The organism is Streptomyces sp. NPDC034103, assembly GCF_055575395.1.
The window spans coordinates 56,280-166,812 of the sequence record NZ_JBVISS010000011.1 but is presented as its reverse complement, the minus strand read 5'-3'; the positions used below and the strand labels follow the sequence as shown (position 1 = coordinate 166,812).

Annotated in this window: 106 protein-coding genes and 1 pseudogene (2 of these 107 only partly in view); 56 read left to right on the top strand and 51 right to left on the bottom strand. The window is 71.5% G+C overall.

The genetic code is table 11. From position 1 onward, the window contains the following. Positions 1 to 2,034 carry the 3' portion of an MMPL family transporter gene (locus ACZ56U_RS25275; protein WP_469086428.1) on the top strand. 375 nt of this gene lie to the left of the window's left edge, so 2,034 of the gene's 2,409 nt are visible here — the last part of the coding sequence; the start codon falls outside the window, past its left edge; it ends in the stop codon at positions 2,032 to 2,034. A 7-nt stretch (positions 2,035 to 2,041) separates the two neighbouring features. Here ACZ56U_RS25275 and ACZ56U_RS25270 read toward each other — a convergent pair whose 3' ends face one another. Then, on the bottom strand, positions 2,042 to 2,884 hold the full coding sequence (locus ACZ56U_RS25270; protein ID WP_469086268.1) for a TetR family transcriptional regulator: 843 nt from the start codon (positions 2,882 to 2,884) through the stop codon (positions 2,042 to 2,044). A gap of 25 nt (positions 2,885 to 2,909) precedes the next feature. Beyond that, positions 2,910 to 3,320 carry a VOC family protein gene (locus ACZ56U_RS25265; RefSeq protein ID WP_469086267.1) on the bottom strand — a complete coding sequence of 137 codons (411 nt, stop codon included), beginning with the start codon at positions 3,318 to 3,320 and terminating at the stop codon, positions 2,910 to 2,912. Positions 3,321 to 3,451: 131 nt separating this feature from the next. On the opposite strand from ACZ56U_RS25265, the gene ACZ56U_RS25260 reads away from it, so the two are divergent. After that, positions 3,452 to 3,886 carry a hypothetical protein gene (locus ACZ56U_RS25260; RefSeq protein ID WP_469086266.1) on the top strand — a complete coding sequence of 145 codons (435 nt, stop codon included), beginning with the start codon at positions 3,452 to 3,454 and terminating at the stop codon, positions 3,884 to 3,886. A gap of 52 nt (positions 3,887 to 3,938) precedes the next feature. Further along, the gene (locus tag ACZ56U_RS25255) at positions 3,939 to 4,331 is read left to right on the top strand and encodes a hypothetical protein (protein ID WP_469086265.1); all 393 of its coding nucleotides are present in this window, start codon (positions 3,939 to 3,941) and stop codon (positions 4,329 to 4,331) included. 146 nt (positions 4,332 to 4,477) lie between these two features. On the opposite strand, the gene ACZ56U_RS25250 is transcribed toward ACZ56U_RS25255, so the two are convergent. From ACZ56U_RS25250 to ACZ56U_RS25230, 5 genes are all read right to left on the bottom strand, one after another. Next, the gene (locus tag ACZ56U_RS25250; protein ID WP_469086264.1) at positions 4,478 to 5,257 is read right to left on the bottom strand and encodes a succinate dehydrogenase iron-sulfur subunit; all 780 of its coding nucleotides are present in this window, start codon (positions 5,255 to 5,257) and stop codon (positions 4,478 to 4,480) included. Beyond that, complete coding sequence (sdhA, locus tag ACZ56U_RS25245; RefSeq protein ID WP_469086263.1) at positions 5,257 to 7,011, bottom strand: succinate dehydrogenase flavoprotein subunit; 1,755 nt, start codon at positions 7,009 to 7,011, stop codon at positions 5,257 to 5,259. The genes ACZ56U_RS25250 and sdhA overlap by 1 nt, the downstream gene beginning before the upstream one ends. A gap of 23 nt (positions 7,012 to 7,034) precedes the next feature. Continuing rightward, the gene (locus tag ACZ56U_RS25240; protein WP_469086262.1) at positions 7,035 to 7,517 is read right to left on the bottom strand and encodes a succinate dehydrogenase hydrophobic membrane anchor subunit; all 483 of its coding nucleotides are present in this window, start codon (positions 7,515 to 7,517) and stop codon (positions 7,035 to 7,037) included. A gap of 5 nt (positions 7,518 to 7,522) precedes the next feature. After that, a complete protein-coding gene (gene sdhC / locus ACZ56U_RS25235; protein WP_266888806.1) occupies positions 7,523 to 7,903 on the bottom strand; it encodes a succinate dehydrogenase, cytochrome b556 subunit in 381 nt (126 codons plus the stop codon). A 153-nt stretch (positions 7,904 to 8,056) separates the two neighbouring features. Continuing rightward, positions 8,057 to 8,605, bottom strand: coding sequence for a 2-oxo-4-hydroxy-4-carboxy-5-ureidoimidazoline decarboxylase (locus ACZ56U_RS25230; protein WP_469086261.1), 549 nt, complete (start codon positions 8,603 to 8,605; stop codon positions 8,057 to 8,059). A gap of 155 nt (positions 8,606 to 8,760) precedes the next feature. Here ACZ56U_RS25230 and ACZ56U_RS25225 point away from each other — a divergent pair, with 155 nt between their 5' ends. The 10 genes from ACZ56U_RS25225 (at position 8,761) to ACZ56U_RS25180 (ending at position 17,719) form a co-directional block, all read left to right on the top strand. Then, positions 8,761 to 10,431, top strand: coding sequence for a beta-N-acetylhexosaminidase (locus ACZ56U_RS25225; RefSeq protein WP_469086260.1), 1,671 nt, complete (start codon positions 8,761 to 8,763; stop codon positions 10,429 to 10,431). 113 nt (positions 10,432 to 10,544) lie between these two features. Further along, positions 10,545 to 11,228 carry a DUF4328 domain-containing protein gene (locus ACZ56U_RS25220; RefSeq protein ID WP_469086259.1) on the top strand — a complete coding sequence of 228 codons (684 nt, stop codon included), beginning with the start codon at positions 10,545 to 10,547 and terminating at the stop codon, positions 11,226 to 11,228. A gap of 101 nt (positions 11,229 to 11,329) precedes the next feature. After that, the gene (locus ACZ56U_RS25215; RefSeq protein WP_469086258.1) at positions 11,330 to 11,833 is read left to right on the top strand and encodes a hypothetical protein; all 504 of its coding nucleotides are present in this window, start codon (positions 11,330 to 11,332) and stop codon (positions 11,831 to 11,833) included. A gap of 116 nt (positions 11,834 to 11,949) precedes the next feature. Then, on the top strand, positions 11,950 to 12,498 hold the full coding sequence (locus tag ACZ56U_RS25210; protein ID WP_469086257.1) for a hypothetical protein: 549 nt from the start codon (positions 11,950 to 11,952) through the stop codon (positions 12,496 to 12,498). Between the two features lie 225 nt (positions 12,499 to 12,723). Continuing rightward, the gene (locus tag ACZ56U_RS25205; RefSeq protein ID WP_469086427.1) at positions 12,724 to 13,083 is read left to right on the top strand and encodes a hypothetical protein; all 360 of its coding nucleotides are present in this window, start codon (positions 12,724 to 12,726) and stop codon (positions 13,081 to 13,083) included. 268 nt (positions 13,084 to 13,351) lie between these two features. After that, the gene (locus tag ACZ56U_RS25200) at positions 13,352 to 13,789 is read left to right on the top strand and encodes a hypothetical protein (protein WP_469086256.1); all 438 of its coding nucleotides are present in this window, start codon (positions 13,352 to 13,354) and stop codon (positions 13,787 to 13,789) included. 178 nt (positions 13,790 to 13,967) lie between these two features. Beyond that, positions 13,968 to 14,585: an RNA polymerase sigma factor gene (locus ACZ56U_RS25195; RefSeq protein ID WP_469086255.1), complete on the top strand. Its 618-nt coding sequence runs from the start codon at positions 13,968 to 13,970 to the stop codon at positions 14,583 to 14,585. A 47-nt stretch (positions 14,586 to 14,632) separates the two neighbouring features. Next, positions 14,633 to 15,451, top strand: coding sequence for a hypothetical protein (locus ACZ56U_RS25190; RefSeq protein WP_469086254.1), 819 nt, complete (start codon positions 14,633 to 14,635; stop codon positions 15,449 to 15,451). A 295-nt stretch (positions 15,452 to 15,746) separates the two neighbouring features. Beyond that, a complete protein-coding gene (locus tag ACZ56U_RS25185; RefSeq protein WP_469086253.1) occupies positions 15,747 to 16,445 on the top strand; it encodes an RNA polymerase sigma factor in 699 nt (232 codons plus the stop codon). After that, a complete protein-coding gene (locus ACZ56U_RS25180; protein WP_469086252.1) occupies positions 16,445 to 17,719 on the top strand; it encodes a hypothetical protein in 1,275 nt (424 codons plus the stop codon). Before ACZ56U_RS25185 ends, ACZ56U_RS25180 begins: the two co-directional genes overlap by 1 nt. 188 nt (positions 17,720 to 17,907) lie before the next feature. Here ACZ56U_RS25180 and ACZ56U_RS25175 read toward each other — a convergent pair whose 3' ends face one another. After that, entirely contained in the window at positions 17,908 to 18,735 is an 828-nt protein-coding gene (locus tag ACZ56U_RS25175; RefSeq protein WP_469086251.1) for a L,D-transpeptidase family protein, read from the bottom strand. A gap of 134 nt (positions 18,736 to 18,869) precedes the next feature. Between ACZ56U_RS25175 and ACZ56U_RS25170 the strand changes: the two genes are divergently transcribed. Both ACZ56U_RS25170 and leuE read left to right on the top strand, forming a co-directional pair. Next, positions 18,870 to 20,450: an acyl-CoA mutase large subunit family protein gene (locus tag ACZ56U_RS25170; protein ID WP_469086250.1), complete on the top strand. Its 1,581-nt coding sequence runs from the start codon at positions 18,870 to 18,872 to the stop codon at positions 20,448 to 20,450. A gap of 18 nt (positions 20,451 to 20,468) precedes the next feature. Further along, positions 20,469 to 21,116: a leucine efflux protein LeuE gene (gene leuE / locus ACZ56U_RS25165; RefSeq protein WP_469086249.1), complete on the top strand. Its 648-nt coding sequence runs from the start codon at positions 20,469 to 20,471 to the stop codon at positions 21,114 to 21,116. Here the strand turns inward: leuE and ACZ56U_RS25160 are convergent. After that, entirely contained in the window at positions 21,099 to 22,517 is a 1,419-nt protein-coding gene (locus tag ACZ56U_RS25160; RefSeq protein WP_469086426.1) for an FAD-dependent oxidoreductase, read from the bottom strand. The genes leuE and ACZ56U_RS25160 overlap by 18 nt on opposite strands. Positions 22,518 to 22,596: 79 nt before the next feature. On the opposite strand from ACZ56U_RS25160, the gene ACZ56U_RS25155 reads away from it, so the two are divergent. After that, on the top strand, positions 22,597 to 23,253 hold the full coding sequence (locus ACZ56U_RS25155) for a TetR/AcrR family transcriptional regulator (RefSeq protein ID WP_469086248.1): 657 nt from the start codon (positions 22,597 to 22,599) through the stop codon (positions 23,251 to 23,253). Between the two features lie 39 nt (positions 23,254 to 23,292). Here ACZ56U_RS25155 and ACZ56U_RS25150 read toward each other — a convergent pair whose 3' ends face one another. Next, positions 23,293 to 24,402: an acyltransferase family protein gene (locus ACZ56U_RS25150; protein WP_469086425.1), complete on the bottom strand. Its 1,110-nt coding sequence runs from the start codon at positions 24,400 to 24,402 to the stop codon at positions 23,293 to 23,295. 225 nt (positions 24,403 to 24,627) lie between these two features. On the opposite strand from ACZ56U_RS25150, the gene ACZ56U_RS25145 reads away from it, so the two are divergent. Next, positions 24,628 to 26,091, top strand: coding sequence for a glycosyltransferase family 29 protein (locus ACZ56U_RS25145; RefSeq protein ID WP_469086247.1), 1,464 nt, complete (start codon positions 24,628 to 24,630; stop codon positions 26,089 to 26,091). After that, positions 26,088 to 28,409, top strand: a complete 2,322-nt coding sequence (locus ACZ56U_RS25140) for a glycosyltransferase (RefSeq protein WP_469086246.1) — start codon at positions 26,088 to 26,090, stop codon at positions 28,407 to 28,409. The genes ACZ56U_RS25145 and ACZ56U_RS25140 overlap by 4 nt, the downstream gene beginning before the upstream one ends. A gap of 50 nt (positions 28,410 to 28,459) precedes the next feature. Here the strand turns inward: ACZ56U_RS25140 and ACZ56U_RS25135 are convergent, their stop codons facing one another. The 3 genes from ACZ56U_RS25135 to ACZ56U_RS25125 form a co-directional block, all read right to left on the bottom strand. Beyond that, positions 28,460 to 29,437 carry a class I SAM-dependent methyltransferase gene (locus tag ACZ56U_RS25135; RefSeq protein ID WP_469086245.1) on the bottom strand — a complete coding sequence of 326 codons (978 nt, stop codon included), beginning with the start codon at positions 29,435 to 29,437 and terminating at the stop codon, positions 28,460 to 28,462. A 138-nt stretch (positions 29,438 to 29,575) separates the two neighbouring features. Beyond that, positions 29,576 to 30,913: a polysialyltransferase family glycosyltransferase gene (locus tag ACZ56U_RS25130; RefSeq protein ID WP_469086244.1), complete on the bottom strand. Its 1,338-nt coding sequence runs from the start codon at positions 30,911 to 30,913 to the stop codon at positions 29,576 to 29,578. Continuing rightward, positions 30,913 to 31,899 carry a glycosyltransferase family 2 protein gene (locus ACZ56U_RS25125; protein WP_469086243.1) on the bottom strand — a complete coding sequence of 329 codons (987 nt, stop codon included), beginning with the start codon at positions 31,897 to 31,899 and terminating at the stop codon, positions 30,913 to 30,915. The genes ACZ56U_RS25130 and ACZ56U_RS25125 overlap by 1 nt, the downstream gene beginning before the upstream one ends. Before the next feature lie 234 nt (positions 31,900 to 32,133). Here ACZ56U_RS25125 and ACZ56U_RS25120 point away from each other — a divergent pair, with 234 nt between their 5' ends. From ACZ56U_RS25120 to ACZ56U_RS25105, 4 genes are all read left to right on the top strand, one after another. Further along, complete coding sequence (locus tag ACZ56U_RS25120; protein WP_469086242.1) at positions 32,134 to 33,429, top strand: DUF6716 putative glycosyltransferase; 1,296 nt, start codon at positions 32,134 to 32,136, stop codon at positions 33,427 to 33,429. Between the two features lie 212 nt (positions 33,430 to 33,641). After that, on the top strand, positions 33,642 to 34,871 hold the full coding sequence (locus ACZ56U_RS25115; RefSeq protein WP_469086241.1) for a cytidylyltransferase domain-containing protein: 1,230 nt from the start codon (positions 33,642 to 33,644) through the stop codon (positions 34,869 to 34,871). Between the two features lie 14 nt (positions 34,872 to 34,885). After that, positions 34,886 to 35,827, top strand: a complete 942-nt coding sequence (locus tag ACZ56U_RS25110) for an N-acetylneuraminate synthase family protein (protein WP_469086240.1) — start codon at positions 34,886 to 34,888, stop codon at positions 35,825 to 35,827. A gap of 53 nt (positions 35,828 to 35,880) precedes the next feature. Beyond that, positions 35,881 to 36,948, top strand: a complete 1,068-nt coding sequence (locus ACZ56U_RS25105) for a hypothetical protein (RefSeq protein WP_469086239.1) — start codon at positions 35,881 to 35,883, stop codon at positions 36,946 to 36,948. A 20-nt stretch (positions 36,949 to 36,968) separates the two neighbouring features. Here the strand turns inward: ACZ56U_RS25105 and ACZ56U_RS25100 are convergent, their stop codons facing one another. Beyond that, on the bottom strand, positions 36,969 to 37,631 hold the full coding sequence (locus ACZ56U_RS25100) for a class I SAM-dependent DNA methyltransferase (protein ID WP_469086238.1): 663 nt from the start codon (positions 37,629 to 37,631) through the stop codon (positions 36,969 to 36,971). A gap of 179 nt (positions 37,632 to 37,810) precedes the next feature. Beyond that, on the bottom strand, positions 37,811 to 37,975 hold the full coding sequence (locus ACZ56U_RS25095) for a hypothetical protein (RefSeq protein ID WP_469086237.1): 165 nt from the start codon (positions 37,973 to 37,975) through the stop codon (positions 37,811 to 37,813). Between the two features lie 403 nt (positions 37,976 to 38,378). Between ACZ56U_RS25095 and ACZ56U_RS25090 the strand changes: the two genes are divergently transcribed. From ACZ56U_RS25090 to ACZ56U_RS25055, 8 genes are all read left to right on the top strand, one after another. Beyond that, on the top strand, positions 38,379 to 39,599 hold the full coding sequence (locus ACZ56U_RS25090; RefSeq protein WP_469086424.1) for an amidohydrolase: 1,221 nt from the start codon (positions 38,379 to 38,381) through the stop codon (positions 39,597 to 39,599). Between the two features lie 280 nt (positions 39,600 to 39,879). Further along, positions 39,880 to 40,917 (top strand): BMP family lipoprotein, encoded by a 1,038-nt coding sequence (locus ACZ56U_RS25085; RefSeq protein ID WP_469086236.1) that lies wholly within the window; start codon positions 39,880 to 39,882, stop codon positions 40,915 to 40,917. Between the two features lie 242 nt (positions 40,918 to 41,159). Beyond that, positions 41,160 to 42,206, top strand: a complete 1,047-nt coding sequence (locus ACZ56U_RS25080) for a BMP family lipoprotein (protein WP_469086235.1) — start codon at positions 41,160 to 41,162, stop codon at positions 42,204 to 42,206. A 227-nt stretch (positions 42,207 to 42,433) separates the two neighbouring features. Beyond that, a complete protein-coding gene (locus tag ACZ56U_RS25075) occupies positions 42,434 to 44,086 on the top strand; it encodes an ABC transporter ATP-binding protein (protein WP_469086423.1) in 1,653 nt (550 codons plus the stop codon). Then, a complete protein-coding gene (locus ACZ56U_RS25070; protein WP_469086234.1) occupies positions 44,083 to 45,204 on the top strand; it encodes an ABC transporter permease in 1,122 nt (373 codons plus the stop codon). Before ACZ56U_RS25075 ends, ACZ56U_RS25070 begins: the two co-directional genes overlap by 4 nt. Then, positions 45,204 to 46,466: an ABC transporter permease gene (locus ACZ56U_RS25065; RefSeq protein WP_469086233.1), complete on the top strand. Its 1,263-nt coding sequence runs from the start codon at positions 45,204 to 45,206 to the stop codon at positions 46,464 to 46,466. The genes ACZ56U_RS25070 and ACZ56U_RS25065 overlap by 1 nt, the downstream gene beginning before the upstream one ends. After that, positions 46,463 to 46,867 (top strand): cytidine deaminase, encoded by a 405-nt coding sequence (locus ACZ56U_RS25060; protein ID WP_469086232.1) that lies wholly within the window; start codon positions 46,463 to 46,465, stop codon positions 46,865 to 46,867. Before ACZ56U_RS25065 ends, ACZ56U_RS25060 begins: the two co-directional genes overlap by 4 nt. Positions 46,868 to 46,944: 77 nt before the next feature. Next, positions 46,945 to 48,228 (top strand): thymidine phosphorylase, encoded by a 1,284-nt coding sequence (locus ACZ56U_RS25055; protein WP_391234981.1) that lies wholly within the window; start codon positions 46,945 to 46,947, stop codon positions 48,226 to 48,228. 88 nt (positions 48,229 to 48,316) lie between these two features. On the opposite strand, the gene ACZ56U_RS25050 is transcribed toward ACZ56U_RS25055, so the two are convergent. Beyond that, the gene (locus tag ACZ56U_RS25050) at positions 48,317 to 49,237 is read right to left on the bottom strand and encodes an AEC family transporter (RefSeq protein ID WP_469086231.1); all 921 of its coding nucleotides are present in this window, start codon (positions 49,235 to 49,237) and stop codon (positions 48,317 to 48,319) included. A 150-nt stretch (positions 49,238 to 49,387) separates the two neighbouring features. On the opposite strand from ACZ56U_RS25050, the gene ACZ56U_RS25045 reads away from it, so the two are divergent. Continuing rightward, the gene (locus tag ACZ56U_RS25045) at positions 49,388 to 49,774 is read left to right on the top strand and encodes an STAS domain-containing protein (protein WP_469086422.1); all 387 of its coding nucleotides are present in this window, start codon (positions 49,388 to 49,390) and stop codon (positions 49,772 to 49,774) included. Here ACZ56U_RS25045 and ACZ56U_RS25040 read toward each other — a convergent pair. Next, positions 49,658 to 50,671: a sigma-70 family RNA polymerase sigma factor gene (locus ACZ56U_RS25040; RefSeq protein WP_469086230.1), complete on the bottom strand. Its 1,014-nt coding sequence runs from the start codon at positions 50,669 to 50,671 to the stop codon at positions 49,658 to 49,660. The two genes, ACZ56U_RS25045 and ACZ56U_RS25040, sit on opposite strands and share 117 nt — an antisense overlap. Positions 50,672 to 51,065: 394 nt before the next feature. Further along, on the bottom strand, positions 51,066 to 52,331 hold the full coding sequence (locus tag ACZ56U_RS25035; protein ID WP_469086229.1) for an MFS transporter: 1,266 nt from the start codon (positions 52,329 to 52,331) through the stop codon (positions 51,066 to 51,068). Between the two features lie 63 nt (positions 52,332 to 52,394). Between ACZ56U_RS25035 and ACZ56U_RS25030 the strand changes: the two genes are divergently transcribed. After that, complete coding sequence (locus ACZ56U_RS25030) at positions 52,395 to 53,357, top strand: LysR family transcriptional regulator (protein WP_469086228.1); 963 nt, start codon at positions 52,395 to 52,397, stop codon at positions 53,355 to 53,357. Between the two features lie 85 nt (positions 53,358 to 53,442). Here ACZ56U_RS25030 and ACZ56U_RS25025 read toward each other — a convergent pair whose 3' ends face one another. Beyond that, the gene (locus ACZ56U_RS25025) at positions 53,443 to 54,201 is read right to left on the bottom strand and encodes a prolyl oligopeptidase family serine peptidase (protein WP_469086227.1); all 759 of its coding nucleotides are present in this window, start codon (positions 54,199 to 54,201) and stop codon (positions 53,443 to 53,445) included. Positions 54,202 to 54,314: 113 nt separating this feature from the next. Here ACZ56U_RS25025 and ACZ56U_RS25020 point away from each other — a divergent pair, with 113 nt between their 5' ends. Both ACZ56U_RS25020 and ACZ56U_RS25015 read left to right on the top strand, forming a co-directional pair. Beyond that, positions 54,315 to 55,478 carry an adenosine deaminase gene (locus ACZ56U_RS25020; RefSeq protein ID WP_469086226.1) on the top strand — a complete coding sequence of 388 codons (1,164 nt, stop codon included), beginning with the start codon at positions 54,315 to 54,317 and terminating at the stop codon, positions 55,476 to 55,478. 135 nt (positions 55,479 to 55,613) lie between these two features. Next, positions 55,614 to 55,973: an ATP-binding protein gene (locus tag ACZ56U_RS25015; protein WP_469086225.1), complete on the top strand. Its 360-nt coding sequence runs from the start codon at positions 55,614 to 55,616 to the stop codon at positions 55,971 to 55,973. A gap of 68 nt (positions 55,974 to 56,041) precedes the next feature. Here the strand turns inward: ACZ56U_RS25015 and ACZ56U_RS25010 are convergent, their stop codons facing one another. The 5 genes from ACZ56U_RS25010 to afsQ1 form a co-directional block, all read right to left on the bottom strand. Beyond that, positions 56,042 to 56,251, bottom strand: coding sequence for a PspC domain-containing protein (locus tag ACZ56U_RS25010; RefSeq protein ID WP_469086224.1), 210 nt, complete (start codon positions 56,249 to 56,251; stop codon positions 56,042 to 56,044). Between the two features lie 91 nt (positions 56,252 to 56,342). Next, positions 56,343 to 56,894: a VanZ family protein gene (locus ACZ56U_RS25005; protein ID WP_469086223.1), complete on the bottom strand. Its 552-nt coding sequence runs from the start codon at positions 56,892 to 56,894 to the stop codon at positions 56,343 to 56,345. A 71-nt stretch (positions 56,895 to 56,965) separates the two neighbouring features. Beyond that, the gene (locus ACZ56U_RS25000; RefSeq protein ID WP_469086222.1) at positions 56,966 to 57,571 is read right to left on the bottom strand and encodes a hypothetical protein; all 606 of its coding nucleotides are present in this window, start codon (positions 57,569 to 57,571) and stop codon (positions 56,966 to 56,968) included. Positions 57,572 to 57,600: 29 nt separating this feature from the next. Continuing rightward, positions 57,601 to 59,151 (bottom strand): ATP-binding protein, encoded by a 1,551-nt coding sequence (locus ACZ56U_RS24995; RefSeq protein WP_469086221.1) that lies wholly within the window; start codon positions 59,149 to 59,151, stop codon positions 57,601 to 57,603. Then, entirely contained in the window at positions 59,148 to 59,825 is a 678-nt protein-coding gene (gene afsQ1 / locus ACZ56U_RS24990; protein ID WP_055611283.1) for a two-component system response regulator AfsQ1, read from the bottom strand. Before afsQ1 ends, ACZ56U_RS24995 begins: the two co-directional genes overlap by 4 nt. Positions 59,826 to 60,056: 231 nt before the next feature. Between afsQ1 and ACZ56U_RS24985 the strand changes: the two genes are divergently transcribed. After that, positions 60,057 to 60,800, top strand: coding sequence for a SigE family RNA polymerase sigma factor (locus ACZ56U_RS24985; protein WP_469086220.1), 744 nt, complete (start codon positions 60,057 to 60,059; stop codon positions 60,798 to 60,800). Positions 60,801 to 60,980: 180 nt separating this feature from the next. Here the strand turns inward: ACZ56U_RS24985 and ACZ56U_RS24980 are convergent, their stop codons facing one another. Together ACZ56U_RS24980 and ACZ56U_RS24975 are read right to left on the bottom strand one after the other, a co-directional pair. Then, complete coding sequence (locus tag ACZ56U_RS24980; protein ID WP_469086219.1) at positions 60,981 to 61,304, bottom strand: DUF6281 family protein; 324 nt, start codon at positions 61,302 to 61,304, stop codon at positions 60,981 to 60,983. 31 nt (positions 61,305 to 61,335) lie between these two features. Then, complete coding sequence (locus ACZ56U_RS24975) at positions 61,336 to 61,974, bottom strand: uridine kinase family protein (RefSeq protein ID WP_469086218.1); 639 nt, start codon at positions 61,972 to 61,974, stop codon at positions 61,336 to 61,338. Between the two features lie 186 nt (positions 61,975 to 62,160). On the opposite strand from ACZ56U_RS24975, the gene ACZ56U_RS24970 reads away from it, so the two are divergent. Beyond that, on the top strand, positions 62,161 to 62,571 hold the full coding sequence (locus ACZ56U_RS24970; RefSeq protein ID WP_469086217.1) for a hypothetical protein: 411 nt from the start codon (positions 62,161 to 62,163) through the stop codon (positions 62,569 to 62,571). 92 nt (positions 62,572 to 62,663) lie between these two features. On the opposite strand, the gene ACZ56U_RS24965 is transcribed toward ACZ56U_RS24970, so the two are convergent. Genes ACZ56U_RS24965 through deoC form a run of 3 tightly spaced genes read right to left on the bottom strand, consistent with a single transcriptional unit; the run spans position 62,664 to position 65,948 of the window. Beyond that, complete coding sequence (locus ACZ56U_RS24965; protein ID WP_469086216.1) at positions 62,664 to 63,548, bottom strand: aldehyde dehydrogenase family protein; 885 nt, start codon at positions 63,546 to 63,548, stop codon at positions 62,664 to 62,666. After that, positions 63,541 to 64,977 carry an aldehyde dehydrogenase family protein gene (locus tag ACZ56U_RS24960; RefSeq protein ID WP_469086215.1) on the bottom strand — a complete coding sequence of 479 codons (1,437 nt, stop codon included), beginning with the start codon at positions 64,975 to 64,977 and terminating at the stop codon, positions 63,541 to 63,543. Before ACZ56U_RS24960 ends, ACZ56U_RS24965 begins: the two co-directional genes overlap by 8 nt. Before the next feature lie 5 nt (positions 64,978 to 64,982). Then, complete coding sequence (gene deoC, locus ACZ56U_RS24955) at positions 64,983 to 65,948, bottom strand: deoxyribose-phosphate aldolase (protein ID WP_469086214.1); 966 nt, start codon at positions 65,946 to 65,948, stop codon at positions 64,983 to 64,985. 107 nt (positions 65,949 to 66,055) lie between these two features. Between deoC and ACZ56U_RS24950 the strand changes: the two genes are divergently transcribed. Further along, positions 66,056 to 66,718 (top strand): PH domain-containing protein, encoded by a 663-nt coding sequence (locus tag ACZ56U_RS24950; protein ID WP_469086213.1) that lies wholly within the window; start codon positions 66,056 to 66,058, stop codon positions 66,716 to 66,718. A 115-nt stretch (positions 66,719 to 66,833) separates the two neighbouring features. Next, positions 66,834 to 68,495: a hypothetical protein gene (locus tag ACZ56U_RS24945; protein ID WP_469086212.1), complete on the top strand. Its 1,662-nt coding sequence runs from the start codon at positions 66,834 to 66,836 to the stop codon at positions 68,493 to 68,495. A gap of 10 nt (positions 68,496 to 68,505) precedes the next feature. Here the strand turns inward: ACZ56U_RS24945 and ACZ56U_RS24940 are convergent, their stop codons facing one another. From ACZ56U_RS24940 to ACZ56U_RS24925, 4 genes are all read right to left on the bottom strand, one after another. Beyond that, complete coding sequence (locus ACZ56U_RS24940; RefSeq protein WP_469086211.1) at positions 68,506 to 69,687, bottom strand: hypothetical protein; 1,182 nt, start codon at positions 69,685 to 69,687, stop codon at positions 68,506 to 68,508. A 159-nt stretch (positions 69,688 to 69,846) separates the two neighbouring features. Further along, positions 69,847 to 71,478, bottom strand: a complete 1,632-nt coding sequence (locus ACZ56U_RS24935; RefSeq protein ID WP_469086210.1) for a phospho-sugar mutase — start codon at positions 71,476 to 71,478, stop codon at positions 69,847 to 69,849. A 404-nt stretch (positions 71,479 to 71,882) separates the two neighbouring features. Continuing rightward, positions 71,883 to 72,707, bottom strand: a complete 825-nt coding sequence (locus ACZ56U_RS24930; protein WP_391234795.1) for a purine-nucleoside phosphorylase — start codon at positions 72,705 to 72,707, stop codon at positions 71,883 to 71,885. Positions 72,708 to 72,809: 102 nt separating this feature from the next. Further along, positions 72,810 to 73,247 carry a gamma-glutamylcyclotransferase family protein gene (locus ACZ56U_RS24925; RefSeq protein ID WP_469086209.1) on the bottom strand — a complete coding sequence of 146 codons (438 nt, stop codon included), beginning with the start codon at positions 73,245 to 73,247 and terminating at the stop codon, positions 72,810 to 72,812. Positions 73,248 to 73,353: 106 nt separating this feature from the next. On the opposite strand from ACZ56U_RS24925, the gene ACZ56U_RS24920 reads away from it, so the two are divergent. Further along, positions 73,354 to 74,802 carry an NAD(P)H-quinone dehydrogenase gene (locus ACZ56U_RS24920; RefSeq protein WP_391234799.1) on the top strand — a complete coding sequence of 483 codons (1,449 nt, stop codon included), beginning with the start codon at positions 73,354 to 73,356 and terminating at the stop codon, positions 74,800 to 74,802. Positions 74,803 to 74,968: 166 nt separating this feature from the next. Then, entirely contained in the window at positions 74,969 to 75,919 is a 951-nt protein-coding gene (locus tag ACZ56U_RS24915; protein WP_469086208.1) for a DeoR/GlpR family DNA-binding transcription regulator, read from the top strand. Positions 75,920 to 75,979: 60 nt separating this feature from the next. Here the strand turns inward: ACZ56U_RS24915 and ACZ56U_RS24910 are convergent, their stop codons facing one another. Together ACZ56U_RS24910 and ACZ56U_RS24905 are read right to left on the bottom strand one after the other, a co-directional pair. Further along, on the bottom strand, positions 75,980 to 76,552 hold the full coding sequence (locus tag ACZ56U_RS24910) for a TetR/AcrR family transcriptional regulator (RefSeq protein WP_469086421.1): 573 nt from the start codon (positions 76,550 to 76,552) through the stop codon (positions 75,980 to 75,982). 250 nt (positions 76,553 to 76,802) lie between these two features. Beyond that, the gene (locus tag ACZ56U_RS24905; protein WP_469086207.1) at positions 76,803 to 78,575 is read right to left on the bottom strand and encodes an acetyl/propionyl/methylcrotonyl-CoA carboxylase subunit alpha; all 1,773 of its coding nucleotides are present in this window, start codon (positions 78,573 to 78,575) and stop codon (positions 76,803 to 76,805) included. Positions 78,576 to 78,953: 378 nt separating this feature from the next. Between ACZ56U_RS24905 and ACZ56U_RS24900 the strand changes: the two genes are divergently transcribed. Then, positions 78,954 to 79,430: a hypothetical protein gene (locus ACZ56U_RS24900; RefSeq protein ID WP_469086206.1), complete on the top strand. Its 477-nt coding sequence runs from the start codon at positions 78,954 to 78,956 to the stop codon at positions 79,428 to 79,430. Here ACZ56U_RS24900 and ACZ56U_RS24895 read toward each other — a convergent pair. After that, a complete protein-coding gene (locus ACZ56U_RS24895; RefSeq protein ID WP_469086205.1) occupies positions 79,399 to 80,019 on the bottom strand; it encodes a Maf family protein in 621 nt (206 codons plus the stop codon). The two genes, ACZ56U_RS24900 and ACZ56U_RS24895, sit on opposite strands and share 32 nt — an antisense overlap. Positions 80,020 to 80,041: 22 nt before the next feature. Next, a complete protein-coding gene (gene mmpB, locus ACZ56U_RS24890) occupies positions 80,042 to 80,170 on the bottom strand; it encodes a morphogenic membrane protein MmpB (RefSeq protein WP_391234807.1) in 129 nt (42 codons plus the stop codon). A gap of 129 nt (positions 80,171 to 80,299) precedes the next feature. Here mmpB and ACZ56U_RS24885 point away from each other — a divergent pair, with 129 nt between their 5' ends. Next, positions 80,300 to 81,388 (top strand): SGNH/GDSL hydrolase family protein, encoded by a 1,089-nt coding sequence (locus ACZ56U_RS24885; RefSeq protein ID WP_469086204.1) that lies wholly within the window; start codon positions 80,300 to 80,302, stop codon positions 81,386 to 81,388. A gap of 119 nt (positions 81,389 to 81,507) precedes the next feature. On the opposite strand, the gene ACZ56U_RS24880 is transcribed toward ACZ56U_RS24885, so the two are convergent. Both ACZ56U_RS24880 and ACZ56U_RS24875 read right to left on the bottom strand, forming a co-directional pair. Beyond that, positions 81,508 to 81,717, bottom strand: a complete 210-nt coding sequence (locus tag ACZ56U_RS24880) for an acyl-CoA carboxylase subunit epsilon (RefSeq protein WP_391234811.1) — start codon at positions 81,715 to 81,717, stop codon at positions 81,508 to 81,510. Positions 81,718 to 81,725: 8 nt separating this feature from the next. Then, the gene (locus ACZ56U_RS24875; protein ID WP_469086203.1) at positions 81,726 to 83,321 is read right to left on the bottom strand and encodes an acyl-CoA carboxylase subunit beta; all 1,596 of its coding nucleotides are present in this window, start codon (positions 83,319 to 83,321) and stop codon (positions 81,726 to 81,728) included. Positions 83,322 to 83,433: 112 nt separating this feature from the next. On the opposite strand from ACZ56U_RS24875, the gene ACZ56U_RS24870 reads away from it, so the two are divergent. Together ACZ56U_RS24870 and ACZ56U_RS24865 are read left to right on the top strand one after the other, a co-directional pair. Next, positions 83,434 to 84,303 carry a biotin--[acetyl-CoA-carboxylase] ligase gene (locus ACZ56U_RS24870; protein WP_469086202.1) on the top strand — a complete coding sequence of 290 codons (870 nt, stop codon included), beginning with the start codon at positions 83,434 to 83,436 and terminating at the stop codon, positions 84,301 to 84,303. A gap of 121 nt (positions 84,304 to 84,424) precedes the next feature. Continuing rightward, complete coding sequence (locus ACZ56U_RS24865) at positions 84,425 to 85,540, top strand: adenylate/guanylate cyclase domain-containing protein (protein WP_469086201.1); 1,116 nt, start codon at positions 84,425 to 84,427, stop codon at positions 85,538 to 85,540. Positions 85,541 to 85,579: 39 nt separating this feature from the next. Here the strand turns inward: ACZ56U_RS24865 and ACZ56U_RS24860 are convergent, their stop codons facing one another. After that, positions 85,580 to 86,239 carry a hypothetical protein gene (locus tag ACZ56U_RS24860; protein ID WP_469086200.1) on the bottom strand — a complete coding sequence of 220 codons (660 nt, stop codon included), beginning with the start codon at positions 86,237 to 86,239 and terminating at the stop codon, positions 85,580 to 85,582. 227 nt (positions 86,240 to 86,466) lie between these two features. Between ACZ56U_RS24860 and ACZ56U_RS24855 the strand changes: the two genes are divergently transcribed. From ACZ56U_RS24855 to hutH, 3 genes are all read left to right on the top strand, one after another. Beyond that, positions 86,467 to 87,261: an enoyl-CoA hydratase/isomerase family protein gene (locus ACZ56U_RS24855; RefSeq protein ID WP_469086199.1), complete on the top strand. Its 795-nt coding sequence runs from the start codon at positions 86,467 to 86,469 to the stop codon at positions 87,259 to 87,261. An 86-nt stretch (positions 87,262 to 87,347) separates the two neighbouring features. After that, positions 87,348 to 88,496 (top strand): GGDEF domain-containing protein, encoded by a 1,149-nt coding sequence (locus ACZ56U_RS24850; protein ID WP_469086198.1) that lies wholly within the window; start codon positions 87,348 to 87,350, stop codon positions 88,494 to 88,496. A 99-nt stretch (positions 88,497 to 88,595) separates the two neighbouring features. After that, positions 88,596 to 90,134 (top strand): histidine ammonia-lyase, encoded by a 1,539-nt coding sequence (gene hutH, locus ACZ56U_RS24845; RefSeq protein ID WP_469086420.1) that lies wholly within the window; start codon positions 88,596 to 88,598, stop codon positions 90,132 to 90,134. 151 nt (positions 90,135 to 90,285) lie between these two features. On the opposite strand, the gene ACZ56U_RS24840 is transcribed toward hutH, so the two are convergent. Beyond that, positions 90,286 to 91,047 carry a hypothetical protein gene (locus ACZ56U_RS24840; RefSeq protein ID WP_469086197.1) on the bottom strand — a complete coding sequence of 254 codons (762 nt, stop codon included), beginning with the start codon at positions 91,045 to 91,047 and terminating at the stop codon, positions 90,286 to 90,288. An 84-nt stretch (positions 91,048 to 91,131) separates the two neighbouring features. Next, positions 91,132 to 91,422, bottom strand: coding sequence for an LAETG motif-containing sortase-dependent surface protein (locus ACZ56U_RS24835; protein WP_391234827.1), 291 nt, complete (start codon positions 91,420 to 91,422; stop codon positions 91,132 to 91,134). 109 nt (positions 91,423 to 91,531) lie between these two features. Between ACZ56U_RS24835 and ACZ56U_RS24830 the strand changes: the two genes are divergently transcribed. The 4 genes from ACZ56U_RS24830 to ACZ56U_RS24815 all read left to right on the top strand — a co-directional run bounded on the left by ACZ56U_RS24830 (position 91,532) and on the right by ACZ56U_RS24815 (position 97,776). After that, entirely contained in the window at positions 91,532 to 91,882 is a 351-nt protein-coding gene (locus ACZ56U_RS24830) for a hypothetical protein (protein ID WP_469086196.1), read from the top strand. A gap of 205 nt (positions 91,883 to 92,087) precedes the next feature. Further along, the gene (locus ACZ56U_RS24825; protein WP_469086195.1) at positions 92,088 to 93,353 is read left to right on the top strand and encodes a L,D-transpeptidase; all 1,266 of its coding nucleotides are present in this window, start codon (positions 92,088 to 92,090) and stop codon (positions 93,351 to 93,353) included. Between the two features lie 274 nt (positions 93,354 to 93,627). After that, positions 93,628 to 96,927 (top strand): S8 family peptidase, encoded by a 3,300-nt coding sequence (locus tag ACZ56U_RS24820; protein ID WP_469086194.1) that lies wholly within the window; start codon positions 93,628 to 93,630, stop codon positions 96,925 to 96,927. Between the two features lie 78 nt (positions 96,928 to 97,005). Beyond that, on the top strand, positions 97,006 to 97,776 hold the full coding sequence (locus ACZ56U_RS24815) for a globin domain-containing protein (RefSeq protein WP_469086193.1): 771 nt from the start codon (positions 97,006 to 97,008) through the stop codon (positions 97,774 to 97,776). 3 nt (positions 97,777 to 97,779) lie between these two features. Here ACZ56U_RS24815 and ACZ56U_RS24810 read toward each other — a convergent pair whose 3' ends face one another. Further along, entirely contained in the window at positions 97,780 to 98,700 is a 921-nt protein-coding gene (locus ACZ56U_RS24810) for a helix-turn-helix transcriptional regulator (RefSeq protein ID WP_469086192.1), read from the bottom strand. Positions 98,701 to 98,869: 169 nt separating this feature from the next. On the opposite strand from ACZ56U_RS24810, the gene ACZ56U_RS24805 reads away from it, so the two are divergent. After that, the gene (locus ACZ56U_RS24805) at positions 98,870 to 99,907 is read left to right on the top strand and encodes an NAD(P)-dependent alcohol dehydrogenase (RefSeq protein WP_469086191.1); all 1,038 of its coding nucleotides are present in this window, start codon (positions 98,870 to 98,872) and stop codon (positions 99,905 to 99,907) included. Positions 99,908 to 100,223: 316 nt separating this feature from the next. Continuing rightward, positions 100,224 to 100,916: a hypothetical protein gene (locus ACZ56U_RS24800; protein WP_469086190.1), complete on the top strand. Its 693-nt coding sequence runs from the start codon at positions 100,224 to 100,226 to the stop codon at positions 100,914 to 100,916. A 13-nt stretch (positions 100,917 to 100,929) separates the two neighbouring features. Here ACZ56U_RS24800 and ACZ56U_RS24795 read toward each other — a convergent pair whose 3' ends face one another. The 5 genes and pseudogenes from ACZ56U_RS24795 to ACZ56U_RS24775 all read right to left on the bottom strand — a co-directional run bounded on the left by ACZ56U_RS24795 (position 100,930) and on the right by ACZ56U_RS24775 (position 105,162). Further along, positions 100,930 to 101,730 (bottom strand): alpha/beta fold hydrolase, encoded by an 801-nt coding sequence (locus ACZ56U_RS24795; RefSeq protein WP_469086189.1) that lies wholly within the window; start codon positions 101,728 to 101,730, stop codon positions 100,930 to 100,932. A 164-nt stretch (positions 101,731 to 101,894) separates the two neighbouring features. After that, positions 101,895 to 102,488 (bottom strand): DUF4291 domain-containing protein, encoded by a 594-nt coding sequence (locus ACZ56U_RS24790; protein WP_469086188.1) that lies wholly within the window; start codon positions 102,486 to 102,488, stop codon positions 101,895 to 101,897. A 91-nt stretch (positions 102,489 to 102,579) separates the two neighbouring features. Further along, positions 102,580 to 103,698 (bottom strand): AI-2E family transporter, encoded by a 1,119-nt coding sequence (locus tag ACZ56U_RS24785; protein WP_469086187.1) that lies wholly within the window; start codon positions 103,696 to 103,698, stop codon positions 102,580 to 102,582. A gap of 138 nt (positions 103,699 to 103,836) precedes the next feature. Beyond that, a pseudogene (locus tag ACZ56U_RS24780) lies at positions 103,837 to 104,019 on the bottom strand (peptide-methionine (S)-S-oxide reductase); the annotation flags it as partial. A gap of 24 nt (positions 104,020 to 104,043) precedes the next feature. Further along, positions 104,044 to 105,162, bottom strand: a complete 1,119-nt coding sequence (locus ACZ56U_RS24775; RefSeq protein WP_469086186.1) for a hypothetical protein — start codon at positions 105,160 to 105,162, stop codon at positions 104,044 to 104,046. Positions 105,163 to 105,381: 219 nt separating this feature from the next. Here ACZ56U_RS24775 and ACZ56U_RS24770 point away from each other — a divergent pair, with 219 nt between their 5' ends. Further along, positions 105,382 to 106,536, top strand: coding sequence for a cystathionine gamma-synthase (locus ACZ56U_RS24770; protein ID WP_469086185.1), 1,155 nt, complete (start codon positions 105,382 to 105,384; stop codon positions 106,534 to 106,536). Positions 106,537 to 106,549: 13 nt separating this feature from the next. Here the strand turns inward: ACZ56U_RS24770 and ACZ56U_RS24765 are convergent, their stop codons facing one another. The 3 genes from ACZ56U_RS24765 to ACZ56U_RS24755 all read right to left on the bottom strand — a co-directional run bounded on the left by ACZ56U_RS24765 (position 106,550) and on the right by ACZ56U_RS24755 (position 108,021). Further along, complete coding sequence (locus ACZ56U_RS24765) at positions 106,550 to 106,798, bottom strand: hypothetical protein (protein ID WP_469086184.1); 249 nt, start codon at positions 106,796 to 106,798, stop codon at positions 106,550 to 106,552. Between the two features lie 31 nt (positions 106,799 to 106,829). Further along, positions 106,830 to 107,333, bottom strand: a complete 504-nt coding sequence (locus tag ACZ56U_RS24760; RefSeq protein ID WP_469086183.1) for a sigma factor-like helix-turn-helix DNA-binding protein — start codon at positions 107,331 to 107,333, stop codon at positions 106,830 to 106,832. A 181-nt stretch (positions 107,334 to 107,514) separates the two neighbouring features. Next, entirely contained in the window at positions 107,515 to 108,021 is a 507-nt protein-coding gene (locus tag ACZ56U_RS24755) for a MarR family winged helix-turn-helix transcriptional regulator (protein ID WP_469086419.1), read from the bottom strand. 163 nt (positions 108,022 to 108,184) lie between these two features. Here ACZ56U_RS24755 and ilvA point away from each other — a divergent pair, with 163 nt between their 5' ends. Further along, positions 108,185 to 109,423 (top strand): threonine ammonia-lyase, encoded by a 1,239-nt coding sequence (ilvA, locus tag ACZ56U_RS24750; RefSeq protein ID WP_469086182.1) that lies wholly within the window; start codon positions 108,185 to 108,187, stop codon positions 109,421 to 109,423. Positions 109,424 to 109,614: 191 nt separating this feature from the next. After that, positions 109,615 to 110,533, top strand: partial view of an ATP-binding cassette domain-containing protein gene (locus tag ACZ56U_RS24745; protein ID WP_469086181.1) — the 5' portion only. It continues 101 nt past the right edge of the window; only the first 919 of its 1,020 coding nucleotides appear in the window; the start codon lies at positions 109,615 to 109,617; its stop codon lies beyond the right edge, outside the window.

Genomic DNA, 110,533 nt, shown 5'->3' with positions numbered 1-110,533 from the left:
GTCGAGCAGGCCAACGCCGTACCCAAGGAACTCGTCGAGGACGTCGTCGACACCGCCCAGGCGGCCGAACGTGACGGGCTCCAGGTCGAGTTGGGCGGGCAGGCGATCACCCGCACCCAGGAGCCGCCGACCGGGATCGCCGAGATGGTCGGCATCGTCGCCGCGGCGATCGTGCTCTTCCTGGCCTTCGGCTCGCTCTTCGCGATGCTGCTGCCCCTCGTGGTCGCCATCGCCGCCCTCGGCACCGGACTGATGGCGACCTCGCTGCTCAGCCACGTCACCGACGTCCCCGAAGTGGCGCCGCTGCTCGGCTCGTTGATCGGCCTCGGCGTCGGCATCGACTACGCCCTGTTCATCGTGACCCGGCACCGGCGGGGCATCCTGCGCGGCATGAAGCCCGAGGACTCGGCGGTCACCGCTCTCAACACCTCGGGCCGCGCCGTGCTGTTCGCGGGCGGCACGGTGTGCATCGCGCTCGCCGGCATGCTGGTGATGAACATGCGCTTCCTGGACGGCGTGGTCATCGCGACCTCGCTGACCGTGGTGCTGAGCGTGCTGGCCGCGGTCACCCTGTTGCCCGCCCTCCTCGGCCTGCTCGGCATGCGCGTCCTCAGCCGCCGCCAGCGGCGCCGGCTCGCAGCGACGGGACCGGAGCCGGAGCACACGAGCGGCCTCGCCGCGCGCTGGTCGCGCTTCGTCGAGAAGCGCCCGCGCGCGATCGCCGGACTCGCCCTCGTGGCCATGCTGTTCCTGGCGCTGCCCGTGCTGTCGATCCGGCTCGGCGCCACCGACCAGGGCAACCACCAGGAGTCGACGACCACCCGGCAGGCCTACGACCTGCTCGCCGAGGGCTTCGGCCCCGGCTTCAACGGCCCGCTCCAGGTGGTCGTCTCCGAGGGCGACGCCCAGAGGCTCGTGTCGGGCATCAAGGCCACCGAGGGCGTGGCGCAGGTGGCCGCCGTACCGCCCGCGAACGGTGTCACGCTCATCCAGGTCGTCCCGACGACCTCACCGCAGTCGGAGAAGACCGACCAGCTCATCGACCGGCTGCGTGACGAGGTGATCCCGGCCTCCGGCGCCGAGGCCCATGTCGGCGGTGTCACGGCCGTCTTCAAGGACTTCGCGTCCGTGACCGGCGAGCGGCTGCCGTACTTCGTCGCGGCGATCATCACGCTCGGCTTCCTGCTCCTGCTGGTCGCCTTCCGCTCGCTGGTGGTCCCGCTGACCGCGGCCCTGATGAACCTGATCGCCGCGGCCGCGTCCTTCGGTGTCCTGGTGGCGGTCTTCCAGTGGGGCTGGGGCACGGAGCTCATCGGCATCGGCAAGGAGGGCCCGATCACCGCGTTCCTGCCGGTCATCATGCTCTCCCTGCTCTTCGGCCTCTCGATGGACTACCAGGTCTTCCTGGTGAGCCGGATGCACGAGGAGTGGGTGCACACCAAGGACAACGCGCGCGCGGTCCGGGTGGGTCTCGCGGAGACCAGCAGGGTCATCAACTGCGCGGCCCTGATCATGATCTGCGTGTTCTCGGCGTTCGTCCTCAGCGGTGACATGGAGGGCGCGATGGCGGGCATCGGCCTCGCCGCCGCGGTCGCCCTGGACGCGTTCATCCTGCGCACGGCGCTGGTGCCGGCCGCGATGCACCTGCTCGGCACGTCCAACTGGTGGCTGCCGGAGGGGCTGGAGAAGCGGCTGCCGCATCTCGCGGTGGAGCCGAAGGAGGACGCCCTCGCACCGGCCGCCGAGGCCACGGACGGCCCCGCCTCGGCCGTCCACGGGTTCGTCCGGGACACCGACGGCGGGCCGGTCGGGGGTGCCGCGGTGACGCTGCTGTCCAAGGGCGGCCGCCAGCTGGACCGGGTGGTGACCCTGGCGGACGGCTCGTACATCGTCTCGGTCCCGGCACCGGGCACCTATCTCCTGGCGGCCTCGGCGTCCTCCTACGCCACGCGCGCGGGGCACGTCGTCGTCGGCGAGGGCCCGCTGGTGTACGACGTGGAGCTGGCCGAGGGGGAGCTGGACGCGGTGAACTGAGAGGGATCTAGGGGGTGCTGTCGGGGTCCGGCCCAGGTTTCCTGCCGGGGTCCGGCAGCATCTTCGTCATCCCCGGCAGGAAGTCCGTGAACAGCTCGTGCACCTCGCGGACGAGGGGCCTGAGCACCCGGAACCGGGCGAGCGCGACACCGCGCGCGGTGAGCCTGGCCCCGCGTGCGGCGAGCCGGTAGCTGCGCTCGCGCTCCTCGGTCCGGTCGAAGATCCAGTACAGCACGAGCCCCATCTGGGAGAGCCACATCAGCTCGGGCAGCACGTCCCGCAGCTCCTCCGGCACCTTGGTCCTGGCGCCGGCCAGCACCTCGCGGTGGACGCTGATCGCCTCCACGCGCGCGTGCTCCGCCTCGGGCGAGAAGGGGCTGAGCGGACTGTCCGGGTCGGCGGCGTTCTTGAAGAACTGCACCGCGAACTCGTGGTACGGCGTGGCGATGTCCAGCCACGCCCGCAGCACCCCCGCGAGCCGCGCCTCCAGGTCGGTCTCCCGCGCCAGGACCTCGCGGACCGCCACCTGGTGCTCGGCGGCGATCCGGTCGTAGAAGCCCTGGATCAGGTGCTCCTTGCCCTCGAAGTAGTAGTACGCGTTCCCGACCGAGACCCCGGCCTCCTTGGCGATGGCCCGCATGGTCGTCTTGTCGTAGCCACGCTCCCGGAACAGCCGCATGGCCGTCTCCAGGATCAGGGCACGGGTCTGTTCGGACTTGCTGGGCGAGCCGCCGTGGTCCTTGCCGGGCGTACCGCCGTGGTCCTTGCCGGGCGTACCGCCCTGGTCCTTGCCGGGCGAGCCGCCCTCTTCTTTGCCGGGCGTACCGCCCTCTTCGTTCTTCGCGGGCACGGAACGAGAGCCTAACGGGCCGCCTCTAGGGGCGACGCCCCAGCTCCGGGCGCTTGGCGTAGTCCGTGAGGCCGAGGACGTTGCCCCAGGGGTCGGCGATCTCGACGGTCCAGCCGGTGGCCACGGAGAAGGGCTCGTCCAGCAGCGCGATCCCCGCGCCACGCAGTTCCCGTGCCGCCACGCGCGCGTCCGGCACCTCCAGCCACACGCGCGGGGAGGGCCACGGCGGCGGACGGTGCCCGAACCCCTCCTCCTGCCGGAGCAGGATCCCCGGTGTCTCGCCCCCGACCTTCAGCAGCGCGATGCCCGCCTCGTCGAGCCGGAACGCCACCACGAACCCGGCGCGCTCGTAGAAACCGACGGCCTCACCGAGGTCGCCCACGGGCAACAGGACGTTGTCGAAACCGAGCAGTTCGTACGACTGTTCATTTGACATGCCATCAGATTAGGTGCGGGGGCGGTGGTTGCCCCAGAGGCCGACGACGGGGTCACTCATTGGGCCGAGAAGCGGCCGCCCGCCTCGGTACGCTGAGCCGTCGTCAGTGCCGTGAGGCCAAGGGGGCGGGAATGGTGGTGGAGGCAGAGACCTTCCTCGACGAAGTGCGGTCGGCCTTCGCGGACGTCGCCGCGAGACTCGGTCTCGACGGTCCGGGCGAGGGGGACCGGGACCGGCACCTCGCCGTCGCGACCTACACGGGTTCCGGGGTGCGCTACCGGGTCGTCCTCGGGTTGTGGGACGGGGACGTCGAGACACACGTCTGCCGTGCGACCGGGGCGACCGAGTGCAAGGTCGGCATCGGGAGGCTGGCGCTCGCCGCGGGCCTGGCCGAGGGGCGTGTCCCGTTCGGCGCCCGCGGTCTCCGGCAACTGCGCAAGTCGCTCGCCGCACAGGCGCGTTACGTCGAACTCGTGCACCCGCTGGTCTCCGGCGCCCCGGAGCCGGCCGTCGCGCTGATGCGGGCCGCGGGAGCCCGGGAGTGGAGCCGGCCCGCCCTGCGGTGACGGTGGGCCGGGGCCGGGGCCGTTGTCAGTGGCGGCCCGTACTGTCGACGGCATGGGAATCGTGACGTTCGTCGACGAGACGACCAGTGGGAGCCGTAGCGCCGGCTGGGGCCTGGAGATCGCCGAGGAACGGCTCAGCGTCCGGGAGTTGATCCGGCGCCGGGTCTTCCAGGAGGTCGCCGAGTACAACGCCGCCACGCCCGAGGTCTTCCAGGGTCTGGTCCAGCCCGAGGACACCGAGCGCGTCCGGAACGGCTACGCCCTGCGCACGCCCCGCCGCATAGACCCCGAGAAGCAGACCGCGCTGGCGCTCAGGGCCTTCGCGGGCAACGGCTTCCTGGTGCTCGTCGGCGACCGCCAGGTCACCGAGCTCGACGAGGAGGTCGAGCTGACCCTCGGCACCGAGGTCACCTTCCTGAAGCTCGTCGCGCTGGTGGGGGGATGACACCGGAGACGCCCGGTGACGTCCGGCGCCTCTGGGGGACCTGATCCGGCAGCGGTCCGCCGAGGGGGAGCCGGGGAACGCGGGAGGGCCCCGCCCCCGGCGCGAACCGGGAAGCGGGGCCCTCACCGCCGTAGCGGGAAACGACCTCAGAAGCGGCGCGTGATCAGCGCCTTCTTCACCTCGGCGATCGCCTTCGTCACCTCGATGCCGCGCGGGCAGGCGTCCGTGCAGTTGAAGGTGGTGCGGCAACGCCACACACCGTCACGGTCGTTGAGGATCTCCAGGCGCTGCTCCCCGGCCTCGTCACGCGAGTCGAAGATGAAGCGGTGGGCGTTGACGATGGCGGCCGGACCGAAGTACTGGCCGTCGTTCCAGAAGACCGGGCAGGACGACGTGCACGCCGCGCAGAGGATGCACTTCGTGGTGTCGTCGAAGCGCTCGCGGTCCTCCGCGGTCTGCAGACGCTCACGCGTGGGCTCGTTCGTGTCCTTCGTGATGAGGAAGGGCATGACGTCCCGGTACGCCTGGAAGAACGGCTCCATGTCGACGACCAGGTCCTTCAGGACCGTCAGGCCCTTGATGGGCTCGACCGTGATCGGCTTCTCGGGGTTGATGTCCTTGATCAGCGTCTTGCAGGCCAGACGGTTCTTGCCGTTGATCCGCATGGCGTCCGAGCCGCAGATGCCGTGCGCGCAGGAGCGGCGGAACGTCAGCGAGCCGTCCAGGTCCCACTTGATCTTGTGGAGGGCGTCGAGGACGCGCTCCTTCGGGTCGATCTCCAGCTGGAAGTCTTCCCAGACCGCTTCCGCCGAGACCTCGGAGTTGAAGCGGCGCACGCGGACGGTGATCGCGATGTACGGGGAGTCGGCGAAGCCGGGCTCGGGCTCGCCGGCCGCGTCCTTCTTGTCCAGAACAGGGGTTGCCATCAGTACTTACGCTCCATCGGCTGGTAGCGGGTCTGGACGACCGGCTTGTAGTCGAGACGGATGGACTCGGTGCCGTCGTCGCCGACCTCGCGGTACGCCATGGTGTGGCGCATGAAGTTGATGTCGTCGCGGTTCGGGTAGTCCTCGCGGTAGTGACCGCCGCGGGACTCCTTGCGGGCCAGCGCGGAGACCGCCATGACCTCGGCGAGGTCCAGCAGGTTGCCGAGCTCGATCGCCTCCAGCAGGTCCGTGTTGAAGCGACGGCCCTTGTCCTGGATCGCGACGTTCTTGTAGCGCTCGCGCAGCTCCGCGATCTTCTCGACCGCCGTCTTGATCGTCTGCTCGGTGCGGAACACCATGACGTTGGCGTCCATGGTCTCCTGCAGCTCCCTGCGGAGCGTCGCCACCCGCTCGGTGCCGGTGGAGGAGCGCAGCCGCTCGACCTGCTCGGCCACGAACTGCGCCGGGTTCTCCGGCAGCTCGACGTAGTCGGCGGTGTGGCTGTACTCGGCGGCGGCGATGCCCGCCCGGCGGCCGAACACGTTGATGTCCAGCAGGGAGTTCGTGCCCAGGCGGTTGGCGCCGTGCACCGAGACGCAGGCGACCTCGCCGGCCGCGTACAGGCCCGGGACGACCGTGGTGTTGTCCGCCAGGACCTCACCCTCGACGTTGGTCGGGATGCCGCCCATGGCGTAGTGCGCGGTGGGCTGGATCGGGATCGGGTCCGTGTACGGCTCGATACCGAGGTAGGTCCGCGCGAACTCGGTGATGTCCGGGAGCTTGGCGTCCAGCTGCTCCGGCGGGAGGTGGGTGAGGTCGAGGTAGACGTGGTCGCCCTCGGGACCGCAGCCGCGGCCCTCACGGATCTCCGTGTAGATGGAGCGGGACACCACGTCACGGGAGGCGAGGTCCTTCATGACCGGCGCGTACTTCTCCATGAAGCGCTCGCCGTCCTTGTTGCGCAGGATGCCGCCCTCACCGCGGGCGCCCTCCGTCAGCAGGATGCCCATGCGCCAGATGCCGGTCGGGTGGAACTGGAAGAATTCCATGTCCTCCAGCGGCAGCCCGCGACGGTAGACCGCGGCTTGGCCGTCACCGGTCAGGGTGTGCGCGTTCGACGTCACCTTGAAGAACTTGCCGGTGCCGCCGGAGGCGTAGATCACGGCCTTCGCCTGGAAGACGTGGATCTCGCCGGTGGCCAGCTCGTACGCCACGACACCGGCGGACTTCTTGACGCCGTCGACCTCGGTGATCAGCTGGTCCAGGACGTAGAACTCGTTGAAGAACTCCACGCCCTCTTTGACGCAGTTCTGGTACAGCGTCTGGAGGATCATGTGGCCGGTGCGGTCCGCGGCGTAGCAGGACCGGCGGACCGGGGCCTCGCCGTGGTTGCGGGAGTGACCGCCGAAGCGGCGCTGGTCGATCGTCCCGTCGGGCGTCCGGTTGAACGGCAGGCCCATCTTCTCCAGGTCGAGGACGGCGTCGATGGCCTCCTTCGCCAGGATCTCGGCGGCGTCCTGGTCGACCAGGTAGTCACCGCCCTTGACCGTGTCGAAGGTGTGCCACTCCCAGTTGTCCTCCTCCACGTTGGCCAGCGCGGCGGCCATGCCGCCCTGCGCGGCGCCCGTGTGGGACCGGGTGGGGTAGAGCTTCGTCAGCACGGCGGTACGGCTGCGCTTCGTCGCCTCGATGGCGGCGCGCATGCCGGCGCCGCCCGCGCCGACGATGACGGTGTCGTACTTGTGGATCTTCATCAGGAAATTCCTCAGCCCCGTGCCTAGCGGATGTTCGGGTCGAAGGTGAAGATCACCAGCGTGCCCAGCAGGATGGTGAACACCGAGGCGGTGTAGAGCAGGCCCTTGAGCCACAGCCGGGTGTTCGCGCGCTCCGCGTAGTCGTTGATGATCACGCGCAGGCCGTTGGTGCCGTGCAGCATCGCGAGCCACAGCATCAGCAGGTCCCAGACCTGCCAGAACGGCGACGCCCAGCGGCCGGCCACGAAGGCGAAGCCGATCTTGGAGACGCCGCCGTCGAGCACCAGCTGGATCAGCAGGTGGCCGAGGACCAGGACGACCAGCACGATGCCGGACAGGCGCATGAACAGCCACGCGGCCATCTCGAAGTTGCCGCGGGTGGACCGCGGGGTCTTCTTGGTGCGCTGGCGCGGGGCCTCGATGAGGGGGGCCGGGTTGTCGACGTCGTAGAGGGACTCGCCCTCGACGGGGCCGATACCGGACGCGGACTTCTCAGTGATGGACATACGCGTCAGCTCCCGAACAGTTCACGAGCGGCGTGGCCGAGGACGGGGTAGATCGCCCCGATCATCAGCACGACCCACAGGCCGACGACCGACCAGAGCATCTGCTTCTGGTAGCGCGGCCCCTTCGACCAGAAGTCGACGGCGATGACGCGCAGGCCGTTGAGCGCGTGGAACAGGATGGCGGCGACGAGGCCGTACTCCAGGCACGCGACGAGGGGGGTCTTGTAAGTGGCTACGACCCTGTCGTAGTCCTCGGGGGAGACACGGACGAGAGCGGTGTCCAGCACGTGAACGAACAGGAAGAAGAAGATGAGGACGCCGGTGACTCGATGAGCCACCCAGGACCACATTCCTTCCCGGCCGCGGTACAGCGTTCCAGCCGGCACGGAAGTCCCTCCGGGAGCGGGGATTGGGGCCGCCGGCTTGTGCTGTCGGCCTGGCCCGGCCGGGTACGGTCCACCGGCCCCCAGCATCGTAGCGACGTGTTGTCGGGATGCTGACAGCGGCCCAACCGATGTGATCAAAGTTGCACGGACGGGCTACTGGGGCACGTGGTTCCGTTGTCTGAGGGCATTGACCAGACGTCCCTTCGCCAGGCGCCGCAATTCGTCGGCCGCCAGCACCCGCTCCTCCTCCGGATCGTTTGTCAATCGTGACCGGATTCCGGCCAGGACGTGGTCCAGGGACTCGGTCGGCGGCAGCCCGTCGAGACAGATGACGAACGCGTGCCCGAACTTCGCCTCGTACGCGGCATGTGCGGCGTCCAGTGCCATATGGGCGGCTTCGTACGTCCCGTCCGGCAGGCTCGGCAGGGTCTCACCCGCCAGGGCCTCCGCCAGATCCCCCGGCGACAGGTCGTACGCGGCCTCGTCCGACGCCGCGAGTAGGGACTCCAGATCCGGGTACGGGCGGTGTTCTGCCACCCGACGGGACCAGCGGAGGCTGCGCAGGCAGCCGAGAAGGAGGCTGTGGGCCTCGTCCGGGGACGCGGAGTTGAAGGCGTCCAGCAGGCTGGGCGACGGTGAGGAGCGGATCTGCTCGGGCAGAGCCGGTATGGCCACTCGGCCAGGAAGGTGTGTGGGCGTCACGTGTGTTTCGGCAGGGGAAGCTGTGAGAGGGGTCGCGTCACGTTACCGAGACCGGGCGAGACGTGTCCGACGGATAACCGAATTTCACTCGAACGGCAGAGTTTCGGAACGTCTGGTGGACCCATTCGGCCATCCCTCATGCCTAGGTTGGAAACGTGAGCCAGCACAGGCGCCGCCCGTCGGCGCGCGAGGCACGGCAGCTGCGGACCCGGGTGGTCGTCGGCGCGGCGGTGGCCGTGACCGTCGGCGCGGGCGTGGGGCTCGGGCTGTGGGCCTCGGGGTACGGCGACGACAGCGGTCCGGCGGGGTCGGCGGCCCAGCGGCCGTCCGGCGACGCCGCGCGGAGCACGACCGGCGCGGCGCGCACCCCGAGCCCGACACCGTCGCCCACCCGCTCCTACCCTCTGTCGAAGACCCCGCGCACGATCCCGGCCGTCGGCGCGCACAAGCCGGAGCGCGGCCCCGGCTGGCGTCCGCGCGGCGGGCAGCGGGTCGTGGTGAACGACGCGGCGCTGGCCGACGAGGGCCGGCTGGTCGCCGGTGAGCTGGGACTGACGTACGCCGGCGAGAAGGCGGACGTCAGGGACGGCGACCTGCGGCTGGCGCTCGACGACGGCCAGGGGGGCGGCCCGGAGGCGTACACCATGACCGTGCGCGCGGGCCGGGTGGAGATCAGGGGGTCCGCCGACGCGGGGGTCTTCTACGGGACCCGCACCCTCAAGCAGGAGGTGCACGGCGGCGGCACCGCGCCGGAGGGCGTCGTACGGGACGGGCCGGCCAAGGCGGTGCGCGGGTTCTCCCTGGACATCGCGCGCAAGAACTTCACCGCGGGCTGGATCGAGGACCGGGTGCGCGAGCTCGGGGACCTGAAGTTCAACCAGCTCCAGCTGCACTTCTCCGACGACCAGGGCTGGCGGATCGCGTCCGACTCGCACCCCGAGATCGTCTCCCCGCAGCACCTCACCAAGGCCCAGGTCAGGTCCATCGTCCGGCTCGCCGCCCAGCGGCACATCGCCGTCGTGCCCGAGATCGACTCCCCGGGGCATCTGGGCGCCGTGCTCGCCGCGCACCCGGAGCTGCAGCTGCGCAACGCCTCCGGGGCCGCCGTCACCGGGGCCATCGACATCTCCAAGGCCGGGTCCGCCCAGCTCGTCGACGATCTGCTGAACGAGTACGCCGCTCTCTTCCCCGGCAAGCGCTGGCACCTGGGCGGCGACGAGTACCGGGCGCTGACGGTGAACGACCCGGAGGCCTCGTATCCGCAGCTGGCGGCCGCCGCGCGGGAGGCGTTCGGCGCCGGCGGGACCGTCGCGGACCTCACCACCGACTGGCTCAACGACCGCGCCGCCACCGTCCGCGCCCACGACAGGACCCCGCTCGCCTGGAACGACGGCTTCTTCCGCGGCACGTCCGTGCAGCCGGACAAGGACATCCAGGTCGCCTACTGGACCGGCAAGGAGATCGGGGCCCGCCAGCCCGAGGAGTACCTGAGCGCGGGCCGCCAGCTGATCAACTTCAACGACCAGTTCCTCTACTACGTCCTCGGCCAGCCCAACCAGTTCGTCTATCCCACGGGACAGCGGATCTACGAGCAGTGGACCCCGCGGGTGGTGCGGGGCACCCAGGCGGTCGACGCCGGGTACGACGACCAGATCCAGGGCGGCTACTTCGCTGTCTGGGGCGACTTCCCGAACGCGCAGACCCAGGACCAGGTCGCGGCCGGCGTCCGGCTGCCGCTGCGGGCCGTGGTCCAGAAGCTGTGGGACGCGGACCGGCCGCCGCTGTCCTGGGCCGGCTTCAAGGCGCTGGCGGACCGGCTGGACTGAGCCGGAAGTGGACGTACGGCGCTGGTGAACCGTATGTTCCGCTAGCCGCGCGTGAGGTTCTGGGGAGAGCCGGGTGTGGCTTTCCATGTCACGACCCAGGGGACGTCCTCACCATGCCCGACACCAGCCATGACCACTTCATCGCGCCGGCCGCCTGGCTGCGGTCGCCGATCGGGCTCGGGCGGGCCGCCGTCGCGGGACTCGGCGCGGTGATCGCCACCGACCTGTTCGCCGTCTGGGCGGACGTCGTCCTGTACGACGTGTCGGGCGACCTCGCGAGCGGCGCACAGCTCGGTGAGCGCGCCGAGCGCGCGGACCGGCTCTACTCGATCGCCGGCACCGTCCAGACGGTCGCGCTGCTCACCACCGCCGTGCTGTTCCTGTGCTGGTTCCACCGGGTACGCGTCAACGCCGAGGTGTTCCAGCCCCTCGGGCACACCAAGAAGCGGGGCTGGGCGATCGGCGGCTGGTTCGTGCCGATCGTGAACCTCTGGTTCCCGCGCCGCATCACGCTGGACATCTGGGACGCCAGCAGCCCCTGGGGCGCCCGGCGCTCGCACGGCCTGGTCAACACCTGGTGGACGTTCTGGGTCCTCTCGCTGCTCTCCGGCCGGGCCGCCTCCACCGCGAACCGCAAGGCCGACTCCGCCGAGGAGATGCACGAGGCGGTGACGCAGATGCTGTTCTCCGACGTCGTCGACGTCGCGGCCGCGGCTCTCGCCATCGCCGTGGTGCTGCGGCTGACGCGGATGCAGCACATGAAGGCCCTCCAGGGACCCGTCCCCGTGCCCGCCTGAGGCACCGGATACCCCGGATTGTCCGATACGGCTGCGAACTGCCGTACGGCTGTGGTGTATTCGGGCCCGAGCCGCAGCCAAGACGCCGGGGGGAACCGGAAATGGGCTACTGGGGGTATTTCGTCGTGGGCCGCAGCACGCGGGCGCTCGGGGAACTGGAGGCGCTCGCGGGGGCCGGGGAACTGAGCCCGCGGGCTCGGACGGCCGAGGGCTGGCAGGTGTGGGAGCACCCGGGCGCGCAGGGGGACGTCGGGTCCATGAACGCGCTGGCCCGGGAGACCGGGGCGCCCGCGCTGTTCGGGTACGTGATGGACAGCGACTGCGTGGTCGTGGAGGCGGCTGGGCCGGAGAGCGGGGCGTGGACGACCTGTCTGGCGCGGGCCGCGATGGCCACGTACCTCGGCGCCGACCAAGAGGGCCTCACGCTGGAGGACTACTTCCTGGAGCCGGGGGACGCCGCCGAGCGGGCCGTCGCCTGGGCCGAGGAGGCCGGGCACGCCGTCGAGGCCGAGCGGCTGCTGGAGGTGCTGACCGCGGAGGCCGATCCGTTGGCCGAAAACCTGTTCTTCCGACTGCTCGACCGGCTCGCCGTCGTGCCCCTGTGACACTCCGGCGCCGTCGCACGCAGTAAGGGGAAGTGCGGGCTCCGTTAGGGAAGTCCGCAGGCAAAGGGGTCCCGCGGCGCCGACACGTTCCGGACGGGACTGTCGAGGAGGCGTGGATGAGTCTGGTGGAGCTGATCGCTCAGGCGGACGAGCGCGGACTGGCCGCCAGCGGGTTGGCTTGTTTGGACCGGTGCGTGCCGCTGCTCGGCGGCGACGACGAGCTGCTGCGGCCCCTGTGGGCGAGCCTCGCCGACACCGGCGACTGGGCCGCGGGCCTGGAGGCCGCGCGCGACAGGCTCGGCGCCGGTCAGGGCACCGCCGAGGACGAGGCCGCCGTCCTCGCCCGCCGGATGCTCGACGCCGCGCCCGGCGCACCGGACGCCGCCGAGGTACGGCTCTGGGCGGACGCCTGTTCCGTCGCCTCGCTCCAGATCCACCGCATCCTCGACCCCGCCGTGGACGACGACTCCGTGGACTCCCGCCGCGAGGGCCGCACCGACGGCATGCCGCCGCTGGCCGCCGCCGAACTGCGCCGCCAGATCACCGTCCTGGAGGTCCTCGCCGGCCATGGCACGGCCGGGCTGCGTCGCGCCCTGGAGGTGTCCGTGGAAGGTCGGCGCGTGCTGCGGGCGGTGGTGTCCCGGCGCGCTCGCGGACGCGGCTGAACCGGGCGGCTGCACCGGGCGGGGGGCTACGACGACGGCAAGGGGCCGCGCCTCACGGGGCCGCGCGCCTGAGAGGGTCCTGTGACCGCCGTGGGGTGGAGCCGGGTCGGTTCTGCGACGGTCCGGCGAGGGGGGCCGGAACCGGGTGACGATCGGCCCTCCCCAAGCGCTCTTGAGGACGTGACGACACAGCACGCACAGCACGAGACCAGGCCCTCGGCGGCGATGAAGCCGGTGCGATGGGCGGCGGACGCGGTGGCGACCATGCGGGAGGGAGCGCGGGTACGGCTGGACTACTCGGCGCAGAGCCTGTGGCGCGTCGACCGGATGATCGACGACCTGCGGCGCGAGGAGCCCCCGTACGACGCCGTCGCGGCGGTGCTGCGCGGGTTCGGCGCGTACGCCGGTGAGGTGATCGTCCGTCAGGCCGGCGCCGAGTGGTGGGCGAGCGGGGGCGAGCACTGGATACGGACGCCCGACGGCCGGCTGTGGGACCCGATCGAGGAGGCGCGCCGGGGCTTCGCCGGGCACGGGTCGCTGCGGCTGCTGTGCCGGGACGCGGCGGGCGGCGCCGTGCGCGGGTGAGACGGCGCCGCGCGCGGGTGAGACGGCGCCGCGCGCGGGTGAGACGGCCGGGGCCCGTGCAGCGGGCGGGGCTTGTGAAGGGGCCGGGGCTCGTGCGGCGGGCGGGGCTTGTGAAGGGGCCGGGGCTCGTGCGGCGGGCGGGGTCGAAAGGCTGCACGCGGTCTGTGAGGCGTCTGTGTGGGCATCGCCACGCCCGTGACCCGTGATGTTCCCGGGGCGGCATCCGCTGGGACAGCGGGGAGTGCAAGCCGGACGAAGGGGTGGGGCCATGGGGAAGCAGATCGGGCGCGTGCCGTGCGCGAGCGGGATGCGGGCGGAGGCGGCCGCGTTCGTCGCCCGGGTCGGCGCGCGCGGCAGGCTGCCGCTGGACTACTCCGTGGCCAGCCTGCGGGTCGTCGACTTCCTCGTCGACGGCCTGCGCAAGGGCGGCGCCGACCGCGACCGGGTGCACGGGCCGCTGCTGGGGCTGGGCGCCTACGTCGGTGAGGTGCTGGTGCGCCGGGCGGGCGCGGGGTGGGTCGACCTGGACGAGACGCAGCGCGCGTACTTCGGCCAGCCGGTCGGCGTCCGGATGCCCGACGGCCGGGTCTGGAACCCGCTCGGCAAGGTCCTCAACCGCTTCGAGTCGGGCGGCCCCGAGGAGTCCCTGCGGACCTTCTACCTGACCCTGCACGGCCGGACCCGCGGAAGGAGCGCTGCCTGCTGACGAACGGCCGCGCGGCCGTCCGCGCCGCCGCGCCCACGGTCGTCCCCCCCGGCGGCGCGTGTGACGCAGTGACAGATCTGCGGCGTCCGGCGCTGTTGAGCGTGGGGGAGAACCCGCCAGAGCGCTCGCGCCGAAAAGGTGTGCGAGCGCCACGCAACCGTACGGACGAGGACAGTTCTTGGGTCGAGGAGGGGAACCCCGCCGCGTGCAGGCCTACGACGGGGAGCTGGGCGCGGCCGTCGCGCGGGCCCAGGAGGGGGACGAGGGCGCCTTCGCGGTGGCGTACCGGATCGTGCAGCCCGGCCTGCTCGGCTATCTCCGCGGGATCGTCGGCGACGACGCCGAGGACGTGGCCTCCGACGCCTGGCTGGAGATCGCCCGCGACCTCGGCCGGTTCAAGGGCGACGGGGCGGGCTTTCGGGGCTGGAGCGCGACCATCGCCCGGCACCGGGCGCTGGACCACCTGCGGCGGCAGAAGGTGCGGCCCCGGTCGGCGACGCTCGAACAGGACATGTTCGACCTGCCGGGCCCGCAGAGCACCCACGACCAGGCACTGGAGTCCATCTCCACCGAGTACGCGCTCGAACTGGTCCGAAGGCTGCCCCGGGACCAGGCCGAGGCGGTGCTGCTGCGGGTGGTCGTCGGCCTCGACGGTCCGGCCGCCGCGCGCGTCCTCGGCAAGCGGCCGGGGGCGGTGCGCACCGCCGCGTACCGGGGGCTGAGGCGCCTCGCGCAGCAGCTGGGCGACGAGAGTGTGACGGATGACGACCCCCGCACGCTGGGGGAGTCGACATGAACGACGGCGACGGGCCGGGCAGGAACAGGGACAGGGACGGAACGGGCATGGGTGAAGGGCGGAGCGGCGGCGGGAGTCCCGGCCGCCGGCAGGGGCACCCCGGCGACACCGCGCCCGGTTTCCCGACCCCGGTCGAGCTGGAGACGTTGCTCGCCGCCGCGGTGCGGGACGACGTCGACCCGTACGCGGACCAGGTCCTCGGCGAGGGCGAGCAGCGGGCCGTCGCCGCCTTCCGGGCCGCCCGCGACGCCGGGGCGCACCGGGCCCGCACCCGCCGCCGGGACGACTGGCGGCCCCGCGAGCGGCGCCGGCTGTCCCGCTCGCTGCGGACCACGCTCTCGGTCTTCGTGGCGAGCCTCACCGTCGGCGGCGTCGCCTTCGCCACGATCGGCACGGGCGGCCCGTCGTCCGCCGAGGGCGAGGACAGGACCGAGGCGCACACCTCCGCCCCCGCCCGGCCGGGCACCGCCCCCTCCGCCGAGAGCCCGTCCACCCGCCCCGACCGTCCGGACACCGCCGAGGACACCGAGGCCCACTGCCGGACCTACGAGCGGGTGCGAGGCCGCGGCAACGCGCTCGACTCCACGGCCTGGCAGCGGCTGATCGAGGCGGCGGACGGCGAGGGGAACGTTGCGTCGTACTGCGCGCGGCGACTGGCGGACGCGGAGGCCAAGGGCGCGGCGGGCAAGGGCACGGATCAGGCCAAGGGCCAGGGCCTGGGTCAGGGCGGGTCCGGGACCGCGGGCAAGGGGCAGGGCGAGGGACAGGGCGAGGGACAGAGCCAGCGCGAGAGCAAGGGCGCGGGCACCGGCACGGACGACGGCACGGACAAGGCCGACAAGGCGTCCGGCAAGAAGAAGCAGTAGCCGCGAGGCCCCGCCGCCAAGGCAACGGCCGGGGCCGCCACCCCCCACAGGAGAGGCCCCGGCCGTCGCGCGGCACGGGCCGCGCGGCGGCCCGTACTTCCTACAGCGCCAGGGATGCGTTTTCTGTCACAGCCGGGGGCGTACCCGCATCGGTCCGGGCTAGGTGCATCTTGTACGGACATGGACGAGCAGCGGTTTCAGGTCGTAACGTGCCTTTCGCGCCGAGCGGGGAGGCGAGGGATCACCGCGATCGCAGGCGGCCTCGGGGCCGCGACCATCGACTGAGGAACCATGCGTGCTGGGGGATGACGCGGAGCTGACCGCCGCGGTGCTGTCGGCACAGGACGGGGACGAGACCGCGTTCCGGACTGTGTACCGCGCCGTGCACCCGCGGCTGCTCGGATACGTCCGCACGCTGGTCGGTGACCCGGACGCCGAGGACGTCGCCTCCGAGGCCTGGCTCCAGATAGCCCGGGACCTGGGACGGTTCAGCGGTGACGCGGACCGGTTCCGCGGCTGGGCCGCCCGGATCGCCCGCAACCGCGCCCTGGACCACATACGCATGCGCGGCCGCCGCCCCGCGATCGGCGGCGATGAGACCGAGCTGACCGGGAAGGCCGCCGAGTCCGACACCGCGGGCGAGGCCATGGAGGCCCTGGCGACCGACAGCACCCTGTCCCTCATCGCCCGCCTTCCGCAGGACCAGGCCGAGGCCGTCGTCCTGCGCGTGGTGGTGGGCCTCGACGCCAAGAGCGCCGCCGAGACGCTGGGCAAGCGGCCCGGAGCCGTACGGACCGCCGCGCACCGCGGCCTGAAGAGGCTCGCGGAACTGCTCGGCACCGATCCGGAATCCGCCGAGGGGGGCCGTCCCGCGCGAGCGGGGTCGAGCGTGGGGGAGCTCGACGCGCTCCCGCCCCAGCGAGAACCGCACACCCGTGCGGTGACGTCCGCGAGTGTGACGCATACGCGTCCGCGGACGCAGAAGGACATGTGATGGCCGACAAGCAGTACGGGTGGCTGGACGCCGAAACCGCCGAGCGTCTGCTGCGCGGCGAGTCCCTGGACAACGCTGTCGACGCCGCCGCCCGCGACGAGGCCGAGCGCCTCGCCAAGACCCTCGGCGCGCTCTCCGCGGCACCCCCGGCGAACAGCGCCGAACTCCCCGGCGAGGCCGCCGCGCTGGCCGCCTTCCGCAAGGCGCGCACGGACCGCGGAGCGCCTGCCACGGCCTCCGGCCACGCAGAAGCCCCCGGCCCTGCCACGGCCCCCGGCCCTGCCGCGTCCCCCGGTCGGGCTGAAGCCCCCGGTCCTGCCACGGCCCCCGGTCCGGCTGAAGCCCCCGGAGATGCCGCCGCCCCCGGCCCTGCCACGGCCCCCGCCCATGCCGCCACCCCCGCCGCCCGGCCCCCCAGGGACCACCGCGGTCCGTCCGCTCGCCCGGGGCCGCGGGCGCCCGGAGCCGTTGTCCGCCCGTCGGCCGACGACGCCGGTCTGGTCCGTATCGGCGCCCCCGCGCACCGCCCGCCGCGTGCCCGGCGTGGTCGTCGTCCCGTGCGGTTCGGGATGGCCGCTGTGCTGGCCCTTGGCATGGTCGGGGGAGTCACGGTCGCGGCCGCAACCGGAATGCTGCCGACGCCGTTCGGCGACGACGAACCGCGCCCCGGTGCCACGGTGTCGACCGCCGCGACGACGGACCGCCCCCTGGTCTCCCCGTCGCCCGACGACGCGGGTGAGGGCGAGCCGACACCGGACGGCTCCGCGAGCGGCACCCCCGACGACAGCCCCCCGCACTCCGACGCCGGCGGCGCCCCGAGCACCGACCCCGGCTCCGGCAGGCACGACCGCGGCAAGGACGGCTTCGGGTCCCGGTGGGACGGCGGACCGGCGGCGTGCCGGGACCTGCGCGACGGCAAGCGGCTGTCCGCCGACCGCAGCCGTGCGCTGGAACGGCTGGCGGGTGGCTCCACTCAGGTGTGGAAGTACTGCGAGGGCGTCCTGCGGGCCGGCGACGGAAAGGCCGGCCAGGACGACGGGCGCCAGGAACGGGACCGGGACAAGGACGGCCACGACGGCGACGACCGGCAGGGCGGCGACGACCGGCAGGGCGGCGGCGACAGCCACGACGGTGCCCCCGGCCGCGGCCACCGTCCGAACGGGGGCCTGTCCACCCCTTCGCCGTCCCCGACGGCCGATGACACCACCCCGCTGCCGAAGCGGGACGCGGCCGCACCCGAGCCCTCGCCGAACCCGTCGTACACGGCGCTCTGACCCGCGTCCCCACAGGGCGCGGAACTTCTCTCGCGCCCGGTGTGACACTTTCGGCCGCGCCGGCGCTGACATGAGTGAGCCGACTGGTCATCGGCCGTCGCACAGAGCCGGGGTTCCCCCCGTACCCACGGCTCGTGCACCTCGGCGCGGGCGGGACACGTTCCCCCGGTCCCGCCCGCGCCCCACACTCACCAGTACACGACGACCTTGTCGCCGTCGCGGACCTCCTGGAAGAGCTCCGCGATCACCGCCTCGTCCCGTACGTTCACGCAGCCGTGCGAGGCGCCCCCGTAGCCCCGGGCCGCGAAGTCGGACGAGTAGTGCACCGCCTGGCCGCCGCTGAAGAACATCGCGTACGGCATGGGGGAGTCGTAGAGCGTCGAGACGTGGTGGCGGGACTTCCAGTAGACGCGGAACACGCCTTCCCGGGTCGGGGTGTACTCCGAGCCGAACCGCACCGCCGCCGTGGTGACGGTCCGGCCGTCCACCATCCAGCGCAGGGTCCGGCTCGACTTGCTGATGCACAGCACCCGGCCGGTCAGACAGCGCGGGTCCGGGGCGGCGGCCGGCTGGCCGCCCATCAGGTACAGCTCCCACCTGCCCGGTTCGTGCGTCATCCGCAGCAGCCGCCGCCAGGTGACGGTGTCGGTCTCGCCGGTCCTCGGCAGCCCGCGCTTGCCCTGGAACCCCTTGACGGCCTCCTCGGTCGCCTCGTCGTAGGTCCCGGTCGGCCCCTCGAAGATCCAGGCGACCTGGCGCAGCCGGGCCTGCAACTCCCGTACGTCACGGCCGCGGTCGCCGGGAGCGAGGAGGACCTCGGGCGCGGCCTTCGTCGGCGCGGCGCCCGGCTCGTCGTCGTCGGCGCGCGTGGAGGCGGACGGGGCGGCGGAGTTCTCGGGCAGCTCGATGCGCACCGGGCCCTTCCCGTCGTCCTGCGGCGCCCGCACGGTGCAGCCGCCCACGGCCACCACCGCCACCAGCGCCGCCATCGCTGTCCGCATGCCCTCTGTACGCATCCGCCGCCCCGCCTTCTCACCGCCGGTGTGCACCGGTGTCACCACAGATGGTTTCCCGCGGATGACTGGTTGCGAACGGCGCGGCATGGTGGTGGGGAACCGGCGAGCACTCACCCAGCGGGAGGCGGCACACCATGACGCGCGAGTCGGAGTCCGGACTGCCCATCGAACCCGTCTACGGTCCCGGGGACCTGGCGGGCTGGGACCCGGCACAGCAGCTGGGCGAACCGGGCGCGTATCCCTTCACCCGCGGGGTGTACCCGTCGATGTACACCGGCCGCCCCTGGACCATGCGCCAGTACGCGGGCTTCGGCACCGCGGCGGAGTCCAACGCCCGCTACCGGCAGCTGATCGCGCACGGCACGACGGGGCTGTCGGTCGCCTTCGACCTGCCGACCCAGATGGGCCACGACAGCGACGCCCCGATCGCGCACGGCGAGGTCGGCAAGGTGGGTGTGGCGATCGACTCGATCGAGGACATGCGGGTGCTGTTCGGCGGGATCCCCCTGGACCAGGTCTCGACGTCGATGACGATCAACGCGCCCGCGGCCCTGTTGCTGCTGCTCTACCAGCTGGTGGCGGAGGAGCAGGGCGTCCCGGCCGGGAAGCTGACCGGCACGATCCAGAACGACGTGCTGAAGGAGTACATCGCGCGGGGCACGTACATCTTCCCGCCGAAGCCCTCGCTGCGGCTCACCGCCGACATCTTCCGCTACTGCCGTGCCGAGATGCCGCGGTGGAACACGATCTCCATCTCCGGCTACCACATGGCGGAGGCGGGCGCCTCGCCCGCGCAGGAGATCGCGTTCACGCTGGCGGACGGCATCGAGTACGTCCGCACGGCCCTCGCGGCCGGCATGGACGTCGACGACTTCGCGCCGCGGCTCTCCTTCTTCTTCGTGGCCCGTACGACGATCCTGGAGGAGGTCGCCAAGTTCCGTGCCGCGCGCCGGATCTGGGCGCGGGTGATGCGGGAGGAGTTCGGCGCGTGGAACCCCAAGTCGCAGATGCTGCGTTTCCACACCCAGACGGCGGGCGTGCAGCTGACGGCCCAGCAGCCGGAGGTGAACCTGGTCCGGGTCGCGGTCCAGGGGCTCGCGGCGGTGCTCGGCGGTACGCAGTCCCTGCACACGAACTCCTTCGACGAGGCGATCGCGCTGCCCACGGACAAGTCGGCACGGCTGGCGCTGCGCACCCAGCAGGTCCTGGCGTACGAGACCGATGTGACGGCGACGGTCGACCCGTTCGCGGGGTCCTATGTGGTCGAGCGGATGACGGACGACGTGGAGAGCGCGGCGCTCGACCTGATGCGGCGGGTGGAGGACCTCGGTGGCGCGGTCGCGGCCATCGAGCACGGCTTCCAGAAGGACGAGATCGAACGCAACGCCTACCGCATCGCGCAGGAGACGGACTCCGGTGAGCGGGTCGTGGTGGGGGTGAACCGCTTCCGGCTCGACGAGGAGGAGCCGTACGAGCCCCTGCGGGTGGACCCGGCGATCGAGGCCCGGCAGGCGCGGCGGCTGGCCCGGCTGCGCGCCGACCGCGACGCGTCGGCGGTGGCCGCGGCCCTGGCCGCCCTGAAGAAGGCGGCCGCGGGCGAGGACAACGTCCTGTACCCGATGAAGGAGGCGCTACGGGCCCGGGCGACGGTCGGCGAGGTGTGCGACGCGCTGCGGGAGGTGTGGGGAAAACACGTTCCCTCGGACGCGTTCTAGCGTGCGACACTCCTGCACATGTTCGGTGTCATCGACCTCCCCACCTATCTCGCGGGCCTCGTCCTGATCGTTCTGCTGCCCGGCCCCAACTCCCTGTACGTGCTCTCCGTCGCCGCCCGGCGCGGGGTGCGGGCGGGGTACACCGCCGCGGCCGGGGTGTGGTGCGGGGACGCCGTGCTGATGACGTTGTCGGCGGCCGGGGTGGCCTCGCTGTTGCAGGCCAACGCCGTCCTGTTCGGGATCGTGAAGTACGCCGGTGCCGGGTATCTGACGTGGCTGGCGGTGGGGATGCTGCGGGCCGCCTGGGGGATGTGGCGGACCCGTCGGGAGGCCGTGCGGGAGGCCGCGGAGCCGGTCGCCGCCGACGAGCGTCCCCTGCGGCGGGCGTTCGTCATCAGCCTGTTCAACCCCAAGGCGATCCTGTTCTTCGTCGCCTTCTTCGTGCAGTTCGTCGACCCCGGGTACGCCTATCCCGCACTGTCCTTCGTCGTGCTCGGGACGCTCGCCCAGATCGCGAGTTTCCTGTACCTCAGCGCGCTGATATTCGGCGGGACGAGGCTCGCGGCCGCCTTCCGGCGCCGCAGGCGGCTGTCGGCGGGGGCGACGTCGGCCGCCGGGGCGCTGTTCCTCGGGTTCGCGGTGAAGCTGTCAGTCGCGAGCGCGTGACGGGAGGAGACCGACGCGCGTGACGTACTCGGTCAGCCCCCGGGCCGTCTCGCCCGCCCAGCCCACGTAACCGTCCGGCCGCACCAGGAATAGCCCCGTCCCGTACGAGGCCTGCGTCCCGCCCTGTACGACCCGCACCCCGGCCGGCGGCTCCGGCGCCTCGGTGCCCACCGCCAGCAGGGTCCAGTGCGGGCCCCGGAAGGCGTCGAAGAGGCGTACGCCGTCCAGGGTGCCGTCGGGTGCGCGGTCGCCCGCCCGTACCCCGGTCGCCGCCGGCCGGGTCTCCTTGGTGAGGGACGACTCCCGGTACCCCAGCCCCAGCTGACGTGTCGCGTCCCCCCGCCGGGTCTCCCCCCGGTGGACGCTGGTCGACAGGCCGAGCATCTCGGCGGCGACCGGGCGGCGCTCCTCCTCGTAGGTGTCCAGCAGCGCGGCGGGCGCCCCGTCCCGCAGTACCGCGCCCAGCTTCCAGCCCAGGTTGTAGGCGTCCTGGACGCTGGTGTTCAGGCCCTGGCCGCCCGCCGGGGAGTGCAGGTGGGCCGCGTCGCCGGCGAGGAAGACCCGGTCGGCGCGGAAGCGGTCCGCGAGGGCCGTGCGGGGGCGGAAGTCGGAGGCCCAGCGGACCTCGGTGACATCCGAGGGGGCGAGGTGGGAGCGGGCGGCGACCACCTTGCGGACGCCGTCCGGTGAGACGTCCACCGTGCTGCCTTCGGGGAACTGGGCCGTCACCTGGAAGTCCTCGGTGCCCGCGAGGGGGCAGATCGCCAGGAAGCCCTCGCCCTCGCCGCGCGGCGGGAAGATGTGCCAGTTCTCGCGGTCCAGGCCCCGCACGCGGATGTCCGCCACCAGCATCGGCCGCGGGTCCACCGTGTCGCCGGTCATGCCGACGCCGAGCGTGCGCCGCACCGTCGAGCGGCCGCCGTCCGCCGCCACCAGGTACCGGGCTCGCAGGTCCCCGCCGGTCGCGAAGTGCGCGGTCACGCCGTCCGCGTCCTGGGTGAGGCCGGTCAGCTCGCGGCCGAGGAGCACCTGGCCGCCCAGCTCCGCCAGCCGTGCCCGCAGGATCTCCTGGGTGCGCCACTGGGGCACCATCCACGGCTCGTCGTAGGGCGAGCCCTCGGTCGCCTCGGCCGGTTCGAACATCTGGTGCTCGCCCACCCGCTCGCCGTCCTGCCAGATCATCCCCACCGGGTAGCTGCCCCCGGCCTCGTGGATCGCGTCCAGGACGCCGAGGTCGTCGAAGACCTCCATGGTGCGCGGCTGGAGGCCCTTGCCGCGCGAGCCGGGGAAGAGCCCCTCGGCCTTCTCCACGACCAGCGCGGGCACGCCGCGCCGGGCCAGGTCGACCCCGAGGGCGAGGCCGGTCGGTCCGGCGCCCACGATCAGTACGTCGGTGTGCATACGCATACGACGACTCTCCTTAACGTTGTTAAGTGATGACGCCTGTGAGCGTGCCCTTAACGGCGTTAAGCTGTCAAGCGTGAACTCGGAACGACGTGTGCCCCTGGACCGCGGGCGGGTGGCGGACACCGCCCTGAGGCTCCTGAACGAGGTGGGCCTGGACGGCCTGACCCTGCGCGCCATCGCCAGGGAACTCGACGTCAAGGCGCCCGCCCTGTACTGGCACTTCAAGGACAAGCAGGCGCTGCTCGACGAGATGGCGACGCAGATGTACCGCCGGATGGCCGAGGGGACCCCCCTCGACGCCGACGACACCTGGCAGGAACGGCTGCTGAAGAGCAACCGGGGACTGCGCACGGCACTGCGCGGCTACCGCGACGGCGCCAAGGTCTTCAGCGGCTCACGGTTCACCGGCCCGGTGCACGTGGAGCAGATGGAGGACAACCTCCGCCTGTTCACCGGCGCCGGCTTCACCCTCGCCGAGGCGGTCCGGGCGATCTCGACGACGTACCTCTACACCCTCGGTTTCGTCACCGAGGAACAGGGCGTCGAGCCGCTGCCCGGCGAGCGCCGGGAGGGCTTCGACGTGGCCGAACGCGCCCGCCTGATGGCCGACTTCCCGTTGTCGGCGGCGGCGGGCGCGGAGCTCTTCGAGGACTACGACCGGCACTTCGAGGAGGGGCTGGCGATGGTCATCGCAGGGATCGAGGGGCGGTGCGGGCCCGGCGCGAGGTGACCGTGCGGCACCGGCCGGTCCGGGGCCGGGCCTTCTGCCTCACCGAGACTTGGCCAGGGCCGACCGCAGCCTCGGGGTCAGCGGCTTCTCGACATACCGGTTCAGCAGCCAGGCCAGCGCCAGCATCGCCACGACGGTCAGCGCGAAGGTCTGAGCCGACGGCACCCCGAGCCCGATGTGCAGCCCGTGGATCACCACCCAGCCGAGGTGCTCGTGGACCAGGTAGAAGGGGTACGTCAGCGCCCCGGCCACCGTCAGCCAGCGCCAGTTCGCCCAGTGCAGCCACCCGAGCGCGATCGCGCCGACGGCGAGGAAGCCCAGGGCGACGACGGCCACGATCCCCACCGTGGTGCGGTGCGCGAAGGCGTCGGGATCGGCGGCGTTCCACAGACTCCGCACCGCGTAGTGCTGCCCGATCAGGAAGCTCACGCCGACGATGCCCCACGCGTACACGTCCCGCCGGTCGCGGTGGACGAGGTAGAGGCCGACGCCGCCGATGAAGAAGGGGGCGTACTCGGGCATCAGCACGACATCGAGCAGCGGCTGGTGCGCGGCCTCGGCGATCGCCGCCGCCAGGGTCCAGCCCGCGCAGAACAGGATCACCCGCCGCCGGGAGGCGCCCGGCAGGACCACGCACAGGGCGAACAGCGCGTAGAAGCGGACCTCCGCCCACAGCGTCCAGCACACGCCGAGCACCCGGTCCACGCCCAACGGCTGCTGAAGCATCGTCAGGTTGACCAGGGCGTCGCTCGGGGAGACCGCCCGGTAGGCGACCACCGGCAGCGCGAAGACCGCCGTGACGAGCAGGACCGCCACCCAGTACGCGGGCAGCAGCCGGGAGGCGCGGGAGGCGAAGAACGACTTCAGCGGCCTGCCCCAGCCGCTCATGCAGATCACGAATCCGCTGATCACGAAAAACACCTGCACACCGAGACAGCCGTACGCGAAATACCCGGACAGCGTCGGGAACTGGTCTTTCGCGGACGTTCCCCAGGCCTCGGTGACCTCGCCGCCCCGGCCGCCGTAGTGGTATGCGGCGACCATCAGCGCGGCCACCAGACGCAATCCGTCGAGAGCGCGCAGCCTGGGCTCACGGGGCGCCGCCGGGCCCGGCCGCGGGGGTGTCGACGTCACCTCGCGGACGGTCATCGTGGTCACGGACATCCCCTCGACAGCTTTTCCTGCGGATACACAGGGACATTAGTCCGAATCACAGGGATGTCGTGGCCGCCCACCCAACGATTGGCCGCCCGGTCCCGGCCAGTTCACCTGGATGTCGTTTTGGCTTCCTAAATTCCCCCAGAATCCCCCCACGCAAGATGCAAAGCACAAGAACTCGCCTCGACTTTGGTAAGAAGACGAAACAGGAGTGCCATGACGACGGTCCAGAAGAGACGTGCACGTGCGCGTGGAGGGGAGCTGGACGACTGCCTGCGCGCCTGCGCGGTCCACAGCGGGAAGGTCGTCGGCAGCATCGACCGGCGCCGCGTCGAACTCGCCGAGCAGCTGCGCAAGTTGCTCGTGGTGTGGGGCACCACCGCCACCACCGCCCCCGCGCCCGCCCCGGCCGGCGGCGCCACCGCCCTGCTCAAGCGGGCCGTCAAGGGCGCGACCGTCCCGTCGAACAGCATCCCTGGCGAACTGCTCGACGCCTTGCTCGCCGTCGCCAACAAGGCTCTCCAGTGCGGCTACGACGACGAGTTGCACCTCGCGCTCGTCATCAGCGACACCGTCCTCGCCCAGCGCAGGAACTCCCGCGCCGGCTGGCGGCTGCGCGCCCGGCTCCTGGAGGCCCTCGGCGAGGAGACCGAGGCCGTCGAGGCGTACGAGAAGTACCTCGCCCTCACCGACGAGGACGGCTTCGGCGTCCGCGCCAAGATCGCCGGACTGCGACTCGCGGGCGAGAAGGAGCGCGAGCTCCTCGCCCTGCTCAAGCGCCAGAACCCGCGCGCCGCGGAGTTCACCGGGCGCGCCGCCACCGACGTCTGGGCCGAGGGCCTCGCCGCCCACGCGGTGGGGGACTGGACCGAGGCCGAGCCGCGTCTGGTGGCGGCGCTCCTCGCGCTGGCCGCCGAGGAGGCCCCGGTCGCCGACCGGCAGGAACTCCTCAGCCAGTACCTCGACCTGCGCACCACCGAGTCGACGGACCTCGCCTCCCTCACGGAGGCCCTCGCCCTCTACGCCGAGCAGCGCCGCAACCGGATGCGGGGCCCCGTCGCCGACCCCACCATCGGCGGGGTGCAGTGGATCAGCCTCGGCGAGTTCCGCAACCAGATCGCCGGCAAGTCGATCTGCCTGATCGCCAACTCCGGCCGCGTGGGCGCCAGTTCCATGGGCGCCGAGATCGACGCGTACGACCTCGTGGTCCGCTTCAACTCGTACCGGATCGACCCGCGGCACACCGGCAGCCGTACCGACATCCACGCCACCATCCACAAGCACGGCTTCAACTGGGACCAACAGGTCACCACCCGGCTGGTGTTCGGCGGCATCTCCGGCGACTGGAAGTACTCCCTGCGCAACCGGCTCGTCCCCGGCGCCCAGACCTTCCTCGGCGACGAGTCGCTGCGCTGGCCCGTGCGCAACATCGGCAGGCTCGGCACCGACGTCTGGTCCGGCATCCCCACCACCGGCTTCAACATGCTGTACCTGCTGGACTTCCTGGACGTCAGCCCCACCCTGGACCTGATCGGCTTCGACTTCTACGAGAGCGGCGCCTACCGCGTCCAGGAGGCGATGAAGCTCGCGATCACCTCCGTGCACGAGTACACGAGCGAGAAGGCCTGGGTCATGCAGCGGGCCCAGAGCGTGACCGACATGAGGATCTCCCTGCGATGACCACCGCCCCGCCTGCGACCCAGGCCCCCGTCACCGACGCCCACGCCCTCACCGGCAAGCGCCGTATCGCCTTCGCGTCCTACGTCGACGAGAACTACCTGCCCGGCTTCCTCACCCTCCTCAGGAGCCTCGCCCTGACCAACCCGGGCGTGTGCGAGGACTTCGTCGTCCTCTACGACGACCTGCGCCCCGGCTCGATAGCCCGGATCCGCGCCCTGCACCCGCGGATCGTGCTCAAGCGGGTCGACGACGCGCACTACGACGCGTACAAGAAGGGCGACCAGGACAACTACCTGGTCCGCAAGGCGTACTTCATCCTCGACGTGTTCAGGATCCGCGAGTACGACACGATCATCACGCTCGACACCGACATGGTCGTCCTCGGCGACCTGGGTGAACTCCTGCGGCTGCGCGAGGGGTTGGCGGCCGTACCGCAGTTCTTCTACGGCCAGCACAAGCTCAACTCGGGTCTGCTGGTCATCCAGCGCGAGTACCTCACCGACGAGTTCTGCGCACGGCTCGACCGGTGCGGCCGCACCGGCGACTACGAGCTCGACAAGCACGACCAGGGCATCCTCAACGCCGTCCTGGACGGCGACTTCGTGCGCCTCGACCCGCGCTACAACTTCGTCAAGCGGCGGCTGTCCGGCGACCTCCCGGTCCCCGAGGACACCGCGATCCTGCACTTCACCGGCCGCCACAAGCCCTGGCAGGGCGGCGAGGCCGGGTACAGCCAGGCGGAGGAGCGCTGGCGCGAGTTCGAGCTGTCGGACGCCGAGTTCCAGGCCGCCTACCTCGCGTCGAGCGGCGGCTTCCACCACGACCTGGTCGTCCACTTCGGCACCCCGCACGTCCGGCGCACCGGGAATGTCGAGGTGGCCCGCAAGGTCGCCGCCGCGCACATCGCCTCCGGCGACTACCAGGACGCCGTCGACGTCCTGTCCGGGGTGCGGATCCCGCTCGACGAGGCCTGGCCGCACGAGGTGCTCGGCCACGCCCTGATGAGCGTCTCCCGCTACGAGGAGGCCAAGGCCCAGCTGCTGCTCGCCACCGCCGCCCCCAACCGGGCCGCCACCGCCTACGCCCGGCTCGCCCAGATGGCGTGGGTGCGGGGCGACGACACCGAGGCCCTGCGGTACGCCACCGCCGGTATCACCGTCGACCCGACGCACCGCTCCAGCCGGCTGTGGGCGCAGCGCGCGGCCGCCGTGCCCACGCAGGAGCGGGGCAGCGCCGACGACCAACTCGCCCACGTGGCCTTCTACATGGACCGCCAGGGCAACGCGGGCGACAAGCTCCTGCCGGAGACGGTCCGCCTGGCCTTCGGGCCCGACACGACGTCCCGGCGCTGGCACCCCGTCCACGCCCACCGGCTCTTCGACGAGGCCGCCCTGGAGCGCGTCAACGCCCGCCGGGGTCTGGTCATCGGCGGCGGCGGTCTGTTCATCCCGGACACCATGCCCAACGGCAACAGCGCCTGGCAGTGGAACGTCCCCGACGCGCTGCTGAACCGCGTCGACGTGCCGATCGCGGTCTTCGCCGTGGGCTTCAACGCCTTCGACGGCCAGTCCTACCGTGCGAACCGCTTCCGTGAGTCACTGCTCCACCTCGTCGAGCGGTCCGCGTTCTTCGGGCTGCGCAACCACGGCTCGATCGAGAAGGTCCGCGCGATGCTGCCCGCGCGGCTGCACGACAAGGTGCGCTTCCAGCCCTGTCCCACCACGGTCATGCGCCAGCTGGTGGACGGCTGGCAGGACCCGGCGCGGCGCGAGGACACGATCCTGATCAACGCGGCGTACGACCGCGCGGGGCTGCGCTTCGGCCACGACTACGGCTACTTCCTCGCCCAGATGGCCCAGGCCGTCCGGGACCTGGGCGAGCTCGCCCAGGTGCGGTGCGTGGCGCACTCGCTCGACGACGAGAAGATCGCCTTCGACCTGCGGCGCGAGCACGGCATCTCGCTGCCGGTCATCCCGATGTACGACTTCGACAACGACCGGATCCGCGACCTGTACGCCCGCACCAAGCTGGTGATCGGCATGCGCGGCCACGCCGGGATGATCCCGTTCGGCGTCGGCACGCCCATCATCAGCCTGATCTCGCACCCGAAGATGGCGTACTTCCTGCGGGACATCGAACGCCCGGAGTGGGGCGTCTCGGTCCACGACCGCCACCTGGCGGCGCGGCTGGTCGAGCGCGCGAGCGACCTGCTCGCCGACCACACCAAGACGGTCGCCGACGTCCACGGCCGCCAGCAGGAACTGTGGAAGGTCACCGAGGCGAACGCGGCGGACCTGCGGGTGATCCTGGGGAGTTGAGGACATGGGTGGGCCCCCACGGCCCGACGGTCGTGGGGGCTCACCGCTGCCTACCGGCCGACGGCCCTGTGCAGCAGCCGGGTGAGCCTCGAACCGCTCGGCCGCTCCTTCTCGTACGCCGTCCTCAGCTGCTCGAAGTGGTCGGCGCGGGTGCGGCTCAGGTACTCGTCGGAGGTCAGCGGCCTGGCGATCGACCAGGCGCGCCGGTGCTGGCCGTCGTAGTGGGCGACGTACGCCTTGGACAGTTCCAGGACGGACTTGAAGGGGATGCCGCCGGTGTGGTCGCGGTCGATCCTCTCCTGGACGGCGGAGATCAGGGCGAGTTTCTCGTCGACGGTGTAGTCGTCCTCGGTGATGCGCTTGAGGACGTCCGCGGGGATCGGCTTCGTCACCTCGAAGGCGAGGGTGGAGCGGATCGGCGGGCCCGCGATCTCGATGTACGGCAGCAGGGCGCCCGTGCTGTGGTGCAGCCACGGCAGCCGGGGCCCGGCGAAGTCCTGGTGCAGGACGACCGTGCCGGGCCGCATCCGGGTCAGGAACCGCTCGGAGACACAGCGGAAGACCCGGGCGGTCTTGGCGATGTCGATGTGCAGGAACTCCACGGGGCTGGTGTCCTCGGGGTCCGAGGTCTGCCAGAGGTCGCCGGCATGGATCTCCAGGAACGGCAGGAACGGCTCCAGCCGCCCCTTGAAGTCCTCCAGGAAGGAGTTGTCGTCCGGCGGCCGGTGCCCGGGGTCGAAGAACTTCTCCGAGGCGAAGGTGCCCTTGCCGACCCGGAAGAAGTCGTACGCGTGCAGCCGCCCCCGCGCCCGGTCGAACACCGGGCTCTCGCTCAGGCCCAGCGCGAGGGCGTACGTCGATCCGCCGCCCCCGGAGCCCAGTTCGACGATCCGGTCCCGGCCCGTGAGGTGGTGGCGCCCTACCAGGTACAGAAACTGCAGTTCCCAGGTGCTGCACTGGGTGTAGGGCAGCTTCTCCGGCAGCGTGACGCTGTCGAGGAGGGAGTAGAGCCGGCCGAGCTTCGTCATGGGTGCCTCACGGGATTCGGTTAGGCGGTGTCCGTGATCCTAGGGTCACAGGCACCGCTTCACCATTGAATCAACGGAGTAACTCGATGATCGGGCTTTATTTCCACGGCCTTTCCGGGGAGTTCATCCGTTCTTCGCTCAGCGCCTCACGGCCTTGCGGATCGCCCTGGCCCGCCGTACCACCCGCCGCGCGGTGGCGTTGCGCGGCAGGAACGACAGCCGCTCCGGGATACCGCCCGGCAGTCCCAACGCGGTCAGCCGCTTGCGCTTGAAGTAGCGGTGGGTGCGCGGGCCGAAGCGCGCGGAGAGATAGCGCTCCGCCGCCGGGCGCAGACCGGCGTGCATCTGCGGCTGCATGGTGAACCCGACCGCGGTCACCAGCGCGGTCAGGTCCGCCTCCGGAACGGCGTCCTCGCCCGTGCGGGACTCCAGGTCCGGCAGCACCGCGTCGGCCAGTACCGCCGGGAGACGGTTGCTGTTCTGGTACGGGGTCAGGCGGTCCAGGAGCGGCTCGGTGCCGATCCGGGCGACGGGCAGGTCGTAGAACGCGGACGCCGTGAACAGGGCCGTGGAGAAGCAGCCGACGACCAGGGCGGGCCGGGCCTTGTCGAACAGCACCTCGGCGAGGACGGGGGAGTCCAGGACGGTGAGGTCGACGCCCAGCCTGCCGGCCTCGGTCTCCAGGACGCGGCTGTAGCGGGCCGGGGCGGTGGGGTGCGGTTTGAAGACGATCGAGCGGTGCCCGCGGGCGACCGCGCCGCGCATCATCCGCACGTGCAGATCCTCCTCCTCCCGGGCGGAGAGGATGTTCAGCGCGGACAGGTACTGGCCCAGCAGGAGCGCCGAGCCGTCCGGCAGCACCGGCAGGTCCTCGACGGACTCGGCGAGTTCGCTCAGCACCTTCAGGAACGCGCCCGTCGGCACGACCTGTGCGGGCACGCCGAACTCGGTCAGCAGCAGCGGCGTCAGACCCGGCACCAGGTCCAGGTGGAGCAGCCGGCGCACCCGCGTGCCGACCAGCGGGTCGAGCTTGTTGCGGGTGGGGCCGTAGCTCATCAGGCCGTCCGCGTAGACGTGCACGGGGGCGCCGGTGAACAGCTGGGCCACCGTGAGCGCCGGGGTGACCTGGATGGACTCCAGCACCAGCTCCACCCGGTCGTCCCCGAGGTCCCACAGCAGACGCAGATAGCGCTCCAGGAGCGGGATGTCGTCCGTGCGGGGGGTCCAGGCGCCGGGGTGGAAGGGGTGGATGGCCGCGTTCCAGGACAGCACCGCGTCGAAACGGTCCCGCAGCGGCGCGAAGCCCGGCATCTCGTCGAGGGCGGGCGTGGTCTCCGGGGTCGCCGAGTTGTTGAACACCAGCAGCACCCGGCGCTCGGCGTCGTCGAAGAGGTCGGAGTCGAGCGCGGCGGCCAGGGTGGCCACCCCGTACAGCGTCGAGGCGCAGAAGATCTGCGTCGTACGAGAGGTGGACATCAGGCGGCCGCCTTCGCTGTGGTGACCCGGCGCCGCAGCCGCCGCAGCTTGGCGGAGCGGCGCAGGTCCATGGTGTCGAGTACGTCGCCGAGGGCGTCCTGCGGCATCCGCCTGATGGCCGCCGCGCTCATCGCGTGCAGCCGCTTGGCCACGCCCGGCTCCCACTTGGCCTCGTCGGAGAGGTGGTGGGCGATGATCGCGCAGTAGGTGCGCACCGCCTTCGGCAGCAGCCGGGCGGCGTCCGGGTCCGTCGCCGTCTCCTCGATCACCTGGTCGAAGGCGCGGATGAAGTCCAGCTGGCGGGCGTCGCCGATCTGGGTCAGCGAGGAGGCTACCCCGCGCCGGTAGAACACCCCCAGCAGGCCCACCACGGCGAACGACTCCGCCTCGCGGTGCAGCTTCCAGATCCACGGCCGGTCCTCGGCCGTCCGCAGCCCGTCCGTGAAGTGCAGCAGCCCCCGGTCGAGCAGCCGCCGGTGATAGGCACCGGCCCACGCGTAGGCGTAGTCCACGGAGGTGGTGCGGTCGGCGGGCAGGATCGCCTCGCGCGGGTTCAGCACCTCGCCGCGCAGCCCCACCGGGGCCCGGTGCACGGAGCGGGCGCGGGCGGTCGCCTGGACATGGTCGGTACGGATGAAGTCGCAGCCCAGCCCCTCGATCGCCGCCACCAGCTCGGCGAGGTAGCCCGGCGCGAGCCAGTCGTCGCCGTCCAGGAAGGTGAGGTACTCGCCGGTCGCCGCGTCGAGACCGGTGTTGCGCGCGGTGGCGAGACCCCCGTTCTCCTCATGGCGGACATATCTCACCTGTGCGACATCGGAAAGCGACTCGGCGGCCCGCTCGAGAATGGCGGGAGTCTCGTCCTTGGATTTGTCGTCGACCAGGATGAACTCGAAGTCGCTCCGGGCGTTGAGCCGCAGACTTCTGAGGGTGTCCGGGGCGTATTGCTGCACGTTGTAGAACGGCACGATCACGGAAAGCTTTGGCACCCGAGAAACGCTAGAAGGCCGCCCGGCAGGGGAACTTGACGGTGAACGTACAGCGGGTGAACTCGATGTGTCGGAATGGTGCATCCCCTGTACTTTCCAGGCTTTGACGGGCCAGTTCGGCTCGCGGTGGGCTGTTGTTAACTTTTCGTTGATTCCCGGTTGGGCCATTCCTGGGAATTGCTTCCTAGCGTCTTGGACGTGCCAGCAGTTACGCCAGCAACACCAACGACGCCGATGCGCATCGCGGTCCTCGCGGACTCCGACACCCGCTGGAAATGGGGTGCGCTGACCTCCCACCGCATCGCCCCCCGCGAGGACGCGCAAGGGGCTCCCGCCCTGAGCGGCTTCCTGCTGCGCGGCCGCGCCACCCCGACCCCGCGCCAGCTCGCGGAGGTCGGTGTGCGGGCCGACTCGATGCGGGAGGTCACCGCCGTCGAGTTCCTGCGGGCGATGGCCGAGGAGTCGTACGACATCGTCGTGCTCGCCCTCGTCGGCGGCGGCGTGCAGGCCATGCTGCACGGCCTCAAGCGGGTGTGGGAGGGCCGCGAGAAGCGTCCGGTGGTCGTCACCGGCTATGTCGGCGTCGTCTACGAGAAGCTCGCCGACGGCCTGCTCCTGCGGCACGGCGCCGACCTGGTCCTCGCCAACTCCCGCCAGGACGCGGACCGTTTCCGGGCCGTGTACGAGGGAGTGGGCGCCGACGCCTCGTCGGTGACGGAGGTGGCGCTGCCGTTCCTCGGCGGGGCCGCCTACGAGGGCGAGCACGACCCGTACACCGTGGTGTTCGCCGTGCAGCCCTCCGTCCCGGACAGCCGCAAGGACCGTACCTACCTGCTGAACCGGCTGATCCGGCACGCCCGGCTGCACCCCGAGCGCGAGGTGCTGCTGAAGCTGCGCTCCAAGCCCGGCGAGCACACCACGCACATCGAGGAACAGCCCTACCAGAAGCTGGTCCAGCGGCTCGATCCGCCGGCCAACTTCCGCCTGGTGTACGGGAACATGGGCGAGGTTCTGGACCGCACCGACCTGCTGGTCACCATCAGCTCGACGGCCGCCCTGGAGTCCCTGCACCGCCGGATCCCCACGGTCGTCCTGACCGACCTCGGCGTCCGCGAGGTGCTCGGCAACCACCACTTCGTCGGCTCCGGCTGCCTCGCCTCCTGGGACCAGCTGGACGAGGGGCACCGGCCGGTGCCGGACCCTCAGTGGGTGGCCCGGCAGGGGGTCGTGGCGGACCGGGCGTACGAGACCGCGTTCGACGCGGCGCGGGAGCGTCTGGCGAAGCTGCTCGCCGCGCCGGCGCTGCCCCCGCTGACCCCGTACTACACACCCGCCACGGCTCCCGGCTACCTGCCCGGCATCTTGGCCCGCCATCACCTCGGGCCCGACGGCAGCCCGCTGCCGGGCGCGCCCGCGGCGGACCGGGAGCCCGGACCCGTGCGGCAGATCGTGCGGCGGGCCGCGCGGGGTGCCTACCGGCACGGCGTGCAGCGGGTGGCGCCGGTCATCCGGCGGATGGGGGAGTTGTGAGCGCCTCCCATGGTGCCTCTTCGGGTCGTCTGGCGGCTGCGGCGCCGTGGGGGCTTGTCGCGCCCCGCGGCGGAGCCGCATATCGATACAGCCCCGCGCCCCTGGGGGGCGGCTTCGCCGGCCCCCACCCCCGGGTCGCGCCCAGCGGCGGAGCCGCAAATCGATACAGCCCCCCATCTACCTCTGTGAACCCTGCGCTAGGAGTGCAACCCATGTCCGACCCCTCGGCCGATGTCGGCGCCGCTGTGCGTCGCGTGCTCGCCGTCATCCCCGCCCGCGGTGGCTCCAAGGGGGTGCCCGCCAAGAACCTCGCCCCGGTCGGCGGTGTGCCGCTTGTGGCGCGTGCCGTGCGGGAGTGCCGGGCGACCCGGCTGGTGACGGACGTCGTCGTGTCCACCGACGACCAGGCCATCGCCGCCGCGGCCCGGGAGGCCGGGGCCGAGGTGGTGCTGCGGCCCGCCGCGATCGCCGGGGACACGGCGACCTCCGAGGCCGCGGTGCTGCACGCGATGGACACCCATGAGGCGCTGCACGGCGCGGCGGTCGACGTGGTGGTGTTCGTGCAGTGCACCAGCCCGTTCCTGGTCCGGGAGGACATCGACGCGGTGGCGGGCGCGGTCGTCGAGACCGGTGCCGACACGGCGGTGACCGTGGCCGCCTTCCACGGGTTCGTCTGGCGCGACGCGGACGACGAGGCCACCGGCGGCTACGGCGTCAACCACGACAAGGCCTACCGCCCCCGCCGCCAGGACCGCCCCCAGGACCTCCTGGAGACCGGCGCCGCCTACGCGATGGACGCGGCCGGCTTCCGCGAGCACCAGCACCGCTTCTTCGGCCGTACGGAACTCGTCCGCACCGACCCGGCGCGGGTGCTGGAGATCGACGACCCGCACGACCTCGCCAGGGCCCGGGCGCTCGCGCCCCTCTTCGACGCCGACCGCCCCGGCGCCCTGCCCCGCCACGACGACATCGACGCCGTGGTCCTCGACTTCGACGGCACCCAGACCGACGACCGGGTGCTGATCGACGCCGATGGAAAGGAGTTCGTCTCCGTGCACCGCGGAGACGGCCTCGGCATCGCCGCCCTGCGCAGGAGCGGGCTGAAGATGCTGATCCTCTCCACGGAGCAGAACCCGGTCGTCGCCGCCCGGGCCCGGAAGCTCAAGCTCCCGGTCCTGCACGGCATCGACCGGAAGGACCTCGCACTCAAGCAGTGGTGCGAGGAGCAGGGCATCGCGCCCGAGCGCGTGCTCTACGTCGGCAACGACGTCAACGACCTCCCGTGCTTCGCCCTCGTGGGCTGGCCCGTGGCGGTCGCGAGCGCCCACGACGTGGTACGCGGCGCCGCCCGTGCGGTCACCACCGTCCCCGGTGGCGACGGCGCGATCCGAGAGATCGCCAGCTGGATCCTCGGCCCCTCTCTCGACTCCCTCACCAGTTAAGGAAATCGCCTGCCATGAGCACCAACTCCCGTCTGCGTTCCTTCGGTTCCGAGCGCCTCGCCGGTCCCGGCCAGCCCGTCTACATCTGCGGCGAGATCGGCATCAACCACAACGGCGAGCTGGAGAACGCCTTCAAGCTCATCGACGTGGCCGCCGAAGCCGGCTGCGACGCCGTGAAGTTCCAGAAGCGCACCCCCGAGATCTGCACCCCGCGCGACCAGTGGGACATCGAGCGCGACACCCCCTGGGGCCGGATGACCTACATCGACTACCGCCACCGCGTGGAGTTCGGCGAGGACGAGTACCGCCAGATCGACGAGCACTGCAAGGAGAAGGGCATCGCCTGGTTCGCCTCCCCGTGGGACACCGAGGCCGTCGCCTTCCTGGAGAAGTTCGACGTCCCCGCCCACAAGGTGGCCTCCGCCTCCCTCACCGACGACGAGCTGCTGCGCGAGCTGCGCGCCACCGGCCGCACCGTCATCCTCTCCTCCGGCATGTCCACCCCGAAGCAGATCCGCCACGCGGTCGAGGTCCTGGGCAGCGACAACATCCTGCTCTGCCACGCCACCTCGACCTACCCGGCGAAGGCCGAGGAGCTCAACCTGCGGGTGATCAACACCCTTCAGGAGGAGTACCCGAACGTCCCGATCGGCTACTCCGGCCACGAGACGGGCCTGCAGACCACCCTCGCGGCGGTCGCCCTCGGCGCCACCTTCGTCGAGCGCCACATCACCCTCGACCGCGCGATGTGGGGCTCCGACCAGGCCGCCTCCGTCGAGCCCCAGGGCCTTCAGCGCCTGGTCCGCGACATCCGCACCATCGAGGCCTCCCTCGGCGACGGCGTCAAGAAGGTCTACGACTCCGAGCTGGGCCCGATGAAGAAGCTCCGCCGCGTCGCCGGTGTGGTCGCCGAGGCGGAGATCGCCGCCGCGGCGGGCGAGCCGGTCACGGTCTGAGCTCCGCACCACCCACCTGGGGTCTGACCTACTTAGGGGACGGTCGTACGTCGATGAGCCGCCGCGCCGGATCAGCCGGCAGCAACTCCACTCTCGCGTTCGTCGAGAGCCCGGTACAGCTCCTGAACGTGCTGGAGTGGGCGCACGCCCACGCACCCGGCGCGGGGCTCACCCTCGTCGTGCTGTCCCCGACCGACCCCATGACCCGCGGCCAGTTGCGCCGCATGGCCGAGCTGGCCCGTGAGGAGGGCCACGAGGTCCGCTGGGAGGAGGCCCGGGGCGGCCCCGCGGCCCCCTTCCAGACCATCGGCGGCCTCGCGGGCCCGCTCCGCAGGGCGGACCGGGTCGTCCTGGGCGACCCGTTCTCCCGCTACGTACAACTGCTGCTGACCATCACCCGGGCCGCCGATCTCGTCGTCGTCGACGACGGCACGGCCACCATGGAGTTCGTGGCCCAGCTCGCCCGCGGCGAACGCCTGGTGCGCTGGCACCGCAAGGGCGGCCGCCCCGGGCCCCGCGACCTCGTCTTCGCGCCGGTGTCCTCCTCGGCCCGCCGCCGCCTGACCCCGAGCGAGGGCCGCCGGGTGCAGATCTTCTCCTCGATGCCGATGGAGGAGACCCCGGCCGGGGTCACGGTCTCGCCCCACACCTTCGCCTGGACCCGCGCCCGCTTCGGCCCGCCCCGCATCACCAAGGGCGCCGACATGGTCGGCACGTCCCTGGTGGAGACCGGCGTGGTCGACGGCGACCGCTATCTGGAGGCGGTGCGCACCCTCGCCAAGGCCCACGGCACCACCCGCTACTTCGCCCACCGCCGCGAGAGCACCGACAAACTCCACCGCCTCGCGGTCGAGACCGGCCTGGAGATCGTCCGCCCCGACCTCCCGCTGGAACTGATCGCCCGCAGGGGACCGATCGGCCGTACGATCCTGAGCTTCCCCTCGACGGTCGTGCACACCCTGCCCCTGGCCCTGGTGGGCACCGAGGTCCGCGTCGCGGTCTGCGACATCGACCCCGACTGGCTCACCGAGACCGCCTCGCCACGCGCCCAGGGCTTCCTGTCCGGGGTGACGGGCAAGGCGAGGGACATACACCGCCTGTCGGCGGTCACCGCGGTCTGACCCGGGCGGGCCGGGCCGGGTCAGTCGCCCTTGCGCGCGAGCAGGAAGGCGCGCGGGCGTGCCTCGTCCTGCTCCGCCTCGCGCAGCACCCGGGTGTGCAGCCGGAAACCCGCCGCCACCAGCCGCTCGGCCACGGTGTCGGGGTCTCGCCAGTAGTAGTCGAGCGCGACCGCGTGCCCGAACCGCTCGTCGAGCCGCAGCCGCTCCGCCTGGCCGGTCTGGAAGGCGAGGAGCAGGTGCCCACCGGGCTCCAGGACCCGGTGGAACTCGGCGAACGTCGCCGGCAGGTGCTCGTCGGGGACGTGGATGACCGAGTACAGGGCGGTGATCCCGCCCAGCGTCGCGTCCGGCAGGTCCAGGGAGGTCATCGAGCCCACGTGGAACCGCAGGCCGGGGTGGCCCCGCCGGGCCAGCTCCACCATGCGGGGCGAGAGGTCGACCCCGAAGACGGGCAGGCCCAGGCCGTGCAGCAGGGCGGTGACATGCCCGGGACCGCAGCCGAGGTCGGCGACGGGGGCGCGGCTGCCCCTGGCCCGTACCAGCTCGGCGAAGGCGCCGAACAGCGCGCGTTCCAGGATGAGCCCGGCGAGCCCGTCCGCGGGGAACCGCTGGTCGTAGGCGTCGGCGATGGCGTCGTACGAGGTCCGGGTGTCCCGTATGAAATCCGGGTGCTGGGCGGTCACGGACCGCACCCTAGCGAGGCTTGCCGTCCCTCGGACGCTCCTCGGCCGTCCAGGTGAACCACCCAGGAAGCCGGGCGGGGAGTCGGCCGGGGGCTGGGAGCGGGAGTCGGACGGGCAGTCGGGCGCGGGCTCGGGCGGTGTGACCTGGACGGGCTGCCGCGGGCGTCGGCGGCGGCCGATCAGCCACACCGCCGGCGCGAGCGCCGGCCCGTCAGGATCATGATCACCAGAGTTGCCAGGATCAGACCCGCCATCCCGGGGAACCCGACCCTGGCCGGCAGCCCCGGGATCTGCTCCTCGCCGCAACCGCACGCCCGCCAGTCCCGTGCCGTGTGGATCGTCATGGGGGAAGCCTGCCCCGCGGCGCCCCGGCCGTCGCTCCGCGTGGCGGAAAGGTCGCGCGGCGGTGATGATTCCGGGACCGGAACAAGCGTCTCCATGGAGGGAGGGTGGATTCCCGGCGGTGTGGCGGTCCCGACACGTGAACAGAGCCGACGGGGCGGCACCGGGCGTGGTATCCGTGGAGGGAGGAGTGGATGAGTGACGGATGTGGCCGGAAGTCCACGGCCGCGTTCTCTCCGGGGATCTCAAGATCCACTCGCTCGGAAAGTCGGGCGAGTTTACCCATCCCAGTCGATACGTATGCGTCGAGCGGCCAGATTTTCTTCCCCTAACGGGTTGAACTTTTGTTGATCGAGGGTCAGTTGGCCACCTCGACGTCCTACCCTTCAGAGGGTGAAGCAATTGATGTCACTGGAGTCCGAGGCCGATATCCCCGCGGAAGCACTGCTTCCCGGCACGCTGCCGGAGTCGCTGCGTGCCGAACTCGTCGCGTTCCGCCGCGACTTGCACATGCACCCGGAACTCGGCAACCAGGAGTTCCGCACCACCGCCGCCATCAAGGCACGGCTCGAGAAGGCCGGCCTGAGGCCGCGGGTGCTCGCGGTGGGCACGGGGCTCGTCTGTGACATCGGCGACTGGGAGAGCGGGCGCCCCGCCCTCGCCCTGCGGGCCGACATCGACGCCCTGCCGATCCCGGACACGAAGAGCGACTGCTCGTACCGCTCGACCGTGCCGGACCGCGCCCACGCCTGCGGGCACGACGTGCACACCACCGTCGTCCTCGGCGCCGGCCTGGTGCTGGCCGATCTGCATCGCCAGGGGCGGCTGACCCGGCCCGTGCGGCTGGTCTTCCAGCCCGCCGAGGAGGTGCTGCCCGGCGGCGCCGCCGACGCCATCGACTGCGGGGCGCTGGAGGGCGTCGGGCAGATCATCGCCGTGCACTGCGACCCCCGGGTCGACGCCGGGCGGATCGGGCTGCGCGCCGGCCCCATCACCTCCGCCTGCGACCGGCTGGAGATCGCCCTGGACGGACCCGGCGGGCACACCGCGCGCCCCCACCTGACGACCGACCTGGTCACGGCCGCCGCCCGGGTGGTCACCGACGTGCCGGCGCTCGTCGCCCGGCGCATCGACACCCGCGCCGGTCTCGCCATCACCTGGGGGCGGATCGAGTCCGGCCACGCGCCCAACGTGATCCCGCAGCACGCCGAACTCTCCGGCACCGTCCGCTGCCTGGACATCGAGGCCTGGCGGCAGGCGCCCGACGTCGTGGTCGCCGCGATCGACGAGGTGGCCAACCTGCACCGCGCCAAGTCCGAGATCAACTACGTGCGCGGAGTGCCGCCCGTGGTCAACGACCCGGTGGTGACCGAGCTGTTGAGGGACGCCATGACCGCCCGCCGCGGTGCCGCCTCCGTCGACGGCACCGAGCAGAGCCTGGGCGGCGAGGACTTCTCCTGGTACCTGGAGCACGTGCCGGGCGCCATGGCCCGTCTCGGTGTCCGCCCGCCCGGCGAGCGGGCCGTACGCGACCTGCACCAGGGCGACTTCGACGCCGACGAGCACGCGATCACGGTCGGCGTGGAGCTGTTCACGGCCGCCGCGCTGCTCGGTGGCACCTCCTGAGGGACCGGCAGATCGTGCGAAGGGGCGCCCGTTGAGCGCCCCTTCGTCCCCTTGTGTCACCCGCCCGTAACCGGGTTCTCGCGCACGTAACCCGGTGGCGGCACGGTTCGATAACGGCCAGGAACAATCCCGTTCCCCTCCCCTTCTACGCGCGTTACTGTGCGCCGAACAGCCACCAGCGGCGGCGCGTCGGGGAAGCGGGCCGCTCGGCGGACCGTGGCATGAAGGGGTGCTTGCTGTGCGTTCCATATCTCGGAGGACCAGGTTCTCCCAAGCAGTGGTGGCCGTCTCGGTCATTGCGCTCGCGGCCGTCGGCTGTGGCGAGTCCAGCACGAAGGCCGGCAGCGACGACTCCTCGTCGTCCTCCTCCGGCACGTACTCGGGCAAGGGCATCGGCCTGGCGTACGACATCGGCGGCCGGGGCGACCAGTCGTTCAACGACGCGGCCTACGCCGGCTTCGAGCAGGCCGACAAGGAATTCAAGATGGGCGGCCGGGACGTCCAGCCGAGCGACGGCGAGTCCGACGCGGACAAGGTCCAGCGGCTGACCGAGCTCGCGAAGGCCGGCTACAACCCGGTGATCGGCGTCGGCTACATCTACGCGCCGGCCGTCAAGGAGGTCGCCGCCAAGTTCCCGAGGACCACCTTCGGCGTCATCGACGACGAGCAGGTCAAGGCCGCCAACGTGGCCGACATGGTGTTCTCCGAGGAGCAGGCCTCCTACCTCGCGGGCGTCGCCGCCGCCAAGGCCTCCAAGGCCAAGCACGTCGGCTTCATCGGCGGTGTGGACATCCCGCTGATCCACAAGTTCGGCGCGGGCTTCGAGCAGGGCGTCAAGTCCGTCGACCCGAGCATCAAGATCGAGTCGCAGTACCTGACCGAGACGCCCGCCGAGGGCGGCTTCTCCAGCCCGGACAAGGGCAAGGAGGCGGCCAGCGGCCAGATCGAGAAGGGCGCCGACGTCATCTACCACGCCGCCGGTCTCTCCGGTCAGGGCGTGATCTCCGAGGCCGCCGCCAACAAGGTGTGGGCCATCGGCGTCGACTCCGACCAGTACAACCAGGACGCGCTGAAGGACTACAAGGACTACGTCCTCGGCTCGGCCCTGAAGAACGTCGGCGGCGCGGTCTACAACCTCGCCAAGTCCGTCTACGAGGGCAAGCCCCTCACCGGTGTCGTCCGCGGCGACCTGAAGTCCGGCGGCGTGGGCTTCGCCGACTCCAACCCGAAGTACAAGGCCATGACCGACGTCGTGGCCGCGGTCGACAAGGCCAAGCAGGACATCATCGACGGCAAGGTCACGGTGAAGACCTCATAACGCCGCGAGGCCACTCCGAGTGAGCCGAAAGGCCCCTTCCGTACGCCCTCCCGGGCGCCGTTCCAGGTCGTACGCCCCTTGCCTCCCGCAAGGGGCGTACTGCTGTCCGTAGTCTGTCCACCAACTGTGGCCACAGCTCGGTAACGGACCGGACAGAAGGGGTTTTCCGTCTGGTCTACGCGCGTTACGCTGCGGCGGAACCAGCGCCTGGTTTGGGCGCTTGCACAAAGGAGTCTCGTTCCATGCGCCGGGTGTCCCGTATCACGGTTGCAGGCGTTGCAACCGCAGCCCTTGCCCTGACCGCGTCCGCCTGCGGCAGCTCGTCCTCCGAGTCGTCCAGCAGCGACAGCAAGAACCTGGGCCTGGCCCTGGCGTACGACGTCGGCGGCAAGGGCGACCAGTCCTTCAACGACGCCGCGACCGCCGGCCTGGACAAGGCCGACAAGGAGTTCGGCTACAAGTCCACCGCGATCGAGCCGCAGGACGGCGAGTCGGACGCGGACAAGGTGCAGCGCCTGGAGAACCTGGCCAAGCAGGGCTACAACCCCGTCATCGGGGTCGGCTTCGCCTACGCGCCCGCCGTCAAGGAGGCCGCCGCCAAGTTCCCGAAGACCACGTTCGGCATCGTCGACGACGAGCAGACCAAGGCCGACAACGTCGCCGACCTCGTCTTCTCCGAGGAGCAGGCCTCCTACCTGGCCGGCGTCGCCGCCGCGCTGTCCACCAAGTCCAACGTCGTGGGCTTCGTCGGCGGTGTGGACGTGCCGCTGATCCACAAGTTCGCGGCCGGCTACAAGCAGGGCGTCGAGGACACCAAGAAGGGTGTCACGGTCAAGATCCAGTACCTGACCGAGACCGCCGCCGAGGGTGGCTTCTCCAGCCCCGACAAGGGCGAGAGCGCCGCCGAGGGCATGATCGACGACAAGGCGGACGTGGTCTACGCCGCCGCCGGTCTGTCCGGGCAGGGCGTCATCAAGGCCGCCAGCGCCAACAAGGTCTGGGCGATCGGCGTCGACTCCGACCAGTACAAGCAGGACGCGCTCAAGGCGTACAAGAACTCGATCCTGACCTCCGCCATGAAGAACGTCGAGGGCGCGGTCTTCGAGCTCGCCAAGTCCGTCCACGACGGCAAGCCGGCGACCGGCGTGGTCCGCGGCTCGCTCTCCAACGGTGGCGTGAGCGTCTCCAACTCCAACCCGGAGTTCGCGAACAACACCAAGATCCAGGACGCGATCAAGAAGGCGTCCGAGGCCATCAAGAACGGCACCATCAAGGTGAAGACCTCCTGACCCCATCCGGTCACAGGCCTTGGCCACACAAGCGCTGCAATGGCAGCGTTACGGCCACGGAACGGGGCGCGGAGAGGATGACCCTTCGTGCCCCGTTCGCGCGGCAGAATGCTCGGAACGGATCGTGCACCACTCGTAGGCCACATCGAGAACGATCAGGTCCGGGCACTATTTAAAGCAGGGGCGCTACGCGCGTAGAGTGGCCCCTTTCCCAAGGAGAGTGCGCCATCGAAGCGACCAGCAGCCCTCCGCTCACCGCTCAGTCGCCGATCGCGGTAGAGCTGGCGGGGATCACCAAACGATTCCCGGGTGTCGTCGCCAACCACGACATCCACCTGACCGTCCGCAAGGGCACCGTGCACGCCCTCGTCGGCGAGAACGGCGCCGGCAAGTCGACCCTGATGAAGATCCTCTACGGCATGCAGAAGCCGGACGAGGGCACCATCGCGGTCGGCACCGAGCAGGTGACCTTCTCCAGCCCCGCCGACGCCATCTCCCGCGGTATCGGCATGGTCCACCAGCACTTCATGCTCGCGGACAACCTCACGGTCCTGGAGAACGTGGTGCTGGGCAGCGAGAAGCTGCACGGCATCGGCGGCAACGCCCGTAAGAAGATCAAGGAGATCTCCGACCGCTACGGCCTCGGCGTCCGCCCCGACGCCCTGGTCGAGGACCTCGGTGTCGCCGAGCGGCAGCGCGTGGAGATCCTCAAGGTCCTCTTCCGCGGCGCCTCCACCCTGATCCTCGACGAGCCCACCGCCGTCCTCGTCCCGCAGGAGGTCGACGCACTCTTCGACAACCTGCGCGAGCTCAAGTCCGAGGGCCTGGCGGTCATCTTCATCTCGCACAAGCTGGGCGAGGTCCTCTCCGTCGCCGACGAGATCACCGTCATCCGCCGCGGCACGACCGTCGGCACCGCCGTCCCGTCCGAGACCACCCCGCGCCAGCTCGCCGAGATGATGGTCGGCAGCGAGCTCCCCACCCCCGAGACCGCCGAGTCGACCGTCACCGACACGGCCGTCATCGAGGTCAGGGACCTCACCGTGTACGCCTCCGGCGGCGCCTCCCTCGGCGTCGACTCCGAGCCCTCGGGCGGCGTGGGCCTGGCCGCGGAGGGCGGCGAGGTCAAGAAGGTCCTCGACGACGTCTCCTTCACCATCCACGCCGGTGAGGTCATGGGCATCGCCGGTGTCGAGGGCAACGGCCAGACCGAGCTCATCGACGCCCTGATCGGCACCAGGAACGCCGACTCCGGTGCCATCTTCTTCCAGGGCGAGGACATCACCCCCTGGGCCACCCGCAAGCGCCGCGAGTCCGGCGTCGGGTACATCCCCGAGGACCGCCACCGCCAGGGCCTGCTCCTGGAGGCCCCGCTCTGGGAGAACCGCATCCTCGGCCATGTCACCGAGGAGCCCAACGCCAAGGGCTTCTGGCTGAAGCCGAAGGCGGCCCAGGCCGACACCCGCCGGATCGTCGAGGAGTACGACGTCCGCACCCCCGGCATCGACGTCACGGCGGCCTCCCTGTCCGGCGGCAACCAGCAGAAGCTGATCGTCGGCCGCGAGATGAGCCACCGCCCCAAGTTCCTGATCGCCGCCCACCCCACCCGCGGTGTGGACGTCGGCGCGCAGGCCCAGATCTGGGACCGCATCCGCGAGGCCCGCCGCGAGGGTCTGGCCGTGCTGCTGATCTCCGCCGACCTGGACGAGCTCATCGGCCTGTCCGACACCCTGCGGGTGATCTACAACGGCAGGCTGGTCGCCGACGCCGACCCCGCGACGGTCACCCCGGAGGAGCTGGGCTCCGCCATGACGGGTGCCGCCAGCGGCCACCTTGAGCACATCGAGGACGACAGCGCCCCGGAGGACGAGGCCCGATGAAGAAGTTCGACAAGGAGCGACTGCTCCTCGCCGTGGCCGGCCCGGCCCTGGCGCTCGTCGCGGCGATCCTGCTGACCTCGGTCGTGCTGATCGCCTCGGGCAAGAGCCCGATCGAGCCGTACACGCTCATGCTGGAGCAGGCCGGCTTCTCCGACGTACAGGTCCTGATCATCAACCAGGCGTCGATGTACTACATCGCCGCCCTCGCGGTCGCCCTCGGCTTCCGGATGAACCTGTTCAACATCGGCGTCGACGGCCAGTACCGCCTCGGCGCCATGATGACCGCGGTGGTCGGCGCGCACGTCGCGCTGCCGTCCTTCCTCCAGGTCCCCCTGCTGCTCCTGGTCGGCGCCCTCACCGGCGCCATGTGGGCCGGTATCGCGGGCATCCTGAAGGTGACCCGGGGCGTCAGCGAGGTCGTCGCGACGATCATGCTGAACTCCATCGCCACCAGCCTCATCGGCTACCTCACCCTCACCGACAACTGGGGCGTGCCGCTCGGCGACAACGTCACCACCGGTGTGATGAAGGAGTCCGGCTGGGTCCCCGGCATCAACCTGGGCGCCGACGTCGGCGAGATCTACGGTCTGGTCTTCCTCGCCATCGCCATGGGCGTCGGCTACTGGGCCGTCCTCAACCGCACCCGCTTCGGCTTCGACCTGCGCGCCACCGGCGAGTCCGAGACCGCCGCCGCGGCCTCCGGCGTCAACGCCAAGCGCATGGTGCTCACCGCGATGCTGATCTCCGGCGCGGTCGCCGGCATCTCCGGCCTGCCGCTGCTGCTCGGCGACACCCACACCTACAGCCTCAGCTTCCCGGCCGGCCTCGGCTTCACCGCCATCGGCATCGCGCTGCTCGGCCGCAACAACCCGGGCGGCATCGCGCTCGCCGCCCTGCTGTGGGCCTTCCTCGACAAGGCGTCCCCCGCCCTCGACTACGCGACTCCCGAGCCGTACGAGAAGGAGATCGCCACGATCATGCAGGGCCTGATCGTCTTCGCGGTCGTCATCTCCTACGAGGTGGTCCGCACCTGGGGCCTGCGCCGTCAGCAGAAGCGCGTCGGTGAGGAACTCGCCGCTGCCGCCGCCCAGAACAGCAAGAAGGAGGTGGCGGTCTGATGAGTACCGCGATCATCGTCAAGGCTCTGGCGAAGCAGCCCGGCAAGGGCAGCCGCCGCATGTCGCTGCCCGTCCTCCTCCTGATCATCTCCGGTGTGCTGATCCTGACGTCGGTCGTCCGGCTGATCACCGGCGCGGACGGCATCACATCGACCGGCCAGATGTCCACCGCCCTGCGCGCGGCCGTGCCGATCGGCCTCGCCGGTCTCGGCGGTCTGTGGGCCGAGCGCGCGGGCGTCGTCAACATCGGCCTCGAGGGCATGATGATCCTCGGCACCTGGTTCGGCGCCTGGGCCGGCTACCAGTGGGGCCCGTGGACCGGCGTCCTCGTCGGTATCGTCGGCGGCGCGCTGGGCGCCGTCCTGCACGCCATCGCCACCGTGACGTTCAACGTCAACCACATCGTCTCCGGTGTGGCCCTGAACATCCTGGCGCTGGGTACCACCCGCTACCTGTCGAAGTTCACCTTCGAGGGCGTCCCCCAGGGCTCCTCCAAGCAGTCCCCGCCGATCGAGTCGCTGGGCACCTTCGACGTCCCGGGGCTGTCCGACTGGCTCCAGACGCTCAACGGCAAGCACTGGTTCCTGGTCTCCGACATCGCCGGCCTGGTCGGCGGTCTGATCACCAACCTCTCGCCGCTGACCGTCGTCGCCGTGGCCCTGGTGCCCGCCAGCTGGTACGTCCTGTGGCGCACGTCGTTCGGACTGCGGCTGCGCTCCTGCGGTGAGAACCCGATCGCCGCCGAGTCCCTCGGCGTCAACGTCTACAAGTACAAGTACATCGCCGTGATCATCTCCGGCGGCTTCGCCGGCCTCGGCGGTGCCTTCCTGTCGATCGTGTCGTCCAACGTGTACCTCGACGGCCAGACGGCCGGCCGCGGTTACATCGGTCTCGCCGCGATGATCTTCGGCAACTGGATGCCGGGCGGACTCGCCCTCGGCGCGGGCCTGTTCGGCTACACCGACAGCCTCAAGCTGCGCGGCGGTGTCACCAACGTGCACGCGCTGATCCTGCTGCTCGCGATCCTGCTGGTGTTCGGCGTCGCGTACCTGCTCTGGAAGAAGAAGTACCTCCCCGCCGCCCTCACCGCCGCGGTCTCGGCCCTGATGTTCGTCTGGTACGCCACCACGAACGAGGTCCCGAACCAGGTCGTGACGGCCAGCCCGTACGTCATCACCCTGCTGGTGCTCTCGCTGTCCGCGCAGCGCCTGCGGATGCCGAAGGCGGACGGTCTGCCGTACCGGAAGGGGCAAGGCAAGTGACGACCTTTGCCGACGTCGACTGGGACGCCCTGCGGGAGCTGGCGCGCGAGGCGATGAGCCACGCCTACGCCCCCTACTCGGGCTACCCGGTCGGCGTCGCGGCCCTCGTCGACGACGGCCGTACGGTCTCCGGCTGCAACGTCGAGAACGCCTCCTACGGACTCGGCCTGTGCGCCGAGTGCGGGCTGGTCTCGGAGTTGCAGCGCACCGGGGGCGGCCGGCTGACGCACTTCACCTGCGTCGACGGCCGGGGCGAGGTCCTCGTCCCGTGCGGCCGCTGCCGGCAGCTGCTGTACGAGTTCGGCGGACCCGACCTGCTGCTCGAGACACCGGCGGGCGTCCTGCCGCTGTCGGAGATGCTGCCCCAGGCCTTCGGCCCGGACCATCTCACCTCCAAGTAACTCCCGTGCGGCCCCTCTGAGGCGATCAGGGGGGCCGTGCACTTTTCTGAACGTCCGGAAGGAATGCCATGGCTGTGTTGTCGATGGATGCCATCTCTGTCATCCGCACCAAGCGGGACCGCGGTGAGCTCAGCGACGAGCAGATCGACTGGGTCATCGACGCGTACACCCGCGGCGAGGTCGCCGACTACCAGATGGCCGCGCTGAACATGGCCATCCTCCTCAACGGCATGAACCGCCGGGAGATCTCCCGCTGGACCGCCGCGATGATCGCGAGCGGCGAGCGCATGGACTTCTCCTCGCTCTCGCGCCCGACCGCGGACAAGCACTCCACGGGTGGTGTCGGCGACAAGATCACCCTCCCGCTGGCCCCCCTCGTCGCCGCCTGCGGCGCGGCCGTCCCGCAGCTCTCCGGCCGCGGCCTCGGCCACACCGGCGGCACCCTGGACAAGCTGGAGTCGATCCCGGGCTGGCGCGCGCTGCTGTCGAACGAGGAGATGCTGTCGGTGCTGGACGGCACCGGCGCGGTGATCTGCGCGGCGGGTGACGGCCTGGCCCCGGCGGACAAGAAGCTGTACGCGCTGCGGGACGTGACCGGCACGGTGGAGGCGATCCCGCTGATCGCCTCCTCGATCATGTCCAAGAAGATCGCCGAGGGCACGGGCTCCCTGGTCCTGGACGTCAAGGTCGGCTCGGGCGCCTTCATGAAGACCATCGAGGACGCGCGCGAGCTGGCCTCGACGATGGTCGGCCTCGGCACCGACCACGGTGTGAAGACGGTCGCCCTGCTGACGGACATGTCGACCCCGCTGGGCCTGACGGCGGGCAACGCCCTCGAGGTCCGCGAGTCGGTCGAGGTCCTGGCGGGCGGCGGCCCTGCGGACGTCGTCGAGCTGACGATCGCCCTGGCCCGCGAGATGCTGGACGCGGCGGGCGTGCGCGACGCCGACCCGGCGAAGGCCCTGGCCGACGGTTCCGCGATGGACGTCTGGCGCCGCATGATCGCGGCCCAGGGCGGCGACCCGGACGCGGAGCTGCCGGTGGCCAAGGAGCAGCACGTGGTCAAGGCGGGCGCCTCCGGCGTGCTGACCCGCCTCGACGCCTACGACATCGGCGTCGGCGCCTGGCGCCTGGGCGCCGGGCGCGCCCGCAAGGAGGACCCGGTCCAGGCGGGCGCGGGCATCGAGCTGCACGCCAAGCCCGGTGACACGGTCACCGCGGGCCAGCCCCTGCTCACCCTCCACACGGACACCCCGGAGCGCTTCGCGTACGCCCTGGAGGCGGTCGAGGGGTCCTACGACATCGCCGCACCGGGTACGGACTTCACGGCTTCGCCGGTGGTGCTGGAGCGGATCGCCTGAGGTGAGGTGAGGTGACGGAAGAGGGGGCCGACGCCCGGGGCGTCGGCCCCCTCTTCCGTGCCCGCGGTCAGCTTTTTCGTGCCCGCGGTCAGCCCAGCAGCGCCGCGACCACGACGAGGACCGGCACCGACAGGACCGTCGACACCAGGATCGAGTCCCGCGCGAGCCGCTCGCCCACGCCGTAACTCGACGCGTAGGTGTAGAGGTTCTGCGCGGCCGGCAGTGCCGAGGTCACCACCACGTCGAGCAGTTGGTGCCCGCGCAGCCCGAACACCCCCACCGCCAGCGCCCACGCGGCCACCGGCTGGCCCACCGACTTCAACGCGACTGACAGCAGGACCAGTTGGCGGTCCGGCCCCCGGCCCGGCATCGTGCTGCCGCACAGGGAGATGCCGAAGGCGAGCAGCACCGCCGGGACGGACATGTTGCCGATCAGCGTCACCGGGTCCATGACCGCCGACGGGATGTGGACGCCGCTCGCCGACACCGCGACACCGGCCAGCGAGCCCACCGCGATCGGGTTGCGCAGGGGGGTGAGGAGCCGCAGCCACAGGGGGTCCTGGCCGTCCCGGCCCGCCAGGTCCAGCACGGTCAGGGCGATCGGGGTCAGCAGCAGGAGCTGGAACAGCAGCACCGGCGCCACCAGCGAGGCGTCACCCAGGACGTACACCGCGATGGGGATGCCGAGGTTGCCGGAGTTGACGTAACTGGAGCACAGCGCGCCGATCGTCGTGCGGCCCACGCCCCAGCCGCGCACGGCGCCCACCGCGACGAAGACACCCGCCGTCGCCGCCGTGCTCAGCGCGGTGACGACCAGCCGGCTGGAGAAGACCATCGCCAGGTCGGTCCGTGCCAGCGTCGTGAAGAGCAGGGCGGGGGAGGCGACATGGAAGGCGAGCTTGGTCAGCACCTCGCGGCCGTTGTCCCCCAGGTGGCCGCGCCGCCCGATCACATAGCCGACCGCGATGACCACGGCGATGACGGCGAAGCCGGTCAGCACCCCCTGCACGGAACCTCCTCAGCGGTGAGGAGAGCATGCGACATCCAGGGCGGTGCTGATCCGTGGGGCATACAGCCAACCCTCCGGGGAAGGCGGCGCCCAGGTCAATGTGATCCCGGTCGGTGGATGCCCTCATGGCCCTTCGCCCTCGCGGCGGCGATGAGTTCCGTCCGTCCGCCCGGTCTACAGATCGTGGACGCCATGACACCCGCCGTGCTCGTACTGGCCGGCCCCGTCACCCGGGACGAGGTGAGGGGGCTGTGCGACGACGTGCGCGCGCTGCTGCACACGACCGGGGCCCGGGCGGTGGTCTGTGACGTGGCCGGACTCGGACCGCCGGGGCTCGGGGCCGTCGACCTGCTGGCGCGGCTGGAGTTGGCCGCCCGGCGGGCCGGGGGCCGGATCCGGCTCAGAGACCCCGACCCGGCACTACACGCTCTTCTCGACCTGGTCGGGCTCCGCTTCGAGATGGAGGGGCAGGTCGAACAGGGGGAACCAGCGCTGGGTGTCCAGGAAGAAATGGAACCCGGTGAGCCGGCCGTCTGAGATCTCCAGGACCTGCACGGCCCACGGTGTGTAGCCGCCCTTCTCCGGGTCCGGCTTGTACTGGGCGAAGCCCGGCAGGCCGTTCACCTGCACCGGCACCAGACGCGAGCCCTCGCAGGCGGAGCCGAGTGTCGTCATGAAGCCCGAGATGTCGTCGTGGCCCGTCAGCCACAGGTCGAACGGCGGCATCGTCATGATGGCGTCCTCGTGCAGCAGGGCCGTCAGCGCCGTCATGTCGTAGCCCTCGAACGCCGCCACATAGCGGTCCAGGAGCTTTTGCTGGTCCTCGTCCAGGGGGTCGGAGACGGCCGCTGCCGCGCCGTGCTGCTCCTCGCGCTCGGCGAGGGTGGCGCGGGCGCGCTGGAGGGCGCTGTTGACCGAGGCGACCGTGGTGCCGAGCAGCTCGGCGACCTCGCTCGCCCGCCAGGCCAGCACCTCGCGCAGGATGAGCACCGCCCGCTGCTTGGGCGGCAGTTGCTGGAGGGCGGCCATGAAGGCGAGCCGCACGGACTCCTTGGCGACGGCGGCCTCCGCCGGGTCCTCGACCGTGGGCAGGATGCGGGCGTCCGGCATCGGCTCCAGCCAGGTGTGGTCCGGGCGCGGGGAGAGGGCGGCCTGCGCGAGGGGGGTCGAGTCGGTGAGGTCCATGGGCCGCGCGCGCTTGTTGCCGGCCGTCAGCATGTCCAGGCAGACGTTGGTCGCGATGCGGTAGAGCCAGGAGCGGAGGCTGGAGCGGCCCTCGAACTTGTCGTAGCTGCGCCAGGCGCGGACCATCGTGTCCTGCACCGCGTCCTCCGCCTCGAAGGAGGAGCCGAGCATCCGGTAGCAGTAGCCGGTCAGCTCGACCCGGTGCTTCTCCAGCCTGACGTCGAGGTCCGCCGTCGTCGTGTCCGTCATGGTCCACCCACCCCTGTGACCGTCCTGCGTCGCGCCGTTGCGCCCAGCACGTTCGAAACTATCGCAGGGGTCTGACAATGGCGTGCCGAGTAGACGAACGCGCAGGTCAAGCGTGCCTCGCCCCCGCCGCCCCTTCCCATCCCGTCCTCCAGCGGCTGCGCCCCTTCGACCCCGCTCCCAGGGGGCTCTGCCCCCTGGATCCCCGCTCCTCAAACGCCGGAGGGGCTGAGAAACCAGCCCGTCCGGCGTTTGAGGACGAGGCCCGTTCAGGGCCGAAGCAGGGGTCAGGGGGCGGCGCCCCTGGGGACGGGATGGGTAGGGGCGGCGGGGGCGAGGAAAGGCGGTCCCCCTGGCCGACCGACCTCGACCAGGGGGAGGAAAGGGGGCGTGCGGCTCAGGCCGTCAGGAGCCGCTGCTGGGCCCGGGCCGCACGCGTTCCGAGGACGGTGATCGTCACGACGCCGAGCACCGCCAGCAGGCCGACCCCGACGGTCCCGGCCCAGCCGCCCGCGTGGAAGGCGAGCGCGCCGACCGTGCTGCCCGCGCTGGAGCCGATGTAGTACGCCGACTGGTACAGCGCCGAGGCCTGTGCCCGCCCCTGGGTCGCCGTCTTGCCGACCGCCGAGGACGCCACCGCGTGCCCCGCGAAGAACCCGCCCGTGATCAGCACCAGACCCAGCAGGACCAGCACCAGGGAGTCCGCGAGCGACAGCACCAGACCCGCCGCCGTCGTCGCGCCCGCCGCGTACAGCGCGCCCCGGCGGCCGAGGCGGCCCACCAGGCGGCCGGCGGTCGACGCCGAGACCGTACCGACCAGGTACACCAGGAAGATCGAGCCGACGATGCCCTGCGGGAGGTCGAAGGGCGCCTCGGTCAGCCGGTAGCCGATCACCGTGTACACGCCGCCGAACACCGTCATGAACAGGGCGCCGATCGCGTACAGCCGGCGCATCAGCGGGTTGGAGAGGTGGTCCCGCACCGTCCGCGCCAGCACCCGCGGCTTCAGCGACCCGGCGACGAAGTGCCTCGGCGCGGGCAGCAGCAGCCGGAAGGCCACCGCGCACCCGACCGCGACCACCCCGATCACGCCGAGGGCCACCCGCCAGCCCCACTCCTGCGCCACCCAGCCGGTGATGACCCGGCCGCTCATGCCGCCGACGCTGTTGCCCGCCACGAACAGTCCGATCGCCGTGACCAGTGCCTTCGGCCGGACCTCCTCCGCCAGATAGGCGGCGGCGGAGGCGGGCAGACCCGCCAGCGCCGCGCCCTGCAACGCGCGCAGCGCGACCAGCACCGGCAGCGAGGGGGCCAGCGGGACCAGCAGTCCGATCGTCACCGCGACCGCCAGCGAGGCCGTCATGACCGTACGGCGTCCGTACCGCTCCGACAGCGCGCTCATCGGCAGGACGAACAGGGCCAGTCCGCCCGTCGCCGCGGCCACCGTCCAGCTCGCGTCGCTCGCCGCCACCCCGAGGTCGGCGGAGATCAGCGGCAGCAGGGCCTGCGTGGAGTACAGGAGGGCGAAGGTCGCCACCCCGGCGAGGAAGAGGGCGAAGCTCATCCGGCGGTAGCCGGGGCCGCCCGGGGCCATCCGGGAGTTGGGAGCGGGAACGGCGGGTACGGCGCCCACGGCAGTGGACGCCTCGGTACTGGCAGGCATGCCTCGAAGGTACGGACACCCCGGTTCATGCGTCCAATGCATGAACTCGTCATAATCGTTCCCATGGTGCATCAACGCAGCTCACAGTCCCGACTGTCACCGTCCAGTGACACAGAAGACATGACGGAGATGTCGTTGGTGCTGGCTCCCCGCCTCGCCTACTTCGCCGGCGTCGCCCGCACCGAGCACGTCACCCGTGCCGCACAGGAGATGAACGTCCCGCAGTCCACGCTCTCCCGCGCGATGGTCCGCCTCGAACAGGACCTGGGCGTCGACCTGTTCGCCCGGATCGGCCGCACGGTCTCCCTCACCCCGGCCGGGCGGGCCTTCCTCGGCCACGTCGAACGCGCCCTCGGGGAGATCGAGCGCGCCGCCGAGGAGGTGCGCGCGGACGCCGACCCGGCCACCGGCAAGGTCGCCTTCGGCTTTCTGCACACCATGGGCTCGGAGACGGTCCCCGGTCTCATCCGCGCCTTCCGCGCCGACCATCCCCGGGTCCGCTTCAGCCTGGTCCAGAACTACGGCGAGGCCATGATCGAACGGCTGCGCGCGGGCGAGCTGGACCTCTGTCTGACCTCCCCGGTCCCGGACGCCCCGGACCTCGTCGGCCGCCGCCTGGACGAGCAGAAGCTGCGGCTGGTCGTCCCGGCGGACCACCGCCTCGCCTCCCGCAAGCGGGTCCGCCTCGCCGAGGCCGCCGACGAGACGTTCGTGACCCTGGAACCCGGCTACGGCATGCGCCGCATCACCGACGACCTCTGCCAGGAGGCGGGCTTCAGGCCGCGCATCGCCTTCGAGGGCGAGGAGGCGGAGACGCTGCGGGGCCTGGTGGCGGCCGGTCTGGGCGTCGCCCTCCTGCCGCCGCCCGCGGTGCCCCGCCCGGGGGTCGTCGAGCTGACGGTCACCGCCCCGCGCGCGGTGCGCGAGATCGCGGTCGCCTGGCTCGACGGCCACCCGGACACACCACCGGTGGCGGCCTTCAAGAAGTTCCTGCTGGCACAGCGCGGCCGTCTGCTCCCCGACTGACCGGCGGAAGGCCACGCGCGCGGACACGTCGTGCGAGCGGCCCGTGCCGGGGCGCCGCACCCCACGTCAGCCCCGAGGGCCGTGGCTACCGCCGCAGTGACCGCCCGAAGCCCGCCGCCAGCGGCATCCGCAGGCCGAGCGGGGGAGGGGCCGCCAGGGCGTCCTCGACGGGCCGGGAGAAGCTGCGGCCGAACAGCGAGCCCATGACGAAGTCCTCGGCCAGGGCGTGGACTTCGTCCCGGTGCTGGCGCAACGCGTGCCCGGCGGAGTGCACTTCGAACCGGCACACGTCCCGGTTCGCCTTCTTCGCCCGTGCCGCGAGCCGGAACGACAGCTCCGGGTCCGTGCGCGCGTCGTTCGTGCCGTGCACCATCAGCACCCGTCGGCCCGCGAGCTGGCGCACCGGTTCGGGGGGCGCCGCCGCATCCTCCTCGGGCAGCCAGGGGGCGATCGCCAGAACGGAGTTGACGGCGTCGTGGCCACCCGCGTGCAGGGCCGCCCGGGCGCCCATGTCGACGCCCGCCAGGCACACCGGGACGTCCCCGTAACGGCGTACGACCTCCTCGGCGGCCCAGTCGGCGTCCCGGGCGAGATGGGCCGCGGTGCCGTTCCAGCCGCGGTAGCGGTAGTGGACGACATGGGTGGCCAGGCCCTCCTCCCGGCCCGCACGGGCCAGCCGGCGGCCGAGTCCGCGTACGGACGCGGTCGCCATGATGGAGGACGGTCTGCGGTCGGAGCTCTCCTCGCCGCCGGGGAGCAGCAGCACCACCCCGCTCACCGTCGTCGGTTCCGGACCGAGCCGCCCAAGCCGGGCCGTGCGAACCGGCGTCGCTTGCTGTGCCATGACAGAACAGTGTCAGAAGCGTCGGTGTACTCCACCCGTCCGGGCGGTCACCGTTACATATCGACGGAGATGTACAACGCGCGATCTACGCGCGTAGGAGTTACAGTGCGAAAATGACGAGCCAGACTGACCGGACGGGAACCACCCCGAGCTCGGACCAGATCCGCCGGGCACCCAAGGTTCTGCTGCACGACCACCTCGACGGCGGGCTCCGGCCCGGCACCATCGTCGACCTCGCCCGGGACACCGGGTACGCCCAACTCCCCGAGACCGACCCGGACAAGCTCGGCGTCTGGTTCCGCGAGGCCGCCGACTCCGGTTCGCTGGAGCGGTACTTGGAGACCTTCTCGCACACCGTGGGCGTGATGCAGACCCGCGACGCGCTGGTCCGGGTCGCCGCCGAGTGCGCCGAGGACCTCGCCGCCGACGGGGTCGTCTACGCCGAGGTGCGGTACGCCCCCGAGCAGCACCTCGACGGCGGGCTCAGCCTCGAGGAGGTCGTCGAGGCGGTCAACGAGGGCTTCCGGGAAGGCGAGCGGATCGCCCGCGAGAAGGGGCGGCGCATCCGCGTCGGCGCCCTGCTCACCGCCATGCGGCACGCCGCGCGCGCCCTGGAGATCGCCGAACTCGCCAACCGCTACCGGGACCTCGGCGTGGTCGGCTTCGACATCGCCGGCGCCGAGGCCGGCTACCCGCCCACCCGGCACCTCGACGCCTTCGAGTACCTCAAGCGCGAGAACAACCACTTCACCATCCACGCCGGCGAGGCCTTCGGGCTCCCCTCCATCTGGCAGGCCCTGCAGTGGTGCGGCGCCGACCGGCTCGGGCACGGCGTGCGGATCATCGACGACATCCAGGTCCACGAGGACGGCTCGGTCAAGCTCGGCCGGCTCGCCTCCTACGTCCGGGACAAGCGGATCCCGCTGGAGCTGTGCCCCAGCTCCAACCTCCAGACCGGGGCCGCCGACTCCTACGCCGAGCACCCCATCGGACTGCTGCGCCGGCTGCACTTCCGGGCCACGGTGAACACCGACAACCGGCTGATGTCCGGCACCAGCATGAGCCGGGAGTTCGAGCACCTGGTCGGGGCATTCGACTACACGCTCGACGACATGCAGTGGTTCTCCGTCAATGCGATGAAATCAGCGTTCATTCCTTTCGATGAACGACTGGCCATGATCAATGACGTCATCAAGCCCGGATATGCCGAGCTGAAGTCCGAATGGCTGTTCCAGCAGACGGCTTCCACCAGCGCTTCTGTGGCCGAAGAAGGCTGACCGAGGGGCGTCTCGGAACGCGGAATGCGGACGGGTGTTCATCATCCGTCCGCATTTCGATGTTTGCGGCGGGCGGCCGTGCGTGTTTACGGTCGGGGACCGCTCACCGTCATCCCATTTCGAGGACGCACTTTCATGAAGCAGTCTGCTGCCAAGACCCTCGGTGTCGCCGCCCTCGGTGCCGCCTTCGCCGCCGCCGGCGCGGGCGCCGCAAACGCCGCCCCGGCCGTTCCGGACGCCTCCTCGGCGCTGGACACCGTCACCAAGACGCTGCCGGCGGAGAACCTCGCCAAGGCGCTGCCGGGTGCCGGTGAGGCCCTGTCGCAGGCGCAGCCGGCGATCGCCACGAGCCTGGCCGCCGTGACGCCGGCCGCCCAGGGTGCGCTGGCCGACGGTCCGACCAAGCCGGTCGCCGGTCTGCTCGGTGGTCTGCCGGTCGGCCAGACGGGGCTGCCCACGAAGGGCCTGCCGCTGAACGGGATCCCGCTGGGCTGAACCCCGCCCATCGCCCGATGGGGCGCACCCCTGTCGGGGTGCGCCCCATCCGCGTCTGCGAGAGGTGCTTACCAGGCCGCCTGCGCCTTGTTGGCCCTCCCCTCCGAGGGGAACAGGATCCACAGGGCGATGTAGAGCAGGAACTGCGGGCCGGGCAGCAGGCAGGAGACCAGGAAGATCACCCGCATCGTGGTGTCCGAGGTGCCGAAGCGCCGTGCCAGCGCGGCACACACTCCGCCGATCATGCGGCCGTTGGTGGGGCGGGCGAGGCGGGACATTGCGGCTCCTTCGAGAGCGTTGCGGAGGCTGTCTCTGTGACGTCCTCATCTGTTCTCAACGCTACGGAGACGAAGCGGGCAAAGCATCGCTCTACGGTGCGATACCGACCCTGGGAAACGTCGGGGTCCGACCCTGAGGGGCGTCCTCCAGGCGGCGGCCGGCCCGTGCCCGGCGCTCGGTGCGGCGGCGGAGCCGGGCCCGGCCGACCGGGACGAGGGCGGCGTGGGCGAGGGCGACGCCCACGGTGTTCAGGAGCACCGAGTCGATGTCGACGACCTGACCGGGGACCCCGGTCTGGAGCAGTTCGATGCCCAGGGAGATCAGGGCGCCCGCGGCGACCGTGCGGACCAGGGAGCCGAGCGGGGAGGACCACAGGCGGCCGTGCAGGGCCGGGAGCAGGACACCCAGCGGGCCCAGCAGCGCCAGGCCCTCGACGATCCGCCGGGCCCCGACCTGCCAGCCGAGCGCCAGGTCGGCGCGGATCCCGGCGAGCGGGGTCACGTTCGGCGGGGTCATCCACGGCACGTCGAGCGGCCGCAGCGTGAGCCAGGCGACGAACGCGAGGTGTGCGACAAGGAGGACACCCCCTGCCGCACGGATGCGAATCCCGGCGCTGCCGCCGACGAAGCCTTCACGCTGCACGCCCCCCTAGACGCGGCGTGCGGCGGGATCGGTTCCGGGTGGCAGGGTGAGGCGTCCGCCACACGGGTGGCTCAGCCGTCCGTGACCTCCGACGACGGCGGTTCGACGCTGCTCGGCTCGGCGCGGACCTTGTCCGTGCACTCGTAGCGGTGCAGCGGGGTGCCGTCCGGGCCGCCCAGGATGACCGAGCCGTCACCCTCGGCGGCGGCCGAGTCGGAGAACGTGCAGACGATCTGCGCGAGGGAGGACTTGGCGAGGGCGTCCGGCGGATAGCTCAGCCGGAGGGTGTCCTCGGGGTCCTCGGGGCGCGGCCCGGTCACCGTCATACCGTCGCGCACGGTCGTCTTGTACCCGGCCTCCCGCTCACCGGCCGACGGCGCCGAGGCGAGCTCGTTCAGCAGCTCCTGCGCCACCAGGACCCGCTGCCGGGAGTCCGCCGTGCCGTCCTCGACGCTCACCGTCCGGTCGACGGCCACCAGCGACGAGCCGCACAGCAGGAACACCTGGACCGGCAGACCGTGCGAGGACCGGGCGGAGACGTCCGGCTCGGAGACCGAGCAGTGCACCCGGGAGGGCGCCGGGCCGAAGTCCGTCGGCACCTCCGTCGCCCGGATGCCGCACCCGGTGGCCGACGCCGCCAGCACCGCGGGCACCAGCAGCCACCGTACGGTCCCCATGGCTCGCCGCTCCCGCCCTCGCCGTACCCTCATGAGCTCTGCTTCCCCTCGCCCTCCCGGGCCAGCTCCGACGCGTCCCTGGGCAGGCACAGCGTGAACACCGCGCCGCCCTCGGAGGAGTTCGCGGCGGTGATCTCGCCGCCGTGGATGTGGGCGTTCTCCAGGGCGATGGAGAGGCCGAGTCCGCTGCCCTCGGATCGGGGGCGGGAGGCGCTCGCCTTGTAGAACCGGTCGAAGACGTGCGGCAGGACGTCCTCGGGGATGCCGGGGCCGTGGTCCCGGACCTCGATGACGACCGACTCGTCCGCCTGCCGCACCGCGACCCGCACCGGCGAGCCGCCGTGCTTGAGGGCGTTGCCGATGAGGTTCGCCAGGATCACGTCCAGGCGTCGCGGGTCCAGGCGGGCGTGCAGGCCGCGTTCAACGTCCAGCTCCACCGCGTCCAGCCAGGCGCGGGCGTCGATGCACGCGGTGATCTGGTCGGCGAGGTCGACGTCGTCCAGGACCAGTCGGGCCGTGCCCGCGTCGAAGCGGGTGACCTCCATGAGGTTCTCGACGAGGTCGTTCAGACGCCGGGTCTCGCTGACCACCAGCCGCACGGCGGGCTCGATCATCGGGTCCATCGACCCGGTCTCCGCCTCCAGTTCCTCCTCCAGGATCTCCGTGACGGCGGTGATCGCGGTGAGGGGGGTGCGGAGTTCATGGCTCATGTCCGCGACGAACCGGCGGGAGGCGTCGTCCCGCGCGGCCATGTCGTCGACCCGTTTCTCCAGGGCCTCGGCCGCGTCGTTGAACGTCCGTGACAGATCGGCGAGTTCGTCGGTCCCGGACACCCGGAGCCGGGTGTCCAGCTTGCCCTCGCCGAGCCGGCGGGCGGCGACCCCGAGGCGGTGCACCGGTTTCAGCACGGTCGTCGCGGCGGCCTGCGCGAGCAGCGCGGAGCCGATCAGGGCGAGGCCGGTGGCGATACCGAGCGACCAGGCCAGGGAGTTGAGGTCCTTGGCCTCCGGCTCCAGCGACTTGAGCATGTAGCCGGTCGTACCGCCGTTGATCACCTTGGCGCCGGCCACGAGATACGGCGTGCCGTCGTCGACCGTGCGCTGCCAGTACAGGTGGTACGGGTACTTGTTGGCCGAGTCGACGTCCTGCTCCTCGTCGACCGCGGCCCGCAGCGACGTGGGCACGTCCTGGAGCGAGAAGCCGTTCAGGGCGCCGGAGTTGGCGTACAGCGCCGTGCCGTCGGAGTTCTGGGCGACGAGCAGCACGCTGAAGCGCTGGCTGCTGTTGGCCATCTCCTGGGCGGTGCGCTGGAGTTCGTACTGTTCGGGCAGTTCCGGCAGCAGGCCCGCGTGGTTCTGCATCTCCTGCTGGAAGTCGCGCAGCACCGCGTCCTGGGTGCGGGTGAGCACCGCCTCGCGGTTGAGCCAGTAGGCGATCCCGGACGCGGAGACCGCGGCGGTCAGCGCCACCAGGCCGAAGACCACGACCAGGCGCAGGCGCAGACTGGTGAACCTCAGCCGTGACAGATGTCCCTTGCGGTCCGCGGCCCAGCCGCGGACCCCCCCTTGCGCCTGGGTCACTGAGGCGAGTCCAGCCGGTAGCCGACACCACGGACCGTACGGATCAGCGTCGGGGACGACGGCACGTCCTCGACCTTGGCGCGCAGCCGCTGCACACAGGCGTCGACGAGCCGCGAGTCACCGAGGTAGTCGTGCTCCCACACCAGTCGGAGCAGCTGCTGCCGGGACAGCGCCTGCCCCGGCCGCCGGCTCAGCTCCAGCAGCAGCCGCAGCTCGGTGGGCGTGAGCTGGAGGTCCTCGCCGTTCTTCGTCACGGTCATGGCGGCGCGGTCGATGACGAGCGAGCCGAAGGTCGCCGCGTCGTTGGCCTCCCGCTCCCCGCGCCGCAGCACGGCCCGGATGCGGGCGTCGAGGACGCGCCCCTGCACGGGTTTGACGACATAGTCGTCGGCGCCGGACTCCAGACCGACCACGACGTCGATGTCGTCGCTGCGCGCGGTCAGCAGGATGATCGGCAGCTGGTCCGTGCGCCGGATGCGTCGGCACACCTCGAAGCCGTCGATGCCGGGCAGCATCACGTCCAGCACGATCAGGTCCGGCCGCTGCTCACGCAGCAGCTTCAGGCCGTCCTCGCCGGTGGCAGCGGTGGCAACCCGGTGACCCTGGCGCGTCAGAGACAGCTCCAGGGCCGTACGGATGGCGTCGTCGTCCTCGATCAGCAACAGGGAAGGCACGGGGCTCATTCTGGCCCATGGTGGGGTGCGGTTTCGACACCTGGACAGGTACGTGCACAGAGCGCTGCTCTCTGTGTTCGTCCTGTGCGATTCCCGGGACGAGCCCCTGTGACAGGTCTGTGACAGTCGGCGGACACGGCCATGAAGGTGCGACGGCAGGATTCTCGGCACAGGCAAGGAACCACCGCCTGAGCAAGCCGAACACCGGAAGTCCACGACGGGGGGCGCGAGATGAACACGCTGCACAGCAACAGCACCAGCGCAGTGATCACGCGTCTGCACGACGTGCACGGGGGCCGGGGTTCCGAGAAGTCCGGCGCCGTGAGCGGGCGGGGGTGCGCTCGCGGCGCTGGGCGTCAGCACACCGCGTACATGACGGTGGTTGACAGTGTCTCGGGGGAGACACACGGGGGAACCGCGTACGGGGAGGGCTCGGGGGAGCGTCGTTCGCTGTCGGAGGCGGAGTTCACCGCCTACGTCCAGGAGCGCCGTGCCTCCCTGTACGCAACCGCCTATCACCTCACCGGTGACCGCTTCGAGGCCGAGGACCTGCTGCAGAGCGCGCTGTTCTCGACGTACCGGGCGTGGGACCGGATCAGTGACAAGGCGGCGGTCGGCGGATACCTCCGCCGCACGATGACCAACCTGCACATCAGCGCGTGGCGCCGCCGCAAGCTGAACGAGTACCCGACCGAGGAACTGCCGGAGACGCCCGGCGACACGGACGCGATGCGCGGCACGGAACTGCGCGCGGTCCTGTGGCAGGCGCTGGCCCGGCTGCCCGAACTCCAGCGCACGATGCTGGTCCTTCGCTACTACGAGGGCCGCACCGACCCGGAGATCGCGGACATCCTCGACATCAGTGTCGGCACGGTGAAGTCCAGCATCTGGCGGTCGCTCCGCCGGCTGCGTGAGGACGAGGTCCTCAGCTTCGGCCGTGACGAGGAGGACGCCTTCGGGGAGCTCGTCGCCTGAGGGTCGGGGGGAGCACCACCACGGGGGAGCGGTAACGGTGGTGCGGCAACACGGGGGAAGCACCACCGGGGGGAAACCGGGGGGAAACCGGGGGAAAACGGGGGAAGCACCACCACGGGGGAGGTACCGACGCGGGGCTGGAGGGCCGGGGGGCCCGTCCAGTCCCGCTTTGGTGTGTGCTCAGCGGGCCGCCATGGGAGCCGCCTCGGCGGGCGTGTCCCCCACGGCGACGCTCTCGGCGGGGTCCACGCCCTTGATCGCGTACGCCCCGGTCGTACGCTCGGCGGAGCCGTCCGCCACGCCGTCGCCGGTGTCGTCGCACTCCTCGACCGTCGCCGTGCCCAGCCGCTCGCCCACGGTGAAGACGGACTTCTCGGCGGGCAGATAGCGCCGCCCGTCATAGGTCACCGTGCCCGCGCAGGAGGCCGAGCCGGTCGACTCCGCGCATCCGCACAAAACCAGCATCGCGGCCGCCACCCACACTGCTCCACGTCGATTCGTCATGGTCCTACGACGGCGTGGGCACCGGGTTCGTTCAGGCCGCCGGTGCCGAGGCCGCCGGGTGACGGCCCGCGGCGGCCGTGGCGAGGCGGCCCAACGCCTCGTCCTTGCCGCAGGCGTGGGCGCCCAGCGCGGTCTGACGGGAGACGATCGTGCGCTCCTGCCGCATCAGCCGCCAGCCGCGCCGCAGGAGGAACGGCACGGACTTGCGGCCCTCCTTGAGGTCCCGCAGGAAGCGCCGGCGGAACGTCTGGACGGGCCCGCGGCTCAGGCACAGCGCGTCGGCGAGGACGCCGAGTTCGCGGCAGCGCGTGACGATCTCGGCGGCGAAGATGCCCTCCGCGATGAACAGCGGGGTCCGCCCGATGTCGACGCGCTCCGCGCCGGTGCGGGCGCTCAGCGCGATGTCGTAGGTCGGGACGTCGGTACGGCCCGTGCGGCACAGCTCGACGATGGCCGCGACGGCGACGTCCGCGTCCCAGGACCCGGGGTGGTCCCAGTCGATGTCGGAGCTCCCCGCCACCAGCGGCAGGGTCGGGTCGTCGCCCTCCTTGTAGAAGTCGTCGAGCCTGAGCACCGGAAGACCGGAACGGGCCGCGAGGAGGGACTTGCCGGAGCCGGAGGGGCCGCAGAGCAGCACGACTCGCGTCGGTATGGACGAAGGGGAGCTCACGGGACACCAGTGTGCGGCATTCACCTGGTGTTCATCGACCCCGGGGACCGGCTTTGCAGTGCGCGTCACACGGCGAGGACCCCCTCGGCGCCGGCATTCGCGGGTCGGCGGTGGAGCGTACGCCGGACGTCAACTACCCTTCGTGTCGACCTGATTACCTTGAGCAAGTCGAAGGTGGCTCCAGCAATGCCCCGACACGCGTCTTCCTCCATCCCCACCACCCAGCGCGCGCTGGCCGCCCTCGCGACCGCGGGCGTGGCCCTGGGCGCGGGCGCGGCGACGGCCGCCGCGGACACCCAGCCGGTCATGGACGAGCTGGTGCGCACCCGCCCCACCTCGCTGGGCAAGATCGACCCGCAGTCCGGACTCCAGGGCCTCACCGCCACGGTCGGCTACGTCACCGGCCCGGTGACCAACCTCAAGCCCAACCCCCTCGCGGGCACCGGCGTCGACCCCCTCGACAACGGACTCGGCACCCAGCTCGCCGACTTCCAGCCCCTGACCTCGCAGGCGCTGACCGGCCCGGTGGCGCAGGCGCAGTCGATCGGCGGCCTCCCGGTGGTCGGGCAGGCGGCGGGGCTGCTCAACAACGGCTGAGCGGACGGCGAAGAGCCGCGTCACCCCCGGACAGCGAAGAGCCGCGTCACCCCCGGACGGAGGGGAGACGCGGCTCTCCGGCTCTCAGGGGCTCAGTACGACGAGCCCGACGCGCCCAGCGATCCCGTCGGGTGCCAGACCGTCTTGGTCTCCAGGAACGCCGTCATGCGGTCGATGCCCGGGGTCACCGAATAATCCACAGCCTGTGGACGCAGCACGCGCTTGAGGTTGTCGGCCGCCGCGATCTCCAGCTCCTTGGCCAGGTCGTCATCGGCGCCCGCGAGGTCGATCGCGTTGACGTCCTGGTGCGCGGCGAGCGGCGCCGCGAGCTCCGCCGTACGGCCGGACAGGACGTTGACGACTCCGCCGGGCACGTCGGAGGTGGCCAGCACCTCGCCCAGGGAGAGGGCGGGCAGCGGGGACTTCTCCGAGGCGACCAGGACCGCCGTGTTGCCGGTGGCGATCACCGGGGCGAGGACCGAGACCAGGCCCAGGAAGGACGACTCCTGCGGCGCCAGCACGGCCACCACGCCGGTCGGCTCCGGGGTGGAGAGGTTGAAGAAGGGGCCCGCGACCGGGTTGCCGCCACCGACCACCTGGGCGATCTTGTCGGTCCAGCCGGCGTACCAGACCCAGCGGTCGACAGTGGCGTCGACCTGCTCGGCCGCCTTGGACTTCGACAGCCCCTCGGCGTCGGCCACCTCGCGCACGAACTGCGCCTTGCGGCCCTCCAGCATCTCGGCGACCCGGTAGAGGATCTGACCGCGGTTGTAGGCGGTGGCCCCCGCCCAGCCGCCGAACGCCTTGCGGGCGGCGACGACCGCGTCGCGGGCGTCCTTGCGGCTCGACTGCGGTGCGTTGGCCAGCCAGTCGCCCTTGGAGTCCGTCACCTCGTACACCCGGCCGCTCTCGGAACGCGGGAACTTCCCGCCGACGTACAGCTTGTAGGTCTTGAAGACACGCAGACGGTCAGACATCGAGGTACGCCTCCAGGCCGTGCCGACCGCCCTCGCGGCCGAAGCCCGACTCCTTGTAGCCGCCGAACGGCGAGGTCGGGTCGAACTTGTTGAACGTGTTGGACCAGATGACGCCCGCGCGCAGCTTGCCCGCGACGGCGAGGATCCGGGAGCCCTTCTCCGTCCAGATGCCCGCCGAGAGGCCGTACTGGCTGTTGTTGGCCTTGGCGACGGCCTCGTCCGGCGTACGGAAGGTCAGGACCGACAGGACCGGGCCGAAGATCTCGTCGCGGGCGATGGTGTGCGCCTGGGTGACGTTGGTGAAGAGCGTCGGGGCGAACCAGTAGCCGGAGGAGGGCAGTTCGCAGGCCGGCGCCCAGCGTTCGGCGCCCTCCGCCTCGCCCTGTTCGACGAGGGTGGTGATCCGGGAGAGCTGCTCCGCGGAGTTGATCGCGCCGATGTCGGTGTTCTTGTCCAGCGGGTCGCCGAGGCGGAGCGTGGAGAGCCTGCGCTTGAGGGAGTCCAGCAGCTCGTCCTGGATCGACTCCTGGACCAGCAGCCGGGAGCCCGCGCAGCAGACCTGGCCCTGGTTGAAGAAGATGCCGGTGACGATGCCCTCGACGGCCTGGTCGATCGGGGCGTCGTCGAAGACGATGTTGGCGCCCTTGCCGCCCAGTTCGAGGGTGACCTTCTTCCGCGTGCCCGCCACCTGCCGGGCGATGGCCTTGCCGACCGCCGTGGAGCCGGTGAAGGCCACCTTGTTCACGTCGGGGTGCTCGACGAGGGCCGCGCCCGCGTCGCCGTAACCGGGGAGGATGTTGACGACGCCCTTGGGGAGACCGGCCTGGCGGCAGATGTCCGCGAAGAACAACGCCGACAGGGGAGTGGTCTCCGCCGGCTTCAGGACCACCGTGTTGCCGGTCGCGAGGGCCGGGGCGATCTTCCAGGCCAGCATCAGCAGCGGGAAGTTCCAGGGGATGACCTGGCCGGCCACGCCCAGCGGACGCGGGTTCGCGCCGAAGCCGGCGTGGTCGAGCTTGTCGGCCCAGCCCGCGTAGTAGAAGAAGTGGGCCGCCACCAGGGGGAGGTCGGCGTCCCTCGTCTCCTTGATGGGCTTGCCGTTGTCCAGGGTCTCCAGGACCGCGAGTTCACGGCTGCGCTCCTGGATGATCCGGGCGATCCGGAACAGGTACTTGGCGCGCTCGGCGCCGGGCAGCGCGGACCACTTCTCGAAGGCCTTGCGGGCGGCCGCCACGGCCCGGTCGACGTCCGCCGCGCCGGCCTGGGCCACCTCGGAGAGGACCTCCTCGGTGGCGGGGCTGACGGTCTTGAAGACCTTGCCGTCGGCCGCCTCGGTGAACTCGCCGTCGATGAACAGGCCGTAGGACGGAGCGATGTCGACGACCGCGCGGGACTCGGGCGCCGGTGCGTACTCGAATGCAGATGCCATGTGGATCAGTCCACCGTCACGTAGTCGGGGCCGGAGTAACGGCCGGTGGCCAGCTTCTGACGCTGCATCAGCAGGTCGTTCAGAAGCGAGGAGGCGCCGAAGCGGAACCAGTGGTTGTCCAGCCAGTCCTCGCCCACGGTCTCGTTGACCAGCACGAGGAACTTGACGGCGTCCTTGGTGGTGCGGATGCCGCCGGCCGGCTTCACACCGACCTGGACACCGGTCTGGGCGCGGAAGTCGCGCACCGCCTCCAGCATCAGCAGGGTGTTGGCCGGGGTGGCGTTGACCGCGACCTTGCCGGTGGAGGTCTTGATGAAGTCCGCGCCGGCCAGCATGCCGAGCCAGCTCGCGCGGCGGATGTTGTCGTACGTCGAGAGCTCACCGGTCTCGAAGATGACCTTGAGCCGGGCGCTGGTCCCGCAGGCCTCCTTCACGGCGACGATCTCGTCGTAGACCTTCAGGTAGTGGCCCGCGAGGAACGCCCCGCGGTCGATGACCATGTCGATCTCGTCGGCGCCCGCGGCCACGGCGTCGTGGACGTCGGCGAGCTTCACCGGCAGCGCGGCGCGGCCCGCGGGGAAGGCGGTGGCCACCGAGGCGACCTTCACCGAGGAGCCGGCGACGGCCTCCTTGGCGGCGGGCACCATGTCGGGATAGACGCAGACGGCGGCCGTGGCCGGGGTCGTGCGGTCGGTCGGGTCGGGGTGGACCGCCTTGGCGCCGAGCGCCCGGACCTTTCCGGGGGTGTCCGCGCCTTCCAGCGTCGTCAGGTCGACCATCGAGATGGCGAGGTCGATGGCGTACGCCTTGGCGGTCGTCTTGATGGAACGGGTGCCGAGAGAGGCGGCGCGCGCCTCCAGGCCGACCGCGTCGACGCCGGGCAGCCCGTGCAGGAAGCGACGCAGCGTGCTGTCGGACGCGGTGACATCCGTAAGCGGGTGTGCGGGAGATGCAGTGGTGGGCATGGTCACCAGACGAGCATATCTACGCGCGTAGCGGCTGTACACCCCCGGACGTTCGTCCTTGACGCGGGGACCGCGTACGAGCGCTGGCGGCACCGTCGTGGAGAATCGGCACCATGACGACCCCGGACCACGAGTCACCAGCGCCGCAGCCTCCGGCACCCGAGTCCAAGGACCGGATCTACCGGTCGCCCGCCGGTATCGCCGGAGGCGTCCTGCTGCTCGCCATCTCCCTCTGGCTCGGCATCGACGCCCTGGTCCAGGGCGAGGACCGCACCCCCTGGCTGGCGCTCGCCTCGATGATCCTCGTGATCCCGCTGATCGTCGCCTTCACGGTCCGGCCGGCCGTCTACGCGGGCGAGGACCGGCTGCGCGTCCGCAACCCGTTCCGCGTGATCGTGCTGCCCTGGGGCCAGGTCGCCGCGCTGCGATCCGGTTACTCCAACGAGGTCGTCGCCGAGTCCGGGACAAAGTTCCAGCTCTGGGCCGTTCCGGTGTCGCTGCGCGCCCGCAAGAGGGCGGCGCGCAAGGACGCGCGCGCCGAGCGCGGCGGCGGTACCGGGTTGCGGCTCGGCTTCGGCGGCGGTGGCGCCGCCCCCGACGCCGGGCCGGTCCGGGCCGAGACCGACAAGATCATGGACGATCTGCGCGAGCTCATGGAGACACGCGGGACGGCGGAGAGCGCCCGGGGCGAGGTGACCGTGCGCTGGGCGTACGAGATCTTCGCGCCGGTGGTCGCGGGAGCGGTACTGCTGGTGATCTTGATCGCAACAGGCTGAGACGCCTGTCCTTTCACGGCTTCCGGGGTGACGATGCGGCCTCACCTCGGTGTGCCGCCCCGAACAAGGACCCGAGGACCGCAACCACGTCTGTGGTCCGAGAGTCTGGAAGACGATGAGCACGAACCTCAAGCGGCCCCTGCCGCTGCCCGCCTCCGCGATACCCGACGGCTGCCTGCCCCTGGACGGGGAACAGGCCCGGCGGTGGACACAGGCGCTGCCCGCCCGGTGGGTGCCGGTGCGGCTCGGCATGGGACCGCTGGTCGGGGTGGTCCTGGCCGGCCTGCTCGGCTCCGGCGCCCTGGCGCTGTCCACCGACCTGAGCCCGTGGGCCGCGGCCGTCCTCGCGCTCCACGCGATCTGGCTGGCGGTACGGCCCGAGGTCGTACGGGTCTCGGTGCCGGTTCTGCTCTTCCTGGTCCCCGCCCAGCAGCCACTGCCGTGGCCGGTGACCCTGCCCGTGCTCGCGTTCCTGCTGCTGGCCTGGGCGCTCGCCCTGCTCCGGCTCGTCGCGCGCGGACGGCAGCGGGCGGCGGCCCTGGCGGCGGCCGGCGGGGCGAAGGCCGTACCGCCGGACGAGGGCAAGACGTTCCGGCGGGGCAAGCTTCTGGCCTCGTTCGGGCTGGCCGTGACAGCGGCCGGTGCCGCGGGGGTCGCGACATTCGGGCCCGGAGACGACCACGTACTCGCGGCGACGGGCCTCTACGTCATCGGGCTCGGCCTCACCGCCGTCCTCTCCGGACTCCTCGGCCGCCGCCGCGCCGCCGCCCTGCGCGGCGCGCCCGCCCCCGTCCTCCGCGTGCTCGTACGGGAGAACGCCGACGTGGACACCGAGGTCTACGCGGCCGACGACCTGGGCGCGCTGCGCCCCCTGTTCACCGTCTCGATGTCGGAGCCCGAGGACGAGGGCGAACCCTTCTTCGAGGAAGCGGACGACGACTTCGACGAGGAGGCGGCCGAGGCGGAGATGCGGGAGGCCCTCGACCGGATCGACGTGGAGGAGCCCGGCCCCCTGCGCGAGGCCGTCCTGTACGGCGCCCCGTACGACGGCGCCGAGATCCTTCTCGTCAGCGCCGACGAGGAGCCCGGCGAGCCGCCGCTGGTCGAGCGCTCGCAAGGGCCCGTACGGCCTCTGTCGGACCGGTTCGGACGCGACCGCATCGTGGACGAGAAGCGGGCCGGGACCCGTAAGGCGGTGTACCGGGAGCTGGGCCGGCGGGCCGCCGGGGAGGCGGCCGCCGCACTCGGCTCCGGGACCGTACGACGCTGGCACGCCGGCTGGCTCGAACGGCTGACGGCACTGGTCCTGGTCCTGTGGTTCGGCCACTTCACCCTGGACGAGACCGGCTGGTTGTGGCGTTACGTCCTCGGCGGCCTGGTGGTGCTCGGCGGCGCCCTGCTGCTCTCGCGCAAGCTCGCCTGGACCGTCACCGCCGACCGCGAGGGCCTGTGGTGCAACGGCTTCCGCCGCACCCACCACATCGCCTGGGACCACCTGCGCGTGGCCCGCTGCAAGGGCACCGAGCTCAAGCTCGACAGCCACCGCGCGGCCTTCCCCACCTGGACGGTCCACAGCCCCCGCTGGCCCGGGCTGGAGCGACGGCTGGGCTGGACCCACCCCTACGAGCGCGCCGCCGCCGAGATCACCGCGATGTGGCAGGACCCGGCACTGCGACCCGCGGTCGCGGCGAGCGGGCGGGAACGGGGGCGCCCCCAGTGGCCCCTCGCCGTGGCCCTGGGAGTCGTCTTCGCGGCGGCGCTGGTGCTGATCCCGTAGCACGCGGCCGTCATGGCGCCCCCGTCCACACCAGGACCATGTGCGCGCCCCAGTACACCGAGCCCGACACCGCGGCCGTCAGGGCCAGGACGCGGTGGCGGCGGGGGGCGTGGGCCAGGCGGAGCGCGAGGGGGAGCAACAGGGGGAAGGCGGGCAGGAGGTAGCGGGCACGCGGGAAGTAGACACCGCCGCTGGTCACGACGATGACCAGCAGGACGCCCGTGAACACCAGCAGGACAAGCGGCTGGCGGTCCCGCACCGACAGGGCGAAGAGCACCACCGAGGCGATCAGCACCGCCGTCACCAGCACCAGGAACAGATGCGGGGTGGCATCCCGGACCAGCAGCTGGCGGATCTCGCGCAGGGTCCGCAGGCCGCCGTCCATCTCGTTGCTCCACGCCCGCTGCTCGGCGAAGTAGCCGTCCCAGCGGCCCACCCGCCACCCCACCCAGGCGAGGAACCCGCACCAACCCAGCGGCGCGAGCAGGGCGGCCGTCAGAGCACGTGCCGAGAAGCCGCCGCGCAGGGAGAGCAGCGCCGTCACGGTGACCGCGGCGGCCACCGCGATACCGGTCGGCCGGGTCAGCCCCGCGAGCACGGCCAGCGCCGCCGCCCACAGCCAGCTGCGGGCCAGCACGGCGTACAGCGACCAGGCCGCACACGCGGTGAACAGGGACTCGGTGTAGCCCATCCACTGCACCAGACCGACCGGGTACGCGGCCCACAGGGTCGTCAGCAAAACCCCGACCCGGCGGCCGTACAGACGGTCGCCCACCGCGAAGACACCCCAGGCCGCGGCGAAGGAGGCGGCCACGGCCAGACAGAGCCCGGTGGTGGCCCGGGTGCCGGGGGTGACGGCCGCGACCGCCTTGACCAGGACCGGGTGGAGCGGGAAGAACGCCAGATTGCTTCCCTCGGTGCCGACACGCCGGGCATAGCCGTGGTCCGCGATGCCGAGGTACCACTTCGCGTCCCACTGCCGCGCCAGGATCGGCCACACCCCGTGGTCCTGGTGATGGGCCCACAGCGCGAGGAACAGCAGACCGGCCAGGCGTACGGCGAGAAAGGCGCCGAGCGCCGGGGCCGCGCGGCGCAGGGCGACGACGACGGGATGGCGGCGGGGCACGGACTCGGGGCGCCGGCTGCCCGGGATGCCGCCGCCGGGCGCGGTCTTGGGGGCGGTCGAGGACACGGGGCGGCTCCGGGGCTCGGCGGACGGGTGCCCGTCCACCATTCCCGGGGTGGGCGCCGGGGCGGGGAGCGCGCGTCAGTCGACCTCGTGAAATCACCCGTTGGGGCGCCCTGGTCGGTCAGGACGCCCCAACGGGCGGCTCGGATGCCGCGGCGTGGCTCAGATGCCGGCCGCCGCGGACAGGTCCCGCTTGATCGCCGCCAGCAGCTCCGTCGCCTTCGCGCGGGCCGCGGGCAGCTCGGCGTGGCCCGGGACCGGGACCACGACCTCCAGGTAGCACTTGAGCTTGGGCTCGGTGCCGCTGGGCCGGACGATGACGCGGGCGCCGTCCAGGGTGTACCGCAGGCCGTCCGTGGGCGGCAGCCTGTCGGTGCCCCGGGTCAGGTCCTCCGCCCGGGCGACGGCCAGACCCGCCAGCTCGGTCGGCGGCCGCTCGCGCAGGCGCCGCATGGCGTCGGCGATGACCGAGAGGTCCTGCACCCGGACCGAGAGCTGGTCGGTGGCGTGCAGCCCGTGCTCCAGGGCCAGGTCGTCGAGGAGGTCGAGCAGCGTACGGCCCTCCTCCTTCAGCTCCGACGCCAGCTCCGTGATCAGCAGGGCGGCGGTGATGCCGTCCTTGTCCCGGACGCCCTCGGGGTCCACGCAGTAGCCGAGGGCCTCCTCGTAGCCGTAGCGCAGACCGTCGACGCGGGCGATCCACTTGAAGCCGGTGAGGGTCTCCTCGTAGGGCAGGCCGGCCTTCTCGGCGATCTGGCCGAGCAGGGAGGAGGAGACGATCGACTCGGCGAAGGTGCCCTGTGCTCCGCGGCGGACCAGGTGGGCGGCGAGGAGGGCGCCCACCTCGTCGCCCCTCAGCATGCGCCAGGCGCCGTCCTCCTTGACCGCCACCGCGCAGCGGTCCGCGTCGGGGTCGTTCGCGATGATCAGGTCCGGGTCCGTCTCGGCGGCCTTCGCGAAGGCGAGGTCCATCGCGCCGGGCTCTTCCGGGTTGGGGAAGGCGACGGTCGGGAAGTCCGGGTCGGGCTCGGCCTGTTCGGCGACGAGTTCCGGGGCGGGGAAACCGGCTCGGGCGAAGGCGGCGAGGAGGGTGTCCTTGCCGACGCCGTGCATCGCCGTGTAGACGGTGCGGGCCGTGCGGGGGGAGCCGGCGGTCAGTACCGCGTCCGTGCGGGCCAGGTAGGCGTCCAGGACGGCGTCGTCGAGGGTCTGCCAGCCGGTGTCGGGGCGGGGGACGTCGTCGAGGGAGCGGATGGCGTCGATCTCTGCGGCGATCTCCGCGTCCGCGGGCGGGACGATCTGGGAGCCGTCGCCGAGGTAGACCTTGTAGCCGTTGTCCCGGGGCGGGTTGTGGCTGGCGGTGACCTCCACGCCGGCCACCGCGCCGAGGTGCCTTATGGCGTACGCCAGGACGGGGGTGGGGAGGGGGCGGGGGAGGACCGCCGCGGTGAGGCCCGCGCCGGTCATCACGGCCGCGGTGTCCCGTGCGAAGTCTGCTGATTTGTGGCGGGCGTCGTAGCCGATGACGACGAGGCCGTCGGAGCTGCCCTGCTTCTTGAGGTACGCGGCCAGGCCGGCGGCGGCGCGGATGACGACCGCGCGGTTCATGCGCATCGGGCCCGCGCCCAGTTCGCCGCGGAGGCCTGCGGTGCCGAACTGGAGGGTGCCGGCGAAGCGGGCTTCTAGTTCGGTGACGTCTCCGGCCTCGATGAGGGCGGCGAGCTCGGCGCGGGTGTCCGGGTCGGGGTCCTCGGTGAGCCAGGTTGTGGCCCGGGCGATGAGATCGTCGTGCACGGTTGCCTCCGGCGGTTTTGCGGTTCTGTGTGCGGGTCGGTGGGGGCGGGCGTTTTTGCGCAGTTCCCCGCGCCCCTGATGCCTGCGGCGGCCTGCTGCGGTTCGGTGGGGGCTGGTGCAGCGCGTGCGGGTGGGTTTCGGGTCGGGGCCGGGGTGGGGGGTGTCCGTCCTCGGGCCGGCGGCTCGGTGTCTTGCGTGGTGCTCGGTGACTGACGCCGGCCGCTGCGGGCGGACACCCCCCACCCCGTCCCCTGCGCGCCGTCGGCGGCCAACGGTCCGTGGGGGCGGGCGCGGCGGCTGACGGTCCCGTCGTGGCGCACGTCCACTGCCACCCAGGGGCGGGGAACCGCGCGATCAGCCCCCGCCGGGCCGCAGCCGCCGTACGACATCCCGTTGGGCGAGTCTCAGATGCGGCCCAGTACCTGGGCCAGTAGTGCGCCCATGCGCGTTGCTGAGTCGCGGCCCGCCTGGAGGACCTCCTCGTGGTTCAGCGGTTCGCCCGTCATGCCTGCGGCGAGGTTTGTCACCAGGGAGATGCCGAGGATCTCCGCGCCTGCCTCGCGGGCGGCGATCGCTTCCAGGACCGTCGACATGCCCACCAGGTCCGCGCCGATGACGCGGGCCATGCGGATCTCGGCCGGGGTCTCGTAGTGCGGGCCGGGGAACTGGGCGTAGACGCCCTCCTCCAGCGTGGGGTCGATCTCCTTGCACAGGGCGCGCAGGCGGGGGGAGTAGAGGTCGGTCAGGTCGACGAAGTTCGCGCCGATGATCGGGGAGGTCGCCGTGAGGTTGATGTGGTCGCTGATCAGGACCGGCTGGCCGGGGCGCATGCCCTCGCGCAGGCCGCCGCAGCCGTTGGTGAGGACGATCGTCTTGCAGCCGGCCGCGACCGCCGTACGGACGCCGTGCGCGACGGCGGCCACCCCGCGGCCCTCGTAGTAGTGCGTGCGGCCCAGGAAGACCAGGGCCCGCTTCTCACCGATCTGGTACGAGCGGATCTTGCCGCCGTGGCCCTCGACCGCCGGCGGCGGGAAGCCGGGCAGCTCGGTGACCTGGAACTCGGCGTCGGGAGCGCCGAGGGCGTCCACGGCCGGCGCCCAGCCGGAGCCCATCACCAGGGCGACGTCGTGGGTCTCGGCGCCGGTCAGTTCGCGCAGGCGCGCGGCGGCGGCGTCGGCGGCGGCGTGCGGGTCGCCCTGAATGTCGTCCGGAAGAAGAGATGCGTTCACGCGGATGAGCGTAGCCGGTTTCCGCCTACGCGCGTAGATGACAGAGCGAACGGGTTGCCGATCGTTGTCTTGTCGTTTCCGACGAAAGGGGTGACGTCCGCGTCAGCACGGTCGCTTGCGGAGTTCCATCACATAGTCGTGGGGCGCGCCCGCCGACTCGGCCGCGTCCGCGATCTCGCCGAGGTACCGGGCGGAGGGCAGACCGCCCTCGTACGCGTCGAGGACGTACACCCACGCCGACTCCTCGCTCTCCAGGGTGTGCACCCGGACCCGCATCCGGCGGTAGATGCCGAGGCCGACGCCCTCCCAGCGGTCCATCGACTCCTCGTCCAGCGGCGCGAGGTCGTACAGCGCCACGAAGACCTGCGACGCGGGGTCCTCGACGAGGGTCGCGAGCGCGCCCTCCCAGCCCATCTGCTCGCCGCCGAAGGTCAGCCGCCATCCGTTCAGCCAGCCGGTCGCGCGCAGCGGCGAGTGCGGTGCGCGGCGCGTCATCAGCCGCGCGTCGAGGTTGCCGGCGTACGCGGCGTAGAGCGACATGGGGAGAGGGTACGGCAGTCGAAACGGCCGACCCGCCCGTCCCGTAGGTAACAAGATGGGCCGTCCCGCCGCCCCCGGGCAGTAGCACCTTGAAGCGTGCGGGACAATGGAGTACGTGACTCGGATCGTGATCATCGGTGGCGGACCCGGCGGATACGAAGCTGCGCTGGTAGCGGCGCAGCTCGGCGCGGAGGTGACCGTCGTCGACTGCGACGGTCTGGGCGGAGCGTCGGTGCTGACCGACTGCGTGCCGTCGAAGACCCTTATCGCTACGGCCGAGGTCATGACGACCTTCGATTCGTCGTACGAAGAGCTCGGCATCATCGTCGCCGACGACACCCCTCCCCTGGAGCAGGCCGCCCGGGTGGTCGGCGTGGACCTCGGGAAGGTCAACCGGCGGGTGAAGCGGCTCGCGCTCGCGCAGTCCCATGACATCACCGCCTCGGTCACCCGCGCCGGCGCCCGCGTCCTGCGCGGCCGTGGCCGCCTCGACGGCATGCAGTCCCTCGACGGCTCCCGCAAGGTCGTCGTCACCGCCGCGGACGGCACCGAGGAGACCCTCACCGCCGACGCCGTCCTCATCGCGACCGGCGGCCACCCCCGTGAGCTGCCCGACGCCCAGCCCGACGGCGAGCGCATCCTCAACTGGACCCAGGTCTACGACCTGACCGAGCTGCCGGAAGAGCTCATCGTGGTCGGTTCCGGTGTCACCGGTGCCGAGTTCGCCGGTGCCTACCAGGCGCTCGGCTCCAAGGTGACGCTGGTCTCGTCGCGGGACCGCGTGCTGCCCGGCGAGGACCCGGACGCCGCCGCCGTCCTGGAGGACGTCTTCCGCCGCCGCGGCATGAACGTGATGGCCCGCTCCCGCGCCGCCGCCGCCAAACGGGTGGGCGACCGCGTCGAGGTCACCCTCTCCGACGGCCGCGTCATCACCGGCTCCCACTGCCTCATGGCCGTCGGCGCCATCCCCAACAGCGCGGGCCTGGGTCTGGAGGAGGCCGGTGTCCGGCTGCGTGACTCCGGGCACATCTGGACCGACAAGGTGTCCAGGACGACGGCTCCCGGTGTCTACGCCGCCGGTGACGTGACCGGGGTCTTCGCCCTCGCGTCCGTGGCCGCCATGCAGGGCCGTATCGCCATGTACCACTTCCTCGGCGACGCGGTGGCCCCGCTCAACCTCAAGACCGTCTCCTCCAACGTCTTCACCGACCCCGAGATCGCCACGGTCGGCTACACGCAGGCGGACGTGGACGGGGGCAAGATCGACGCCCGGTCCGTCAAGCTCCCGCTGCTGCGCAACCCCCGCGCCAAGATGCAGGGCATCCGCGACGGCTTCGTCAAGATCTTCTGCCGCCCCGGCACCGGGATCGTGGTCGGCGGTGTGGTCGTCGCGCCGCGCGCCTCGGAACTGATCCACCCGATCTCGATCGCGGTCGACAACAACCTGACCGTCGAACAGATCGCGAACGCCTTCACCGTGTATCCCTCCCTTTCGGGGTCGATCGCCGAGGTGGCCCGACAGCTCCACACCCGTAAGGAGATGGGCGCGAGCTGACGGCCGGAACCGACTCCCCGCTGGTCACAGGGAGTTGTCGACCATTCGTGCGGCATAGTCGGGCGGCGTAAGCCCTATACCACTTGCGACCCTTCTGTGCGAACAACTTCTGTTATTCGGCGCATACTGCTGAAAGCAGACGGTCGTTGGGGTTACTGTCAGTTTCGTGTTCGCTGCAGAACGTCGCCAATTGATCCTCGAAATGGTGCGAGCGAACGGGGCCGTGTCGCTCCGTGAGCTCGCCCGCGTCGTCCAGACCTCCGAAGTGACCGTACGGCGGGACGTGCGCGCACTGGAGGCAGAAGGACTCCTCGACCGCCGACATGGCGGTGCGGTATTGCCGGGCGGCCTCACGCGGGAGTCCGGCTTTCCGCAGAAATCGCATCTCGCGACCGCCGAGAAGACGGCCATCGCCGACCTCGCCGCGAACTTCGTCGAAGAAGGCGAAGCCATCGTGGTCGGGGCGGGTACGACGACACAGGAGCTGGCCCGCCGGCTCGCTCGCGTACCCGGGCTGACCGTCGTCACCAACTCCCTTTTGGTGGCTCAGGCGTTGGCCCATGCCAACCGGGTGGAAGTCGTGATGACCGGCGGCACGCTGCGCGGTTCCAACTACGCCCTGGTGGGTTCCGGCGCCGAGCAGTCCCTCCAGGGGCTGCGGGTCTCGCGGGCCTTCCTGTCCGGCAGCGGTCTCACCGCCGAGCGCGGGCTGTCCACGTCCAACATGCTGTCGGCCTCCGTCGACCGGGCGCTGGTGCAGGCCGCCGCGGAGGTCGTCGTCCTCGCCGATCACACCAAGCTCGGTACGGACACCATGTTCCAGACCGTGCCGACCGATGTGATCACCCGGCTGGTGACCGACGAGCCGCCGGCCCACGACGACCGCGCGGGCACGGAGTTGCAGGCGCTCGCCGACCAGGGTGTGCAGATCGCCGTCGCGGGGGGCTCGGGAAACGCGGGGGGTGATTCCGTCCCCCCGCGCCAGCCCCGGCGGGACGTCGGCCTCCCGGGGCCGCGTCGAGGGGCCCCGTCCGGTCTGAGGGCCGCCACGGTGCTCGGGGAGACGGCGCCGGGGCCTGAGCGGGCGGCGCGGGTCGCCGACATGCGGCGACGGTAGGACGGGTTCGGCTGCTCACCTGTTCGGCGCAAGGGTTTGTGGCACTGCGCGTGCCGACGGCTATGGCTGGTCGCGCAGTTCTCCGCGACCCTGGGTGAGTCCGCGCAGGGTCAGCAGCAGCAGTCTGTCCGCCAGATCCGGGTCCTTCGGCGTCTCCTCCGCCGCCAGCGCGATGGCGTGCGTCAGCTGGAGCAGGTCGCCGATCGCCACGTCCTCGCGCACCGCGCCCGCCCCCTGCGCCCGGGCCAGCAGGGCACCGCCCGCCTGCCGGATCGGGTCACTGCACCGGGCGAGAGCCGAGGTGCCGTCGGACGACACGGACATCAGCGCGCGGGCCAGGCCCCGGTACTCGCCTGCCTGGGCGACCATCTCGCGCAGCCAGGTCACCAGTGCCGTGCACGGGTTCGGGTCGGTCAGGAGTTCTCGGGAGCGAGCCAGCAGGTCGTTCACCGCGTCCTCGAAGACCGCGCTCAACAGGGCGTCGCGGTTGGGGAAGTGGCGGTAGAGGGTGCCGATGCCCACGCCCGCGCGGCGCGCCACGTCCTCCAGGGACGCCTCGGCACCATGGGCGGCGAAGGCCGTGCGGGCCTCGGCGAGAAGGCGCTCGTGGTTGCGGCGGGCGTCCGCGCGCATCGCACGCGCCGGTGCGGCCGTCGCCGTGGCCTCCTGGTTCCCCATGGCTCCCACCTGTTCTCTCGCACGCCCCCGGGTGCCTCCAGGATGCCATCGCACCCCGCGTGACCGGGCTGTCCGGGCCGTCCCGGGGAACGGGGAGCGGGCAGCGGGCAGCGGGAAGGCCGGAGCGCCCGGCGGGCTGGTGCTCCAGTCCGCCGGGCGCTCCGGGATGTCGTACCGCTGTACCGCTGTCGGGAAGGGCGGTCCCTCAGTCCTTGATCTCGCAGATCGCCGCACCCGAGGTGATCGAGGAGCCGATCTCCGCGGACAGGCCCTTGATGGTGCCGGACTTGTGGGCGTTGAGCGGCTGCTCCATCTTCATGGCCTCCAGGACGACGACCAGGTCGCCCTCCTTGACCTCCTGGCCCTCCTCGACGGCGATCTTGACGATCGTGCCCTGCATCGGGGAGGCGAGGGTGTCGCCGGAGGCGGCGGGGCCGGACTTCTTGGCGGCGCGCCGCTTGGGCTTGGCGCCCGCCGCGAGCCCGGTGCGGGCCAGCGACATGCCGAGGGAGGACGGCAGGGAGACCTCGAGGCGCTTGCCGCCGACCTCGACGACGACCGTCTCGCGGCCCGTCTCGTCCTCGGCGTCGGTGTCCGCCGGGGCCGCGAAGGGCTTGATCTCGTTGACGAACTCGGTCTCGATCCAGCGCGTGTGGACCGTGAACGGGTCCTGGCTGCCGGTCAGCTCCGGCGCGAACGCCGGGTCCTTGACGACCGCGCGGTGGAACGGGATGGCCGTCGCCATGCCCTCGACCTGGAACTCCTCCAGGGCGCGCGAGGCCCGCTGGAGGGCCTGCTCACGGGTGGCGCCGGTGACGATCAGCTTCGCGAGGAGCGAGTCCCACGCCGGGCCGATCACGCTGCCGGACTCGACGCCCGCGTCCAGGCGGACACCCGGGCCGGACGGCGGGGCGAAGCTGGTGACGGTGCCGGGGGCGGGCAGGAAGTTGCGGCCCGGGTCCTCGCCGTTGATGCGGAACTCGAAGGAGTGGCCGCGCAGCTCCGGGTCGCCGTAGCCGAGCTCCTCGCCGTCGGCGATGCGGAACATCTCGCGCACCAGGTCGATGCCCGCGACCTCCTCGGTCACCGGGTGCTCCACCTGCAGACGGGTGTTCACCTCGAGGAAGGAGATCGTCCCGTCGACGCCGACGAGGAACTCCACGGTGCCGGCGCCGACATAGCCGGCCTCCTTGAGGATGGCCTTCGAGGAGGCGTACAGCTCGGCGACCTGCGCCTCGGAGAGGAACGGCGCGGGGGCCTCCTCGACCAGCTTCTGGTGGCGGCGCTGGAGGGAGCAGTCACGGGTGGAGACGACCACGACGTTGCCGTGCTGGTCGGCCAGGCACTGGGTCTCCACGTGCCGCGGCTTGTCCAGGTAGCGCTCGACGAAGCACTCGCCCCGGCCGAAGGCGGCGACGGCCTCACGGACCGCCGAGTCGTACAGCTCCGGCACCTCTTCGAGGGTGCGGGCGACCTTCAGACCGCGACCGCCGCCACCGAAGGCGGCCTTGATGGCGATCGGCAGCCCGTGCTCCTCGGCGAAGGCGACGACCTCCTCCGCGCCGGACACCGGGTCCGGCGTACCGGCGACCAGCGGGGCACCCGCGCGCTGCGCGATGTGCCGGGCGGCCACCTTGTCACCCAGGTCGCGGATGGCCTGCGGGGGCGGCCCGATCCAGATCAGGTCCGCGTCCAGGACGGCCTGGGCGAAGTCGGCGTTCTCCGACAGGAAGCCGTACCCCGGGTGGATGGCGTCAGCGCCCGACTCACGCGCCGCGTTCAGGACCTTCTCGATGTCCAGATAGCTGGTGGCCGGGGTGTCACCGCCCAGGGCGAACGCCTCATCCGCGGCGCGGACATGCAGAGCGTCCCGGTCCGGTTCCGCGTAGACGGCCACGCTGGCGATACCGGCATCCCGGCAGGCCCGGGCCACGCGGACAGCGATTTCGCCACGGTTGGCGATGAGCACCTTGCGCACGATTGAGGCTCCCTCCTTGAAACAAGCCGAGTTTAGGGACTGCCGACACGGCACTTCGACCCGTCCCCAATGGTGAGCTTGCCCACACGGAGCGTGATTCGAGGCTCGCTCGACCCGCGAAATCCCTTGTCGCACCTCGGTACGCAGGACTCCTCCCGGAAACCCTAGCCTTCCTCTGTGGCCAAGGTCTCTGTGAGAGCGTGCTGCGGACCACTCCCTTTCTTTGTGGAGTCCCTACGAATGGCCCAATGATTCTTTGCCCTTCGTCGAACCCTTGTCCCGCGGTTTACCCGTTAGTAGCGTTCGCGTGTATCCAACGTACTTGGGGTAACGAGAGCTCGGCTTGAGAGTGGGTGGGGGCCGGTGGTGCGCAGACCGGTGGCGTGGGTCGTTGCGGTCGTGCTCTTCGTCGAGGGGCTGGGCATCGCGGCGGTGCAGTGGTTCATGGGCGTCGTCGTGGACCGGCAGGACATGTCCCTGGCGGGGATGGACCCGGACGTGATGTCGCTGTCGTCGAAGATCGGCGGCATCGCCTTCGGTCTCTACTTCGCGCTGTGCGGCCTGGTCGCGCTGCTGGTGGCGCTGCGCGACCGTCCGCCGGCCGGGCTCGGCAGGGTTCTGCTGATCAGCGCGGCCGTGGTGCACGCCCTGCTGGGCGCGTTCGCGTGGGGACTGCTGGGCCGGCCCGAGTTCGTGTTCATGGTGGTCGTGCTCGGCCTGATCGTGCTGCTGCTGATGAGCTACGACCGTCCCCGGGAGCCCGCCCTCACGGCGCCGCGGGACGCCGGGCCGAAGGAGCCCGAGGGGGACGGCGCGAGCCCCGTCACGCCTGCGCCGGCGCCCACAACTCCGTGATCCCGACGCCCAGTTCGGCCAGCAGCTTCCGTACCAGGGGCAGGCTGATGCCGATCACGTTGCCGTGGTCGCCGTCGATGCCCTCGATGAACGGCGCCGAGCGGCCGTCCAGGGTGAACGCCCCGGCGACGTAGAGGGGTTCGCCGGAGGCGACGTACGCGGCGATCTCGTCGTCGGTCGGCTCGCCGAAGCGGACGACGGTGGAGGCGACGGCGGAGACGTACCGTCCGCTGACGGTGTCGTAGACGCAGTGCCCGGTCTGGAGGGTGCCTGCGCGGCCGCGCATGGCCTTCCAGCGGGCGGTGGCCTCCTCGCGGTCGGCGGGCTTGCCGAGCGCCTCGCCGTCCAGGTCGAGGACCGAGTCGCAGCCGATCACCAGCGCGCCCTTGACCTCGGGCCGCGCGGAGACGACGGAGGCCTTCGCCTCGGCCAGGGCGAGCGCCAGCTCGGCGGGGGTGGGGGCGAAGACGGCGTCCTCGTCGACCCCGCTCACGATCACCTCGGGGGCCAGTCCGGCCTGCCGTAGCAGGTTGAGCCGGGCGGGGGACTGCGAGGCGAGGACGAGTCGGCGGCGCGGCTGATCAGTCATGCGCTCAGGGTATCGGCGTCCGTCAGCCGAGGCCGAGCACGATCATCGCGAGCACCATGGCCAACGCCAGGAAGAACCCCAGTCTGCGCAACATCTCCTGCATCTCGCGCAGTTCCTCGGGCGGTTCGTTCTCGGGGTCGGACCACAGCATTCCTCCAGCGTGCGTCGAGGGCCCGGGGGGCGCCTGAGTACGCGTACTCAACTTCACCAAAAGGGTCTGGAGTTCCGTTAGTCTGGCTTGTTAAAGGAACTCTGGTCCCGTTTAGAAGGGCGTGCTGCCATGTTCACCACTGTCTGGACCGCGTCACCGCAGGTGCCGAGCGAAGGGTTCACGCCCAACTGGTCGCGGGAGGGCTTCTGGCGACAGTCGGTGCGGCAGGTCGTGCGGCTGAGCGGGGCCGGGGAGCGGGTGCGGATCCGGCTGTCCAACGCGTACGGCACGTCACCGGTGCGGGTCGCGGGGGCCAGTGTCGGGGGCCGGCGGGTGACCTTCACGGGCCGCCCCGCGGTCGAGATGCCCGCGCGGGGCGAGGTCGTCAGCGACGCCGTCCCGCTCACCGTCACGGCCGGGCGGTCGCTGACCGTCACCCTGTACTTCGACGCGGCGACCGGGCCCGCCACCTTCCACGCGCAGGCCTTCACCACCAGCCACCGCGGCGAGGGCGACCTGCTGGCGGACGGGAACGGGGAGGGCTTCGACGCGGTCAGCGAGTCCTGGTACTTCCTGAGCGCGGTCGAGACCGACGGCGGCCGCCGCGACGGGATCGCGTTGTTCGGGGACTCTCTCACCGACGGGTTCGGCTCCACGCCGGGCACGGACCGCCGGTGGTCCGACGCGCTGGCCCGGCTCACCGGACGGCCCGTGCTGAACGCCGGGATCGGCGGGAACCTGCTGCTCAACGACTCCGCGTGGTACGGGGAGAGAGGCGTCGCACGCTTCGGGCGGGACGTGCTCGGGCACGCCGGGGTGGACACGGTCGTCGTACTGCTCGGGCTCAACGACATCGGGTTCAGCGAGACGGACGAGCAGCCGACGTACAAGCCCGCACCGGTGGTGGAGGCCGGGGAACTGATCGCCGGGTACCGGGAGTTGATACGGCAGGCGGGCGCCCTGAAGACCGTCGGCGCCACCCTGCTGCCGTTCGGCGGCTCGGACCACTGGGGCGAGCACGCGGCCGAGGTGAGCCGTGAGGTGAACGAGTGGATCAGGGGCGCGGGGGAGTTCGACGCGGTGGTGGATCTGCACCGGGTGATGGCCGATCCGGCGGACCCGGACCGGCTGCACCCGGCGTACGACTCCGGTGATCACCTGCACCCCGATGACAAGGGGTACGCGGTGATGGCCGAGGCCGTGACGCCCCTGCTCTGACCGCGGGGGCGCGGGGGCCGGTCGCGGGGCGCGAGGGCCGGTCGCGGGGGCGCGGGGGCCGTTCTAGGGGCGCGGGGGCCCGGTCGCGCGGCTCCCCACGCCCCTACGAGGCGCTCCGGCTAGCTCGGCCAGTAGCTGCGAGCCCAGGTGCCCGGCCCCGGCTGGGGCAGCCTGCGGGTCGCGATGCGGGACGGGTCCGACCACCCGTCCCGCTGTTCGGGGGCGCCGGACGGCAGGTCCGCTGCCGCCGCGGCGCGGGCCCTGACCACCGCCAGGGCGGCGGCCAGCTCCTCCGGGGTCGGGTTGCCACGGACCACCTTGATGTTCATGCCGGCTCCTAGAGGGGGATGTTGCCGTGCTTCTTCGGGGGCAGGGACTCCCGCTTGGTCCGCAGCTGGCGCAGACCGCGGACGACCTGGCGGCGGGTGTCGGACGGCATGATCACCGCGTCGACGTAACCGCGCTCGGCCGCGACGTAGGGGTTGAGGAGGGCGTCCTCGTACTCCTGGATCAGCCGGGCGCGCACCGCCTCCAGATCCTCCCCGTTCGCCTGCGCCTCGGCGATGGTGCGCCGGTGCAGGATGTTGACCGCGCCCTGGGCGCCCATGACGGCGATCTGGGCGGTCGGCCAGGCCAGGTTGAGGTCGGCGCCCAGGTGCTTGGAGCCCATGACGTCGTAGGCCCCGCCGAAGGCCTTGCGGGTGATGACGGTGATCAGCGGGACCGTCGCCTCCGCGTAGGCGTAGATCAGCTTGGCGCCGCGGCGGATGATGCCGTCGTGCTCCTGGTCGACGCCGGGCAGGAACCCGGGGACGTCCACGAAGGTGATGACCGGGATGTTGAAGGCGTCGCAGGTGCGCACGAAGCGCGCCGCCTTCTCGGACGCCGTGATGTCGAGGCAACCGGCGAACTGCATCGGCTGGTTGGCGACGATGCCGACCGGGGCGCCCTCCACGCGGCCGAAGCCGGTGAGGATGTTCGGCGCGAACAGCGGCTGCGTCTCGAAGAACTCGGCGTCGTCCAGGATGTGCTCGATCACCGTGTGCATGTCGTACGGCTGGTTCGCGCTGTCCGGGACGAGCGTGTCCAGCTCGCGGTCCTCGTCGGTGAGGTCGAGGTCCGCCTCCTCCGGGAACACCGGCGCCTCGGAGAGGTTGTTGGACGGCAGGTACGACAGCAGCTGCTTGACGTACTCGATGGCGTCCTTCTCGTCCCCGGCCATGTGGTGCGCCACACCGGACACCGAGTTGTGGGTGCGGGCGCCGCCCAGCTCCTCGAAGCCGACGTCCTCACCGGTGACCGTCTTGATGACGTCCGGGCCGGTGATGAACATGTGCGAGGTCTGGTCGACCATCACCGTGAAGTCGGTGATGGCGGGGGAGTACACGGCGCCGCCCGCGCACGGCCCGACGACCAGGCTGATCTGCGGGATGACCCCGGACGCATGGGTGTTGCGGCGGAAGATCTCGCCGTACGCCCCGAGGGAGGCGACCCCTTCCTGGATGCGGGCGCCGCCGGAGTCGTTGATGCCGATGACCGGGCAGCCGGTCTTCAGCGCGAAGTCCATGACCTTGACGATCTTCTGGCCGTAGACCTCGCCCAGCGCCCCGCCGAAGACGGTGAAGTCCTGCGAGAACACGGCGACGGGGCGGCCGTCCACCGTGCCGTACCCGGTGACGACCCCGTCGCCGTACGGGCGGTTGCTCTCCAGGCCGAAGTTGGTGGAGCGGTGCCGGGCGAACTCGTCCAACTCCACGAAGGAACCCTCGTCGAGGAGCAGCTCGATCCGCTCACGGGCCGTCAACTTGCCCTTGGCGTGCTGCTTCTCCACAGCCCGTTCGGAGCCGGCGTGCGTCGCCTCCTGGACGCGGCGCTGGAGATCCGCGAGCTTGCCCGCGGTGGTGTGGATGTCGATCTCTTCCGGCTCGGACATCGTCGCTCTCGGCTCCCTGCCTGCTCAAAAGGGGGGACGGTTACTCATCCGTAGAGTAGTGCTGGCGCTACCGATCAGCAGTGCGGCGTTTCACACACCTAGGGTGGCTTGCATGACGCCGCGAGATGCCTCAGACGACAGCCGCTGGTCCGACCTCGACCGTCCGCCCCTCAACGGCACCGCGCTGCGCCGCGGACTCGTGCGGGACGGCGGGCACGCCGGCCTGTACCGCGACGTGGAGGTCGTGCCGCGCACCGGCTCCACCAACAACGACCTGGTCGCGCTCGCCGCCAAGGGCGACGCCGACGAGGGCGCGGTCCTCGTCGCCGAGGAGCAGACCGCCGGGCGGGGCCGTCTGGACCGGCAGTGGACGGCACCGGCACGCTCGGGCCTGTTCTTCTCCGTCCTGCTCAAGCCCGCCGAGGTGCCGGTCGCCCGCTGGGGCTGGCTGCCGCTGCTGACCGGTGTGGCCGTCGCGACCGGCCTGTCCCGGGCCGCGGGCATCGACACGGCACTCAAGTGGCCCAACGACCTGCTGATCACTGTCGACGGCGAGGAACGCAAGGCCGGCGGCATCCTCGCCGAGCGCGCGGGCCAGGACGGGGTCGTGGTCGGCGTCGGTATCAACGTCAGTCTCCGCGCGGACGAACTGCCCGTCCCGCAGGCGGGCTCGCTGCTGCTGGCCGGCGCGATCACCACGGACCGGGACCCGCTGCTGCGGGCGGTCCTGCGGTCCCTGGAGGAGTGGTACGGCCGCTGGCGCGCGGCGGGCGGCGACCCGGTGGCGAGCGGCCTCCAGGAGACGTACGCGGCGGGCTGCGCGACGCTGGGACGAACGGTACGGGCCGAGCTTCCGGGTGATCGGTCGATCACCGGGGAGGCGGTCGCGGTGGACGGCGACGGCCGCCTGGTGATCGCCACCGAGGAGGGCGTGCAGGAACCGGTGGGCGCGGGGGACATCGTCCACCTGCGCCCGGCGTGATCCACGCCCGCCCGGGGGTACCCCCACTCTCCGCCCCGAGCGGAGTGAGCTACGGCACACACCTGCCGTAAAGTGAAGGCCGGTCGATCCCTGACCGTGACAGATCGGAAGGGCAGCAGGCGTGACCGTCGACGACACGGGTTCCGGCGCGGACTCGAACGCCGCCGCCAGCGGAGACGATCCGCACCCCCTGGCCGTGCGTCTGGAGGCGCTGATCCTCGGCGCCGAGCGGCGCTACACGCCCTTCCAGGCGGCCCGTACCGCCGGTGTCTCGATGGAGCTGGCCACCCGTTTCTGGCGGGCCATGGGCTTCGCGGACGTCGGGCAGGCCAGGGCCTTCACCGAGGCGGACGTGCTCGCGCTGCGGCGCCTGGCCGGTCTCGTCGAGGCGGGACTGCTGAGCGAGGCGATGGCCGTGCAGGTGGCCAGGTCGACCGGGCAGACCACCGCCCGGCTCGCCGAGTGGCAGATCGACTCCTTCCTGGAGGGCCTGACCGAGCCGCCCGAGCCCGGGATGACCCGTACCGAGGTCACGTACCCGATCATCGAGCTGCTCCTGCCCGAGCTGGAGGAGTTCCTCGTCTACGTCTGGCGCCGGCAGCTCGCCGCCTCCGCGGGGCGGGTCGTGCAGGCCGCCGACGACGACGAGATGGTGGACCGGCGGCTCGCCGTCGGCTTCGCCGACCTCGTCGGGTTCACCCGGCTCACCCGGCGGATGGAGGAGGAGGAGCTCGGCGAACTCGTCGAGGCCTTCGAGACCACCGCCGCCGACCTGGTCGCCGCGAACGGCGGCCGGCTCATCAAGACCCTCGGCGACGAGGTGCTCTACGCCGCCGACGACGCGGGTGTCGCCGCCGAGATCGCGCTGCGTCTCATCGAGACCATGGCGAACGACGAGACCATGCCGGAGCTGCGCGTCGGCATCGCCTTCGGCACGGTGACCACCCGTATGGGGGATGTCTTCGGTACGACGGTGAACCTCGCCTCCCGGCTGACCTCGATAGCTCCCCGGGACGCCGTCCTCGTCGACGCCGCCTTCGCCGAGGAGCTGATCCGCACCACCGATGCCCCTGCCTCCGAGGCGGCCGCCGCCGAGGCCGCGGCCGCCGCCGAGAAGGAGGGCGAGGAGCCGCCGGTGTACCGCTTCGCGCTCCAGCCGATGTGGCAGCGCCCGGTACGAGGCCTCGGCGTGGTCGAACCGTGGCTGCTCACCCGGCGGGGCGGCGGCCCGGCGTAACGGCAGGGCGGGCGGGCCCGAGGGGGGCTGGGGCGGTGTTCAGCGGCCCAGCGGGCCCACGCACAGGCCGATGACGGGGACGCATACCCCGGCGGGCTGCTGTGGCGCGGGGGGTGGTGTGTTCTGGGGTGGGGTCGGCGCGGGGGTCGGCTGGGGGGCCGGGCTGCTCGGGGCCGGTGCGGGGGGCGTGGTCGTGGGTGCCGGAGTGTTCGGGGCGTCGGGGATGGTCGTGGCCAGGGCCGGCGGGGCGTCCGCCGCCGCGGGCGTCCCGGTCGTCGCGGACGGCAGCGGTACGACGACGCCGGCCGCCGTCGGGGCCGTGCTCACCCCGCCGAGCGCGGCCGTCTCCGACGGGCCCGGCGACGGCACCGAGCCGACGGTCGCGGCGGCGTTGGTCGCCCGCTCCGGCCCGTTGTCCGGGTCGTCGAGGCGGGGCTCGGCCTCCGTACTGCCGATGCCGAGACCACCGCCGAGTCCGGGCTCGGACGCCAGCCGTACGAGGCTCAGGGCACCCGCGGCCAGCGCGAGTCCGCCGGCGGCCAGCAGGACCTTGCGCGGGCGGGGGCGACGGTGCCGGCCACGCGGGAGGCGGGGGCCGAAGAGGCGGACCGGTACGGCCTCGGGACCTTCGACGGCGTCGGTTCTCCCCGGCCTGGTCGGTCTCGCCGGTGTCGTCGGCGTGTCCGTCGTCATCGTCATCGCGATCCTCCCGGTGCGCTCGCGCCCCCGGTGCGCTGCGGCGAGCGCACGCTATGCGCTCCCAGGGGGGAGGGGGCCCGGATCAGGCGGGATGTCACTCGAACGGGGTGCGGGGCGAGGTGTCGGGCGGGGCGCGCGAACCACGCGGCGGTCTGCTCTTTCGCCGCGCCGTCCCGGCTGCGATGATCGGGGCGGACGTTGTTAACCCGCGTTAACCGGAGGGTGTCATGAGCGAGGAACGGTTCGGGGAGTTCGTGCTGGTGCGGCGGCACGGACACGTCGCGGAACTCGCCCTCGACCGGCCGAAGGCCATGAACGCCGTGTCCACGGAGATGGCCCGCTCGCTGGGCGCCGCCTGCACGGCGCTGGGGGGCGACAAGGACGTACGGGCCGTCGTGCTGACGTCGACGCACGAGCGGGCGTTCTGCGTCGGGGCGGACCTGAAGGAGCGGAACTCCTTCACCGACGCGGACCTGGTGCGGCAGCGGCCGGTGGCGCGGGGGGCGTACACCGGCGTGTTGGAGCTGCCGGTCCCGACGATCGCCGCGGTGCACGGCTTCGCCCTGGGCGGCGGCTTCGAGCTGGCCCTGTCCTGCGATGTGATCGTGGCCGACCCCACGGCCGTGGTGGGGCTGCCCGAGGTGTCGGTCGGGGTGATCCCGGGCGGTGGCGGCACGCAGCTGCTGCCGCGCCGGGTGGGGGCCGCCCGCGCGGCGGAGCTCATCTTCACGGCTCGGCGGGTGGAGGCGGACGAGGCCCGGGAGCTGGGACTCGTGGACGTGCTCGTCGAGGAGGGACGGGACCGGGAGGAGGCGCTGGCGCTGGGGGCGCGGATGGCCGCGAACTCGCCGGTCGGCCTGCGGGCCGCGAAGAAGGCGCTGCGGCTGGGACACGGACTGGACCTGAGGACGGGCCTCGAGGTCGAGGACGCGGCATGGCGCTCGGTGGCGTTCTCGGGGGACCGGGCGGAGGGGGTACGGGCGTTCAACGAGAAGAGGACGCCTGAGTGGCCGGGGGAGTAGGGGGCGGCTTGGGGTACCCCCCGCCCCCCACACCTGTTCGGCGCATCAATGTCCCTGTTCGTCCCAAACCTCCCTAGCCTGGGGTGATGGGTGAGGACAAGCGGCTCGCGGCCGTCGTCGCGTTGGCGCAGGGTATGGCGGCAGCCCACGGGTCGCGTGAGGCGTGGCGGGCCGCTGCGACCGGTGCGTGCCGGGCCCTGGGCGGGAGCTTCGCCGCGCTGTCCGTGTGGGAGCGCGAGCTCGGGCGGCTGCGGGTCCTCGTCAACGTGGGGGATCGGGCGCCCGACGAGGAGGAGTACCCCGACGCGGAGGCCTACCCCGTCCACCAGTTCCCGGAGATCACCGAGTTCCTGCACGAGCGGTGGGCCGGGGGCGGTGAGCCCAACGCGTGGGTGGAGACGGCGGAGGGCCCGGCCGCGGGACGCCGGCCCGGCTATGTCCACCAGCGCGTCGCCGCCCTGCGCAGAAGGGGCCGGGGATGCTGTGTCGTCGCGCCCATCGTGCTCAACGGGCGGGCCTGGGGCGAGCTCTACGTCGCCCGCCCCGCCGGTCACCCCCTCTTCGGCCGCGCCGACGCCGACTTCGCCACCGTCCTCGCCTCCGTCGTCGCCGCCGGGATCGCGCAGACCGAGCGGCTGGAGGAGGCCCGGCGGCTGGCGTTCACCGACGCCCTCACCGGTCTCGCCAACCGCCGGGCCGTCGACGTACGCCTCGACGAGGCGGTCGAGCGGCACAAGCGGGAGGGGGTGGTGGTCAGCCTTGTCGTCTGCGATCTGAACGGGCTCAAGCGGGTCAACGACACCCAGGGGCACGCCGTCGGCGACCGGCTGCTGGAACGGTTCGGCTCCGTCCTGTCCCTGTGCGGCGCGATGCTGCCCGGCGCGCTCGCCGCCCGGCTCGGGGGGGACGAGTTCTGTCTGCTCGCCGTCGGGCCGAGCTCCGACGAGGTCGTCAAGGCCGCCGACGAACTCTGCCGCCGGGCCGCGGAGTTGGAGCTGGGGGACGGGGTGGCCTGCGGTGTCGCCTCCACCGAGGACCCCATCGGCCCGGTCCGCTCCGCCCGCCGGCTCTTCCGGCTCGCGGACGCCGCCCAGTACCGCGCGAAGGCCGTGCGCGCCGCCCATCCGGTCGTCGCCGGCCGGGAGGGGCCCGACGACCCGGTCGTACGGCTGGCCGACGCCCCCTCGCGCGAGGGGCACGCGGAGCGGCGCCGGTTCCGGGGGCGCCGGCTGTGACGTCGGCGAGGCTGTCGTGGCGTACGTACGGGTAAGGGGTGAACCCGGAATCCACTCGTGACATCTTCGTCTTCAGTGCGTACGCTCCTGAATATGGATATGCACACTGTGGTGGTGGGGACGTCCGGGGTGACGGCGTCCGACGTTCTCGCCGTGGCGCGCGACGGCGCCCGGGTCGAGCTCTCCGCCGAGGCGGTCGCGGCGCTGACCGCCGCCCGCGAGATCGTGGACGCGCTGGCCGCCAAGCCCGAACCCGTCTACGGCGTGAGCACCGGCTTCGGCGCCCTGGCCACCCGGCACATCAGCCCCGAGCTCCGCGCCCAGCTCCAGCGCAACATCGTCCGCTCGCACGCCGCCGGCATGGGACCGCGCGTGGAGCGGGAGGTCGTACGGGCCCTGATGTTCCTGCGTCTGAAGACCGTCTGCTCCGGACACACCGGTGTCCGGCCCCAGGTCGCGCAGACCATGGCCGACGTCCTCAACGCCGGGATCACCCCGGTCGTCCACGAGTACGGCTCCCTCGGCTGCTCCGGCGACCTCGCCCCGCTGTCGCACTGCGCGCTGACCCTGATGGGCGAGGGCGACGCCGAAGGACCCGACGGAGCCGTACGCCCCGCCGGTGAGCTGCTGGCCGAGCACGGCATCGCCCCCGTCGAACTGCGCGAGAAGGAGGGCCTCGCCCTCCTCAACGGCACCGACGGCATGCTCGGCATGCTGGTCATGGCCCTCGCCGACCTCGACATGCTCTACAAGTCCGCCGACATCACCGCGGCCCTCTCGCTGGAGGGCCTGCTCGGCACCGACAGGGTCCTCGCCCCCGAACTGCACGCCGTCCGCCCCCACCCGGGGCAGGCCGCCAGCGCCGCCAACATGCTGGCCGTGCTGAAGGGTTCGCAGCTCACCGGGCACCACCAGGACGACGCGCCGCGCGTCCAGGACGCCTACTCGGTGCGCTGCGCCCCCCAGGTCGCGGGCGCCGGCCGCGACACGATGGCGCACGCCCGCCTGGTGGCCGAGCGGGAGCTGGCCTCGGCGGTCGACAATCCGATCGTGCTGCCCGACGGGCGCGTGGAGTCCAACGGCAACTTCCACGGCGCGCCCGTCGCCTACGTGTTGGACTTCCTCGCCATCGCCGCCGCCGACCTCGCCTCCATCGCCGAGCGCCGCACCGACCGGCTGCTCGACAAGAACCGCAGCCACGGGCTGCCGCCGTTCCTCGCGGACGACGCGGGAGTGGACTCGGGGCTGATGATCGCCCAGTACACGCAGGCCGCGCTGGTGAGCGAGATGAAGCGGCTCGCCGTACCGGCGTCGGCGGACTCCATCCCGTCCTCCGCGATGCAGGAGGACCACGTGTCGATGGGCTGGTCGGCGGCGCGCAAGCTGCGCACGGCCGTCGACAACCTCACCCGGGTCGTCGCCGTCGAGCTGTACGCCGCCACCCGCGCCGTCGAGCTGCGCGAGGGCCTGGCCCCGGCACCCGCCTCGCAGGCCGTCATCGACGCCGTGCGCGAGGCGGGCGTCCAGGGCCCGGGTCCGGACCGGTTCCTCGCGCCCGATCTGGCCGCCGCGGACGCGTTCGTGCGCAGCGGGCAGCTGGTCGCGGCGGCGGAGACGGTCACCGGGCCGCTGCGCTGAGCTCCGCCGGAAGTGCCGGGACGGGTCGTGGTTCGCCTGCCGCGCCGTCGTGGCTGGTCGCGCAGTTCCCCGCGCCCCTTCAGGGCGCCGCCGAACCGTAGCCGACAAGGGCCCCTGTCGCTCGACAGGGGCCCTTCGGTCGTTCTCGTCTTTACTTGAGCTTCTTGGCCTGCGCGGTGACGACGGTGCCGTCGATCGTGTAGGGCTTCTGCGTCATCAGCGCGCCGAGGTTGAGCGTGTAGTACGTGGCGATGGTGTTGCCGTGGCGGACGACCTCGGCGTGGACCGTGCCGTTGCCCATCTCCTCGTCCATCTCGCCCTCGGAGGCGAAGGCGACCGACTCGTCGCCGGTGCCCGAGCCCTTCTCCGCGGTGACCTTGGTGAGCTTCTGCTTCTCGCCCTCCGAGGTGACCGTGAAGCCGCCGGAGCAGCCCTTGACCGCGTCCGAGACCGACTTGAACGTCTTCTCGGCGCCGTCGCCCTGGTAGGACGACAGGCCCACGAGCGTGACGTTGAGGTTCATCGCGTCGGCGAGGGAGTCCTCGAACTCGCCCTCCGCCAGGTCCTCCAGGGACTTGGACGCCGAGTCGGTCGGCGCCTTCTTCTCCTGCGTGAGGGTGACGGTGGTCTCCGCCGCCGCGTCACCGGGCGCCTGGGCCGACATGGCGTAGGCGAGCGGACGGCACTTCTCGTCGTCCGTGGTGACCTCGTCCTTGGTCTCCGGCGCGCCGACGGTCTTCTCGACCTTGTAGCCGTCCACATCGCCCTTGGCGAGGATCAGCTTCTGCAGTTCGGCCGCGGTGAGCGCCTTGGCGGCCGGGGCCGACGACGCGGCGTCCGACCCCTTGTCCTTGGAGTCGTCCGAACCGCTGTCGGAACAACCCGTGATGAGGGCGAGCGACAGGGCGCTCACGGAAAGTGTGGCGCCTATGCGGGCCCTCGATGATCTCTTCATGAGCGGACTATGAGGTTTTGGTCAAACGCGCGTCAAGTCGATTCAAAAACCGAGACGTTCCCGGCGAACCGAATAGACGACGAAACCGGCGCCGAGCACCAGACAGGCCGTGCCACCGGCGACGTACGGAGTGGTGTCGAAGCTGCCGGTGTCGGCGAGCCGGGTCTCCTCGACGGAGGTCTCCGCGGTGCTGGTGGTGGCCCTGGCCTGCTGCGTGACCTGCGCTCTCGCCGGTTCCTCCTGCGAGGCGTTGGCAGAGGGGACGAACCACAGGGCGCCCAGCAGGGTGCCTGCGGCGGTGGCGGTCAGCAACGGACGTCGAGCAGATGACACGGAATATCGATCCCCTTGTGGCGCTGGTGAATTGGCCGTGTGGGGCGATGTTAGTGAAAGGCGCGGGTCACGGGAAAGTCACGGGGGCGAAGAGCCGTACTCTCCGGACATGAGCACTCCAGAGACATCACGTTTTGTGCGCCTTCGTGTGGAACTCGTCGTCGAGATCGATGACGAGGAGGCCGTGACGAAGGCCGCGTTGGAGCGGATCGCCGAGGATCCCGAGATGCCGGACGGCGAGCAGACGCACGCCGAGAGCACTGTGACGGAAGACACCGCGGAGGCCCTCGCCTATCTCGTCGATCCGTTCGACCTGGTCAGCGAGGTGCCCGGGGTCGAGCTGGTGCAGGCCTCCTGGTCCAGCGAGCAGATCGACTACGACCCGGATTCGCCGGAGTGGGACCTCGACGACGATGATGTGGACCAGGACGAGGACGACGAAGCGGCGGCAGTCGGCTGAGCGGTCTTGGGGAATTCGTGACCCCGGACGGCAACCGCCGCCCGGGGTTTCGTCGTCTCAGGGGGCGCACGGACCGAGAGCCGCACCACCCGTCACTACGGACGTGGTGTGCCCCACACCTTCGATGAATGTGGAACGGGACGAACCGGTCGTAGCGTTGATGTCTTGTTAACGGGGACTCTCAGTGTTCTGGGATTCGGCAACGATGGAGAAGCGTGTGATGACGGTCAGTAAGCGGCGCAGGGGCCTGACGGTCGCGTCCGCACTGCTCGGGGGTGTCCTGGTGCTCTCGGCCTGTTCCGGCGGCGACGGCGACGAGGCCTCCGGCGGCGGCAACGACACCTCCCAGGCGAAGGCCGACGAGGCGGCCGCCAAGAAGGCGTCCGTGGCGGACATCAAGATCACGCCCAAGGACGGCTCGGACAACGCCTCCATCAACAACTCCGCCGCGGTCACCGTGAGCAAGGGCACGCTCACGGACGTCTCCATGACGACCGCCGACGGCACCGAGGTCGCGGGCGCGCTCTCCGCCGACAAGACCAGCTGGAAGCCGACCACCCAGCTGGAGCGGTCGACCACCTACAAGCTCGCCGCCGAGGCCAAGGACTCCGAGGGCCGCGTCGCCCACGAGAACGCCTCGTTCACCACGGTGTCCCCGAGCAACAGCTTCATAGGGAACTTCACGCCGGAGGACGGTTCCACCGTCGGCGTGGGCATGCCGGTGTCGATCAACTTCGACAAGGCCATCACCAACAAGGCGGCCGTCCAGAAGGGCATCACCGTCAATTCCTCCAGCGGCCAGGAGGTCGTCGGGCACTGGTTCAACGCCAACCGCCTCGACTTCCGCCCCGAGGACTACTGGACCGAGAACTCCACCGTCACGCTGAAGCTCGCGCTCGACGGTGTCGAGGGCGCGGACGGCGTCTACGGCGTCCAGCAGAAGACGGTCACCTTCAAGATCGGCCGTAACCAGGTCTCCATCGTCGACGCCAAGACCAAGCAGATGAAGGTCACGCACAACGGCCAGACGATCAAGACCATCCCGATCTCCGCCGGTTCGCCGGACAACAAGACCTACGAAGGCATCATGGTGATGTCCGAGAAGTTCAAAGAGACGCGGATGAACGGCACGACCGTCGGCTTCACCGACAACGACGGCAAGGCCGAGTACGACATCAAGGACGTCCCGCACGCCATCCGCCTCACCAACTCCGGCACCTTCGTGCACGGCAACTACTGGGGCGCGAAGTCCATCTTCGGCAGCGTGAACACCAGCCACGGCTGCGTCGGCCTCTCGGACACCAAGGGCGCCAACGACAAGGGCACCGCGGGCTACTGGTTCTACAACAACTCGATCGTCGGTGACGTCGTGGTCGTGCAGAACACCGGCGACAAGACGGTCGCCCCGGACAACGGCCTCAACGGCTGGAACCTGAGCTGGGCGGACTGGAAGGCCGGCTCCGCCGTCTGATCCGTTCGATCCAGGTCCCGTTCACAGTTTTCCGATGCCGCCCTCAGGGGCGGCATCGGTGTTTCCGGGCTCCGCCACGTGAAGGTGAACGCGGGCGCGTGAATATGAGCAACGCGTAACAGTGCCCCCTGTGGGGTTCCTGTCTCTTGAGGTGCCTGATCGCCCCCGGCATACTGCGGGTTCCGGGGGGAGCACGCGCGAGTTGAGACCACCCCCGGCCGGGCGAACGGGGATTCGCCCGGACCTTCTGCAAGGGGGAGTCTTGCGCACACAAGTGAAAAGAGTTTGTGCTGCCACCGTGGCCACGGGAGCAGCGGTAGCCCTCGCGGCAGGCCTGACCAGCCCCGCGGCGGCACAGCCGGAGCAGCAGGCGGCCAAGTCCGCCGCCTCGCTGAAGGCACACCATCGCATCACCCTGATCACCGGGGACCGGGTCGCCGTCGACGCCAAGGGCAACGTCGTCAGCGTGGAGCGGGCCAAGGGGCGCGAGCGCATACCCTTCCAGGTCCGCAAGGCCGACGGGCACACCCTGGTGACACCCGCCGACGCGGCCCGTCTGGTCGCCGCGGGCAAGCTGGACCAGCGCCTGTTCGACGTCACCGAGCTCAACAAGTCCGCGACCCGCGCCTCACAGGCCAAGGGCCTGAAGGTGATCGTCGGTTACCAGGGCGCGGCGGCCGCGGCGAAGGACGACGTCCGGGACGCGGGCACCCTGCGCGTGGCCCTGAAGTCGCTGAACGCCGACGCGGTGCAGACCTCCCACCGGAACGCGCCCGAGCTGTGGGACGCCGTCACCAACGGCGACAAGACGGCCGCCGGCATCGCGCACGTCTGGCTGGACGGGGTCCGCAAGGCCAGCCTCGACAAGTCCGTCCCGCAGATCGGCGCCCCCAAGGCGTGGGCCTCGGGCTACACCGGCAAGGGCGTCAAGATCGCCGTCCTGGACACCGGAGTCGACGCCACGCACCCGGACCTCAAGGACCAGGTGATCGAGGCCAAGAACTTCTCCGACGCCGCCGACGCCACCGACCACTTCGGTCACGGCACGCACGTCGCGTCCATAGCGGCGGGCACCGGCGCCAAGTCCGGCGGCAAGTTCAAGGGCGTGGCGCCCGACGCCAAGATCCTCAACGGCAAGGTCCTCGACGACTTCGGCTCCGGCGACGACTCCGGCATCGTCGCCGGTATGGAGTGGGCCGCCGCGCAGGGCGCCGACGTCGTCAACCTCAGCCTCGGCAGCCCGGACACCCCGGAGCTCGACCCGCTGGAGGCGGCGGTCAACAAGCTCTCCGCCGAGAAGGGCGTGCTCTTCGCGATCGCGGCGGGGAACTCCGGTCCGGAGACGGTCGGTTCGCCGGGCAGCGCGGACGCCGCGCTCACCGTCGGCGCCGTCGACGACAAGGACAAAATGGCCCCCTGGTCCTCCGGCGGTCCCCGGATCGGTGACGGCGCCATCAAGCCCGACGTGACCGCGCCGGGCGTGGACATCACGGCGGCCTCGGCCAAGGGCAGCGTCATCGAGCAGGACGTCGGCGAGAAGCCGGCCGGCTACCTGACCATCTCGGGCACGTCGATGGCGGCCCCGCATGTCGCGGGCGCGGCGGCCATCCTCAAGCAGCGGCACCCGCAGTGGTCGTACTCCGAACTCAAGGGTGCGCTGACCGCGTCCACCAAGGGCGGCAAGTACACCGCGTTCCAGCAGGGTTCCGGCCGGATCCAGGTCGACAAGGCCATCAAGCAGACCGTGATCGCCGACCCGGTGTCGGTGAGCTTCGGTACGCAGGCGTGGCCGCACACCGACGACAAGCCGGTCACGAAGAAGCTGACGTACCGCAACCTCGGCACCCAGGACGTCACGCTGAAGCTGTCGTCGACGGCCACCAACCCCAAGGGCGCGGCGGCCCCGACGGGCTTCTTCAAGCTCGGCGCCACCACGGTGAAGGTACCGGCGGGCGGCACGGCCGCGGTCGACTTCCGCGTCAACACCAAGCTGGGCGGCACGGTCGACGGCGCGTACTCCGCGTACGTGACCGCGACGGGCGGCGGCCAGACGGTCCGTACGGCCGCGGCGGTCCAGCGTGAGGTGGAGTCGTACGAGCTCACCGTCAAGCACATCGGCAAGGACGGCCTGCCGACGGCCGACTACAACACGATCCTCGCCGGCTACGCGGGCCTGGCCACCGACCGCGGCTACCAGGTGACGATCGACGAGTCCGGAACGACCAAGATGCGGCTGCCCAAGGGCACCTACCTGCTGGACGCCTGGATCGCCAAGGACTGGGTGAACCTGGAGGGCGGTCTCGACTGGGTGGTCCAGCCGAGGCTGAGCCTCACGAAGAACAGCTCGGTGACGATCGACGCGCGCACCGCCAAGTCGGCCGACATCACGGTCCCGGACGCCGCGGCCACGCAGCGGTCGGGCCTGATCAGCTACTTCTACGAGCCTGCGGGCCTCGGTGTCGGGGTGGGGCTGCAGTCCTTCGCCGACCTGCGGATGGCGCACCTCGGCCCGCAGGTCACGAGCGGTCTGATCCAGACCTGGAGCGGTCAGTGGATCAAGGGTGACAACGCCGAGTACGACGTGGCCACCTCGGCGTCGGTCAAGAAGATCCAGGGCGCCAAGGTCCGCCACTTCAAGGCGTCCGAGCTCGCCACGGTGAAGAACAACCTCGGTGCCGCCGCGGCCGGCAAGACCGGCGCGGTCACCCCCTGGGGCTACTTCCCCCAGGACATCGTGATCGGCTCGCCGGTGGAGCAGAAGCTGCCGGGCACCCGCACGGTGTACCTCTCGACGTCCGACAAGATCCGGTGGGCGATCGACTTCGAGCAGTACAAGGGCAAGGACCCGGAGGGCTTCCCGATCACGGAGGCCTTCTACACGGTGGGCGCCGCGCAGATCTTCAAGGCGGGCCAGACGTACACGAAGACCTTCAACACCGCGGTCTTCGGCCCGCACCTGAACAAGACCTTCGGTGTGTTCCGTACGGGCAACAACCTCTTCGGCTACCTTCCGGTGTTCGCCGACGGGGCGGGGCACGCGGGCTCCTCCGACTTCACCTCGGTGAAGACGGAGCTGTACCGCAACGGCACCAAGGTCGGCTCCAACAAGGACCCGTTCTTCGGCGACGAGGCCTTCAAGGTCCCCGCGGCCGACGCCGAGTACAAGCTGACGACGTCCGTGAAGCGGAGCGTCAAGGTGGCGGCGGCCTCGACCCGGATCGACGCGAGCTTCACGTTCCGCTCGAAGAAGTCCTCCGCCGACATGGTCTCGCTGCCGGTCTCCACGGTCCGCTTCAACGCCAGGACGGGCCTCGACAGCCGCGTCACGGCCGGTGAGACGGTGAAGATCCCGGTCACCGTCGAGGGCGCCGCCAAGGGCTCCAACCTGAAGTCGCTGGCGGTGTACGTGTCGTACGACTACGGCCAGACCTGGAAGAAGGTCAAGGTCGTGGACGGCAAGATCACCGCGAAGAACCCGGAGAAGGGCAAGGGCATCTCCTTCCACGCGAAGATCGCCGACAAGAAGGGCAACAAGTCGACGGTCTCGATCTACAACGCGTACTACGGCAAGTAGTCCGCAGCCGTAGGCCATGAGCGAAAGTCCCGCCGGAGGGAGAGCTTCCGGCGGGACTTCCGTGTTTGTGTGGGGCGTATGACGGCTCACACAGTGGAGTACATCCGCTACCGCATCCCGGAAGACAGTTCGGCGGAGTTCCTCGCCGCCTACACCCGCGCCGCCGTACAGCTGGCGGCGGCCGAGAGTTGCGTGGACTACGAACTGGCCCGCTGCGAGGAGGACTTCTCGCACTTCGTGCTGCGGATCACCTGGACCTCCACGGAGGACCACCTGGAGGGCTTCCGCAAGTCCGAGCGCTTCGCCGACTTCCTCGCCGAGATCCGCCCGTACACCGCCGACATCGAGGAGATGCGGCACTACAAGCCGACGACGGTACGCGGCACGGGCGCGGCCGTGCCCACGCTGTACGCCTGGGCGGGCGGCGCGGAGGCCTTCACGCGCCTGACGTCGGTGTTCTACGACAAGGTCCGCAAGGACGACCTCCTCGCCCCGGTCTTCGCGGGGCTCGCCCCCGAGCACGCCCAGCACGTCGCCCTCTGGCTCGCGGAGGTCTTCGGCGGCCCGCCCGCGTACTCCGAGACCCAGGGCGGGCACGGCCACATGGTCGCCAAGCATCTGGGCCGCGCCATCACCGAGCCGCAGCGCCGCCGCTGGGTCGACCTCATCCAGGACGCGGCGGACGAGGCGGGCCTGCCCACGGACGCGGAGTTCCGCTCGGCGTTCCTGGCGTACGTGGAGTGGGGGACGCGGCTCGCCGTGCACTTCTCCGGCCCGGACGCCAAGCCGCCGGCCGAGCAGCCGGTGCCGAAGTGGCAGTGGGGAGCGGCGCCGCCGTACCAGGGGTGAGGGTCAGGCCTGCGGGGCCGCCCAGTCCTGGCCCGCGCGGGTCGCGTCGGTGCCCCAGCTCGCCAGCAGGCGCAGGGCCTCCGCCGACGGGGACCCCGGCTCCGCGTGGTAGGTGATCAGCATCTGCTCGCTCTCGTCGGGGAGCCGGAAGGACTCGAAGTGGAGCGTGAGGTCGCCCACCAGGGGATGGTGCAGGCGTTTGACGCCGTACCCCTTCTCCTTGACGTCATGGGTGGCCCACAGCCGTCTGAACTCCTCGCTCTTGACGGAGAGCTCACCGACGAGGGCGGACAGCCGAGGGTCGTCGGGATGGCAGCCGGCGTCCATGCGCAGGAAGCTCACTATGTCCGTGGCCTTCTGGTCCCACGCCACGAACAGATCGCGGTACTCGGGCCGCAGGAACACCAGCCGCGCCCAGTTCCGCTCCTGCGGCGGCAGCTGCGCCCAGTCGCCGAAGACCGCCGCGGCCATCCGGTTCCAGGCCAGGATGTCCGAGCGCCGGCCGAAGATGTAGGCGGGGCAGCCCTCCATCGTGTCCAGCAGCTGGAGCAGCGAACCGCGCACCTGCTGCGGCCGCCCGCTCGTCTTCCTCTTGTGCTGCTTCGGCTTGGCGAGGTGGGTGAGGTGGGCGTGCTCGGCGTCCGTCAACCGGAGGGCGCGGGCGATGGCGTCCAGCACCTCCGCGGAGACGTTCTGCCCGTTGCCCTGCTCCAGGCGCGTGTAGTACGCCACCGAGACGCCCGCCAGCTGCGCCAGCTCCTCGCGCCGCAGCCCGGGCACCCGCCGGTGCCGGCCGAAGTCCGGCAGCCCGACGTCCTCGGGCTTCAGCCGGGCCCGCCGGGTGCGCAGGAACTCGCTCAGCTCGGCCCGGCGGTCCAGTGCGGCGCCGGTGGGCTCCGGTACGGGTTCACGGCGTTCGTCCATGCCTCAAGTATTCACGGTCGTACGCCCACCATCCTGACCCCGCCAGTAGTAGGACCAGCGGGCGTACGAACAGCCGTGACCTGGGTGGATGCCCGCCGCTCCGGCAAGCTGGGCGGCGTACCCGGTCAGAAGGCGGCCGGGTGCGAGACCACTGCTAGGAGAACCCGGCATGACCACCGTTGCTGCGTACGCCGCCCCCTCCGCCAAGGCTCCCCTGGAGCGCACCACCATCGAACGGCGGGCGGTCCGTGAGTTCGACGTCCTGATCGACATCAAGTTCGCCGGCATCTGCCACTCCGACATCCACCAGGCCCGCGAGGGCTGGGGCGAGGCCATCTTCCCGATGGTCCCCGGCCACGAGATCGCCGGTGTCGTCTCCGAGGTCGGCCCCGGTGTGACGAAGTTCCAGGTGGGCGACCGGGTGGGCGTCGGCTGCCTGGTCGACTCCTGCCGCGAGTGCGACAGCTGCAAGGCCGGCGAGGAGCAGTACTGCACCAGCTTCGTCGGCACCTACAACGCGATCGGCAAGGACGGCGAGCCCACCTACGGCGGCTACTCCGAGAAGGTCGTCGTGGACGAGAACTTCGTCGTCCGCATCCCCGACGGCATCGCCCTCGACGAGGCCGCCCCGCTGCTGTGCGCCGGCATCACCCTGTACTCCCCGCTCAAGCACTGGAACGCCGGCCCCGGCAAGAAGGTCGCCATCGTCGGTCTGGGCGGCCTCGGCCACATGGGCGTCAAGATCGCCCACGCGCTCGGCGCCGAGGTCACCGTCCTGTCCCAGTCGCTGCGCAAGAAGGACGACGGCCTGAAGCTGGGCGCCGACCACTACTACGCCACCAGCGACCCGAAGACCTTCGAGGAGCTGGCCGGCACCTTCGACCTGATCGTCTCCACCGTCTCGGCGCCGATGGACTTCGGCGCCCTGCTCTCCCTGCTCCGGCGGGACGGCGCGCTGGTGAACGTCGGCGCCCCCGAGGAGCCGATCGCGCTCAACCTCTTCTCGGTGATCGGCGGCCGCAAGACCCTCGCCGGTTCCATGATCGGCGGTATCGCCGAGACCCAGGAGATGCTGGACTTCTGCGCTGAGCACGGTCTCGGCGCGGAGATCGAGCTGATCCGCGCGGAGGAGATCAACGACGCCTACGAGCGGGTGCTGGCGAGCGACGTCCGCTACCGGTTCGTGATCGACACGGCGACGATCTGACGCCACCGCCCCTGTGACCGAGGGCCCCGGAGCCGCACTGCTCCGGGGCCCTCACCTCGCTGCGGGGGCGTGCTGTGCCGTTCGGGTACGGCGGTCATGCGTTCCCTCCCGGTGGTGCGGCCTCACCGTGCCGTCTGCGTAGGGCGGCACAGCGGCACAGCAGGTACGGCCCGCTGACCAGCGCGGTGAGCGCGACGAACCGTCTGCACCAGCGCCCCGGTCTACGCTGCTGCCCACGCCCTGGGGGAGGGGCGACGGGTGAGGGGTGGGGATGGCGATGGTTCGGCGGCCACGTGTGGGTGCTTGTCCTGCGGTCGTGGCCGCGTTGGCGGTCCTGTCCACGCTCACCGCGTGCGGGGGCGGGGGCGGAGGCGGGGAGGACTCGGCGCCGGAGGCGCGCGGCACCGTGCGCGGCAAGCCGTTGAGCTCGGCCGGGCTAGAACAGGCGGTGGTCACGGAGGCGGACCTCGCCGGATACGAGATCAACAAGATGGTGACCGCCACCGGGGCGTCACGGCGTACGGCCGAACCCGCCGCCTGCGCCCCTGTCGTACAGGCACTGGGCGGCAGCAGCGGCCTCGCGGCCGTCGCGCGAGCCGGACGGATCATCGCCCTGAAGAAGGACAGCGCGACCGGCGCCTCCATGGTCCTGTCGTCCCACAGTGGCCAGGACGCCGCCCGGGTGATGGAGTCCCTCCGCACGGCCGCCGAGGAGTGCGAGACCTTCAAGGACGTGTCGGTGGGCTTCCGTTACGACGACGTCGAGGTGCGGTCCGATCCCGGCTACGGCGACGACTCCGTGTCCCTGCGGCTCACCCAGCTCGCGGCGCTGGACGAGGACGAGGAGCCGGTCCGCGTCCCCTTCGCGGTGCTGGCCGTGCGGAAGGGGGCGGCGGTGGCCCTGTTCTGCGAGTTCAACCGCCCTGGTGCGACGGGGGAGGCGGACCCGGCCGTCGTACCGTCGGCGATCGTCGAGGCGCAGATGAAGAAGCTGACAACGTCCCGGTGAGGGGCGGGCGCCGCTACAGCGCCGCGAGGAACGCGCGGACCTCGGTGGCGAACTCGTCCGGGGCGCTGGTCGGGATCAGGTGGTCGGCGTCCAGGTCCACCCTCCTGGTGCCGGGGCGGCGTTCCACCATCGCGTCGGCCTGCTCGACCGGGATGACGCCCCCGGTGCCGCGGATCAGCAGGGCGGGACAGGCGCCGGCGGTCCAGTCGGCCCAGTGATCGCCGTGCACCAGGTCCTCCGAGCGGTACATGTCCTGCGGGTGGAACGGCAACCGCCAGCCGCCGCCCGGGAGTTCACGCAGCCGCTCGGAGAAGTACGGCGCGGCGGGTCCCATGCCCCGCAGGAGTGCCTCGCGGGTCGGGGCCTCGTACGGCAGGTCCAGCAGGAACCCGAAGGGGTTCGCCCCGTCGAGCCCGAGCGCGGCGGCCCCCTCGACGTTGATCAGCGCGCTGACGCGCTCGGGGTGCCGGGCGGCGAACTGATAGGCGTTGATCGCGCCGAGGGAGTGCCCGAGCAGCACGACCCGGTCGAGCGCCAGGTGGTCGAGCAGCGCCAGTACGTCGGCGAGGTAGCCCTCGCGGGTGTACTCGGCGGCACGATCCGACTCGCCGTGCCCCCGCTGATCCGGCGCGATCACCCGCCACTCGGCTCCCAGAGCCCCGGCGAGCGGGGCGAAGGAGGCGCCCTCGGAGAGGTGTCCGTGGAGGGCGACGAGGGGGCGGCCGGGGCCACCGAAGTCGACGTAGGACAGGCGGCGTTCGGCGAGGTGGAGGGTGGAGCGGGTGGTGGACGCGTGGCGGGTGGCGGCGGTCATGAGGTCCCCCTGTCGGGCGTCGCGAGGTTGCGACGAGAGAACCGTATCGAGGTATTGGGCGATCGCGCAATACGCTTGTATAGGACGTTCGTCTGAGGGGGTGGGGGAGGCGGGGGCGCCCGGCGCGGTGAGGAGTGGCCCCGTGCGGCGAGAGTGCCCCGGTCTCAGCCGCACAGATGTGCGAGCGCCTCCTCCCCGACCGGGTACCGGCGTTCCTGGGGCAGCAGTCGGGCGGCGGAGTCCAGCTCGCCCGCCTGGACGTGGGCCCGGACCTCATGGGCGAGCGGAGTCACATCGCGGATGCCGACCACCCACTCGTCGGCGTAGCGTCGTGCCGCCTCGCCGGAGAGACCGAGTTGCAGAGACTGGTGGGGGAGGGGCCGCAGATGCAGATCCCGCTCCGGATCCCACTGCACACGACTGGGCGCCTGCCTCAACTCACGCTGCCAGGCGGCTCGGTCGGGGTGCACGCCGGGGACGTAGTGCGACAGGCAGGCGTGCCGCAACGCCCAGTCGAAGCCGTCACGCCGGATGTCGACCGCGAGAACGGTCTCCTGCCCCTCTTTGTCCCCCCAGCCGCACCGGTACATCATCCACAGGAACGAGGGCTTGATCCATGTCATCCGGTCGCGCTTCCACGTGGACGGGAAACGCCCCGCCCGCGCGGCGGGGCCGCCGATTCCCGGGGTGTACGCCTGGTAGACGGTGATCGTGGAGTCGGTGAAGGTCGCGCGGATCTCGCGCTGCGGTCGTTCCATGGCGTACAGCCTGCGGCCGGCCCCGCGGACACGGCCACCGGTTTTCGCACGCCGTCCACCTCACCGCAGGGAGCTGTGACGACAGGGCCTGCTAGGCCGACGGGAGGGGGGCGCCGTCGTCGGACTCTTCGGACTCCGGGCCCTCGGTCGGTTCGCTGAGCTGCTCCCGTACGTAGTCCCAGACCACCGCGATCACCGCGACGACCGGGACCGCGAGCAGGCTGCCGACGATGCCGGCCAGGCTGCCGCCCAGCGTCACGGCCAGCAGGATCACGGCCGCGTGGAGGCCGAGCCCGCGGCTCTGGATCATGGGCTGGAAGACGTTGCCCTCGAGTTGCTGCACCACCAGGATGATGGCCAGCGCGATCAGCGCGTCCGTGAGGCCGTTGGAGACCAGCGCGATCAGCACGGCGACGAATCCGGCGAACAGGGCACCGACGATCGGCACGAACGCCGAGACGAAGGTCAGCACCGCCAGCGGCAGCACCAGGGGCACCCCGAGGATCCACAGGCCGAGGCCGATCAGGACCGCGTCGAGCAGACCGACGGCCGCCTGGGACCGCACGAACGCACCCAGCGTCTCCCAGCCGCGCGCCGCCACGGTCGGGACGTCGGTGGCGAGGCGACCGGGCAACTGGCGAGCCAGCCACGGCAGGAACCGCGGCCCGTCCTTGAGGAAGAAGAACATCAGGAAGAGCGCCAGGACGGCGGTGACCAGTCCGTTCAGCACGGTGCTCACACCCGTGACGACGGCGCCGGCCATGCTGCCGAGACCGTCCTGCGCGCGGGAGACGGCCGAGTCGAAGGCCTTGTTGATCTGGGCGTCGTCGATGTTCAACGGCGGCCCGGCGGCCCACTCCCGCAACTCCTGCACACCCTTGAACACACCGTCGCTCAGTTCCCCCGACTGGGACGCCACCGGCACCGCGATCAGCGCCACGACCCCCATGGCGACCAGCAGGAACACCACCGTGACGACCGACGCGGCCACGGCGGGCTTCCATCCGCGGCGGCGCAGGAACCGGGTCGGCGGCCAGGTCAGTGTCGTCAGCAACAGCCCCACCACCAAGGGCCAGACGACCGACCACGTCCGGCCAAGGAGCCACAGCGCCACCGCGAGCATCAGCAGGACCAGCAGCAATTCCCCGGACACACGCGCCGATGTGCGGAGCGCGGCCCGGACCCTCGTGGAACTCAACGTGGCAGTCACGGAAGCACCCTATGGGCACTCCGGGCACATCCATACCGCAACCGACAGCTTGTACGAGCATCGAGACGCGACTTCGGCCGAGCCCGGCTGATCGTCAGCGCCCGCAGGGCCGCCCTGCCGGCCGACGCCAGAAGCGACTCAGCCCTCGGCCCGGACCACACCGATCGGACAGGAGACACCGGTCCCGCCGATCCCGCAGTACCTGGCCGGGTGCTTGTCGAGGTACTGCTGGTGGTAGCTCTCGGCCGGATAGAAGGGGCGTTCCGGTGCCGGGAGGATCTCCGTGGTGATCGTGCCGTAGCCGGAGCCCGTCAGGACTCCGTGCAGGTCCCGCCTCGCCAGGCCCTAGTGCGGCAGCGTCGCCGGGCTGCCGCCGTTCGCCTCGTAGCCCGCGACCGCCAGCGCCCGGTAGACCGCGAACTCGCCCGCCGGGTCGGCGGACAGGGTCCACGGCAGGGCGCCGACATGGCCGTCGATGTGGACGAGCTGGTTCATGGCCTCCTTCCAGCGCTCCCCGCGGACGAGGAAGAAGACCAGCATGTGCCGGACGTGCGCGAGCATCGGGTCGTCCGCGCGGGCCGAGTGCACGGCGTGCAGCGCGCCGTGGATCGCCTTGGTGACGACCTCGCTCTGGTAGAAGCCGCTGACCAGGTTCAGCTCGGGCAGGTGCTCGAAGACCGAGAAGAGGGGCATGGCGGCGAGGAGGGAACCGCGGGGCGCGCGGGCGGCGGCCGCCTCCGTGAAGGAGGTCGCCAGCTCACGCGAGCCGTGCCACTTCTCGCACCAGTAGTGCAGCGCCGCCAGATGCGCGCCCATGTGCGCCGGGGCGCGGTCGAGGATCTTCAGCCACAGCTGCTCGAACTCCTCGCGCGAGTACGTGAGGCCGCGGGCCACCGACAGCTCCACGATGTACGGGACCGGGTCACCGGGGGCCAGCAGCGCCGCCTCGCCGCACGCCGCCCTCGCCTCCTCCATGATGATCCGGAACGCGTCCGTGCCGGGCGTGGCCGTGCGCCACGCCTGCTGCACCAGGAACTCCGCGTGCACCGCCGCGCCGCCCGCGTCCTTGGGCTGCTCGGCCCGCCACACCCGCAGCCACTGGCCGCCCGGCGACTCGCTCACCCCGCCCGGCCGCTGCGCCAGCTCCAGCGAGGCCGCGCCCGCGAAGGCCTGCACCCGCTGCCAGCGCAGCTCGCCCTGCGCCTCGGTGCCGGCCAGCAGCTGGGAGGCCGCCCGGTAGTCCTGTGTGCGCTGCACCAGGTCCAGGACGTCCAGCAGGTCCTGGTCGGGGCCGGGCATACGGACGTCCAGCTCCTCCTGGCGTACGAAGCCGTAGTCCGCGGGGTCCGCGGCGTCCGGGTGGCCCGGCGGGACCTGCTCGATCATGCCCCGCCTGCGCCGCATGACCGGCAGCAGCACGAAGCCGAGCATGACCAGCGCCATCAGGACCCAGAGAATTTCCATGGCTCAAGCGTTCCAGACACCGCCGACACTTGGCCAACCCGGTCCCCGGCCTGTGGAAAACTTCCGCTCCCGCCCCCGAAGAACCTGTGGAAACCTCCCCCTCCCGCCCCCGGGGCGCCTGCGGGAGACTTCCCCCTGCCGCCTCCGGACCCTCGGGAGAACCCCGCTCGGGCGTCGCCGTACGACACACGCCCCGCGAGCGGACTACGCTCGGTCCCCATGAGCGACAGGCACATCAGTCAGCACTTCGAGACGCTCGCCATCCACGCGGGCAACACGGCGGACCCCCTCACCGGTGCGGTCGTCCCGCCGATCTACCAGGTCTCGACGTACAAGCAGGACGGCGTCGGCGGTCTGCGGGGCGGCTACGAGTACAGCCGCAGCGCCAACCCCACCCGCACCGCCCTGGAGGAGAACCTCGCCGCCCTCGAGGGCGGCCGGCGAGGTCTCGCGTTCGCGTCCGGACTGGCGGCCGAGGACTGCCTGTTGCGTACGCTGCTCAGCCCCGGTGACCACGTGGTCATCCCCAATGACGCGTACGGCGGCACCTTCCGGCTCTTCGCCAAGGTCGTCGCCCGGTGGGGCGTGGAGTGGTCGGTCGCCGACACCAGCGACCCCGCCGCCGTACGGGCCGCCATCACCCCGAAGACCAAGGCCGTGTGGGTGGAGACCCCCTCCAACCCGCTGCTCGGCATCACCGACATCGCCGCCGTCGCCCAGGTCGCGCGGGACGCGGGCGCGAAGCTCGTCGTCGACAACACCTTCGCCACGCCGTACCTTCAGCAGCCGCTGTCGCTCGGCGCCGACGTGGTGGTGCACTCGCTGACCAAGTACATGGGCGGTCACTCGGACGTCGTCGGCGGCGCGCTGATCACCGCTGACGAGGCGCTCGGCGAGGAACTGGCGTACCACCAGAACGCGATGGGCGCGGTCGCCGGACCCTTCGACTCCTGGCTGGTGCTGCGCGGCACCAAGACGCTGTCGGTGCGGATGGACCGGCACAGCGAGAACGCCACGAAGATCGCCGACATGCTGACCCGGCACGCGCGCGTGACGGAGGTGCTGTACCCGGGCCTGGAGGACCACCCCGGCCACGAGGTCGCCGCCAAGCAGATGCGGTCCTTCGGCGGCATGGTCTCCTTCCGGGTCCAGGGCGGTGAGGAGGCGGCCGTCGAGGTCTGCAACCGCGCCAAGGTGTTCACCCTCGGCGAGTCCCTGGGCGGTGTGGAGTCCCTGATCGAGCACCCCGGCCGGATGACGCACGCGTCCGTGGCCGGCTCGGCCCTGGAGGTCCCCGCCGACCTCGTCCGTCTGTCGGTGGGCATCGAGAACGTCGAGGACCTCCTGGAGGACCTCCAGCAGGCCCTGGGCTAGCCCTTCGGCCGGTTCACCAGCCGGTCAGCGGTGGGGTCGTCGTCGACGGCGGCTCCACCCAGGGGCGGGCCAGCACCGCCCACACCAAGAACGCGACGCTCGCCGCGAACAGCACGGACCACATCAGCAGCATCGCCGCCCGCCGGCGCCGCAGCGCGCGGCTGCCCCGGCGTACGGCTTCGAGATGAATCTCGGGCGGCACCGGCGGTGACACCCGCTCCATGATGCGGCGTACGGCGGCCTCGCGTTCCGGCCGGTTCATGACCGCTCCCTCCCCGTACGCGTTCCGGCGCTCATGACGCCGCCACCTTCGCGCCCCGCACCGCCGGGGCGGGCCCCCGTGGCGGATGCAGCAGGGTCGCCGTCGCCCGGTCGCAGATGGTCCGGACACGTTCCGTGGTGAGGCCGAGGAGGGCCGCCGTCTGCTCCTCGGCGACGCCTTCGTACAGGCGCAGGACGAGGACGAGGCGTTCCTGCGGGGCCAGCGCGGCCAGCGGGCTGGCGGGGTGCGGGCGGGCGCCGCCGAGACCGCCGTACTGGTGCCAGGCACCGCGCGCGAATCGGGAGGCCAGGTACTGGCGGGTCCGGTCGTAGGGGTCCTCGCCGCGCAGTCGCTCCCAGCACGCGTACGTGTGGGCGAGCGCCAGCGTCAGCAGCCGCCGCGCGCGCGGGTTGTCGTCCGGCGCCTCCGCCGTCAGCAGCGTCGCGGTGTGCAGCAGCCGCCCGCCGGCACCCGCGACGAACGCCTCGAACTCCCGGGCCCGGCGGGCGTCCTGGGACGCAAGCCGTCGACGCACCACGCCTCCCGCCTGAGGGCGACCTGTGAGGAAACGGGCCCCGCGCCGCGTACGGGATACGGAACCGTGTGCGAGTTGAGGACCCGGTCTCATATGAGGCCAGGGGTGGCCTTTCGGTCAAGAGCCGCGCACGCCTCCGTCAAGAGCCGCACCCCGGAACGCGGAGTCCGGGGAGCCGGCCTCAGGAGGCCGACGGCGGCTCCGCGCCCGGCATGCCCTGCGCCGCCATCCGGGAGGAGAGGGCGGTGTTGAAGCGCGTGAGGAGCGTGCAGAACGCCTCGCGCTCCCCAGGCGCCCAGTCGTGGGTCAGCTCGGCCATCAACTGACGCCGCGAGGAACGCACTTCCTCCAGTCGCGACAGCCCGCGCGGGGACAGCTGGAGCACCACCGCGCGGCCGTCCTCCGGGTGCGAGGTGCGCTTGACGAGCCCGGTGTCCACGAGCGGAGCCACCTGCCGGGTGACCGTCGACGAGTCGATGCCCATGCTCGCGGCGAGCGCCTTGACGCCCATCGGGCCTTCCTTGTCGAGCCGGTTGAGCAGCAGGTATGCGGCGCGGTCCATGGAGTTGCGCACCTGCCCGACCCCGCCGAGCCGGGTCTGTTCGGCACGACGGGCGAAGACCGCCACCTCGTGCTGCAGCGTGTCGAGGAGACCGGTGTCACCGACGGTCGTCATGTCCATCGACATTCCAGGTGTTGTGGGCATGGCCGGGGGCTCACTTCAGATAAGGGGTGCTGGGTTGGGGGACAGGGTACGCGGCCGGGAGGCGGGCCGTACCGACGCTGTGCAAACCGGTCTCGGAGGTTGGTCACAGCGGCCGCTTGCGCCTGTGAACTGCGATGCTTGTGTCATGAGCTACGGCACGGCTGACTCCTTGCACTCCCTGCGGTCCGTCACCCTCGACGACGTGCGCGGCGCCCAGAAGATGCTCACGGGGGTGGCGCGGACGACCGCGATGGAGGGCAGCCGGCACCTGTCCCAGCTGGTGGGCGCGCCGGTGCACTTCAAGTGCGAGAACCTCCAGCGCACCGGCTCGTTCAAGCTGCGCGGCGCCTACGTGCGGATCGCCGCGTTGCTCCCCGAGGAGCGGGCCGCCGGGGTCGTCGCCGCGAGCGCCGGCAACCACGCGCAGGGCGTCGCGCTGGCGTCGTCCCTGCTCGGCGTGCGTTCCACGGTGTTCATGCCGCAGGGCGCCCCGCTGCCGAAGATCAGCGCCACCCGGGAGTACGGCGCCGAGGTCCGGCTGCACGGGCAGGTGGTCGACGAGACGCTGGCCGCGGCGCAGGAGTACGCGGAGCGGACCGGCGCGGTGTTCATCCACCCCTTCGACCACCCGGACATCATCGCCGGTCAGGGCACGGTCGGCCTGGAGATCCTGGAACAGTGCCCGGAGGTGCGCACGATCGTCCTGGGCATCGGCGGCGGCGGTCTGGCGGCCGGGGTCGCGGTCGCGGTGAAGTCGCTGCGGCCCGATGTGCGGATCGTCGGGGTCCAGGCGGCGGGCGCGGCCGCGTACCCGCTCTCGCTGGCGGCCGGGCGCCCGGTGACGATCGAGCACCCGGCGACGATGGCCGACGGCATGAAGGTCGGCCGTCCCGGCGACGTCCCTTTCGAAATCATCGGCGAACTGGTCGACGAAGTGCGTACGGTGACCGAGGACGAGTTGTCCGCCGCGCTGCTGCTGAGTCTGGAGCGGGCCAAGCTGGTCGTCGAACCCGCCGGGGCGAGCCCGGTCGCGGCGCTGCTCAGCGACCCGGGCGCCTTCGAGGGGCCGGTCGTTGCGGTGCTGTCCGGCGGCAATGTCGACCCGGTGCTCCTGCAACGCGTGCTGCGGCACGGAATGTCGGCGCAGGGCCGCTATCTCGCGGTGCGGCTCCGGCTGACGGACCGGCCGGGCGCCCTGGCCACGCTCCTCGGGGTGTTGTCAGTGGTGGACGCTAACGTCCTCGATGTGAGTCACGTACGGACCGACCCACGGCTCGGGCTCACGGAGGCGGAGGTGGAGCTGCACCTGGAGACGAAGGGTCCGGAGCACTGCGCCGAGGTCGGCCAGGCCCTGCGGAACGCGGGCTACACGGTCATCGACTGAGTCGCCGGGGCGCCGAACTCCCAGCTCAGCAGCTTCTTCCTCACTCGTTCGAGCAATTCCGTTGAGAGACGCGATACATCGCGTTATGGTGTGTCTCATAGTGGCCCATCGCCACTGCCCGCCCTCGCCAGGCGGGATAAAACGCGCAAATCTAGGCTTTTCGAAGAATCCCCGATGACGTGGAGTTTCATATGCCAGGCGCCATCTACGCCGAAGGCCTGGTGAAGACCTTCGGTGACGTAAGGGCTCTGGACGGCGTCGACCTCGACGTGCCGGAGGGCACCGTCCTGGGCCTGCTCGGGCCGAACGGCGCGGGCAAGACGACGACCGTCCGCTGCCTGACGACCCTGCTGCGCCCCGACAGCGGCAAGGCGGTCGTCGCGGGCCTCGACGTGCTCAAGCAACCCAACGAGGTGCGCCGCTCGATCGGCCTGTCCGGCCAGTTCGCCGCGGTCGACGAGTATCTGACCGGCCGTGAGAACCTCCAGATGGTCGGCCAGCTCTACCAGATGAAGGCCAAGGACGCGAAGGTCCGGGCCGGCGAACTGCTCGACCAGTTCCACCTCGCGGACGCCGCCGACCGTCCCGCGAAGACCTACTCCGGAGGCATGCGCCGCCGCCTCGACCTCGCGGCCGCCCTGGTCGTCTCCCCGCCCGTGATGTTCATGGACGAACCCACGACCGGCCTCGACCCCCGCAACCGCCAGCAGCTGTGGGAGGTCATCAAACAGCTCGTCTCCGGCGGTACGACCCTGCTGCTCACCACGCAGTACCTGGAAGAGGCCGACCACCTCGCGCACGACATCGCGGTCGTCGACCACGGTCGTGTCATCGCCCGCGGCACCTCCGACCAGCTCAAGGCCCGTACCGGCGGCGAGCGCGTCGAGGTCGTGGTGCACGAGCGCGAGCACATCCCGACCGCCCGGGAGGTCCTCGCCGGCTTCGGCAAGGGCGACACCACCGTCGAGGAGCACACCCGCCAGCTCACCGTGCCCGTCACCGGCGGCGCGAAGCTCCTCGCCGAGGTCATCCGCGAACTGGACGTACGGGGCATCGAGATCGACGACATCGGCCTGCGCCGCCCCACCCTCGACGACGTCTTCATCTCCC

What these genes read in the sequence shown, in the direction of transcription:
- ACZ56U_RS25265 (WP_469086267.1), bottom strand. Translation starts at nt 3,320, where the DNA reads ATGTCAAATGAACAGTCGTACGAACTGCTCGGTTTCGACAACGTCCTG.
- ACZ56U_RS25260 (WP_469086266.1), top strand. Translation starts at nt 3,452, where the DNA reads ATGGTGGTGGAGGCAGAGACCTTCCTCGACGAAGTGCGGTCGGCCTTC.
- ACZ56U_RS25255 (WP_469086265.1), top strand. Translation starts at nt 3,939, where the DNA reads ATGGGAATCGTGACGTTCGTCGACGAGACGACCAGTGGGAGCCGTAGC.
- ACZ56U_RS25250 (WP_469086264.1), bottom strand. Translation starts at nt 5,257, where the DNA reads ATGGCAACCCCTGTTCTGGACAAGAAGGACGCGGCCGGCGAGCCCGAG.
- sdhA (WP_469086263.1), bottom strand. Translation starts at nt 7,011, where the DNA reads ATGAAGATCCACAAGTACGACACCGTCATCGTCGGCGCGGGCGGCGCC.
- ACZ56U_RS25240 (WP_469086262.1), bottom strand. Translation starts at nt 7,517, where the DNA reads ATGTCCATCACTGAGAAGTCCGCGTCCGGTATCGGCCCCGTCGAGGGC.
- ACZ56U_RS25220 (WP_469086259.1), top strand. Translation starts at nt 10,545, where the DNA reads ATGCCCGACACCAGCCATGACCACTTCATCGCGCCGGCCGCCTGGCTG.
- ACZ56U_RS25215 (WP_469086258.1), top strand. Translation starts at nt 11,330, where the DNA reads ATGGGCTACTGGGGGTATTTCGTCGTGGGCCGCAGCACGCGGGCGCTC.
- ACZ56U_RS25210 (WP_469086257.1), top strand. Translation starts at nt 11,950, where the DNA reads ATGAGTCTGGTGGAGCTGATCGCTCAGGCGGACGAGCGCGGACTGGCC.
- ACZ56U_RS25205 (WP_469086427.1), top strand. Translation starts at nt 12,724, where the DNA reads ATGAAGCCGGTGCGATGGGCGGCGGACGCGGTGGCGACCATGCGGGAG.
- ACZ56U_RS25200 (WP_469086256.1), top strand. Translation starts at nt 13,352, where the DNA reads ATGGGGAAGCAGATCGGGCGCGTGCCGTGCGCGAGCGGGATGCGGGCG.
- ACZ56U_RS25190 (WP_469086254.1), top strand. Translation starts at nt 14,633, where the DNA reads ATGGGTGAAGGGCGGAGCGGCGGCGGGAGTCCCGGCCGCCGGCAGGGG.
- ACZ56U_RS25180 (WP_469086252.1), top strand. Translation starts at nt 16,445, where the DNA reads ATGGCCGACAAGCAGTACGGGTGGCTGGACGCCGAAACCGCCGAGCGT.
- ACZ56U_RS25175 (WP_469086251.1), bottom strand. Translation starts at nt 18,735, where the DNA reads ATGCGTACAGAGGGCATGCGGACAGCGATGGCGGCGCTGGTGGCGGTG.
- ACZ56U_RS25170 (WP_469086250.1), top strand. Translation starts at nt 18,870, where the DNA reads ATGACGCGCGAGTCGGAGTCCGGACTGCCCATCGAACCCGTCTACGGT.
- leuE (WP_469086249.1), top strand. Translation starts at nt 20,469, where the DNA reads ATGTTCGGTGTCATCGACCTCCCCACCTATCTCGCGGGCCTCGTCCTG.
- ACZ56U_RS25160 (WP_469086426.1), bottom strand. Translation starts at nt 22,517, where the DNA reads ATGCACACCGACGTACTGATCGTGGGCGCCGGACCGACCGGCCTCGCC.
- ACZ56U_RS25150 (WP_469086425.1), bottom strand. Translation starts at nt 24,402, where the DNA reads ATGACCGTCCGCGAGGTGACGTCGACACCCCCGCGGCCGGGCCCGGCG.
- ACZ56U_RS25145 (WP_469086247.1), top strand. Translation starts at nt 24,628, where the DNA reads ATGACGACGGTCCAGAAGAGACGTGCACGTGCGCGTGGAGGGGAGCTG.
- ACZ56U_RS25140 (WP_469086246.1), top strand. Translation starts at nt 26,088, where the DNA reads ATGACCACCGCCCCGCCTGCGACCCAGGCCCCCGTCACCGACGCCCAC.
- ACZ56U_RS25135 (WP_469086245.1), bottom strand. Translation starts at nt 29,437, where the DNA reads ATGACGAAGCTCGGCCGGCTCTACTCCCTCCTCGACAGCGTCACGCTG.
- ACZ56U_RS25130 (WP_469086244.1), bottom strand. Translation starts at nt 30,913, where the DNA reads ATGTCCACCTCTCGTACGACGCAGATCTTCTGCGCCTCGACGCTGTAC.
- ACZ56U_RS25120 (WP_469086242.1), top strand. Translation starts at nt 32,134, where the DNA reads ATGCGCATCGCGGTCCTCGCGGACTCCGACACCCGCTGGAAATGGGGT.
- ACZ56U_RS25115 (WP_469086241.1), top strand. Translation starts at nt 33,642, where the DNA reads ATGTCCGACCCCTCGGCCGATGTCGGCGCCGCTGTGCGTCGCGTGCTC.
- ACZ56U_RS25110 (WP_469086240.1), top strand. Translation starts at nt 34,886, where the DNA reads ATGAGCACCAACTCCCGTCTGCGTTCCTTCGGTTCCGAGCGCCTCGCC.
- ACZ56U_RS25105 (WP_469086239.1), top strand. Translation starts at nt 35,881, where the DNA reads ATGAGCCGCCGCGCCGGATCAGCCGGCAGCAACTCCACTCTCGCGTTC.
- ACZ56U_RS25095 (WP_469086237.1), bottom strand. Translation starts at nt 37,975, where the DNA reads ATGACGATCCACACGGCACGGGACTGGCGGGCGTGCGGTTGCGGCGAG.
- ACZ56U_RS25090 (WP_469086424.1), top strand. Translation starts at nt 38,379, where the DNA reads ATGTCACTGGAGTCCGAGGCCGATATCCCCGCGGAAGCACTGCTTCCC.
- ACZ56U_RS25080 (WP_469086235.1), top strand. Translation starts at nt 41,160, where the DNA reads ATGCGCCGGGTGTCCCGTATCACGGTTGCAGGCGTTGCAACCGCAGCC.
- ACZ56U_RS25070 (WP_469086234.1), top strand. Translation starts at nt 44,083, where the DNA reads ATGAAGAAGTTCGACAAGGAGCGACTGCTCCTCGCCGTGGCCGGCCCG.
- ACZ56U_RS25065 (WP_469086233.1), top strand. Translation starts at nt 45,204, where the DNA reads ATGAGTACCGCGATCATCGTCAAGGCTCTGGCGAAGCAGCCCGGCAAG.
- ACZ56U_RS25045 (WP_469086422.1), top strand. Translation starts at nt 49,388, where the DNA reads ATGAGTTCCGTCCGTCCGCCCGGTCTACAGATCGTGGACGCCATGACA.
- ACZ56U_RS25040 (WP_469086230.1), bottom strand. Translation starts at nt 50,671, where the DNA reads ATGACGGACACGACGACGGCGGACCTCGACGTCAGGCTGGAGAAGCAC.
- ACZ56U_RS25035 (WP_469086229.1), bottom strand. Translation starts at nt 52,331, where the DNA reads ATGCCTGCCAGTACCGAGGCGTCCACTGCCGTGGGCGCCGTACCCGCC.
- ACZ56U_RS25030 (WP_469086228.1), top strand. Translation starts at nt 52,395, where the DNA reads ATGGTGCATCAACGCAGCTCACAGTCCCGACTGTCACCGTCCAGTGAC.
- ACZ56U_RS25025 (WP_469086227.1), bottom strand. Translation starts at nt 54,201, where the DNA reads ATGGCACAGCAAGCGACGCCGGTTCGCACGGCCCGGCTTGGGCGGCTC.
- ACZ56U_RS25020 (WP_469086226.1), top strand. Translation starts at nt 54,315, where the DNA reads ATGACGAGCCAGACTGACCGGACGGGAACCACCCCGAGCTCGGACCAG.
- ACZ56U_RS25015 (WP_469086225.1), top strand. Translation starts at nt 55,614, where the DNA reads ATGAAGCAGTCTGCTGCCAAGACCCTCGGTGTCGCCGCCCTCGGTGCC.
- ACZ56U_RS25010 (WP_469086224.1), bottom strand. Translation starts at nt 56,251, where the DNA reads ATGTCCCGCCTCGCCCGCCCCACCAACGGCCGCATGATCGGCGGAGTG.
- ACZ56U_RS25000 (WP_469086222.1), bottom strand. Translation starts at nt 57,571, where the DNA reads ATGGGGACCGTACGGTGGCTGCTGGTGCCCGCGGTGCTGGCGGCGTCG.
- ACZ56U_RS24985 (WP_469086220.1), top strand. Translation starts at nt 60,057, where the DNA reads ATGAACACGCTGCACAGCAACAGCACCAGCGCAGTGATCACGCGTCTG.
- ACZ56U_RS24980 (WP_469086219.1), bottom strand. Translation starts at nt 61,304, where the DNA reads ATGACGAATCGACGTGGAGCAGTGTGGGTGGCGGCCGCGATGCTGGTT.
- ACZ56U_RS24970 (WP_469086217.1), top strand. Translation starts at nt 62,161, where the DNA reads ATGCCCCGACACGCGTCTTCCTCCATCCCCACCACCCAGCGCGCGCTG.
- ACZ56U_RS24965 (WP_469086216.1), bottom strand. Translation starts at nt 63,548, where the DNA reads ATGTCTGACCGTCTGCGTGTCTTCAAGACCTACAAGCTGTACGTCGGC.
- ACZ56U_RS24960 (WP_469086215.1), bottom strand. Translation starts at nt 64,977, where the DNA reads ATGGCATCTGCATTCGAGTACGCACCGGCGCCCGAGTCCCGCGCGGTC.
- ACZ56U_RS24950 (WP_469086213.1), top strand. Translation starts at nt 66,056, where the DNA reads ATGACGACCCCGGACCACGAGTCACCAGCGCCGCAGCCTCCGGCACCC.
- ACZ56U_RS24945 (WP_469086212.1), top strand. Translation starts at nt 66,834, where the DNA reads ATGAGCACGAACCTCAAGCGGCCCCTGCCGCTGCCCGCCTCCGCGATA.
- ACZ56U_RS24925 (WP_469086209.1), bottom strand. Translation starts at nt 73,247, where the DNA reads ATGTCGCTCTACGCCGCGTACGCCGGCAACCTCGACGCGCGGCTGATG.
- ACZ56U_RS24920 (WP_391234799.1), top strand. Translation starts at nt 73,354, where the DNA reads ATGGAGTACGTGACTCGGATCGTGATCATCGGTGGCGGACCCGGCGGA.
- ACZ56U_RS24910 (WP_469086421.1), bottom strand. Translation starts at nt 76,552, where the DNA reads ATGCGCGCGGACGCCCGCCGCAACCACGAGCGCCTTCTCGCCGAGGCC.
- ACZ56U_RS24895 (WP_469086205.1), bottom strand. Translation starts at nt 80,019, where the DNA reads ATGACTGATCAGCCGCGCCGCCGACTCGTCCTCGCCTCGCAGTCCCCC.
- mmpB (WP_391234807.1), bottom strand. Translation starts at nt 80,170, where the DNA reads ATGCTGTGGTCCGACCCCGAGAACGAACCGCCCGAGGAACTGCGCGAG.
- ACZ56U_RS24885 (WP_469086204.1), top strand. Translation starts at nt 80,300, where the DNA reads ATGTTCACCACTGTCTGGACCGCGTCACCGCAGGTGCCGAGCGAAGGG.
- ACZ56U_RS24880 (WP_391234811.1), bottom strand. Translation starts at nt 81,717, where the DNA reads ATGAACATCAAGGTGGTCCGTGGCAACCCGACCCCGGAGGAGCTGGCC.
- ACZ56U_RS24875 (WP_469086203.1), bottom strand. Translation starts at nt 83,321, where the DNA reads ATGTCCGAGCCGGAAGAGATCGACATCCACACCACCGCGGGCAAGCTC.
- ACZ56U_RS24870 (WP_469086202.1), top strand. Translation starts at nt 83,434, where the DNA reads ATGACGCCGCGAGATGCCTCAGACGACAGCCGCTGGTCCGACCTCGAC.
- ACZ56U_RS24860 (WP_469086200.1), bottom strand. Translation starts at nt 86,239, where the DNA reads ATGACGATGACGACGGACACGCCGACGACACCGGCGAGACCGACCAGG.
- ACZ56U_RS24855 (WP_469086199.1), top strand. Translation starts at nt 86,467, where the DNA reads ATGAGCGAGGAACGGTTCGGGGAGTTCGTGCTGGTGCGGCGGCACGGA.
- ACZ56U_RS24850 (WP_469086198.1), top strand. Translation starts at nt 87,348, where the DNA reads ATGGGTGAGGACAAGCGGCTCGCGGCCGTCGTCGCGTTGGCGCAGGGT.
- hutH (WP_469086420.1), top strand. Translation starts at nt 88,596, where the DNA reads ATGCACACTGTGGTGGTGGGGACGTCCGGGGTGACGGCGTCCGACGTT.
- ACZ56U_RS24830 (WP_469086196.1), top strand. Translation starts at nt 91,532, where the DNA reads ATGAGCACTCCAGAGACATCACGTTTTGTGCGCCTTCGTGTGGAACTC.
- ACZ56U_RS24825 (WP_469086195.1), top strand. Translation starts at nt 92,088, where the DNA reads ATGGAGAAGCGTGTGATGACGGTCAGTAAGCGGCGCAGGGGCCTGACG.
- ACZ56U_RS24815 (WP_469086193.1), top strand. Translation starts at nt 97,006, where the DNA reads ATGACGGCTCACACAGTGGAGTACATCCGCTACCGCATCCCGGAAGAC.
- ACZ56U_RS24810 (WP_469086192.1), bottom strand. Translation starts at nt 98,700, where the DNA reads ATGGACGAACGCCGTGAACCCGTACCGGAGCCCACCGGCGCCGCACTG.
- ACZ56U_RS24805 (WP_469086191.1), top strand. Translation starts at nt 98,870, where the DNA reads ATGACCACCGTTGCTGCGTACGCCGCCCCCTCCGCCAAGGCTCCCCTG.
- ACZ56U_RS24795 (WP_469086189.1), bottom strand. Translation starts at nt 101,730, where the DNA reads ATGACCGCCGCCACCCGCCACGCGTCCACCACCCGCTCCACCCTCCAC.
- ACZ56U_RS24790 (WP_469086188.1), bottom strand. Translation starts at nt 102,488, where the DNA reads ATGGAACGACCGCAGCGCGAGATCCGCGCGACCTTCACCGACTCCACG.
- ACZ56U_RS24775 (WP_469086186.1), bottom strand. Translation starts at nt 105,162, where the DNA reads ATGGAAATTCTCTGGGTCCTGATGGCGCTGGTCATGCTCGGCTTCGTG.
- ACZ56U_RS24770 (WP_469086185.1), top strand. Translation starts at nt 105,382, where the DNA reads ATGAGCGACAGGCACATCAGTCAGCACTTCGAGACGCTCGCCATCCAC.
- ACZ56U_RS24765 (WP_469086184.1), bottom strand. Translation starts at nt 106,798, where the DNA reads ATGAACCGGCCGGAACGCGAGGCCGCCGTACGCCGCATCATGGAGCGG.
- ACZ56U_RS24755 (WP_469086419.1), bottom strand. Translation starts at nt 108,021, where the DNA reads ATGTCGATGGACATGACGACCGTCGGTGACACCGGTCTCCTCGACACG.
- ilvA (WP_469086182.1), top strand. Translation starts at nt 108,185, where the DNA reads ATGAGCTACGGCACGGCTGACTCCTTGCACTCCCTGCGGTCCGTCACC.